Origin of the sequence: Lysinibacter sp. HNR, assembly GCF_029760935.1 — a bacterium.
Taxonomy (GTDB): Bacteria; Actinomycetota; Actinomycetes; order Actinomycetales; family Microbacteriaceae; genus HNR.
Genome location: NZ_CP121684.1, coordinates 2,765,186 through 2,880,528 on the forward strand (window position 1 = coordinate 2,765,186; position 115,343 = coordinate 2,880,528).

Sequence of the window (115,343 nt, forward strand, 5' to 3'; positions counted from 1 at the left end):
CAGGAAAGTCCTCCGCCATCAGCCTAATTAGGCAGTCAATGGGAAAAGACGAAACATGGAAGATTGCGGAATATACGCCTTGGGCAACTTCCGGTCCTGAAGCACTTTTCGAGGAGTTCTTCGCCGCACTCACAGAGGCCGCACCACGTATCACCAAGAACGAAGGATCAAGGAGGCGCTTACTTCAGTACGTAGAGCTTGCTCGATCTCTTGGAAAACTTGTTCCCGGAGGAGGAGCCGCTGAAGGAGCCGCAGACCTTGCAAATCAAACATTACGCAAGTCCTGGAAGGCATTGTTCACTGAGATATCCAGTGAGCTGCGAAACCTAGGCTCCCCTATTCTCGTCATTGTGGACGATATAGATCGTCTCCAAGCAGCCGAGCTTCTGGATCTCCTGAAAGTAATCCGCCTACTGGGTCGCTTTCCCGGGATAGATTTCCTCCTTGCCTACGACGAAGAGACGGTCGTGGATACCCTCAGCCATGGGAGATGGGGAGTCGACGGGATTGATCGAGCACGGGCATTCATGGAGAAGATCGTCCAGTACCCCCTATCGCTTCCTCCTCTTCTGCGCGCTCAAATTGTGAAGATGCTCGAAGCCGGTATTTCAGAGATTCTCGGGCCTGGGCGAACAGAACGGTCTCTCACAAACGCACGAGTTGTCTCCCCCCTCACCAAAGCCATGCCGGCCGAACTATTAACGCCTCGTGCTATTCGACGATACCTGGCGCAAGTTGAGCAGCAGTTCGATAGCCACGCAGAGGGTGAAATCGATGACGTAGATCTCATCCTTGCGACTTTTCTTCGCATTCAGTTTCCGGACCTTTTCGACGATTTGGAAACCTGGAAGCAAGAACTCACACGCCGAGAGTCCCTCACGATCTCTTTCAATTCGCAAGAGCAGAAGACAAATTGGGAGCCACTTCTCTCCAAAGCGAGTCCCTCTCGCAGGCGAAACGCAGAGGAGGTTCTTAAGGCCCTCTTTCCAGCGGTCGGTGGCGGGAAGCTAGCAAGGTATGATGTCGGAAGGTTTGCGCATCCGGACTACTTTGATCGATACCTGGCGCAGGCTATACCCGCCGGGGATATGCCGGATTCTATTGTTGTAGAGGCTCTAGGTGATGCTGCTAAGGGCGATGCCTCGCTATTACGATCTCTGCTCTTTGCCCAGGACTCTGACCTTGTGGCATCAGCACTCGGTAAGATTCGGGATCGGTATCCTGACGTGGCATATTACGGAGACCGGTATAAGGAGCTGGGAAGCCCCTGCACGCGGGAACTTCTTGCAAGCGGATTGTCTCTCCTCGATGAGCTACCCGATCAAATTGAGTCGTGGACAAATGAGTTGTCGCAATGCACATATTGGCTGGCAAGCTTGCTCCGTATTCTTCTCGTTGAAGACCCGACCCAAGATCTATCGGCACAGATCAACAAGTGCCAGAACATTGAACGACGCGCACATTTGCTTTCTTTGGCCATGGCCGAAATGGAGAACTTGAGCGACCCCACCAAAACTGCAATCAGAGAACTAATGGTTCGTGAGACCGAGGGAATCGTTGAGCTGCTTTTCGCAGATCTAAGAGAAGGCGAACAGTCTCCCGGCGACTTGGCTTATTCTTTCCTGTTCGGGCTCGTCACTGAATTCGGTGACCTCTCGAAACTCCAAGATGGAGTCCAGAAAGGCTTGGACGCAGGCACCTTCACAGAGGAAGATATCGCGGCACGTTTCGTCTCGTTTTCATATTTAATGGGAAGCGTCCGAAAAACGCCTTGGGCAGCTTCGTTCTCCGCGAAACTTTTTACCCAGATCACGGGGATACCCGCCGAGGCTTCTGATCTCAGTGAGAAAGGCGATTGGGGCGATACGAATTGGTCCCTTCGGAAGGAGTTCGCGCGTAAGCACATACTGCGGAAGACTGAAGGTATTCGGTAACTCGTGCCCGCTCAATCAGAAGTTCTTGATTCAACAATAAGCGCGGTCAGATAGTCAGAGAGGTTACAACATGAGAACGAGCCGATGTCAAACCGCACCGTAGAAACCCGAAGAGGAAGGGACCTCTCCTGTTTCCCTCAGATCCTTTACAGAATGGAACACTTTCCTCAGGTATAACAGCAATGTTGCGTGCCTCAGCGAGAGACAGCACACCAGCTCTGGCTTTCGATACTCTCATGCAACCCAGACGGGCATGAGACCGCCAACGTTGACCGAATGACTTATCTTCTCAGACCTTCCCTCGTCCCAACTTCGATCCATAGTGCGTTCTCTCCGCTGTCGGCCGTCTCGTACATCCGTGTGTCCACTGTGCGCCAAGCGGAGCGAGGAGGCAGCGAGACGGATTCTCGATCCTTGCCCAGCGGGAGCCACGCAGGAAGCAGGCACACGGGCTGGGTGCTCTCATCTCTGCCGAGTTCGTCGATCGTGTACAAGCTCGACCGTCTCGCCCGATCTTGGGCCGACGACATCGCGATCACCCGGGCGGTCCAGGTAGCTGGCGCTCATGTCGTCTCCAGTACCAAGGGCATCGATATGACACCGAACTGCATTTTACTACACGGGATCATGGCGTCGATCGCGGAATTCTACTCGCGCAACCTCACCCAAGAAGCCATGAAAGGAATGCGACAGAAGGTCATTCAGGGCGAGACACCAAGTCGCGTACCAATCGGATGTCTCAATGTCAGACATCCGATTGCTGACGGACGAGAGTTCCGAACTATCGTGATTGACTCAGAGCAAGCACCACATGTCGCGTGGACGTTCGAAACGTACCCAACAAGCGATTGGTCAGAAAAATCCTGACGTTCCCCGTACTCATGATCGGAGCGAGCAGAGGGGTGGGAGAGCCTTCGCAGTGCAACTCGCGGTTGCACGCAGTGCTTAGGTCACCAGCGTGTGCAGCACCGCCAACTCTTCAAAGCCTCACCCTCGCGCTTAAGCCATTTGGAATCAACACCGGGGAGTATCCAAGACGGTGGACCATCAAAACGAAACCTGAAGTTATGAAATTGAGCCCACATCGCAAGTCGATGAGCTGTCATCTCCGATAAACCCGCAAGTATCGGGTCATCAAGAGACAGCACTCCCGATCTGTCCCACAAAGGAGAGGAAGCATATCCACCAAAAAGCCGGATTTTTGTAGCCATATGTTTAACACACCGACTTCTGAGTATTGGGAAAATTCATAATAATCACCCTACTGTTCTCGAACACAATAGCGTTGTGTCAGTAGTGACCGTACCTGGGCCCTCTAGAAACTCCGTTAACGACATTCTGAAACCACCAATACATCGAATAGCACACCTTATTACCAGGCTGTCGCACCGCTGTGTCTCTCCCCAAACTCCTGACCCATGGGAAGATTTAGGATAACCACCCAACCACCCCCAGCAACAACAGTTCCCGCCCACCCTTCCGAGAGGACCACATGTCAGCTGTAGACACCGCTTTCCACGGGCTGCGCCAGATGATCGCTTCGGGTCGGCTCGAAGCCGAGCAAAAGTTTCCGCCGGAGTCAGAGCTTTGCGAGGAACTCGGCGTCTCCCGCGGATCGCTTCGCGAGGCAGTGCGAATGCTCAGCGCCCTGGGCGTGGTGGAGTCGCGCCACGGTTCGGGAACGTACGTGTCGCAGCTACGCGCCGAAGACATTATTGGCAGCATGTCGCTCACGGTGGAGCTGCTCCCGCTCTCGAGCCTGCTTGACATGTACGAGCTTCGGCGCATCCTCGAGTCGCACGCGGCGGCGCAGGCCGCGGCCAAGCTCACCCCCGAGTTGGGCCAGGCCCTCACCGAACTTGCCAACACGATGGAGGCCACCACAGATCACTACGAACTCACCCGGCTCGACCGCGCGTTCCACTCCACCATATTAAAGGCCGCCGCCAACCCCACCCTCGAAGCCCTGGTTGAGGTCTTCCGAACCCGCTCCCGCTCGTACCAAATCTTTGGCCTCCCCGACGGCCCCGAAATAATTCGGATTAGCCATCGGGGCCACCGCAACATCCTCGACGCGATTCTTGCCCGTGATCCCATAGCCGCCTCCATGGCGGCGGGTGCGCACGTGGCCCAGACCGAAAGCTGGTTACGCCAGTATCAGCCCTCGCAGGGGCCTGACCCGCTTGGCTCTCAAGACTGATATCCGCGACGAATAGTTGCGGACGGCACAGTCCGGAAAATTCGAGAGCAGACTTACAGGACAGCTACTTACAAGGCTGACTGAACCCTTATGTCACTCCGCCGCCTTGGATACCGATAAGCAACAACGGGGATGACCAATCCCAGGGCCGACACGAGGAACACCCAGCTCTGCCCAACAGCAAAGCCTAAAATCCCCAGGCTCAACACAAGCAACCCCCGAGAAATCCAGCTACTCTGCTTTTTCACGATCTCACTTTCCATGCCGAGACACTACCATAGAAACCCCTTGATTTCGCCCTCACCCCCACTCGGGATGCTCCCGCAAAACATGAGACCTGGCATGCTCCACCGCGGGCCCCATCTCCCTAAAGAGGTGGTTCGGATGCCGCAGCGCCCGGATCACATCCAACCGTTCCAGTAAGGCAAAATGCTCGTCCTGTATCCCCTTAATCAGCACCGTCACCCCGCGACGCTCCAGCGCCGTCACGAGCTCCGAGAGGGCGTTTGCCCCGGTTGCATCAAGAAATTGGATCTGCGAGAGGCGTAGAATCACAACCTTGATTCCTGGCTGCTCCCCCACCCCCTCCAGCACTCGCTCGGCTCCCCCGAAGAAGAGCGAGCCGTTCACACGAAAAATCGCGATCCCCTCGTCGCCGCGCACGGGCTCCCCGGGGAGGTCTTCTCGGCGAACCGAGCTGGCACGACCCAGGGCCCGCAGGGCAAAAAACGCCGCGGCCACGATACCAATTCCCACCGCGATCACCAGGTCAAACGACACCGTAATCACGGCGGTGATCACAAACACGGCGGCATCCTGCCTGGTTGATCGCAGCACACGCCGAATCACCGCGGGGGAAACCATACGCGCGGCGGTAAACATGAGCACCCCCGCGAGCGCGGCCAGGGGAATATGGGAGACAACCCCGGCGGCAAGATAAACCACGGCCAGCAGTGCCAGGGCGTGCACGATGGCGGAGAGCCGGGTCTGCGCGCCGGAGCGCACGTTAACCGCGGTTCGTGCGATTGCGCCGGTTGCGGGCATCCCCCCGAAAAATCCCGAGGCGACCGAGGCTAGCCCTTGGCCAACAAGTTCCCGATCGGCACTGTAGGGTCCGGTATCGGATATTGAGGAGGCTACCCGGGCGGAGAGCAGCGACTCGATTGCGGCGAGCGCGGCAACCGCGAGCGCCGGTCCCGCCAGCGCCGTGAGATTCTGCCACCCGAGGTCGGGCAGGGAGGGCGGGGGCAGGGCGCTTGGAAGCTGCCCGATGGTTGCCAGCGGTATCGCCGCCACGACGGTCAGCACGCTCACCAGGATGATCGCGATAAAGGATGCCGGTAGCCGGGGAACGTATCGGCTCATTACCAGCATGATCAGGACCACGGCCACCACCACACCGAGGGGCACCAGGGCCTCCGGCCAGGCGACCGATGCGGCGGATTGAAAAGCCGCAATGACCGCGTTGGTGCTGTGTCCCGCACCCTCGGCCCCCACCGCGGCGGGTACCTGTTGCAGAAATATGATGATGCCGATGCCCACCGTGAATCCCTCAATCACCGGCCAGGGGATATAGCTGACGGACTGCCCGAGCCGCAGCACACCGGCGATCAGCACGATGATTCCGGCCATCACGCTCACCACGGCCACCGCGGCCACACCGTGGGTTGCCACGATAGGGGCAAGCACCACGACCATTGCGCCGGTGGGGCCGGAGACCTGAACATTGGAACCACCAAAGACGGCCGCAACCAGCCCCGCCACGATTGCGGTGATGAGCCCCGCCTCCGCTCCGACGCCCGAGCTCACCCCAAAGGCAAGGGCGAGGGGCAGGGCCACCACCCCCACGGTGATGCCCGCGAGAAGGTCTCCCCGCCAGCTTCGCCGAAGCCTTCTATAGTCTGATCGTGACGGCAGTAGCCGCGTGATACCGCTGCGCCAACCCCTCACACACGCTCCCTTGATTGACGATAATCCGGCGGCGAACCCCCGCCATCACGCCATTCTCGATAACTTTGCCTGTAAAATATTTGACCTCCCGATCGTATCAGGAACAGCCACACGACGCAGCGGTCACTGAAACCTGCAAAAACCCCACCAATCAATATCAATCCCATGACAATCCAAGAAAAGCGGAGTATTTTACATATTGTTACGGGAGATAACACCCCCGTAATTTCACTGTGCGCACCATATTTGGGAGAATGGTAGACGGTTCGCGCGGAAGGCACGTTTCTATCGGCGCTAACCCCGAATCCGCTCCGCCTCGCACGCTACAGCCCAGAGGCCCCCCCAATTTATTAACAAGAGAGACCTGTCGTGAAACTATCCGCCATCACCCGCTTGGCCGCGTTGCCCGTTGCGATTGCCCTGGCCGCCACCCTGGCCGCCTGCAGCAGTGATGCCGCTGCCCCCGACTCCACCCCCACCAACGCGCTTGAGGGGAGCGACCAGGCGTCGCTGAGCAAGTACACCACGGCAGACGTGACACCGCTCGACGAGATCGATATCTCCAAGCTTGGCCTGATCACCGACGGCACCCTCCTGGTGGGAACCCTTTCGGACGCCCCGCCCAACATTTTTATTAACGAGGCCGGCGAGTTCACGGGTTTTGATAACGAGCTGCTCAAGGCGATGGCCCAAAAGCTCGGCCTAAAAATTGAGTTTGCCTCCACGGATTTCTCCGCCCTGCTGGGTCAGGTGCAGAACAAGAGCTTTGATGTGGGGTCATCCTCCATCTCGACAACCGATGCCCGCCGCGAGAACGTGGGCTTCACCAACGGCTACGACTTTGGTTACATGGCACTCGTAACCCGGGACGACGCCTCAATCAAGAGCTTTGACGACCTCGACGAGAATGCCCGCATCGCGGTGGTGCGAGGCACGGTTCAGGACGACTACGTCACCAACACCCTTCAGCTCGAAGCGGTGAGCTTCCCCGACTACAACACGGCCTACGCCAACGTGCGAAACGGCCAGGTTGACGCCTGGGTTGCTCCCTCTAATCAGGCCGAGGGTCTGGTGGTGGAGGGTGATGGAACAACCATTGCGGAGTCTGTGATCAACACACAGAACTTCATGGCCTTTGCCGTCAACAGCGACAACCAGCCCCTCATCGACGCCCTCAATTCGGCTCTCGACGCGGTCATCGCGGACGGAACCTGGGGCACCCTGGTGGCCGAGTGGTACCCGGGACGCGCGCAGCCTCTCGACTGGACACCCGGTAGCGCGGCGGCCCTCGTACCCTCTCGGGTGGGTTAACAAACCACCACCCCGGGGGTAGTACAGTAAACTATGGACGCTTTCCAACAGCTCCTCAACACCTTCTTTGATTGGGAAGCGATGGCTAAGGTTGTGCCGTCGCTTCTCACGGTTGGCCTTCCCAACACACTCCTGCTCGCGAGCCTCTCCGGCGTTTTTGGTACCCTCCTGGGGCTTGTCTTGGCGGTGATGGGAATCTCCCGTAACCGCCCCCTGCGGTGGCTCGCGCGTATCTACACGGATATTTTCCGCGGGGTGCCGGCCGTAGTGATCATCCTCCTCATCGGGCTCGGGTTTGGCCCGATCGTCCGGGAGCTCACGGGAAGCACCAACCCGTTCCCTCTGGGAATTCTTGCCCTCTCGCTCATGGCCGCCGCGTATATCGGAGAGATTTTCCGCTCCGGCATCCAGAGCGTTGATAGGGGACAGCTCGAAGCCACCCGCGCCCTCGGTTTTGGGTACGGGGCTTCGATGCGTCTGATCATCATTCCCCAGGGCATCCGCCGGGTGCTTCCCGCGCTGGTCAACCAGTTCATCTCACTCATCAAAGACTCCTCCCTGGTGTATTTTCTGGGGCTGCTCGCCAGCCAGCGAGAAATCTTCCGCATCGGAAACGATGCCGCCGCCAACACGGGTAACCTCTCGCCCCTTATAGCGGCCGCCCTGCTCTACCTGGTACTCACGGTGCCGCTCACCCACCTGGTGAACTTTATCGATCACCGGATGCGCCACGGCCGCCCCGAGAAGGGCCCTCAGCAGGCCGCCCCCACAGTTACGAGCGATGGAGTTACCCCGTGAACGACATTCACTCGGTCTCATTGACCGCCAAAAACCTGCACCTCTCCTTTGGTCACAATCACGTGCTGCGCGGAATCGACCTGCACGTGGGCAGAGGAGAAACGGCATCCGTTATTGGCCCCTCCGGTTCGGGAAAGTCCACTCTGCTGCGCGTGATGAATCGCCTGATCGAACCCGACCAGGGCGATATCCTGCTCGACGATCGCTCGATACTCAAGGATGATCCCGATAAGCTGCGTCAGCGCATGGGCATGGTTTTTCAGCAGTTTAATCTCTTCCCCCACAAGACCGCCCTGCACAACATTACGCTCGCTCTGCGCAAGCTTCGTGGCATGTCGCGAGACGAGGCCGAGGCCGTGGCCCTGGAGCATCTCGATCTGGTCGGACTAAAGCACAAGGCGGAGGCCCGACCCGGCAACCTCTCCGGCGGGCAGCAGCAGCGTGTGGCCATCGCCCGCGCCCTCGCGATGAGCCCCGACATTATGTTCTTTGACGAGGCCACCTCCTCACTCGACCCCGAGTTGGTCAAGGGTGTGCTCGCGCTCATGGCCGATCTGGCGTCAACCGGCATGACCATGGTTGTGGTCACCCACGAGATGGGCTTTGCCCGGGGCGTCTCTCATAGCGTGACCTTTATGGATGCCGGCGTTGTGGTGGAATCGGGACCTCCCGCGCAGATTTTTGAGTCTCCAGAAAGCCCGCGGTTACAGGCGTTCCTCTCGGACGTGCTATAGGCCCGGCCTCGACCAGAACTCAGCCCGCGGCACTCGGCGCACAAACACGGAGCCTTCCCGGATGTATCGCGTATCCGCCCTGAGCAGAATTCCCAGTATTCTACACACTAGACGGGTAGAATTATGCTCGTTTGGAGACCAACCTCCGCCGCTGCCGAGACCCCTGTACGGGGTCCCCAAAGGAGTCACGCTACATGCCCACACCCCCAACATCTGCCACACCGTTTCAGGTTGATCTCCGTGGCGTTGTTGACCTCCTCAGCCGCCATATTTACTCGAGTCCACGCGTTTTCTTACGTGAGCTTCTACAAAATGGGCGCGATGCCGTCTCGGCTCGCCACAAAGAGTTCCCGGACGCCCCGGCCGGCGTCCTCCAGATTATTCCCCTCGGAGTTGCTGCCGACGACGTCACGGACGCTGCCGACGACGTCACGGACGCTGCCGACGAGGTCACGGACTCAGCCCTCAACGGCATCGCGGGCGACGGCGCAAATACATTTGTGTTCCGCGATAACGGCATTGGCCTTACCCGGGCTGAGGCCGCCGATCTGCTCGCAACCGTGGGCCGCAGCTCAAAGCGCAACGCTAGCCCTACAAGCCGTGAGCCCCACCTCGGCGATACCTTCACTTCCATAGATGGCGGTCAACGCGACAGCGTCCTCAACATGAACCGCGACGACTACCTGGGTCAATTTGGTATCGGGCTGCTCAGCTGTTTTATGGTGGCCGACGCCATCACGGTGCGCAGTCGCTCCGCCCGCGGCGGGCTGCCTATCGAATGGGTTGGCAACGCCGACGGAACCTTCACCCTTCGCGAACTCACCGAGGAGGAAGCCGCGGGCCTTCCGGTGGGAACAGAAGTCCACCTCACCCCCAGGCCCCAGGACACCTCGCTGCTTCAGGAACCGCAGGTTCTCACCCTGGCCCAAGATTTTGGTCAGTACCTCAACCTGGTGGTGCAGGTGGCCACGTCCTCCAGCCAAAACAGGTGGGTCACCCTCAACCAGGATCCTCTCTTTAGCTCTCCCTTCGAGCGTCCCAGCGAGGAACTTCTTGAGTTTGGAAAAGACCTCTTGGGAAAGCGCCCCCTTGACGCTATCGAGCTGGTTGTCCCGGGAACAGCAACACGCGGAACCGCGTTTGTGCTGCCCTTCAGCCCTCGCCCCGGCAGCCGACAGGCGCATCAGGCGTACCTGGGCGGCATGTTACTGAGCAAAAACGTTGACGATCTCCTCCCCGAGTGGGCCTTCTTTGTGCGCTGCGTCATCGATACCACGGGTCTGCAACCCACAGCCTCTCGCGAGTCGTTTGTAAAAAACGAACAGCTTGAGAAAACCCGCGAGGCCATTGGCTCGGCCGTGCGCCGCTGGATCATGCTTCTTGCCACCACCGACCCGCACCGCCTGCAGGAGTTCATCCAGATTCATTCGCTCGGGCTTAAATCTCTTGCCGTACACGACGACGAACTGGCCCACGCTCTCATCGGATGGCTCACCATTGAAACCTCTCTGGGCACCATGACCATCAACGACTTTGTGAGCGTTTACGGCACGCTGCGCTACACCGCCACGGTCGACGAGTTCCGGCAGCTCGCCCCCATCGCCTCCGTCAATAACCCCATCGTTAACGGCGGCTACATCTACGACAGCGACCTTCTGCGCCGACTCCCCCATGTGCTTGACGGTGTCACGACCGAACAGGTCACCGTGGCGGGCGAACTCGACACGCTTGATTCCCCACCCCTCGCCGATCGCGAACGCGTGGTCGCCCTGGAAAACCGAGCGACCGCGCTTCTCACGGGTGTTGACACTCGCGTGTCGGTACGCACGTTTCACCCGCACGATCTTTCGGCGCTGTACGTGGCCGACCCGGCGGTGCTCCGTCGCATCGAACGCAGCCGGGCCGCAACCATTGCCCCGGGCCTGTGGTCGCAGGTGGTCTCAACCGTCAATTCCCTCTTCACGGCCCAGGAAGACGACGAACCGGCCGCCGCGGATCAGGCCCAACTCTGCCTCAACTGGGCCAACCCCCTTACCCGCAAGCTTGCGGACATGAGTGACGAGGTTGTGTTCCAGCGCAGCATCCAGCTTCTCTACGTGCAGGCTCTTCTTGCGGGCCACAGGCCCCTGGGCAGCGCCGATCGAGCGATGCTCACCACCGCCATGTCAGACCTCATCCAACTGAGCGTTGGCCTCGACTGGGACGATAATAATCTGGATAACCCGGGCGGCACCAGCAACACACCTCCCCAGGAGACCCCCAATGAATAACCCCTACGACGCCGACTACCCCATCATCCACCAGATCGATCAGCTTCCCTACGGCCCCGAGTCGCGTGCGCTCATTGACCAGGCGATCCAGCAGGCAGAAGAGACCAACGATAACGTGTTGGGCTACGCGGCCCGTATGCGCCTGACCGAAACGGCCCACATGATGGGTGACACGGATGCCATGCTGAGTTCGTTTGGCTGGTGTCTGGGGATGCACGACAGTGACCCCGTACAGTTTCCGCTCAGCACCGAAGCGGGAGAAGAGCTACTCTTCCACTACAAGTGGATGCCCGGCAGGCTCACCACAAACCCGGGCTTCAGCCTGCAGCAGATTGATGACATCCATCACGATATGGAGCGACGTTACCGCGAAGCGGGCGCCAGCCAAAACGGGGTGCTGCAATCCAAGTTTTCAACCGCGATGTACACCGGTCGTTTAGAGGATGCCCGTGCCCTGCAGGCCGCCCGCAACGCCACCGAAGAGGACGACTTCAGCCACTGCGCCGCCTGTGTGCGCAACGAGGATGCCTGGTTCGCCCAGCTTGATGGCAACGAGGAAGAAGCCATCCGAATCTACGACGAGATCTTCGACAATAACCTCAGCTGCGGAGAGGAACCCGAAACAAGCGAGGGAGAGGTGCTGCTCCCCTACCTGCGGGCGGGTCGCTGGACGGATGCTCGAGCGGCGCACCTGCGTAGCTATCGTGTCGCCCGTTCCAGCCCGGACATGTTTAGCGTGGTTGCCAACTCACTTATCTTCTGCGCAATAACGGGCAACGAAGCGCGGGGCCTGGCGCTACTCGAACGCAATATTCACAATCTAGCCAACGATCCGCTTAATCGTTCCGCTCACTTTGAAGGTCTTCTGGCTGTCGGGGTGCTCCTCGACGCGGTAACCGCCGCCGGATACGGTAGCGAGACTGTTCGCGGTGCAGAATCTCGTGCGCTCACAAACATCTGGGGAGAATCCCCCTCCGGCAACCCTGCCGCCCACGCACACCCCGAGGAGTCCCCCTCCAGCAACCCCTCCGCCGCTTCTCACCTCCCAGTGAGCGCCCAGGGAACGTTGTGGACTGCGGAGACTCTCGCTCCCGTAGCCTGGCGTGCCGCGGAAAAGCTAGCGGTCGAGTTTGATGCCCGCAATGGCAACGACTTCTTTACCCGCCGTCTAGTGGAAGCGCGGGCTCTTCGCGATGAGCACTACGATGTGCCCCTCGATAACGACACCTTCCGCGCGCCGGAACCCACGGCGAACATCCCCACCACCGCTGAAGGGTGGTGCGAACGAGCCATCGTATTCCTCATGTCGGGAGAGGCTGACGCCGCCAAATCCGCAATCGAGGAGGGGCTCCGCCTTCCCATTGACGATAAGAGGGCCGCGCTTCTCGGCGCATCAATCAGGGTACAGCAGGCGCTAGGCAATCCCACCGGAGCCGAGGAGGCTCACAACCAGCGGGTAGCCGAGCTTCGCGCCTCGGGCCGCACCGGCACCGCGGATCTCGAGCAGCGCCTGGGGATGTTTCTCTACGAGGACAACAATCCGCTGCGCGCCAATATTCTGCGTGACGAGCTAGAGAAGGCTCGCCAAAACGATAGTGACGACGAGGTGGTGGTTGAGCTTTTGGTCACCAATGCCGAGGCGGTGCTCACCGGCAACGACCGCTCCGCCTCTCTGGAGTGGGCTCACGGGCTGGTGAGCGAGGCGCTTACCCGCACCACGGTATCCGACCCGCACGGAATTCAACCCTCTATTCGCCTCTTATACGCCCACCTTCTCCTGAACCTCAATCGTGTGGAGGAGGCTCTGGTCGAGTTGGACGCGCTCACCGACAGCACCCAGCGCCCCCGTGTGCGGATTCCCGCGCTCACAATACGATCTCAGCTCTATGGTGCCACCAATAACGGTGATGCGGGTGCTGCCCTGGGCGACGAACTTATTTCTTTGCAAACGTCGTTTGGAAACCGAACGGGCACAATCACAGCGTGTATTCTCACAGCGTCTTTGCTGAGCAGCGCAAGCCGCAATGCCGAAGCCGCCCAACGTATCCGTTATGCGCTTACCCAGGCGAAGCTCGCGGAGTACTCCGATACCGCAGGTCTCAGTATGCTGCTCGGCCGTTACCTGCACTACTCGGGAGAACCGGATATTGCCCTGGAGCATCTTGATGAGGCATATCGTGCCATGCTCCAAAGCGATACCGACCCCGCTGTTCTTGCCGATATTCTCTACCTGATGGGGGAGGCTTCTCGTGCCATCGGCGAAGACGGGCTGGCCTTTGGCGCATGGCAGGAGGCCTGGGAAAATGCCACAGCCGCTGAAGACAACCCCCAGTTATTGAGAGTGGGCTTTGCCCTCGGCACGCTTCTCTCCCGATACAACAACGAGGACGCCCTCACTATTTTTGCCGCCACGGTTGAAACCGCTCGCGTGCTTGATGACCCTCAAACTCTTGCGATCGCACTCCAGCACCTCGGGGGCACCCAGGGTCAATTTGAACAGGAAGAGGGACTGACCTCTCTCGACGAGGCCCTCAGCATCGCCTCACAGCTTGAGTCCCCCTGGTTAGTGGCGGATATCACCGACACTAAAGCCCGTGTGCTTCACGCTCTCGAACGAGTGGAGGAGGCCGCAAGCCTGGCCCTGCAAGCAGCCGACGGATACGCAAGCGCGCTTGATGCCGATGCCGCCGCTCGCTCTGAACTTTTTGTTGCTCGCCTGCTCGCGGAAAAGTCTCGCTCCGACGAGGCTGCGGCCATGTATCAGTCTGCCAGGGAGCGGGTTTCGACAGAATCGGAAATATGGGTTACGGTCTCGCTCGAGCTTGCCGAGGCGCTTGAGGCGCTGGGCCGTCACAGTGAAGCCGCCGTAATCCGCGCAGAGGTAGACACACAGTCGTCATCTCGTGAGTGAGGTCGACACCCACCAGTGGGTGGTCTCTACTACCTGTCGAAGGAGACATCGATCAACCCGCACGGCTCCCGATACTGTTCTTATAAGGCATGATGGCGTGCGTGGCGATGTGTCTATTCGGGCTGGTTGGGCCCTGGCTGGTTGGGCCCTGCTTTCTTGTTATTCGGTTGCTGCTCGTTGGGAATAAGCACAGCAGGAAAATTATTTACTCTTAAACACGTGAAGGGAATCCCTGTTTACTCGGGATTCCCTTCACGTTTAATTTTTGTTCGGCGGTGTCCTACTCTCCCACACGGTCCCCCGTGCAGTACCATCGGCGCTGTGAGCCTTAGCTTCCGGGTTCGGAATGTCACCGGGCGTTTCCCTCACGCTATAACCACCGAAACACTCGTGATACAACCAACCACCCACACCCCCACACACAAGGAAGAGGGGCGGGTTCTGGAGTAATCAACAACATGTTCCAATCACACATTATTTACTTACATCAGTTCTTGATCGTCTATCAAGAACCACAAAGTGGACGCACACAACACACAACAATAACTGTCTTACACAACCCCACCACCACCATAAAATACAGGCGGGGTGAGTAAAGAATTTTTTAAGTAATCGGCCTATTAGTACCGGTCAGCTCCACACGTCTTTAGTCCGTGCTTCCACATCCGGCCTATCAACCCAGTGATCTACTGGGAGCCTCACCCCCACAAGGGGGATAGAAATCTCATCTCGAAGCCGGCTTCCCGCTTAGATGCTTTCAGCGGTTATCCATCCCGAACGTAGCCAATCAGCAATGCACTTGGCAGCACAACTGACACACCAGAGGTTCGTCCAACCCGGTCCTCTCGTACTAGGGTCAGATCTTCTCAAATTTCTTCACGCGCGCAGCGGATAGGGACCGAACTGTCTCACGACGTTCTAAACCCAGCTCGCGTACCGCTTTAATGGGCGAACAGCCCAACCCTTGGGACCTACTCCAGCCCCAGGATGCGACGAGCCGACATCGAGGTGCCAAACCATGCCGTCGATATGGACTCTTGGGCAAGATCAGCCTGTTATCCCCGAGGTACCTTTTATCCGTTGAGCGACAGCGCTTCCACAAGCCACTGCCGGATCACTAGTCCCGACTTTCGTCCCTGCTCGACCTGTCAGTCTCACAGTCAAGCTCCCTTGTGCACTTACACTCAAAACCTGATTACCAACCAGGCTGAGGGAACCTTTGGGCGCCTCCGTTACTTTTTAGGAGGCAACCGCCCCAGTTAAACTACCCATCAGGCACTGTCCCTGAACCCGATTAGGGCCCGAAGTTAGATATTCACTATGACCAGAGTGGTATTTCACTTGTCGACTCCACACACACTAGCGTGCATGCTTCACAGTCTCCCACCTATCCTACACAAGCCACACCGAACACCAATACCAAACTATAGTAAAGGTCACGGGGTCTTTCCGTCCTGCTGCGCGTAACGAGCATCTTTACTCGTAATGCAATTTCGCCGAGTTCATGGTTGAGACAGCTGGGAAGTCGTTACGCCATTCGTGCAGGTCGGAACTTACCCGACAAGGAATTTCGCTACCTTAGGATGGTTATAGTTACCACCGCCGTTTACTGGGGCTTAAATTCACAGCGTCGAACCCAAAAGATTCTAACCGTTCCTCTTAACCTTCCAGCACCGGGCAGGCGTCAGTCCGTATACATCGACTTGCGTCTTCGCACGGACCTGTGTTTTTAGTAAACAGTCGCTTCCCACTGGTCTCTGCGGCCCTACCACGCTTCCCCCAGCAAGTGGGTTCACGTGTCAGGCCCCCCTTCTCCCGAAGTTACGGGGGCATTTTGCCGAGTTCCTTAACCATGATTCTCTCGATCTCCTTAGTATTCTCTACCTGACCACCTGAGTCGGTTTCGGGTACGGGCGGTTCAAACCTCACGTCGATGCTTTTCTTGGCAGCAGAGGATCACTGACTTCATCACTTAAGACTCCCCATCAGATCTCAGACACTTAAGAGCGGCGGATTTACCTACCACTCGTCCTACATCCTTAGCCCGGGACAACCATCGCCCGGGATCAGCTACCTTCCTGCGTCACACCTGTTAATACGCTAAACGCACTAGATAAGGGGTCGAGCGTTATCCCCACACCCACACCACCCCGAAAGGTGACACAGTATGTGGTCTTAGGACTCTTAGCACTACTAGATTGTTTCGGACGGTTTTTCACCGGTACGGGAATATCAACCCGTTATCCATCGACTACGCCTGTCGGCCTCGCCTTAGGTCCCGACTTACCCAGGGCAGATTAGCTTGACCCTGGAACCCTTAGTCTTTCGGAGGACGGGTTTCTCACCCGTCTTTCGCTACTCATGCCTGCATTCTCACTCGTGTAGTCTCCACGGCTGGGTCACCCCGCCGCTTCACAGCCCACACGACGCTCTCCTACCCATCCACACGGCTGGACCACGAAGGCCTACCCATGTATGAATGCCACAAATTCGGTGGTGTGCTTAAGCCCCGTTACATTGTCGGCGCAGAACCACTTGACCAGTGAGCTATTACGCACTCTTTCAAGGGTGGCTGCTTCTAAGCCAACCTCCTGGTTGTCTAAGCAGCTCCACATCCTTTTCCACTTAGCACACGCTTAGGGACCTTATTTGGTGATCTGGGTTGTTTCCCTCTCGACTATGAAGCTTATCCCCCACAGTCTCACTGCTACGCTCTCACTTACCGGCATTCGGAGTTTGGCTGACGTCAGTAACCCGGTAAGGCCCATCGGCCATCCAGTAGCTCTACCTCCGGCAAGAAACACGTAACGCTGCACCTAAATGCATTTCGGAGAGAACCAGCTATCACGAAGTTTGATTGGCCTTTCACCCCTATCCACAGCTCATCCCCTCAGTTTTCAACCTAAGTGGGTTCGGCCCTCCACGACGTCTTACCGTCGCTTCAGCCTGGCCATGGATAGATCACTTCGCTTCGGGTCTAGAACACGCAACTCAATCGCCCTATTCAGACTCGCTTTCGCTACGGCTACCCCACACAGGTTAACCTCGCTACGTATCACTAACTCGCAGGCTCATTCTTCAAAAGGCACGCCGTCACACCAACAAGGGTGCTCCGACGGATTGTAAGCAAACGGTTTCAGGTACTATTTCACTCCCCTCCCGGGGTACTTTTCACCTTTCCCTCACGGTACTTGTTCACTATCGGTCATCTGGGAGTATTTAGGCTTATCAGGTGGTCCTGACAGATTCACACGGGATTTCTCGGGCCCCGCGCTACTTGGGATACACTCACACGCCAAGGAACACGCATTTCGGATACCGGACTCTCACCGTCTACGGTCGACCTTTCCAAGCCATTCTCCTATACGCTCCCTGTCACGCTAGAGATCCGGCAGAATCCCTCCAAGCGTCCCACAACCCCACACATGCAACCCCTGCCGGGTATCACACACACATGGTTTAGCCTCATCCATTTTCGCTCGCCACTACTCACGGAATCACATATTGTTTTCTCTTCCTGCGGGTACTGAGATGTTTCACTTCCCCGCGTTCCCTCTACCCGCTCTATACATTCAAGCGGGAGTCACCAGATACCCCGAAAGGTCCTGGCGGGGTTTCCCCATTCGGACATCCTCGGATCACAGTTCGTTTATCAACTCCCCGAGGCTTATCGCAGATTACTACGTCCTTCTTCGGCTCCAGATGCCCAGGCATCCACCGTTCGCTCTTAACAACTTAAAAAATCACATGAATAAAGAACCAAAAAACATGAAACTCACACCCATCACCACAAAAGCAACAAGCGCAAACCATGCTTTTCAGACCAATACAATCAAAAACATTGTTTAAGATCAAAAATTATTGTATGAACACACACAACACACCAGCCCTCAATACGCCACACCCCATCAACCCTCAAACAAGAGCCAACAAAACATAACCATCAAAAACAAAAATGATGTTGCGCGCATTCACGATGCTCGCGTCCACTGTGTAGTTCTCAAAATACGATCAACACCCCCCACCACACAAAACACACGTTCCATGTCACAAGAGGCCTGATACATGAAGATACCAAACCAAACCGGTCTAGTCCCTCAGGACCCAATAGTATGCACACACCCCCACTACCAAACACACACGCCACACTTTCCCCACCACGAACCCGAAGTTTCCCTCGAACCCATGACCGTACTCACATCACGCGCACACCCAATACCAGGATAACTGTTATATGTTCCACCCAGTGCCGGCAAGAACACACTCGGCTCTTCAACCAACACCATAAATATTCTCCTTAGAAAGGAGGTGATCCAGCCGCACCTTCCGGTACGGCTACCTTGTTACGACTTAGTCCTAATCACCAATCCCACCTTAGACAGCTCCCTCCCAAAGGGTTAGGCCACTGGCGTTGGGTGTTACCGACTTTCATGACTTGACGGGCGGTGTGTACAAGGCCCGGGAACGTATTCACCGCAGCGTTGCTGATCTGCGATTACTAGCGACTCCAACTTCATGAGGTCGAGTTGCAGACCTCAATCCGAACTGAGACCGACTTTTTGGGATTCGCTCCACTTCACAGTATCGCAACCCATTGTATCGGCCATTGTAGCATGCGTGAAGCCCAAGACATAAGGGGCATGATGATTTGACGTCATCCCCACCTTCCTCCGTGTTGACCACGGCAGTATCCCATGAGTTCCCACCATCACGTGCTGGCAACATAGGACGAGGGTTGCGCTCGTTGCCGGACTTAACCGAACATCTCACGACACGAGCTGACGACAACCATGCACCACCTGTATACCGACCTTGCGGGGCCACCATCTCTGGCAGTTTCCGGTATATGTCAAGCCTTGGTAAGGTTCTTCGCGTTGCATCGAATTAATCCGCATGCTCCGCCGCTTGTGCGGGCCCCCGTCAATTCCTTTGAGTTTTAGCCTTGCGGCCGTACTCCCCAGGCGGGGAACTTAATGCGTTAGCTACGACACAGAAACCGTGGAATGGCCCCTACATCTAGTTCCCAACGTTTACGGCATGGACTACCAGGGTATCTAATCCTGTTCGCTCCCCATGCTTTCGCTCCTCAGCGTCAGTTACGGCCCAGAGATCTGCCTTCGCCATCGGTGTTCCTCCTGATATCTGCGCATTCCACCGCTACACCAGGAATTCCAATCTCCCCTACCGCACTCTAGTCTGCCCGTACCCACTGCAGGCTGGAGGTTGAGCCTCCAGTTTTCACAGCAGACGCGACAAACCGCCTACGAGCTCTTTACGCCCAATAATTCCGGACAACGCTTGCACCCTACGTATTACCGCGGCTGCTGGCACGTAGTTAGCCGGTGCTTTTTCTGCAGGTACCGTCACTTTCGCTTCTTCCCTACCAAAAGAGGTTTACAACCCGAAGGCCGTCATCCCCCACGCGGCGTTGCTGCATCAGGCTTGCGCCCATTGTGCAATATTCCCCACTGCTGCCTCCCGTAGGAGTCTGGGCCGTGTCTCAGTCCCAGTGTGGCCGGTCACCCTCTCAGGCCGGCTACCCGTCGTCGCCTTGGTAAGCCACTACCTCACCAACAAGCTGATAGGCCGCGAGTCCATCCTCAACCAAAAAATCTTTCCACTCCCAGACCATGCGGCCAGAAGTCATATCCAGTATTAGACACCGTTTCCAGCGCTTATCCCAGAGTCAAGGGCAGGTTACTCACGTGTTACTCACCCGTTCGCCACTAATCCACTAGAGCAAGCTCCAGCTTCATCGTTCGACTTGCATGTGTTAAGCACGCCGCCAGCGTTCGTCCTGAGCCAGGATCAAACTCTCCGTAAATGCATAAAAAGCAACAACCCCACCACCCACACAAGTGAACAGCACAGCTGCGCTAAACATAAAACAACACCACACACCCCCACAACAGCGAAAGCATGCAGCATCACGAGTTCAAAACTGACACACAAATCAAAAACTGACTTGCATAATCAAATAAATAAACCAAAAAGTCCCCACAACACACACCACAACCAACCACAACGATCAGCCACAGCACATGCCACAGAAACCAAAAAATTGGCATATAACATTAGTGCACACTATTGAGTTCTCAAAGACCAGACACACCACAACCAGCGAGATTTTTCAACCTGCCAGCCCCGGGCAACTTCTCTAGCTTACTACTTGCTCATCTGGCTGTCAAATCAAGAAAACCGCATTTTTAGAATTAGAAATAGCGATTTGATTTTGAGCCAGTGAACCCTAGAAAACTAGGGGAATACCATTATTGCACAGGTTCTTTCATTATGTGAAGAGGCAAATGTAACTACACAGGAAACTAAAAAGAGATCCCGCTCCACCACTCTCTCAATCAGTCCGTGGCGTCTCTCACCAAAAGGGCAACAAAGACAATCACAGGCCCACCAGCGGTTTCATTAGTTACTTCCGAGGTGCCTCGGCAGCTCTTTGGGCAGTGCACTCAGGGCAGAGACCAAAAACATCAACGACGTGATGAGCACTAGTGAAACCGTTCTCCGATGCGACACTCTGTGCCCACGACTCCACATCATTGGCCGCAATCTCAACCGTCTTACCGCACTGCCGACAGATCAAGTGGTGGTGGTGCGTAGTGGTGTCACACGCACGATACAGGCTTTCCCCCTCGGGCGACTGTAGAGAGTCGGCATCTCCCACTGAGGCCAGGTCAGCCAGCGCGCGGTATACCGTAGCTAAGCCAATGGGAGAACCACCGTCACGAAGAGTCGCGTGCAGCGTTTGCGCACTGACAAAACCACTTTCAGAATCAAGGGCCGCTCGCACTGCCTCACGCTGCCACGTATTCCTTTTGACTACTGCCACTTTTCCTCCCGCTTCCACGGTACCGCCTGAGGCGGTCAAAAGCCACTGCCAGAATAAAGATGCAAGATGCCGTAAGCGCTATGGAACCTCCAGCAGCAATAGAAAAAATGCGTGACGCCCAGAGACCACCAACCCCCGACACCACACCAAACACAACCGCAAGAGGAATAATCCATTCAACTCGATTGACAAGAAGCCTTGCACTCGCAGCCGGACCGGCAATAAGCGCGATGGAGAGAATGGACCCCACGGCAGGCATCGCCACCACCACGGTCAATGCGATAAGCCCGAGAGCAAGCGCATCAATCAACATCGGCTTAAAGCCGGCAACCCGATAACCCAAAGGATCAAAGCTGGAAAACAAGAGTTGTTTTCCAGCCACCACCAGGACAACCAGGGCAAGAACAAGCGTGAATGAGGTGGCCACAATCTCCTGAGAAGAAATTGTGAGAATTGAGCCCACCAGGAAAGTATCCACCTGTATCGGCATCCCTCTATTGAGTGATTGCAGAAGGGAGCCCAGCGCAAACCCAAACGTGAGAACGATCCCGGCAGCAACCTGGCTCCCCTGGCGATGCACACGCGACACCCCCAACATAATCAGCACCAGAACAATGCTGAACACGGCCGCGCCGAGTAGAACGCTCAAACCAAGAAGCGCCGCAATAACGCCCCCGGGGAACGTCGCATGAGTAAGAGCAACCGTAAAAAAAGCTCGTTTGCGCAGCAGCATAATCGGCCCGACAATTCCGCAGAGGCAACCGAGAAGGGCAGCCTGTAGAAGCGCATATTCAAAAAATCCCACGACCTACCCCTCCCGTTTCAAAGCTGCACGAACACCACTGCGGAGAATAACCAGGTGACTCAACAAAACAACCGCGTAGATCGCGATCAAAACAATAACGATGACCGAACCCGGAGAGGGGGTGAGTCCATAGGACACAGAGGCGTGAAAACTGACGAGCAACCCCAACCACCCGGAAACCCCGGCAACCACCAGCGCAATCGGGGTGAGCAGCCCCAACCTGGTCGTCATTAAGCGAGCAATCGCCACTGGAACAATCAGGAAAGCAAGTACAAGAAGGTTACCTAGAGCCTGCGATCCGGCCACAACAAGAAACGCCACTGAACAGTTAAGAAGAAGCTCCGCGGGAAGAACGCGATAGCCGGATGTTCGAAACCCGGATCGATCAAACGAGAGAAATAACTGCCTGCGCCAGGTAAGCCCCACCAGAAGAATCGCAAAGGCACTAATAATTATGATTTGCCATAGTTGAGAAACCGTGACGGTAAGGACAGCACCAAAAAGCAATTGTTCTAGTTGGCTCACATAGTTGGTCCCCCGAGAGACAATCACAACACCGAGGCTAAAACTTCCCGCAAGAACCACGGCAATAGCCGCATCAGACCCCACCCCTCGACGACTCACCACCGTGAGAATTGCGGCCGCGATAACGCCCGCAACCAGGGCACCCGGCAAGAGCGCGTCGGTTCCTCCCACGACAAAACCCACCACCAAGCCGGGAAAAACCGAGTGCACCAGACCGTCACTGATGAACTCTAAACTGCGCAGGTTGATAAACAGCCCCACAACACCGCTTGCCGCGGCAAGAACCAAAATAGTAATGAGGGCCCTCAGCATAAAGGGGTAAGAAAAAGGCTCGAGAAAAAAAGTGAAGTCCACAACGTTATCCGTGCTCGTGTGTGGCCGGAACAATGCTGTGATCATCAACGTGCACGATGGTGTTTTTAAACGTCTCCTCCACCAGCGCAATGCGAAGAGTCTCTTCGACCGGGCCGTAAGCAATAAGGGTGCGGTTCAAAAGCATGACCCTGGTACAGACCTCCCTGGCCAGCTGTAGATCGTGAGTGGACGTAACAATCGTGACCCCCTCGTCTCTCAGAGCATTGAGGGTCGAAAGAAGCGCCGTGCGATTAGTCTGGTCTAGTCCGTTAAAGGGCTCATCCAACAACAGCAGTTGCGGTTGTGTTGTCAGCGCACGAGCCAACAGGCCGCGCTGCTGTTGCCCACCGGAAAGTTCACCAAAGCGATGGCCCGCCAGATGACTTAGCCCAACCTTTTCAAGAGCATCGGTAACTAGTTTTTTATCGATCTTGCCCGGCCAGCGCAACATTCCCAGCGAACGATAGCGACCCATCGCAACAACCTGGCGAAGACTAATGGGAAACTCACGATCAACCTCGGTGAGTTGCGCCAGATAACCCACACGCGGCAGTGCGTAGCGTGGGGAACCACCCAGAACGCGAAGCTCTCCCCCAACCAATGAGACAAGGCCAAGAACCCCCTTCAACAGGGTTGATTTACCCGAACCATTGGGACCCACAAGGGCCACCGCTTCTCCCCGCTGAATGGTGGCTGTCACACCGTGAAGTTGGGGCGCGCCTCCGTAGGAGAAGGACGCATCGCTCAGATGAACTGCCGGTTCTTGTGCACTCACATAGTTGATTCTAGGGCGACAGGAACCGGTGTGGGTGATACGCCCCACGATTCGAGAATAACCGTGGTGTTGTGGATAGTCGCCTGAATGTAGGTTTCCCCCGCAGAACCGGCAGTGCCGAGCGAATCGGCAAAGAGCGCATCTTCACCGGAACGCACCGCAACCCCCGCAGCCTGGGCGATAGCGGACGCCGCCCTGCTGTTGACCGAGCTCTCGGAGAATATGGTGGTTACGCCAAGTTCTTGAATTTTTGCCACAAGCGAGTCAATCTCGGCGGCGCTAGGCTCAGCGTTGTCTTCAAAGCTGGGAATAATTGCGCCCACAAAAGTTATGTCGTAGTGTTCGAAAAAATAATGGAGCGAATCGTGTCCGCTCACCACCAAACGTTTCTCAGCAGGAACAGTAGCGACATTTTCTTGAACCCACTGACTCAATTGATCAAGCTTTGACTCGTAAGCCTGTGCGTTTCCTGTAAAGAAAGCGCTGTTATCGGGAGACGCCTCCGCTAGGCCGTTTGCTATGTTCTGAACCATAATCTTGGCATTTGCCGGACTAGTCCAGGTGTGAGGGTTTCCTTCCGAGTGGTCATGATCCGAGTGGTCGTTAGCCGCCTGGCCTTGGGTGGCATCGCCCTTGGCATGACCATCAGGTTCTGCGTGGGCATGATCGGCGTGATCGTGCCCTGCGTGGTCGGTGTCATCGTGATCAGCGTCATCCGCGTGATCGTGATCGCCTCCGCTGAGTGTGATACCGACGCTGGTATCGATTTTGAGACCGCTGAAACCGGAAGCCTCGATAGCAGAGTCGAGGAAACTTTCGAGCCCCGCCCCGTTGAGAATGAGAACATCAGCGCTCCCAAGAGTGGCAAGGTCGGCAGGGGTGGGGTCAAAGTGGTGGGCACTGTCGCCGGGGGCAAAAAGGGAGGTGAGATTTATCCGATCCTCACCCACGTTCTGAGCAAAATCTGTAATCTGGGTGGTGGTGGCCACCACATTTAAAGCACCATCCACCGAGTTCGAGGAGGATGAAGGTGCACACCCCGCAACCGCCAGGGTTGCTGCAATCGCTACGGCGAGCGGGGCAATCAGCCTGTGCGGCGTGAAACGCGTCATAACAGCTCTTTCTTGTCTTTGTAACGAGAGGACGGGATTATTACCTACTCGTGTGACACCTATACATACTATCCACTATTGATAACCATTATCAATTTATGGCGATTATTCACAGCAAAAATTCTGCTGGGTACAGCTCCTCATCACGGCACGAGCGTCCCGTTTCCCGCACACCACGGAAGGGATAAGGAATCTTTCGTAACCCACCGGCACCTAGAACCTAGCCTCATACTGTGCCAGTATCTCCGGCCTATAGTCCGATTCAATCGTCACCTGCGGGGGGCTCGGCCACTCGGGCAATTCGCCGTCCAGAGCGAAGCTCGCCTGGAGAGCCGCCCCCATAGCCACGTACTCCCCGGGATGCGGAACGCTCACCCGTTGCTCAAACACCTGCGCCGCGATCCGCTGCACAGCGGGATTCTGGGCGGCACCTCCGATCAGGCGGATGCTGCTGGTCACAAACCCCTGCGCCGCGAGAGTGCTGAGACCCGCGGCAAGACCCGCGAGCATCCCCTCGATTGCGGCTCGTGCCAGGTTGTTTCGCGTGCTAGACCGCAGGGTCATCCCAAAAAGTGTTGCCGTGGCGTTGGGGAGATTGGGGGTTCGTTCACCCTCAAAATACGGCTGAAGAACCAGACCCTCGGAGCCCGCCGGGGCGGCAAGAGCCAGCTCGGCAAATTGATCATGATCAACGCCGAGAAGACCCGAGATAGAGTCCAAAACGCGCGCAGCGTTCAGGGTGGCAACCAGCGGAAGATAGCGACCTGAAGCATCGGCAAATCCGGTAACGGCCCCCGAAACGTCAAGGGTATGCCGCTCTGTTACGGCAAAAACCGTGCCGCTCGTGCCGATCGAAATCACGGTCTCGTTCGGGGCAAGCCGCAACCCGAGCGCCGCAGCCGCGTTGTCACCCGCGCCGCAAGCAACCCGTATGTCGTCACGCCGGGCAACACCGCTGTTCACCGTTCCCGCCACCTCGGAAGGACCCAAAACGACGGGTAAAATAATGTCTTTGCCCAGGGCGCGCACCAGCAAATCCCGGTCATACTCACCCAGATTCGGGTCCCAGTAGCCCGTGCCACTCGCATCGGACCTATCGGTTGCAAGCCTCTCAAGCTGAGACCCCAGAGGCATATCGGGGCCATACCCGCGCAGCCGCCAGCTGAGCCAGTCGTGAGGCAGGGCCACCGCGGCAACCCGCGCGGCGTTTTCTGGTTCATGGTCCCTCAGCCAACGAAGTTTCGACACTGTAAAAGAGGCCACCGGCAGGCTACCGCTCCGCCGCACGTACTCCTCAGCCCCTACCTCCCCAACCAGCGCCTCGGCGGCAGCAGCGGAGCGGGTATCGTTCCAGAGAAGCGCCGGGCGGATGACCCTGCCCTCCGCGTCAAGCGCGATCATGCCGTGCTGCTGAGCCGCAATAGAAATGGCGGCAACATCCTCAAGACCACCGGCCCGCTCAATCGCCAGTTCCAAGGCTGTCCACCACTCGTGCGGATCAACCTCCGTACCCTGCGGATGATTCGCCCGCCCGGAGCGGATGACCTCCCCCGTTTGAGAATCGCAAATAACAACTTTGCAATTTTGAGTGGAGGAATCGACCCCGGCAACCAGGCTGCGTTGTGTGCTCATAATACTATTGTGGCGGATCGATTCGCACGAGCGGAATTCAAAGACAGGAAACCGAGCACGATCACAAAAGCGGAGTCACGCCGCGAGGGAGGGAACGACAGCGGTAAGGGCTGCATACTCATCGCAAGACCCCAGCCGTTCACCGAGAAAGGCAATCACTGCCAGAGCCGCGGGCACGGCCCGTGCGGCGGCTACGAGAAGCGCTCCGGAGCAAGATCTAACCGGCGAAGCAGCTGAGCGTTCAGGGCAACAACGATTGTGGATGCCGACATAAGCAAAGCCCCCACCGCCATCGGAAGTATAAACCCGATGGGTGCCAGCACACCCGCGGCCAACGGAACCGAGAGCAGGTTATAGCCCGCCGCCCACCACAGGTTTTGCTTCATCTTGCGATAGCTTGCCAGCGACAGCTCGATGACCGAAAGAACCGAGCGCGGATCGTCACTCGCCAGGATCACCCCGGCCGACGCTATTGCCACGTCGGTTCCTGCGCCTATAGCGATACCCACATCCGCCTGAGCAAGAGCGGGGGCATCGTTCACGCCATCGCCCACCATCGCCACGCGACGGCCCTCACCCTGCAGAGAACGAACCTTCGCCGCCTTGTACTCCGGGCGCACCCCCGCAAAAACTCGCGTAATTCCTAGTTGAGCGGCCACCGATTGGGCCACCGCCTCCGCGTCACCCGTGATCATAACAACCTCGATGCCCCGAGCCTGCAGAGCGGTTACCGCGCGCCGCGATTCCTCGCGTATCTCATCCTCCAGCCTCAGGGCCCCGGCCACTACCCCATCAACAAGAACGTGCAGGACAATCGCACCGGCCTCAGCCCACTGTCGTGTCTGCGGCAGGGCCTCTACCCCGTGTTCCGCCAGGAGGGCGGGGCCTCCAACACTCACCTCGTGGCCCCCCACACGGGCGGTAACACCCACGGCGGGAGAGGAACGGAAATCGCTCACCGGATCCACCAGGGCGGCATCCTTCCATTTCGGAAGCGAAGCCTCCCGCACGATTGCCCCCGCCAGAGGATGTTCGCTATCGCCCTCCGTCGCGCCCGCCAATTGAATTACCCGGGCCTCCGAGAAGGGCTGCACCGCGGCAATCGAAGAGACCGTGGGGGTTCCTTTGGTGAGAGTTCCCGTCTTATCAAAGAGGACAGCATCAACCGAGCGCATACTCTCGAGGGCAAGACGGTCCTTAATGAGAACGCCAGAGCGCGCAGCCCGCTCCGTCGAAATCGACACCACCAGGGGAATCGCGAGCCCCAGAGCGTGCGGGCAGGCAATCACCAAAACGGTAATGGTGCGAATAACCGCGTTATCCGGGTCACCCACAAGCGTCCACGCGATAGCCGTGATAATGGCCGCCCCCAGCGCAAACCAGAAAAGCCAGCCTGCGGCGGTGTCTGCCAATCGCTGGGCGCGAGACGAACTGTTTTGCGCGTCTGAAACCAGGCGCTGAATTCCCGCAAGAGCCGTGTTCTCGCCAACTGCGGTGACACGAACGCGAATGGCCGTGTTTGTTGCGACCGTTCCGGCAACAACCAGATCCCCGGGAGCGCGTGAAACGGGCCGGGATTCGCCGGTAATCATCGATTCGTCAACATCCGCAACACCCTCGATCACGATTCCATCGGCGGGTATCCGGCCACCGGGACGCACAATCACGGTGTCGTGCAATTGTAGATCGGCGGGAGAAACCGTTTCACTACCGGTTTCTGTCACCCGCTCAGCCTCATCCGGCAGCAGGGCCGCAAGCGAATCCAGGGCGCTGAGAGTCTGGGCAAGAGAGCGCATCTCAATCCAGTGCCCCAAAAGCATGATAACGATCAGAAGGGCAAGTTCCCACCAAAAATCAAGACGGTGATCGAGAAGACCGAGGCTTGCCCCCAGGGACGCAAAAAACGCCACCGTGATGGCAAGAGCTATCAGCAGCATCATGCCGGGCTTTTTACCCCTGATCTCCTGAGCCGCTCCCGTAAGGAACGGCTGCCCACCCCAGACGTACATCACCGTTCCCAGGAGCGGGGATACCCACGGTAGCCAGCTCCAATCGGGAAGGTTGTACCCCAGGAGCGATGCAAACATGGCACTAGAGGCGATGACGGGAACCGCCAGCACAAGCATCAACCAGAAGAGGCGGCGAAATTGGCCGACGTGATCACCGTGGCCGGCATGGCCCCCGTGAGCGGAGTGATCCGCATGATCCGCATGATCCGCATGATCCGCATGATCCGCATGATCACCGTAACTGGCGTGATTAGTGTGATCAACATGACCGTTGTGACCGGAATGTTCTACCTGACCGGCGTGATCGTTGTGATCCGCATGGTCACCGTGATCGCCGTGCCCGGAATGCCCCGCGTGATCTCGGCGAGTTTCCGACCCGGTGTGCGGCACACCGGTGTCCACGGAACTTTCAGAGGGTTCTACGTGAACACCGTGTCCCGCACTCTCGGATTCCCTGCCTGCGGGATGTTGTTTATCTTTCACGCTAAAATCCTAATCTTCAAGCACATATCCCGCTTCAGCGATAGCGGCTCGCATCGCATCGGGATTAATTTCTCTGTCGCTGGAAACACGCACGGTGGAGACGCCCTCTTTTACCAGGGTTACTTCAACACCCGTCACTCCGGGGATTTCGCTCACTTCTTCCGTGACGCTTGCCACGCAGTGGGAGCAGGTAAGTCCCGACGCTCGGTATTCAACGGGCGGGATAACTTTGTTACTCATCGGTTCTCCGTTCGGTGATGGACATCAGTGGTAAAAGTTTAAAACCTCCTGTTAGAAGATACCCCATGGGGGTATAATTTGTCGAGACTCACATGAAAATAAGGAATGCTTATGAACATGCAGCAACACAACGAAACCCAGCAACGCAATGACACCCAGCAACAGAGCAGCGCCCATGACCACGGCTACATCTCCAACAAGGACGACTACCTTAAACGCCTGCGCCGTATCGAAGGGCAGGCCCGAGGGCTACAGGGCATGGTCGAGGAGGAAAAATACTGCATCGATATTCTTACCCAAATATCCGCAGTTAACAGTGCCCTCAAGTCGGTGGCGCTCGGATTGCTCAGCGAACACCTGAGCCACTGTGTGCTTGCCGCGGCACAGAACGAAGGCGAAGGCGCCGAGGCCAAACTCAAAGAGGCCTCCGACGCAATTGCGCGCTTTGTCAAGTCATAGGGGTAACAAACTCAGGGGTCATGCCACCGCGCGAAAGCGCTCCACTTTTTTCAAGAAGTACTCATGAAACCGGGTGTCCCCCGTGATCTCCGGGTGAAACGACGTGCCCAGCACGCCACCCTGCTCAACTGCCACCACCCGCCCGTCATCAAGAGCGGCCAGGGGGCGCACTTCGGGACCGAGCCGCTCAACAACGGGAGCGCGGATAAAAACCGCACGCAGCGGCTCATCACCCAGCTCAGGGACATCAAGATCGGCCTCAAAAGACGAGGTCTGAGACCCAAAAGCGTTGCGTCGCACCTCAATATCAAGTGCGCGGAGGCTCTGCTGCCCGGCGTTACCATCGAGGATAGTTGTGGCCAGCATAATGAGCCCCGCGCACGTTCCGTAGACGGGCAGTCCGCGAGCAATCGCCTCCCTCAGAGGCTGATCTAGTCCAAAGAGGCGAGAGAGCTTATCCATCACGCTCGACTCGCCACCGGGGATAATCAGCCCGTCGACAGCATCGAGCTCCTCCGGGCGACGCACACTACGGGCATCCGCGCCCAGGGCCGTGAGCACCTCAAGATGCTCACGGAAGTCCCCCTGGAGCGCAAGAACACCAACGGAATAGCGGCTACCAGCCACGTTCGGCGAGGCGGTGTGGCGCGGGTACATCCGCAACGTTGATTCCCACCATTGCCTCACCCAATCCCCGTGACACCTCGGCAATAACGGCGGGGTCATCGAAGTAGGTGGTGGCTTTCACCACGGCGGCGGCTCGTTTGGCGGGGTTGCCCGACTTAAAAATCCCGGAACCAACAAACACCCCGTCGGCTCCCAGCTGCATCATCATAGCGGCATCGGCAGGAGTGGCAACACCCCCGGCGGTGAAGAGCACAACGGGAAGCTTGCCGGTGGCGGCAACCTCGGCAACCAGATCATACGGGGCCTGAAGTTCTTTAGCCGCAACATACAGCTCGTCTTTGCTCAGCGCGGAGAGCGCCGCAACCTCGCTCCTGATCTTGCGAATATGCTTGGTTGCCTCCGAAACGTCTCCGGTGCCGGCCTCACCCTTGGAACGGATCATCGCAGCACCCTCGTTAATGCGCCTCAGCGCCTCCCCCAGGTTGGTTGCGCCGCAGACAAAAGGAACCGTGAACTTCCACTTATCGATGTGGTTCACGTAGTCCGCGGGGCTCAGAACCTCGGACTCGTCAATGTAGTCGACCTTCAGCGCCTCAAGAACCTGCGCCTCAACAAAGTGCCCGATGCGGGCCTTTGCCATCACGGGAATATTGACAGCCTCGATGATCTGATCGATCAGGTCGGGGTCGCTCATACGGGCAACGCCACCCTGCGAGCGGATGTCTGCGGGTACCCGCTCAAGCGCCATCACCGCAACAGCTCCGGCATCCTCCGCGATGCGGGCCTGTTCGGCGGTGACAACGTCCATGATGACGCCGCCCTTCATCATTTCTGCGAGGCCTCGCTTCACGCGATTGGAGCCGAACTCTTCAGTGATGTTTTTCTCAGTCATACCTCGATTCTATTGCGTATTCGGTGTGGAAAATCCACAAACAACTAGAAATCCGCCCGTCTCTCGGTACAAAAAATAGATTAATTTCTCTATTGGTTTCACAAAGTCCTCGCTATAGTTTAGGTTAGGCTAACCATATTAAGGAGTTCTAATGTACCTCTTCCCCCCGACATCCGCAGCGCACTCCCCCAGAAAAACTCGCACCGTCCGCACGGCACTCGCCACAGTTGCGACCATTGCCCTCCTCCTTCCCCAAACCCCCGCACACGCCACAACCGGCAACCAGGATGTTAGCGGAGGCAGCGTTGCCTGGAAAATGAAAGACAGCTGGTACGACTACATCCTGGCGGGAAACAACACAATCACCCCGAAACCCGCACCCGACGGCAGATCTCAATTTGACCCCGTTGTCGGCACGGTTGATCGGTCATCCCGGAGCGCTAACCTCACCGCGGAGGGTTCGGTGCGATACCAGCGATGGTTTGGAAACCCCACGGGAGAAGCCACCATTGACGTGACCCTCTCCGCGCTACGTATCAGCTACGCAAACGGCTCGGGCACCATTACCGTCGACGCGACGGGAAACGCCGGAACCGTTCCGCAAGGGTCCCAGGCAGATATCCGACTGGTCAACCTCACCTCAGCCCGCTTCGACACAGCTCCAAACGGTGACACAACAATCACGTTTGAGGGAATTTTCCCCGCGGGCGTGGGAACTCGCATAACCGGATTCACCCTCTACGAGGGCCAGGCCATGTCACCACTCACGGTGTCTCTCCCGGGGCTTGTCAGCGGCACACCCACCGCCACGGCTCTTGCACTCACCTCCGAGCCCGCCAGCGAGGCGATCGAGGGAGAGGAGGTTTCGCTTCGGGCCGTCGTCACGCCCCACGCCGCCGGGACGGTTGCGTTTGCAGACGGTTCCACCGACCTGGGCAGGGCATCCGTTATCGACGGCACGGCCGCTCTGCGCACATCAGCCCTCGCGGTCGGCAGCCGCTCCCTGACGGCCACCTTCGAACCGGAGAATAGCGGGGCCTACCGATCGGCAACGGCACGCCATGCCGGTTTTACCGTGAATCCGAGCGAACAAAACCGAATCGACTCCCAGATCACCGTTGCCCTCGGCACAACAGCACCCGTACTCCTCGGCAGCGAGGTTTCCCTCACTGCGCGGGTTCAACCCGGTGACACCCCCGGAAACGTTACCTTCTTCACAACACCGGAGAGCACCGGGGTGCGGCAGGAGCTTACAACGGCTCCGGTGAATTCGGGCACGGCATCAACCACGGTTTCCACACTCCCCGCGGGCGGAAACACGATCACGGCGGAGTTCCAACCCACCAACACCAGCTTCACCCGCGGGTCGCAGAGTGATCAATCCGCGCGGATCGGGATAGTGGATCTCACGGCAGGAGACATCCCCACACCTGGAGCGGACGCGCTTCCCATTACCGGTGCAAGCGCCTCCTGGGCCTTCTCCAAGTACTTCGCCAACCGAAACATTCCATGGCAGATTGTCGAGGCTCCCCTCAGCGTGACCGCGGGAACCTGGAACCTGAGCGAGGGAGCGGGCCTCTCCGATGGCAACGTCGCCCAGATTCGCTTCCCTGGATCGATACTGAGCAATGTCTGGGGTTACACAACCCGCTACAGCAACCCCGAACTCACCGTTACAGCGAGGGGAACGGGATTCTGGACGGCCGAAATTGCAACCTACTGCTCAGCCGGGACCGGACCGGTGTTCTGCGCCATTACTCCCCCCGAAGACATTCCCGTCACCGAACGGGTCGTCCTGGCAACGTTTGATTCCGCGCAAGGCCTCACCGGCCCGGGGACACACAACGCGGCACGAGCAATACTCGCCTACGAGGGGGTCACCGGCCTGGGAACCTGGGCCCGCGAACAGGACGCAGGTTTCCACAACCAATTCCTCTGGCGCATACCGGCCCTCGAGCGAGGCTACTACCAGGCCTCCGGCTCGGCAGCCGACGCGGAAAAACGTCCGGAGCCGGTTCACTTCGATTTCGAGTGGAGAGAAAAAACGGCAACCACACTGACCCTCGCCGCACCCGGTGACGAACCCCTGCTCGGCACCGATCCCGTGCGCCTCACCGCCTCCGTAAAACCCGCACACAGCGCGGGCAGCGTGGAGTTCTACACCACCAGCGAGGCAACCGGAGTTGAAACTAGCCTGGGCACCGCCCCGGTTAACGAGGGCTCGGCCGTGCTCAACACCACCGCTCTTGTGGCTGGCGGACACAAAATAAAAGCCGTATTTACTCCCACAGACCAGACAACAACGCTCGGAGCCACAACCGAAAGGTCACAGTACCTGGGCATCGTTGACATCACCCAACCAGACCCTCGCGTGCTGGGAAGCGACGCCAGGGCGATCAGTGGAGTCAGCGCCCGCTGGGACTGGTCCGAGTACAGCGTATGGAACCCGGCCTGGCAAAAATCGGCCAGCGACTCCATCTCCGTGCAGGGAGAAACCTATGCGTTGAGTAACGGACACGGCACGGCAGACGACCACACGGCGATCATCACGTTTCCCGGAACCATGAGGATGTCCTCCTACGCGTCGTACCTCAACCCGCCCTTCGGCTCGTGGATCGAGGTTTTCAATCCCACCCTCACGCTCAACCGTGACGGATCGGGAACGTGGACGGGAACCGTGCGCAGCTCCGAAACGACCGGGTGGACCCGCGCGAGTGCCGGAGGGGGTCGGGGCGAGAACACCGGAGGGGGTCGTTCCGAAAGCAACAGCGGGGTTCGCGCCGAGAGTGCCGGAGGGGGTCGCGCCGAGAGCACCGGCAGAATCCGCACCTCCGCGCAGGAAACCCGGGTGACCCTCCTGACTTTTAGCGCCGCAACCGGACTGCCCGCAAACGGGGAGACCGGGACCGTAGAGATTCCCTTCGATTTTGCCGGAACCGTGGCTCCCGGAACCTGGCAGGAGGGTTTTTCCGATGCGTGGCACAGCAGCTTTATCGCGACCCTGCCCGCTGGAATTCGCCCGTTCTATTTTAATAGCGGACTCAACATCGACGGTCGAAAGGCGCCCCTACCCCTGACGCTCAACCTGACGTGGCCCGCGTCTTCAATCACGGTAGGACCCGGTATTCCCGCCCCGGGCACCCCGGGCACCAGGTCTCCCCAAGACTCGGAGAGACCGGGCAGAGACACCGGATCGGGCAATCCAACCGATAGAATCCAGCGTGAAGGGCGCCCGGCAGCGACCCACAGCACCGACAAACTCACCACAACGGGTTCCGACCCGGCTGGCACCCTGCTCATCGCGAGCCTGCTACTGGCCTTGATCGGGGGTTCGTTCCTCCGGCATCGGCGCGCGTAACGTCCCAGACCCCGCCCTGGGCATCGCCACAGGTCACCGCGAGATGCTCTGCCGGGTAGTGTAAAACCACCACAAAAAGAACACCCCCGCGGACAGACTATTGAAAAATGGGTCATCAGCGTGGGCATCGCCACAAACGAGGCCGTCAATCCGGCGCCCCAGAATCATGCTGGTTCGCTGGAGTTGCTTCTCGGGGCTGTCAACGAGTTGGTCACAAATAACAAGGGGTTCCGCTCGGTTGTGATATTGCCGCCGCAGCTAGTAAACCTTCCGTGCTCGAGAAAAATACTGCCGAAGGTACGAGGGTATCGGATCACGATGAACCAGACATGCCAGAAAACCCTACAAAACAAACCTCTAAAATCTTCTCTGACTAGCCAACAAATAACCTTTAGCTCATAAAGCTGTTCTTTATCCGCCTCAGCCTGACAACCTGCGATGAGAACGGTGAGGGTGGCGGCTAGCATCGTAGCCACCACCTCCTAGGCCTCTAGGCTCAAGAATCGCTGAAACTCATCTCACGCACTGCCTAGCGCGGGGAAAAGCTTGCTAAGACTCACGCTAGCTCTTCACCGATCCGCTCATCAACCCGCCAATAAAGTACTTTCCAAGGATGATGTACACCAGCAGCGTGGGGAGCGACGCAATGAGGGCACCCGCCATTGCCGCACCGTAATTGGCCAGTTGCGCACCCTGCGCAAGGTTGTTCAGGGCCAGTGAGACCGGTCCGTTTGCGGTGTCCGACAGGAACATCGCAAACAAGAAGTCGTTCCACGCGCTTGTGAACTGCCAGATGATCGTTACCACAAATCCCGGCAGTGACAGGGGCAGCACAATGGAGGCGTAGGTGCGGAGCATGCCCGCGCCATCCACTCGCGAGGCTTCCATGAGCTCTCCCGGGATGCTCACGTAGTAGTTGCGGAAAATCAGGGTACAGATCGGCAAACCGTAGATGATGTGCACGATGAGCAGGGTGCTGATGGTGCTCGGCATACCGAGCGTGGTTTTCATCTGCACCAGCGGCGTCATGATGGCCTGATACGGGATGAACATTCCAAACAGGATGAGGGTAAACACAATATTGGCGTGTGGGAAACGCCAGCGCGACAGAACAAACCCGTTCAGCGATCCGAGGAACGACGAGACCAGGGCTGCGGGAATGGCCAGGAGGAACGTGCGGCCCAGGGCGGGGGCCAGGGCCGTCCACGCCGCCGACCAGTTGTCGAGGCCGGTGGGCCCTCCGGGGGTAATCGGTTCCCAAGGCCAACGCACCGGAAGTCCCCACGAGGTAGCGGGGTTAACATCGCCGGGAGGTTTCAGGCTCGTCACGATGAGAACATACACCGGCATCAACACAACAATCACAAAGAGAAGAAGGAGCACATACTTGGTGGTGCGTCCGATTCGGGCGCGGGGAGTGAGTGAGCCGGGGGTTGCGGCGGCGGGTTTCTTCTCGATACCCGTGCTCACCTGAGGTGACATGGTGCTGGTCATCGTGTTCCCCTCTCAGAGCGCGACGTGTAAATCAGGTAGGGAACGATCAGAACGGAGGCTAGAATCAGCAGAACCGTGGCAATCGCGGCGGACTTGGCGTAGTCGTTTGAGGTGAGCGTCACCCACATGTAGGTGGCGGGAACCTCTGTTTGGTAGATGGCCTTTGTGATCGACATGATCAAGTCGAAGACCTTTAGCGACATGTGGCTCACGATGATCAGGGCTGAGAGCGCAATCGGGCTGAGCTGGGGGAAAACCACGTGACGGTAGAGTTTCCACTCGCTCGCCCCATCCATTCGCGCCGCCTCGCGAAGCTCATCGGGGATGCCGCGGAAACCGGCAAGAAACAGCGCCATAATGTATCCGGAAAGCTGCCAAATGGCGGGCATTGCTATGGCCGCCATGCCCCAGATGGGTTCGTTCCACCAGGAGTTTTGCAGAAAACCCAGGCCGAACGTCTCGAAGATTCTATTGAGGCCGGATGCCCGGTCTCCCTCGGCGCTGTTGAGGAGCCAACGCCACACCACACCGGAAGCCACAAACGAAATGGCCATGGGAAAGAGGTAGATGGAGCGGAAGATTCCCTCGGCCCGCACTCCCTTATCGAGCAGCCATGCCCAGATAAAGCCAAAGACCATGGTTCCCGCGATGAAAACCACCGTAAACACAGCCAGGTTGAGCAGCGAGTGGAGAAAACGATCCTCGCTCAACAGTTCAATGTAGTTGTCGAGGCCCACAAACTCGGTGGCGGGCGCAAGACCGTGACGGTTTGACATAGAAACCTGAATGTTGGCCGCGATCAGGCCGTACACAAAGATTCCCAGGATGACGATGGTGGGCGACACCAATAAGAGTGGTGGACCCCAATTCTTGATTCCCTTGCGCACGCTTGTTTACTCCTTTGTCTACGCGGTGTGTGGCGTGTATTCGATTCGCACCCGAACAACCGTGGTGGGTGAGGCGTGTGTACGCCTCACCCACCGGGTCGTTATCTCGGCTGTTTTTCTAGCTCTGAGCCTTGTTGGCCGCGGCCACGAGCGCCGTGATCAGGGCTTGCTGGTTTTTATCCGAACCAAATTTGCCAACCGCCGAGGAGATATCGGCGGACCACGCGATGGGAGCGGCGGCACCGTGAGCGAGGGAGCTCACCACGGTGTCCTCGGCAAACGATTCGATGGCGGTCTGCTGATAGTCGCCGTACTCAGACGCGTCAACATCGGTACGGGCGGGGATAGAGCCCTTGGCCAGGTTGAAGGCCTGCTGACCCGCAGACGAACTCACCGTGGTGAGCCAGTCTTTTGCCTGCGCCTCGTGCGGGGCACCCACCGGCAGGGTGAAGGAGTCGGCGAGGAAGTCAAAGACGCCCGCAGTTCCGGGAGTGGGCCATGCCTCGTACTCTTTACCGAAGGTCTGTCCAGCCTGGGTGAATGCGGCTTCTGCCCAGTCGCCCATGACGTTGTAGGCCGCGTTACCGTCAATCACAATCTGCGTTGCGGCGTCCCAGTCCAACCCTGCGAAGTCGGTATTTGCGTAGGACAGTAGCTCTGCGTACTGACTCACGGATTTTTTTACCCCGTCGCTGTCCCAGGCTGTTGTACCGTCCCACAGGCCGGAGTAGCCGTCGGCACCCAGATTGGCAAGCAGCACGTTTTCGAGTAGCTGCATCTGGGTCCACTCGGTGCCGAGAGCCAGCGGGGTGTCAACTCCCGAGTCTTGAAGCGTTTTCATGTCGGCAAGCCACGCATCAATGTCGGCGGGGGCCTCTGTGGGGTCGATGCCAGCGTCGGAGAGCAGGCCGGTGTTTACCCACGTGACGTTTGCGCGGTGGATATTGCTGGGCACCGAATAAATTTTTCCATCGACCGTGATCTGCTCAATAAGCGACGTGGGAAAAACATCGTTGAGGTTGTTCTCGGTGTAAAAGCCGCTCAGATCCTGTAGCTGACCGGCCGCGATGTAGTCGGAGAGCTCTGCACCGGCGTGGGCCTGGAAGGAATCCGGTGGGTTGTTCGATTCGAGGCGCGAGGCTAGCGCAGCCTTAGCGTTTGAGCCGGCACCACCCGCCACCGCCGCGTTCACAAACTCGATGTCGGGGTATTGTTCGTTAAAAACGCCCACGAGCGCGTCTAGACCAACTTTTTCGGATCCGGAAGCCCACCAGGTAAAAACCTCAACCTGGTTTGCATTCTTGGAGCCGCCATCAGACGAACATCCTGCCAGCACGAGGCCCAGTGCGGCAGCACCGGCCAATATGGATAATCTTTTACGCATAGTTTTCCTCCGTTGGAAGTCTCAGGTGCAGTATCGGTCCTAAATCCCGACTGCCTACATTCAACGATGAAAACGTTACCAAATGCAAGTCGGAAGGTCGAATCTGGGGATTTTGATGACTAAAACGTTACTCTTACGGTTGGGCGGGCGGCACAATTTCCCCCGACCCCCGCGCGATGAGCGTGGTACCCAAAACGATCATCCGCGATGCTCCGGTATCTCCATCAATGCGGCGAAAAAGCTGTTCAGCGGCTGATTTTCCCATCTCCGTGGGGTCTTGAGCCACCACCGTTACCCCGGGAACAACAGCGTCCGAAAGCTCAAAATCATCAAACCCCACCAGAGCCAGGCGATTTTCGACGTGGGCAAGCTCCTGAAGCAGCACAATTGTCGAACGGTTGTTTCCGGTGAAAATTGCGGTGGGCGGATCATCCAGAGAAAGCATGTCGCGAAGCGCAGCGCCAAACACCTCATTATCAGGGGTGTTAGAGTACACAAGCGCAGGATCATAGGGGATTCCAGCGCTGGCCAAGGCATCTCGATATCCGTCCACCCGCTGCTGCGCAGTGTAGACAGCGCCGCGATCGGTAAAGCAAGCAATGCGCCGATGCCCGTGCGCAATAAGGTGCGCAACACCCTTATATGCCCCTCCCCTCCCGTCGCTGAGAACCGTGTCCGCGTCAATGCCCACAGCCGGCCTGTCAACACACACAATGGGAATCCCCGCGTCAAGCTCAGCCTGAAGATAACCGCTATCGGTCGAATCCACGGGGGTCACGATCAGCCCGTCTACCCTGCGGGCGCAAAAAGCCAGTACCAACCTCCGAGCGCGCTCCGGGTCTCGCGTCGAAGATGCGCTGAGCAGAAGGGTATCCCGCTCAAACGCGTAGTTCTCCACCGCCTGAGTGAGGTGCGAGAAAAACGGGTCAACCACATTTTCTATCAATAACCCGATGCTCTGGGTCGCCCCAACCCGCAGTTGTCGAGCCGAATCATTACGCCGAAACCCCAGGTGACCGATGGCCTTGAGCACGGCAGCCGTCTTGGCGTCGCTCACCCTGGGGTCTCCGTTAACCACCCGTGACACCGTCGAAAGACCAACACCGGCAAGAGCCGCCACGTCTTTCATGGTGGCCCGCGACCGACCTCGGGCACCAAAAACATCACGTTTTGGGGCGGGCAGCTTGTTGTTGTTTGTCATAGTTTCCTTACGTCTCACCACTGAGTCTGTGAAAACGTTACCAAAGATTCAGGATGTTGCATGTAAAACGCTACTGTGAGCTTCTTGGAGCACGCTGCGAGAGGAGGTCTTTGCGATAACCAAGCGCAAGGCATCGGACGCTACAGCACTAAAACAGGTCACCCCACCACAGCTAACCTTGCTGAGCAACACACCAAAAAAGCCCTACCCCACCTCGTCTCGTGCCTACGCCAACGCTCCCTGGATACCACCACCCGCCTCAAGAAAAGCGATAATCTCACCGGCTTGATCAGGGGTAATCTCCGCACTATAACTAGCATTACCCGCAATCTCCAGATGCCTCATATTTTTATAAACTATATATTATATATATAAATTACATTAATTTGACCTTTAGTATCATTGAATACACGGCACGGCCACGCGTTGCCCTCCGACTCCGCCTCCCCTATCGCAGCTCAAGCTCGCGCCCCGACCAGCGTCGCCGCAGCCACCGATCGTGGCTCACCACAACAGCTGTCACCGGGCTGACACGCAGCGCTTCCTCCAGCTCGTCAACCAGGCTGAGCGATAAGTGGTTTGTGGGCTCATCAAGCAGCACCACCTCCGCCTGCTGCGCCACAAGAATTGCGAGGGACAGTCGTTTCTGCTGCCCCAGACTGAGCGTCCCAACGGGGCGACTGTGGTCCCGTTCGTGTAATAAGCCCAGGTGTCTCAGCAACCCCGCGTCACGCTTGGTCTCATGCTCAAAAGCCTCAGCCACGCTGCGTGTGGGCTCCGCGATTCGGACATTTTGACTCAAAATCCCCACTCGCCCACGCACCCGAACCGTCCCCGATGTTACCGGCAGCTCACCCGCAAGAACCTCAAGCAGGGTTGACTTTCCCGAACCGTTTGGTCCCGTCACCAACAATTTTTTGCCACTGGGTAACAACAATTTTGGAAGGGTCAATCGTCCCGCAACAAACAGATTACTTACTTCAATTGCGTTTCCCTCACCCTCGGAGATCCCGCCCAGATCGGCATTCAATTGCAGCGGTAACGGAGGCTCCGGTATACGTTTTTGCTCCAGGAGCTCACGCTGCTGCTGAGCCGAACGCACACGTCTAGCCGCCGCTCGATCGACGTTTGCCCCTTTGAACTTGTAAATAAACTTGTCGTTGTCACGCGGGCCACGGCCCTGCGCAACCCTCACACCAACGCCCTGCGCCAGTACGGTGAGACGCTCAATCTCTTCCTGCTGCTCCCTGAACTCTCGCTCCCACCTAGCTCGCGAAGAAACTTTCATCTCCAGGTATTCCGCGAAAGAGCCCGTAAAAAACCTTCCGCCCTGCCCATCAACACCAAGGTAACCGGCGTCTAGGTCGTAGAGCTCCGTGCAGCTCTCCTGCAGAAAGCTACGATCGTGGCTTGCCACAATGAGTATTCCGCTAAAATCGGCAAGATATCGAGACAGTATCCCGCACGCAGCATCATCAAGGTGATTCGTCGGCTCATCAAGCAGTAACAGCCCGGGCACCCGGGTCAGGGCTGCGGCTAACGCTAACCGCGAGCGCTGACCTCCCGACAGCTGTGCCACCGACGTCGCACGCGGCAGTTCGGAGACGCCCAGGTTGTGCGCGGTAAGCTCCGCGCGGCGCTCTGCATTCCAGGCATCGTGGTCGTTGGCCCACTCGAGAGCTTCCGCATACGCCCGGGCGAGATCGTCGTATTCAACACTGTTCTGGGGCACAGTCGCCAACCGCGCACCCAATCGCTCCACTTCGGCAACTGCCCTGTGAGAGACAGCTAGCGCCTCGGTAAAAACATTCGCAACGGTGTAACCGGAGGGGAAAACCGGGTCTTGTGCGACGTAAACGGTTTCGTGGGGGTTTGAAAAGTTGCCGGCATCCGGCTGTTGATGCCCGGCGAGGATGCGTAGCAGGGTTGATTTTCCAGAACCGTTTTCGCCGATCAATCCGAGTTTGTTTCCGGGAGCAACCCGCAGGTTAACATCATTAAAAACGGTACGGTCTGGGTAGCGCGCACACAGATTATTGGTGATAAGCGAGCGCGAAGAGGGGTGAGCCATGTGAACCTCTAATGAGTAGTGAGTAGGGTTCCCGCCAGAGCCTTCGCCGGGAACCGTTCACCAAAAACTACGCAGGTTTTAGCGGGCACCGACTCCTCGCGCACGGGAGCGTGGACTCATTATTTCTTCACGGCAGCAACGTTAGCACACATCATTGTGGGTTCACACCCCATGCTCACAGCCCTTTCAGTTTCCACAACGATGCAAAAATTTCCTTTTTGCTTGACTCTGTGTCCTAAAGAGTGAATAGTTCATCATGTGATCACTGAAAGCTCTGCGATTAAGATCGACAACCTCACGGTTATTCGCGGTAAGGTTACCGCGCTTAATACGGTGTCGCTCTCGGTTCCACGCGGACGCATCACGGGGTTACTTGGTCCCAGCGGTTGTGGAAAAACCACGCTGATGCGCTCTATCGTGGGGGTTCAGTCACTCTCCTCCGGCACCATCCGGGTGCTTGGATTACCCGCGGGCGACCGCAAGCTCCGCTCCGAAATTGGCTACGTAACACAGGCACCGAGTGTTTATGACGACCTGAACGTACGTCAAAATCTCAATTATTTTCGCCGGATTCTGGGCGCACCCGAATCCGATGTTGATCGAGTGCTCAGCGCAACCGCTCTTGAAGACAGGGCGGATGCACTGGTGGCATCGCTCTCGGGCGGACAGCGTAGCCGGGCCTCACTTGCCGTGGCTCTGATGGGTTCTCCCCGGCTTCTCGTATTAGACGAGCCAACAGTGGGCCTTGACCCGCTGCTCCGCAACGACCTCTGGGCTATCTTTCATGAGCTCAGAGACAACGGCATGACCATTATCGTGTCAAGCCACGTGATGGATGAGGCGGTTCGCTGCGACGACCTGGTTTTGCTGCGCGATGGACAGGTGCTTTCCACGGGCACACCGACGGAACTCCTCGCATCCACCGGCACCACCACCGTCGATGATGCCTTTGTCACCCTGGTAAAAAACAGGGCACAAAAACCCACAACCTCAGAGGGAGGGGATCGATCATGAGCCTCTCCCGCACACTCGCAACAACGGGTCGTGTTCTCAATCAGATTCGGCACGACCCTCGAACGATAGCGATGCTCCTCATCGTTCCCAGCCTCCTGATCGGACTCCTGGCGTGGGTTTTTGACGATACCCGCGTCTTCCAGCAGGTGGGTCCCGCGATGATTGCGCTTTTCCCCTTCATCGTCATGTTTCTCATCACGAGCATATCCACCCTGCGGGAGCGGCGCTCCGGCACTCTGGAACGGCTACTCACCATGCCGCTCGGCAAAGGCGACTACATACTCGGTTACGCAGTCGCGTTTGCGCTCCTCGCCACCCTGCAAAGCACCATTGCGGTGGCGTTTGCCGTGTGGGTGTGCGGACTGGACGTCTCGGGCTCAGTCTGGCTTCTGGTTGCGGTGGCAATAACGGACGCGATCCTCGGAAGCAGCCTGGGGCTCTTTGCGAGCGCATTTGCTCGCACCGAGTTTCAGGTGGTTCAATTCATGCCCGTTTTTGTTTTCCCACAGATCCTCCTCGGAGGGATACTGGTTCCCCGAGACCAGATGCCCGACGTGCTCCAAACAATCTCCGATTGGTTGCCGCTCTCTCACGCGGTTGACGCCATTGCGGCAGTCTCAACCGGGTCGGAAGACACCAACTATGTGCTTGGACGCCTCGCCATCATTGGCGCGTTTATCTTGGGGGCACTCGTTTTGGGCTCGCTCACGCTTCGCCGCCGCACCGCCTAATCCGCAGCTCCAGCAGCCCAGGCACAGCAAATCCCACCGCTTCTGCAGCCCTCAACTCCGCATCCTCCAAAATTTCCGCGGCTCATACAGTTTCCGCGGCTTAATATAGCTGTTGCGGCCCACACAACCTCCGCAGTTTCCCTGCTTTCAGCGGGCAATCCCTAAGGTGTGTCTCCTCTATCTGTACACACCCTCAGACAAGCTTTTGCAACGTGCGCAGATTGCGGGTGGTGCTCACCGCCCTGTAGCGAGCACGCGCCATTTGTTTCGCAAACGGGCTGCCCAGGCTATTGCCCTTCCTCACCGTCCAGTAGATGACCCCATCACCCGGAGCAACCGCCTCTTCCTGATCCGACGCAACAACCTCCTGATCCGCACCCGCTTCCCGCAATTCCACGAGCTCGGTCAGAGCGTCCCGCTCAGACACAAAAACCACATACGGATGCCAACCGTCCCGCCCCCCGTCAAACGGGTAGTCCTCAATAATCCGTCTGACACGCGTAATCTCCACGACGTGCACCCACGCCTGGTAGCCAAAACGATCGCCGAGAGCCTTTTCGATCAGCGGTTTTAGGTGGGTAACGGTGGAATCGGACTCAAACAAAACGTTGCCGCTGGCCAAGACCGTACGAACGCTTTTAAGCCCCACATCCTCAAAAACCTGGCGAACGTCCACCATCTTAAGAGTGATCACACCCACGTTTATCCCGCGGAGCAGCGCCACGTAACGAGTCATACCCACACACTACCCCACACTTCACAGGGCTCACACCGGGATAAAATCACACTACCTCTGGGTTCACGAGACAAGAAACAACACTCGATACAGGCCGGGCAGCACCAACAGGCTCGGTGAACAAAGTAGGTCAGGCGAGACAGTGCAAGCCCCGAGTGGGGTCGCTAAGAACCGTGATGATTACTGTGCTGCCCCGGGTCTTCTTCGTCTTGTTGAGCGGGGTGAGACTCCTGAGACCCCAGATGCCTCGGATGCCCCTCCGGATACGAGGCAGCGTTAAACGGGTCGGTTCGTGGGCTATAACGCTTCCGACTACTCAATAGCTGGCGCAGGCTGAGCCTGTTCTCACGCTCAATCGGGGCGTCTACCTCCAAACCGTAATAGTCTCCAATGTGATTCACAAACGCTGCCCGACGAGCTTTTTCGTAGGCTCGGGTTTCGCGAGCAAACGCCACCGCGGTGGACCAGCAAATACCAATCATGATCACGGAGAAGGGCAACGAGATTGTGATCGCCGCCGTTTTGAGTGCGTTGAGCCCACCAGCAAGGAGCAGAACGATAGCCAGCAGCGAGGTTATAATAACAAAAAACACCCTCACCCAGTTCTTGGGTTCAACCTCGCCCCCCGTTGCGATCATTCCCATCACCAAAGAGCCGGAGTCTGCCGAAGTGATAAAAAAGATCGCGATCAGCACAATTGCACCGATGGTGAGAACGGAGCCCGCCGGTAGACGGTCGAGCATTTGGAAAAGCGCCCCGGCGATATCCACAGTATTATCCGGGCCGATCAGCCCGCCACCGCCATCGATTTGCTGATAGAGCGCGGTTCCCCCCAGAACACTGAACCACAGGAGCGTGATCACCGTCGGTACGATAATCACACCCGCAACAAATTGTCGCACGGTGCGTCCCTTGGAGATACGGGCGATGAAAATACCCACAAACGGCGCCCAGGAAATCCACCAGCCCCAATAAAACGTGGTCCAAGCTCCCTGCCACAGCTCGCCCTCGACGCCCTGAAAGGCACTCACGTTAAACGAGAGACCCACAAAGTTTTCTAGGTAGCTTCCCACAGACTGCACAAACTCACGCAAGAGAAACTGTGTGGGTCCGAGGACCAGAATCACAAGGACCATGAGCGCGGCCAACACCAGATTGAAGTTGGACAACCATTTCATCCCCTTTGACACACCCGAGAGCACGGAAAAGAGCACTCCAGCCGTAATAATGACGATGATCACAATATTGACAAAATCGGAGGCCTGAATGATGTTGGCACTTTCCAGACCCGCGCTGATCTGAATCACACCAAGGCCCAGTGAGGTCGCCACACCAAAGAGGGTTCCCACCAGCGCAACCACATCAATCACGTTTCCCCACGCACCCCGCACCCGTTTCCCCAGAATTGGTTCAAGAGTCCAACGGATAGAGATTGGGCGGTTTCGGCGGTGAATGGCGTAGGCAAGCGCCAGCCCGATCACCACATAAATTGACCAGGCGTGCACACCCCAGTGCAAAAACGTTTGACTCATGGCCTGCTGTGCCAGCTCCACCTCTGTACCGGTTGCGCCCGGCCTCGGATTGGCCAAGTGGCTAAGAGGTTCGCTCACCCCGTAGAAGACGAGCCCAATGCCCATTCCCGCCGCAAACAGCAGTGAGAGCCAGGAACCAAACGAGAACTCCGGCTCGTCGGCATCTTTACCCAGCTTGATTTCGCCAAACTTGCCAAACCCCACCCAGAGACAAAAAATGACAAAAAAGGTGGCGAGCAGAACGTAATACCAATTGAAGTTTCTGACGATACTCGACTGAATGGTGTCAAAAAAGCTGTCCGCAACGTTTGGCAGGGTTGCAGCAAAGACCACAAACAAAACCACCACAATGGCAGCGGGCCAAAAAACCCAGCGATGAACAGTGGTCTTTTTGTTCTCGAAAGAAGCCATAATTCCACACTAGGTGATCAATCGCAGTATCAACCGCGTATTCAGGGCAGTTCGATGAGATACTTCGTCGCTTTACAGGTATGTCAGATCGCGCGGGCACCCGCTCAGACGGGGTCCCCTCGGTACAGAGCCTCAAACGTAGCAATGGTTCGGTTAATATCGTGAACCCGAACCCCCTCAAGAGAAGCCTTCTGCATTTCGAGATAGCGCTCGGGCGATGCCTCCAGCACAAGCGATAGTTTTTCGGTCAGGTCCTTCACGCTGCTCGGTTCAAAAAGATAACCGTTTTTTCCATCATCCACCAGGTGTGGCAACGCCATGGCATCCGCGCACACAACGGGGAGACCGGAGGCCATCGCCTCCATGGTGGCGATACTCTGAAGCTCGGCAATCGAGGGCATCGCCCATACCGAGGCCGCCGTGTAGATACGGCGAAGCTCATCATCGCTGATCCGTCCGTGAAAGGTAACACGATCGTTCAACCCAAGCTTTGCGCAGAGAGTCTTCAGGTTGTTCTCCTGATCGCCACCGCCCACAATATCAAGCGTGACGTTCAAGTGCTCGGGAAGCTGAGCCATCGCCTTCAGCAACACATCAATCTGTTTTTCCGTGGTGAGACGCCCCACAAAAAGTACCCGATTGTGGGTGCGCGGCGCAAGGTCAGCCGTGTAGTTGGAAGCGTCGATGCCACAGCTCACGGGGATCACACCCGTGAGCCCGCTGTGATACTCCAGGAAATCGGCCGCCTTGCGGGTGGGGGTAGTAACCGCCGAGGCAGTGCGAAAAACTTTGCTCGCCGACTTCCACGAGGTGCGCACAAACCACTCTTTCCACGATTCGGGAATGGTGGCAAAATCGAGAATGTTCTCGGCCATCACGTGGTTTGTTCCCACAATTCGAATATTGCGCTTAGCCGCCTCAATAGCCAGACCTCGACCAATAACAATGTGCGATTGGAAATGCACCACGTCAGGCTTTACCCGATCAAGCAATTTGCGAGCACGCGCCTTGGCGGTCCACGGCAGCACAAATCGTAACCAATCGTGCGGATACCAGCGCCAGCTAGCCCAGCGGTGCACCGTCATATCCGTACCCTCGATGGTCTCGATAAAGGTTCCCGTGAGGCGATGCTTTTTAGACGGAGCAACAATGTGGACATCGTGCCCCCGCGCAACAAGACCCGCAGCCAGGCGCTCCGCAAAGCGAGCCGCGCCGTTAATGTCCGGATAAAAGGTGTCACAGCCCATAACAATACGTAGGGGTTTGTGCTGGGACACAGTGGAGGTAGTTGATGAGTTTGGGTTCGTCACGTTACTGTACTAATTTGAGTCCAAGATTGAAGTGATATCGAGCCGGCGCAGAATTTACCCAAGCCTACGACGATTCTACAGGGGTTGAGCAGAAAATCCGGTAAACAGAACGCCTAGTCAAAAAATTTGACCATCGAATAACCAGTTTCTGACTTTCTTGGGTGCGCCTTGCCGGCCTCAGCGCTTTATCTCGCACGGGTCTGCGACAGGCAAAACACACCCTCAGTACTTTCCTTCTGAGTTCTTTGCTGTGATCTTTTTCTTGTCGTGGCGCGTTTCTCTATATCTGTCAGTTATTCGAGCCGTCTTTTCCTGCCACGTCTATCTGTCCCATGTGCGGAGCAGACACCTGCTCCTCCTCGGCACCCCCCATGAATTGTGACATGTAGAGGCTGTGGTAGGCGCCTCGCGCGGCAAGCAATTCGTCGTGATTTCCCTGCTCCACGATGCGACCAGACTCCATCATGAGAATGGTGTTGGCGTCGCGAATTGTTGACAGGCGGTGGGCAATCACAAACGAGGTGCGATCGGTGCGCAGCGCCGACATAGCCTGCTGCACCAAAAGCTCGGTTCGCGTGTCCACAGACGACGTTGCCTCATCCAGGATGAGCAACGAGGGGTTTGCAATAAACGCACGAGCGATGGTGATGAGCTGACGCTCACCCGCTGAAATGCTTCCACCGTCGGCGTCCACAACCGTGTCATACCCTTCGGGTAACTGTCGCACGAAGCGGTCTACCATGGTGGCCTGTGCGGCGGCAACCACCTCATCATCGGTTGCATTAAGGCGCCCGTAACGGATGTTCTCACGAATAGTTCCCTCAAATAACCACGCATCCTGCAGAACCATACCCACCTGCGAGCGAAGAGTTGCACGAGACAGCGATACGATATCGACTCCATCGAGAAGGATACGCCCGCCCGTGAGTTCGTAAAAACGCATCACCAGGTTGACCAGTGTGGTCTTACCGGCGCCGGTTGGCCCCACAATGGCCACGGTCTGGCCAGGCTGAGCGGAGAAGGAGAGACTATCGATGAGCGGCTTATCCGCAATGTAGCTAAAGGCGACCCTGTCAAACTCAACGTGCCCGTCGGTGTGTGAGGGAAGCTGAACGGTTGCGGTCTCGGGTTGCTGCTCCTCGGCATCAAGCAGCTCAAAAGTGCGTTCGGCAGAGGCAACACCCGATTGCAGCATATTGGCCATACCCGCCATCTCACTCAGCGGCTGCGCGAACTCGCGCGAATACTGAATGAAGGCGGTGGCGTCACCGAGGGTCATCTGTCCTGCGGACACTCGAAGGGCGCCGCCAACGGCGATGAGCACGTATGACAGATACGACACAAAGGTCATGGCGGGCATGATCATGCCCGATACAAATTGGGCGCCAAACGAGGCTCTAAAAAGCTTTTCGTTTTTCTCGTCAAATTGCTCAAGCATCTCGCCTTCGCGACCAAAGACTCGAATGATCTCGTGGCCCGAGAAAGACTCTTCAACATGGCCGTTAAGAGTACCGGTGTTTTTCCACTGAGCCGCAAAGAGCTTTTGCGAACGAACGCCGATGACCCCAACGATAATCGCCGACAGAGGCAACGCGATGAGAGCGAGGAGAGCGAGTTGCCAAGACACGATAAACATCATTGCCGCAATACCGATGACGGTGAGGGCCGATTGCACAAGTTGTGAGAACGCCTGCTGCAGGGCCGTCTGAATGTTGTCCACATCGTTGGTCACGCGAGACATCAGATCGCCGCGCTGCCGGGTATCAAAATAGCTGAGGGGCAGACGGTTAAGCTTGATCTCAACGTCTTGACGCAGTCCGTAAACCACACGCATCACCAAACGGTTGAGGATATACCCCTGAGCCCACATAAAAAGGGACGCGGCAGAGTACAGCGCAAGTACCAGAATGATGAGGCGGCCAAGCACCCCATAGTCGATGCCCTCCCCCGGCACCACAGAGGTTCCGCTCAGCATATCTGCAAATTGGTCGTTACCCTGCGCGCGGACCTCGGCAATAACCTGATCGAGCGACGCCCCCTTGGGAAGCTGGCTACCCAGGAATCCGTTAAAGATAACGTCCATCGCGCTACCCAGAACACGGGGAGCGATAACGGTAAAAACCACAGAGATAATAACGAGGACAACAACCAGGGACATCTGTAGGCGCTCGGGTTTGAGTAAACCGACCAGGCGTTTTGCAGACGGCCAAAAATGCTCTGCCTTTTTGGCCGGTGCTCCACCGCCAAACATGTCGCCGTCTGCTTCTGAGGGCTTGTAGTCTTCTTCTTCGAATTCGGGGTCGAACTCATCAACGGAGGTTGCTGAAGCGGCGGCCTCGATCGAGTCTGTCTTCTTTGTTTTCTTATTGCGCACCATCGTTATACCGCCTCTGCCTCGTCAAATTGAGACTCAACGATCTCACGATAGGTTGGACTGCTCTTGAGGAGCTGCTGATGGGTTCCGCGGTCGACGATTTTTCCGTCGTCTACAACCAAAATCTGATCGGCCTCCGTAATGGTGGATACCCTCTGGGCAACAATAATAACCGTGGAGTCGTTTGTGGCCGGCCCCAGGGCGGCACGAAGCCGCGCGTCCGTGGTGACGTCGAGAGCAGAGAAGGAGTCGTCAAAAAGGTAAACCCGGGGCTGCGCCACCAGGGCACGCGCGATGCTCAGTCGCTGGCGCTGCCCACCGGAAACGTTGGTGCCGCCCTGGGCAACGCGCGAGTCTAGGCCGTGGCTCTTCTCGCGAACAAAGTCTTCCCCCTGTGCGATACGGAGCGAGTTCCAGAGTTCTTCGTCGGTGGCCTCTTGCCGACCAAAACGCAGGTTCGAGGCGATCGTACCCGAGAAAAGGTACGGTCGCTGCGGAACGATGCTCACAACCTGCGCAAGCTGTTTGCGGGTAAGGTCGGAAACGGGAACACCATCGATGGTGACGCTGCCCTGCTGCGCATCAAAGAGACGGGGGATAAGGTTGAGCAGCGTGCTCTTACCCGAACCGGTGGAACCGATAATCGCGGTGGTCTGACCCGGCTCCGCGACAAAATTCATGCCTTCGATCACAGGAAGTTCAGCGCCCGGATAACCAAACGTGACGTTCTTAAACTCAACCCGACCCTTTGTGGGGGTCGGTACCGTGGCCTCGTGTGGGGTGGTGAGGCTGGGAACCGTGCTGATGACCTCCTGAATTCTCTCGGCACACACCAGGGCACGAGGAACCATCATGACCATGAACACTCCCATCATGACGGCGATCAAAATTTGCATAAGATACTGAATAAACGCGGTAAGCGCACCGATCTGCATCTCACCGGCACCCACGCGCTGACCGCCAAACCAGACAACCGCCGCGGTTGCGAGGTTCAGAATCAACATGATAATGGGGAACATCAGGACAAAGAGGCTACCCACCCTGATCGAGACCCTGGTAATCGCCTGGTTTGCGGTGCCGTAGCGCTGAGACTCAAAGGGCTCCCGCACAAAGGCGCGGATCACCCGAATGCCCACAATTTGCTCGCGCAGAATGCTGTTAATGCCGTCGATGCGCTCCTGCATCTGACGAAAGAGCGGCATGAGGAAGTAAACAAGAGTACCCACCACCACCATGAGCAGGGGAACCGAAACCCACACGAGCCACGACAGACCCACGTCTTCACGGAGGGCCATGATGATTCCACCGATAGACATGATTGGGGCAGTAACCATGAAGTTGAGCGCAAGAAGAACCAGCATCTGAACCTGCTGGACGTCGTTGGTGTTGCGGGTGATCAGGGTTCCCGAGCCAAAGCGGCCAACATCGAGACCGCTGAGGGAGTCTACCTTGCGGAAAACCTCACGACGCAGATCGCGACCCAGGGCCATCGACGTGCGAGCGCCAAAGTACACGCCCCCGATCGCTGTGGCCACCTGCACTAGACACACCGCAAGCATGAGGAGGCCGGTATTCCAAATGAAGTCGATATCGCCCTGAGCCACACCCCTATCGATGATCTGAGCGTTGAGGCTGGGGAGGTAAAGCGCCGCAATAGTGGAGATAAGTTGCAAAACAAAGACGGCTGCGACCCACCACCGATACGGCTTAGCGTGACGAATCACAAGGGATAGAAGAATCACCAGAATACTTTCCAGATAGTGAAATTATATGAAACGGATAACGATTACTGCTTGTTACTTTATAATACTTAATCACCCTATGGTGCTTTTATCTTATTTTTTATTGTTTTGAACACTTTAATTTTGCCACGCAAATGCTCTACCAGGCACGGAACACGTAGAGTCGAACCCGCAGCCCGTCAATCGCTAACGATTTCGGCGTAGATTTTTATCCTAAACCCTGACCCCTGACAGTGGTGTTTAATAAATCTCAAGAACACAAAAGATCCGGGAAACCCCAACAGAACCCCATTCATCCCTACACTTCTCGCCGAGAAACGGTAACGGTAAAGCGTTCGTTACGAGCCGCCTGCCCCGTGGGGCCCACGATCCTCTCCAGAGCGTCCCTATAGCGCAAATGACTATTGTATACAGTCCACAGTTCGCCACCCGAACGCAGCACACGGGCCGCATGATCAAAGAGCTTAAGCGCAATTCCGGTGTGCACGGTGGCACCCGTGTGAAACGGCGGGTTCAGCGCAATCAGGTCGGCGCTCCCGGAAGGCTGTGAATCAAGACCGTCGTCACGAACCACCTCGACCCTAGCCGCCACCCGGTTGCGGATCACAGTTTCACGAGCGGAAAGAACCGCCGCCGTCGATTGATCCGCGGCAATCACAAAGGCCTCGGGAAACCGCCGCGCCAGCACGCTCGCTATCACCCCGGTACCACACCCCAAATCGATGATGCGTGGGCCGGACCCGAGTGTTTCACCCGCCGTGCCCACCCCGTTACGCGTCGGGGCTGCCTCCCGCACCCCGCCAAGCCCCCGAGCCGCACTCCTCGCCCCGTCCATGGCTTTCAACAAGAATCGCGTTCCCGGGTCGACCCGTGTTCCTCCAAAAGCAGCCCCGTGCGCAAACACCTCGATGCCCAGCTCAGCATCCCGGGCCTCGTGAGGGTAGGTAAGATCGGCCTCCCCGCCCGCGCTTCCGGAGGCCACAAGCAATCGTGACTTTTGCCGGGCGCGACCGGGGACAACCTCTGAGAAGTAGCGCCTCAGGACCTCGTTCATGGAGAGCGTCATGTGCTTCACCCGCCCGCCGGCATAGAGCCTGGCCTCGGGCGCAAAACGCGCGATATTCTGGGAAATCTCGTCGAGCGCGTCCAGGCTTCGCGGAAGCTGCAGCAACACCAGTTTGGCCCCGTCAAAGAGTTTCTTTCCCGCCTGTTTATCACCGAGGGGAAGCTGGGTGACCTGCGTTGGATCAACCCCCACTCGCGGCGCATTGAGCAGGAGAGCTCGCTCCCCACTCAGCCCGTCCTGATGCACCCGAACCCCCCGGGCACCGTCGTGAACGGCCTCAAGGGAAAGCGCGCCGTATCTGTCCCCGACCACCACGATCTCGTGCGGGCCCAGAGCCGCCCGCGTCACGCGAGTCTCATCAAGAAGATAGCGGTCCGTGGCATCCCACGCGTTCAGATTATCCGCCTCAATATCGGGATAGCGGCGCAGACGCTCGACCGGAAAATCTCTCACGTGGTTTTCTTAGACTGCCACACCACAACCTCGGTGCGTCGCCGCGTGCGGGTTCCATGGCGTAGCGAGGTGACGTCTCCCGCAGGACCAGCCGCAAATACCCGACTGCCCGGCCTGCTCAGGAGTTCATCGCTGAGTGCCGCTTCGAGGTCACGCACCCGACGGCGCAGACCCGAAACCTCATTTTCTAACTCGAGAATGCGGCGAATCCCCTCCAGGGTGATTCCCGCGGCGCTCAGCTTAGCGATCTCCCGCAACTGCTCCACATCGCGCAGAGAGTAACGACGCGATTTACCCGCCGTGCGCTGTGGAGAAACCAACCCCAAACGATCGTATTGACGCAGGGTTTGAGGATGCATATCAGCCAGTTCGGCAGCCATCGCAATCGCAAAAACCGGCGATTGTTCATCCATACCTCCAGGATAACCTGAATACTGCGCTCTCACCGTCATCACCCCGCTTTTACCCAGACTCTACTAAGTGCGAGCCCGCGCCAATATTTCGTCACGCGGATTTTCCTCTGGGCCAACCCTGCTGAACTCTTCAAGCGCCGCGCGCGCCTCATCGCTCAGATGTGATGGAACCGCCACCTGCACCTCGGCGAGAAGATCGCCCGTTCCCTTGCTGGTGTGAACCCCGCGGCCCTTTACCCGCAGGATACGCCCGCTGGGGGTACCCGGGGCAACCCGCAATCGCACAGGATCTCCGCCCAGTGTGGGGACCTCAATGGTGGCACCCAGGGTGGCCTCCACGAAGGTAACGGGAACAACAACACGCAGGTTCAGCCCCTCCCGCTCAAACACGGGATGTTTACGAACGTTGACCGTGAGAACGATATTTCCGGCCTCGCCCCCGTCGGGACTCGGCTCTCCCTTACCCCGCACCTTGATTTTTTGACCGTCAGCAACACCCGCCGGAATCTTCACCTTGATGGTGTTTCCCTGGGAGGTGGAGAGGGATACGGTATCGCCCCGCGTAGCGGTTTCAAAGTCGAGCGTAACGCTCGCGGCCACGTCACGGCCCGGCGTCGGTCCACCAAAGCCGCGGTATCCACCACTCGTGGTACCGAATCCACCCTGACCGCCAAACATGCCCCCGAGAATATCCTCGAAACCCGCACCGCCCGTTTGATAGCTGTATTGCTGGCCACGAGTGCCGCCAAACCGTCCGCCAAAGACGTCTTCGAACCCACCCGAGCCTCCACCGGAGGTAAAGCGAGCACCGGAACCCATCGCACGGATCTGGTCGTATTCCTCGCGTTGATTCTTATCGCTCAGAACGGAGTAGGCCTCGCTCACCTCTTTAAACTTGGCCTCGGCCTTGGCATCACCCGGGTTGGAGTCGGGGTGGTACTTGCGCGCCAGTTTTCGATAGACCTTCTTAAGCTCGGCCTCCGAAGCGTCTTTCTTGACCCCCAACACCTTGTAGAAGTCTTTATCAAACCAGTCTTGACTAGCCATCAGCGGGCACCGCAACAACCACCTTGGCTGCGCGCAATTGCACCTCACCCAGGCGGTAGCCCTTCTCAAAAACCTCAAGAACGGATGCCTCGGTTACCGCAGGGTTGGGAACCTGCGTAATCGCCTCGTGGTGGTTGGGATCAAACGGCTCTCCCACCTCACCAAATTCGGCTAGTCCGAGATCCGTAACGATACCGCGCGTTTTCTGAGCAATCGTGCGAAAAGCGCTACCCTCCTCCAGATCGCCGTGCTTTTCGGCCCGGTCGAGGTCGTCCAGCACCGGCAAAAATACGCTGAGGGCGCTGGCCACGGCACGCTGCCTCTCAAGCTCGCGGTTTGCCTCGGTGCGTTTGCGATAGTTGGCGTACTCCGCGGTCAAACGCTTGAGATCGTTAAGGTGCTCGTTTGTTGCGTCGTCTTCGGGTTTATCTTGCGCCGCACTCAGGATGTCTTCCACCGTGAGTTCATCGTCCTGTGCCTCCGCCGCGACATCCTGTACGTCTTCTCCCGGCCCCGAGGCCTCACCGTTCTCCGGCACACCCTGCTCGTCTGGGGTTTTGTTGTGATCAGTCATGTGTGTATCTCCTGAAATTCTTCACGTTGTGTGAGTTCTGCCCGGGTAAGCCAGCCCGGATGGGTTGCAAACACCACTACCCACAGCGGTTCACAACCCATTCAACGCGCAACGCCCGTTCCGGGGCTGTACAACCGGTCACAGCCCCGGAACACAAGCCACAGTAACGAGTCTACTTCTTGTTGTTCTCGTCTTCGTCGTCAACCACTTCGGCGTCAACCACGTCTTCATCGCTTGACTCGTTAGCGGGCTGCTCGGAAGCGGCCGCCTCGGATTGTGCCTGAGCGTAGAGAGCCTCGCCAAGCTTGACCTGGCTCTCGCTCAGCTTGTCAAACGCCGTCTTGACTGCGTCGTCGTCCTCACCCGCCAGCGCGGTCTTGAGGGCGTCGACGTCTGCCTGAACCTCGTTTTTGACGTCGGATGAAAGCTTGTCTTCGTTCTCGGAGATGAGCTTGTCGGTCGAGTAGGCCAGCTGTTCGGCGCTGTTACGAGTCTCCGCGGTCTCACGACGCTTCTTATCTTCCTCAGCGTGCTCCTCGGCCTCACGAACCATACGATCGATGTCGTCCTTCGAGAGCGACGAGCCACCGGTGATGGTCATCGACTGCTCTTTACCGGTTCCCTTGTCTTTGGCCGACACGTGAACGATACCGTTGGCATCGATGTCAAACGTGACCTCAACCTGGGGAACTCCGCGCGGGGCGGGGGCGATTCCCGTAAGCTCAAAGGTTCCTAGATTCTTGTTGTCACGGGTGAATTGACGCTCACCCTGGAAAACCTGAATCGATACCGAAGGCTGGTTATCGTCCGCGGTGGTGAAGGTTTCGCTTCGCTTGGTGGGGATGGCGGTGTTGCGATCAATAAGCGTGGTCATCATGCCGCCCTTGGTCTCGATACCGAGAGACAGGGGCGTGACGTCGATAAGAAGAACGTCTTTTCGCTCACCCTTAAGAACACCCGCCTGGAGGGCCGCACCAACGGCAACAACCTCATCCGGGTTAACACCCTTGTTGGGGTCACGCCCGTTGGTGAGTTTCTTCACCAAATCGGTCACGGCGGGCATACGGGTTGAACCACCCACGAGCACAACGTGAGCGATATCGCCCACCTTCACACCGGCCTCGCGGATAACATCCTCGAAGGGCTTGCGCGTACGCTCAAGGAGATCTTTGGTAAGTTCCTCAAACTTTGCGCGCGTGAGGGTCTCATCGAGGTTGGCCGGACCGTTCTCGGTGAGTGAAAGGTAGGGCAGCTGAATGCTGGCGCTCATGGAGCTGGACAGCTCTTTCTTAGCCTGCTCAGCGGCCTCTTTCAGGCGCTGCAGCGCAATCTTGTCACCCTTCACGTCAACACCGGTGGATTCTTTGAAACGCATGACCAACCAGTCAACGATTCGCTGATCCCAATCGTCGCCACCGAGACGGTTATCTCCCGAGGTGGAACGAACCTGGATGGTCGAGAAGTCGTCATCTTTACCCACCTCAAGCAGTGAGACGTCAAACGTTCCACCGCCAAGGTCGAACACGAGGATGAGTTCGTCTTCTTTGCCCTTGTCAAGGCCGTATGCCAGAGCCGCCGCGGTGGGCTCGTTGATGATTCGAAGGACGTTGAGTCCCGCGATCTCTCCGGCCTCTTTGGTGGCCTGACGCTCGGCATCGTTAAAGTAAGCGGGAACCGTGATAACGGCGTCGGTTACGCTGTCTCCCAGGTAGGTTTCGGCGTCCCTCTTGAGCTTCTGCAGGATACGGGCCGAAATCTCCTGCGCCGTGTACTTCTTGCCGTCGATGTCAACGGACCAGTCGGTTCCCATGTGACGCTTGACGGATGCGATGGTGCGATCCACGTTGGTGACGGCCTGACGCTTTGCGGTCTCTCCCACCAGAACCTCTCCGTCTTTGCTAAACGCAACAACGGACGGGGTGGTACGAAAACCCTCGGCGTTAGTAATAACGGTGGGTTCGCCACCCTCCAGCACGGAGACAACCGAGTTGGTTGTTCCCAGGTCGATGCCTACTGCACGTGCCATATGCTTATCTCCTTAGTTTCGCTGCGCCGGGATGACCAGCGCAAGTCTGTGAGCCACCTCACGATGGCTCTTCGTGCTCAACCGCGGACTCTTCCGTGGTTTTCCCGAAATCTCCTGCTCTGCGCCTCTTCATGGGAAACCCTTGAATCGGTGTGGAAGGCCGGAAACTTTGGGATCACCAAAGACTTGAGTCGGGTTCACTCATATTTTAGTAACGCTCGATATCCCGTGTCAATAAAGTTGAGCCAACTCGACTCAAGTATTTTTCTACCGTTAACCTACGTGGTCACAAATTCCGTATTCGCAGGCAACCGCAGACGCATCACCTCGATAGCCGCGGGGTTTTGATCGATCAGAACAAAGTTCCGCCCGAGCTCCGCCGCCGCAGCCCCGGTGGTTCCGCTCCCCGCAAAAAAGTCCAGCACGGTATCGCCCGGACGACTCGAGGCCTGAATAATACGGCGCAAAATACCCAGGGGCTTTTGAGTGGGATAACCAGTCTTTTCCTTACCCGTGGGGGACACAATTGTGTGCCACCACACATCGGTGGGTAATTTGCCTCGCTTCGCCTTGGCCGCAGTCACCAGCCCGGGGGCCATATAGGGCTCCCGATCAACCGTTTCTGAGTCAAAGTGATACTTCTTAGGGTCCTTCACGTACACCAAAATCGTGTCGTGTTTGGTAGGCCATCGATTCTTGGACTTTGCGCCATAGTCATATGCCCAGATGATCTCATTCAAAAAGCTCTCGCGACCAAAGAGCGCATCGAGCAGAACCTTTGCATAGTGAACCTCACGATAGTCCAGATGCACATACAGGGTGCCATCTGCGGTGAGTAGTCTCCAGGCCTCGAGTATCCGAGGCTCCAGAAAGCCCCAGTAATCGTCAAAACTATCGTCGTAACTGCGCAGCGAACCACGAATGCGCTCGTAGGTCTTCCCCTGAAAACCGTTGACACCGCCGACAACCCCCTCGGAAGAACGCACCGCAACGGTCTGCTGCAGGGTCTGCGAGCGACCCGTATTGAAGGGAGGATCAACATAAATCAGCGTAAAACTCTCGTCCCCCATGCTCTTGAGCAGCGGCAAATTATCGCCAATAAGAACACGATTAGTTGCCATGCCGGATCCGTTTTCCACATCGGTCATTACGTTATCTTCACCTATCTTCACAACACTCTAGTCTTGCACTCACTACACTCCAAGACGAACCAGCATAGGCTTATGACATAACCACAAGGAGGTTTTCATGTCTGATCTCACCAACATCGAGGTTAAAAACCAGACCGAACAAAGCCGCTACGCGCTGCTTTTTGACGGCACAACAATAGGCGAGGTTGTATACAGTCTTGCAGATGATCAATTCCATGCACTGCACACCATTATCAACCCTGCGGTTCGTGGGCGCGGCCTGGGGGATATTCTGGTGACGGCAATGGTGGAGGATATCCGACACAACACTCGATACACAATCGTGCCCGAGTGCTCGTTTGTCGCGGATTGGTTCCACCGTCATCCGCAAAACGAAGACCTTCTTCGCCCACGCCAGCAGCCGGAGGCGCCGTAGGGGAAACCGGTAGCGAGGAGAGCATAGCGTCTGAACAATCGAACAGACCGCAGAATCCGAGCAACCACACAAACCATAGAATCCAAACGCGAAACCGTTAGCGCGCTTTACCCAAGCAACGGCTACGGGACACGTCGCAACCACTTCTCCGTCGAAAACTTCTGCTCGGCCAAACGCTCTGCCTCCTCGTACTCCTCAGGGGTAACCTCCGAGGCAGTTCCACCGTGCAACTCGACAAAGGTCTTAAGCATGTACGAAATAATTTCCTGACGACTCAGGCCCGTCTGACTGCGGAGGGGGTCAACCCGCTTCTGGGCGCTGGTGGTGCCCTTGTCACTGAGTTTTTCGCGCCCGATCCGCAATACCTTTACCATCTTCTGGGCATCCATATCGTAGCTCATGGTCACGTGGTGCAGAACCGCCCCCGAGCCCAGACGCTTCTGCGCGGCACCACCAATTTTGCCATGAGGGCTCGTGATGTCGTTAAGCGGCTTGTACACGGCCTCAATGCCCAGCGCACGCAGAGCCTCCAGCACCCACTCGTCAAGAAACGCGTACGAGTCCGCGAAGCTAAGACCCTGAACAAGTTCACCCGGAACGTAGAGCGAGTAGGTAATCGCCGACTCCGGCTCAACAAACATCGCACCCCCACCCGAGATACGGCGCACAACCTCAACCCCGTATTTAGCAGCTTTTTCACGATCAACCTCGTTGCGCAGGGATTGAAAGCTTCCCAGGATAACCGCGGGACTTGCCCATTCCCAAATGCGCAGGGTTGGCTTACGTCGCCCCTCACCCACCGCAGTGGTCAGAACCTCATCCAGAGCCAATTGAACGGCAGGCGCCAGCGGTTCCCCGTGAATAATCTGCCAATCGTAGTCTTTCCAGCCCGCAGCGTGTGTCAGGGCCCGGCGCACAGTGGTTGCGACCGCCTCCGGGCTAAAACCTAAAAGCTGAGCGCCCGGTGGCAGCGCCTCGCGCACTACCCGGGCAATGGTGTCGGTATCCGCCTCGCTCGATACTCCGTTGAGTGCGATGTTGATGTCGTCAAGCGCGCTATCGGGGTCAAGGAAGAAATCGCCCGCCACACGAACATCGCTGAGTTTTCCATCGACCACTTCAAGGTCGGCAACCACAAGTTTGCCACCAGGTACTTTAAATTCACCGTGCATCTCTACAGCTTATGTGATATGTGTGTTCTCGCACACAAAACCTACCGTGAATAGGTTGCGTTTTGTTCGTCTAGCCACTCCACCAGATCGGTATACACCTCATCGCGATTGGTCTCGTTAAAGATCTCGTGCCTCGCACCCTCGTAGATTATGGCGGTGACGTTTCGGAGGCCGCCTCGGGTGTGATATTCCCGAGCAAGACGCTCAACAGAACGTTCACCACCCAGCGAGTCGCACTCCCCCACCATAAGCAGCAGGGGCATATCGGCGTTAAGGTGCTTACCCGGACGACCAAAGAGCCGCAGCGAATCACGCAGACCAAAAAGCTTAAGCACCTTTGCATCAAAGGTGAGGGGGTCCTCAGAAAACTCTCTCTGCACCTCTACGTCGCGGCTGAGCCACTCAACCCCGGTGCCACCCGGACGGGTGTAGCGCTTATTGAGGTCTCCGCTCTCCATAAAACCGGGCATTCGATAGGCGGAGCCCGAAAAAATAACAGCATCATAAGCCTGTGGATGCTTGTTAAGAATACGCTGACCCATGAGTGATCCCCAAGAGTGCCCCAGATAGACAAGGGGCGTGCCGGGGTGCTCGATTCGGATGAGGGCCCCCAGCCTCAGTATTGCCTTCTCGGCAGCGCGGAGGCCGCCCGGCCCGAGCATCCCTAATTGACTGTAGTCTCCCGCGTGCTGTTCCAGCCCGGTCTGACCGTGCCCGCGATGGTCGTCGGCGATAACAGAGTAGCCGGAGGCGTTGAGCACGGAAGCAACCTCCGCGTATCTCTGAGCGTATTCACCAACACCGTGCGCAATCTGCACAATTGCTTTGGGATTTTCTACGAGCCACTCGTAGTAGGTAATAGGAACACCGTAATCATCGAGAAAGCGGGGCATACGCCCATTCTCGCACTACTCATCCTTTCACGCACGATTTAGCTCATAAATTTATGAGGCCAATGCCTACAGATTGACACCTCTGTCCTTGAAAAGCTCGGGGCCCACTCGCCGGAGACGGGGCGGTGGAGACCCGAAAGTTACGCTTGGCGGCAAACGTTTAAGACTGTGCACAGTTGTTTTTTGCCCTGTGGAAAAGTTAAGAGAATAACCGCAAAAAGCGCTGTATTTCGGAGGATTCATGGTGATAACCTCTGTGAGTAACTCTGTGAGTACACCCGAGATCAGGAAACTGGATGTGATCTCCACGATGCATTGTAATACAGGATTTTTTGCCACATTCTCACTGTGCGGAGATGCGGGAGGTGCGCCCCGGTGTGTCACGGTTAAGAATTCGCACGCTTATTCTTGATGAGGCCCGATCGATTCAAAATCGTTAAAGCTGTAGAGGTGAACACCGGCAAATCCCGCAACTGCATCGGGGGCTCGCCTCTCTCCGACAGGCTCACACATCGGATCGCCCTCCCGCACCAGGGCATCCACCCCGCGAGAAAAAGCCCTGTGGTCGAATTTCCCCCCGGTGAGAAGTTGACGCGCAAAACCCCGTCGAGCAAAACGCAGCGATGTGCCCACCCCCAGACGAGCACCAATCGCAAGCAACCTGTGCACTCTTACGTCCGAGGGAATGCCCAACCACAGGGGCATCACAATTCCAGCCTCACGAACGTCCCCCAAAAATCGGGCAATAGTCTGCGGGCTAAAACACATCTGGGTTACCGCGAAGTTCGCCAGCTCCTGTTTCCTGCGGAGAAGGGAAATCCCCTCTTCCACATCAAAATGCGGATGGCCTTCGGGATAGGCGGCCACCCCCAGGGAAAAATCTGTGCCCGAAAGCTGCCGAATCTCGTGGAGCAGCGCCCCTCCCGCAGCATACGGTCCGGCCTGTTCGCTCCCGTCCCCACCAACCACAAACAGCGAACGAATCCCGGAATCGCGAAGGTCGTCCAGGTGCCTCCTCAGCTCCGTCACGCCCGAAATCTGTCGCGCCACAAGGTGAGGAATAACAAAAAATCCGGCCTCAGCGAGCGCAAGCGAAGCTCGGATCGTGCGGGCAACACCGTGCTGCGGGAGACAGGTAACGGTGAGAGTTGTATCACGAGGAAGCACGTTCACGACCCGCGCAACAATATTCCCCGTCGGTATCACCTCGACACGCACGCCGCCCCCCTTCCGCTAAGGAATAGCACACTCGCAGACCCACACCGTTTGGTAGCCGGGCCACCCCACCATTTTTTCACGTAGACCATCGTCAGCACGTCATTTAACCGCTAATCTAAGCACATGAGCCCTTCCGGTGACAGTCCCTCACGCGCCAATAACGCTGCGGAGCCCCACACCAAACCGCCCATATCTCGCCCGCACCCCACCACCCGCACGGGAGCCCTACAACTTACACCCCATCTCGACCCCGCAGGGCGCGCGCCGCGTCGCCGCGTCATCTCGTGGGCGCTCTGGGAATGGGGTGCGTCCTCCTTCAACGCCGTGGTAACAACTTTTGTTTTCAGCACCTACCTGGCAAGCTCGCTCTTTGTCGACCCCTCCATTGTGGCGGCAGCGGACGGTGACCAGGAAAATCCCGCGCTTAAGGCGGCTCTCGCGGAAAGCGCCTCGGTTGTCTCAATCGCGCTCACCGTTGCCGGAGTACTCATTGCCCTCATCGCGCCCGTGCTCGGGCAGCGATCCGACGGCTCCGGGCGGCGCAAACTCTGGCTGGGAGTCAACACCGGTGTGGTAGTGCTGGCTATGGCCGCCATGTTCTTTATCGAGCCTCACCGTGAATATCTGGTTCTGGGCGCCACCCTGCTCGCGGTGGGTAACATCTTTTTTGAGTTTGCCAGCGTCAACAACAACGCCATGCTGGTGCAGGTATCCACTCCAAAAACCGTGGGGCGAATCTCCGGTTTTGGATGGGGCATGGGGTACGTCGGAGGGATCGTACTGCTGGCCCTTCTGCTCATCCTTTTTCTCCAAAACGGCGGAATACTGGGGCTACCTTCGGGTCGTGAGGGGGAAGCACTCGACGTGCGGGTAGCCATCCTGGCCTCGGCGGCGTGGTTTGCACTTTTTGCAATACCCGTGCTGGTGGCGGTTCCCGACCTTCCCCGACGTCGCAGAAAAAATCGGGTGGGCCTCTGGGGCAGCTATCGAATTCTTTTTCACACGATTCGTGACCTGTATCACAAACGCCCCCGAGTTCTTCTGTTCCTCGGAGCAAGCGCAATCTTTCGTGACGGGCTAGCCGGAGTCTTTACGTTTGGTGCGATCATCGCCGCAAACGTTTTTCACTTTAGTGCCGACGAAGTCATCTATTTTGCCATTGCCGCTAACCTGGTGGCGGGTATTGGCACCTTTATGAGCGGATGGCTTGATGACAAGATCGGCCCCAAACGCATCATCGTGGGTTCACTCATTGGCCTTGTAGTCACGGCGATTACCGTTCTTTTTATCGGCACCGCTCAGGTGGGTTTCTGGATCGCAGGACTCATCCTCTGCATCTTTGTTGGCCCGGTTCAATCGGCCAGTCGCAGCTTTCTCGCCCGAATCGCTCCCGAAGGAAGAGAAGGAGAGATCTTTGGACTCTATGCCACAACCGGTCGAGCCGTGAGCTTTCTCGCCCCGGGACTCTTCACCCTTTTTGTCGCAATAACGCAAAATACTCGCTACGGGATACTCGGTGTCACACTTATCCTCACCGCTGGTCTTGCCCTCATGCTGCTGGTAAAAGACGAGAAACAACAGCTGAGTTAGCCACACGACCCGTCGATCGCGAAAAACCGATCACACCAGCGGTCATCACACGGGTGGCCCCCGCACGGGAAACTGATCGCACGGTACCCGGTCGCGCAGCATCCGATCGCACGGTACCCGGTCGCGCAGCACCCAGGCACGCAGGCGCCTCTCGCTACCAGCGACGCGACGCTGCCTCCACCCACCCCACCAGACCGTCAACGGAAATTTCTTTCCCGGAAGATCGACGCACCCAACCCGACCACTCGCCAAACGCCTGATGGGTCTCGGAAGACATAACAAACCTATTTCTACCGGTGTTTCGCACCCGAAACGGCGTGAGCGTAACGTTCACCCGATCCCCCACAATATTCCAGGGCTGGCTCAGATCCTCGGTACTAAAGGTCCACCCGAGTTCATTGGGAATATAGTCCATGCTCCCATCAACAAAAATCGCATTTTGCGTGGCACCCGTTCCAGCGGTCCACCCTCCTCCCAGCTGCAGGCCGACCCGCTTCCGGCGCACCATTCCCGAGGCGAAGCCCCGATTCCACGCTGCGGAATAAGGCCAGCGTCCCCGACCTCGATTCAGCACCGCCCAGCTCTTTTTTGTCGGCAGCTCGTAACGCTCACCCCGCACGGTGATCACACCCGTCACGGGCCGAGCCACCTCTCCGAGCGCGTAGTGAAACAGCCTCGGAGACCAGGGAACCACTACCCCCAGGCTCTCACCCCCGGGCTCAGCCTGTAAATCAACATCAACGCCCTTAACGGATGATCGAACCCGGGTTCCCCGCGGAGTGTCCATCAGGCTGATCACCACATTCTTTGTGGTGGCATTGGCGGTGAAGGGTGGCAGGGTATCCGGTAGCGTGACCCGGCGCCCAAAAGGAACAGTCCCCACGATCTCCTGTTCCTCACCCGTCTGGCGATCGTAAAGGTAAAACCGACTCGCGGAAACGTAGTCAAAGTTCGATATCAGCAGCTTAAGAATGTATCGCGGGGTGATAATTCCCCACTGTTCCCAACGTTTGTTCCTCCCCCACCCACTGAGATTTGTGCGATGAAGCGGAGAGCGGGTGTAACCACGAGCACCGGGGTTGAGGCTACCGTTTGCAAGACAGAGGTCTACAGCATCGGTAATCTCGGTAAAGGGAGAGCTCATACTCCCACACTACATCTTTCCCCAATAACGCCCCGATCTATCAGCCTCACACCGAACAACAGCCAGGGTCTGTAGAGTGGTGTGGTTGACGGGTCTACGCGAGGAGGGAACCCAGATGTCGCGGGTCACTCTCAGTCCCGAACAACAGGCGGTGTTTGACCGCATTGAAAACAGCCGTGATCACGTGTTTGTCACGGGCCGCGCGGGCACGGGAAAGTCCACCCTGCTCAATCACCTCTCGTGGAACACTAGCAAACAGATTGTGGTCTGCGCCCCCACGGGAGTTGCTGCGCTCAACGTGACGGGGCAAACCGTGCACTCCCTCTTTCGCCTTCCCACGGGCATCATCGCGGATCACACCATCGATCAGAGCGCCGAGCTCAAAAAACTCCTCAACGCCATCGACACCCTGGTAATTGATGAGGTTTCCATGGTGAACTCCGACCTCATGGACGGCATCGATCGGTCCCTGCGTCAGGCACGCGCAAAACGCCACGAACCCTTCGGCGGTGTGCAAATGATTATGTTTGGCGACCCCTATCAGCTCCCCCCTGTTCCCCCGAGCGACCCCGAGGAGCGCGCCTACTACGCGGATAATTACCGGTCACTGTGGTTTTTTGATGCCCGGGTATGGCAGGAAGCCGACCTGAATATCATCGAGCTCAGTGAGATTCACCGGCAACAAGACAACCGCTTCAAAGAACTCCTCAACGGGATACGTCACGGAGTTGTCACCGCCGACATGGCACACGAGCTCAACACCGCTGGCAGCCGCACCCCTCCCGCGGAGGGAATCATCACACTCGCCACCACCAATGCAACCGTAAACCGCATCAACGCAACCGCATTGGGCAAGATTGACGCGGCTCCACTGCGCGCCGTTGCAGAGATCAACGGAGAGTTCCGCCGGGGTGCATATCCGGCAGACGAAACCCTTGAACTGAAACCCGGCGCACAGGTGATGTTCCTGCGAAACGACTCCGATGCGCGCTGGGTCAATGGAACCCTGGGCACCGTTGACCACATCGATGGCAATGTGTGGGTTAACGTCGACGGCGAACTCCACGAGGTTGAGCCGGTCGCCTGGGAGCGACACAAGTACACCTACTCACCACTTACCAAAACCCTTACAAAAGACGTAGTGGCAGAGTTTATTCAATTTCCGCTGCGCCTGGCGTGGGCCGTGACCATCCATAAGTCACAGGGGAAAACCTATCGACAGGCCATCGTAGATCTGGGAAATCGCGCTTTTAGTCCCGGGCAAACCTACGTGGCTCTCAGCCGCATAACAGACATCAACGGTCTCTATCTCACGCGCCCCCTGCGGCCCGCCGATGTCACGGTCGACGACAGCGTGCGTCGCTTTATGCAGGCCGTACGTAGCCAAAAGTCAGCGGCAGCGCAGGAAGAATAACGACCGAACTCGCGGCTCCGTGGAGTGACGGCCTCACAAGATAGCGTCTATCTTCTATGCGGCAGCGGCGGCCTTTGCCCGAGCCAGGTCGTCAAACACCAGACCGTTAAACTCATAGGCCAGAATGACCTCGTCGATCACACGATCACGTTCGGCCTCGTCCCAGTCAACCGCGTCAAGCTGTTCCTTGTAAGTGTCTTTAAACTGCTTTGGCTTTGCAATCTCATCAAAAAGATAAAAACCTACGCCGTTGGTCTCAAACCCAAATTGACGCTTCATCAGGGTGCGGATAATTTGGCCGCCGGAGAGATCACCGAGATAACGAATGTAGTGGTGAGCGATAAACCCCCCGCTCCAAGTTGCGCCGACCTCGCGAATACGCTCGACATAGGCCCGGGTTGAGGGAAGAGCTTCAATCTGCTCTAACCAGTCCTCGCCAATCAAGAACTCTAGGTCTGCCTTGAGTGCGGGGAGCCGGGTGAGCTTCGAGGTGATAAAGGCCGCGGCTACGGGGTCGTTTTTCATGCGCTCAGTTGCATTCTCCAACGCCTCATAGATGAAGTAGTACTGCTTAACAAGCGCCACGTAGTCCTCACGGGTTCCACGCCCCGAGATGAGGTCGTCCATGAACCCAGCCCCACTGGTGTCTCTGTGACCACTCTTGGTGCGCTCACGCAAAATCTGCGAAAAAGAAACTATATTTGACACGTTTTACTCCCACGGTTGAGGTGCTTTATAAGCTTAGCCGACCCTAACTTCTATTCTCCACTGCGGAACCTGAATATCCGATTAGAAGTCTTCTCTAAACCCGGATGAAAAAGTTGGTTCTTCTGGTACACCGCAGTGTGCGCAGCCACAAAATACACGGGCTAGTCCTGCTCAGGGTATGGGTTAAGACCCAAGCGACGACACGCTTCGCGATACAGCAGAACAACCTCACGACGAATCTGCGCGCGCTCCGAAATTGATTGACCCCAGGGAACGCGTAACTCCGCTGTGCCGTCAGAGTCTGTCACAGACCAGGTCCCGGCGGTATCGTCTATTCCGGTCATGGTGGCGGTCGTGGCCTCGGGGCGCCCAAAAGCACGGGCGATAATCAGACTATCAGCGGTGTGGTCGTTGTTCATGTGGTTTAAAACCGCAGCAACGACTTCGGGGGGAAAGGAAGTCACGACCCTAAGACTAGCCGGTTCTCCCTACTCCCGGGTATCCCCAACCTCGGATTCTCCTCCACAGCCTGCCCCTATGTACATCGATGTTATATTTCTATCTGGACTCATTGCGCACGATCCGAGAACCAGTATGCTGAAAAGGTGCTTCTTTCAGATCGTGACATTAGGTTAGAGCTGTCCGAGGGCCGCATCGGTCTCTGCCCCCTCGACGAAACGATGGTACAACCGGCGAGCGTTGATGTTCGGCTGGATCGTTTCTTTCGACTATTCGACAACCACAAGTATCCTTTCATAGACCCCTCTATTGATCAGCCCGGTCTCACCCGGTTGGTCGAGGCAGATCCCAACGCACCTTTTGTCTTGCATCCCGGTGAATTTGTGCTCGCCTCCACGTTCGAGCAGGTCACACTTGCCGATAACATCGCGGCTCGCCTGGAGGGCAAGAGTTCTCTCGGGCGTCTGGGCCTGCTCACCCACTCCACCGCGGGCTTTATCGATCCTGGCTTTTCGGGGCACGTCACCCTGGAGCTGTCCAACATGGCCACGCTCCCCATCAAGCTCTGGCCCGGTATGAAAATCGGCCAGCTATGCTTCTTCCGCCTCACCTCGCCAGCCGAGAAGCCATACGGCTCTGCAGAGTATAACTCGCGCTATCAGGGGCAGCGGGGGCCAACGGCCTCGCGATCCTTTGCGCACTTTCACCGCGCGGATGTCACGGTGACCGATGCCGGGAGGGTCGGCGAGTAACGCCATTCGTGCACTTTTTTCAATGAAGACTCCGTCGGGAAAAGCATACTGACCCTGCTCCCCGGTGTCGGCGCTGTCCTCAGGTGTGAGCGTCACGTCATCGGACGCTAGTGATACCCGACTGTTCGTGCCGCTCCCCGGGACACTAGCGCTGCTCCCCCCGGGGGTCGGTGCCGGTCTCCGGCGTGGCGGTCCCGGTCTCCGACACGGTGGTTCCGCTCGCCTCCGCAGGCCCGGCACTCCGCGTGGCTCTCACCTGATCCTTCTGTGCGAGCTTTTCAAGCATGGCGTTGTACTCGTGGAGTTCAGCATCACCGGTGCGGGCAGCGTTACGATCCTGACGCTTAGCATCCTTCTTATCCTGCCTACTCCACATCACCGCAACGGTTATCGCAAGAATCACGGTGGGAATCTCCCCGATGCCCCACGCAATCCCCCCACCGTTCTGCTGGTCAAGCAGCGGCTCCGGCCCCCACGTACGACCCATCGCACCGTACCAATCGGCCAGCATCAAGCCCGTACCGCTCATAATTGCCAGGCCAAAAAAGGCGTGGAACGCCATGGTTCCCATGAGCAGGATAAGCCGAAACGGGTAGGGCAATCGATACTTCACCGGGTCGATACCCACCAGCGACTGCACAAAGAGGTAACCCGTGATGAGGAAGTGAACGATCATCCACTGATGACCCAGATGCTCCGTTGTGGCCCAGCGGAACAGCGGGGTGTAATAAAATCCCCAGAGCGAGCCCGCGAACAGCACGGCGGCAACAATCGGGTTGGTAATCACGGTGGCAAACGGGGTGTGAATGGCCCAAAAAATCCACTCTCGCGCACCCCATGAACCGTCCCCACGTTTGTGAATGGCGCGCAGAGCCAACGTGATGGGTGCACCAAAAACCAAAAACATGGGGATAGCCATACTGAGCACCATGTGGCCCATCATGTGCACGCTAAAGAGGTAGCGTTCATACACGTTAAACGCGCCGTTTGTGATGTAGAAGAGAATGAGCATTCCCGTCACCCACAGAACAGTTCTGTGCACCGGCCACGCGTCTCCCCTGGCCTTCAACCGGCGAACACCGGCAATATAAAAGAAGATCCCTAGAACAACGATGAAGGTCCACAGCAGATCAAACCGCCACTCCGTCAGGTAGCTCAGCGGGGTGAGTTCCCTCGGCAGAGGCTCACCCGTGAGAATCTGGGCGGGGGTTGCATCCGCAATTTCGGAGGCCGGCTGCTGCACCTGCGGTTTGGCGGTACGCCCCAGTGCCACGGCAACACCCGAGGCAATCCCCATAAATGCCAGCTCGGCGAGGACAAACCACCAGAACGTGGGGAGGTACCTGTCCGGGCGGGTGGTCATACGCCGAATCAAAAATTGCCGATGCAGAACACCAAAGATCCCGAGCGCTACCAGGGCTACCACCTTGGCAATGATGAGGATGCCGTAGGGAGTGAGCAGGTCGGACCACTGCCCGATACGCAATTGAGCGCTGACATACCCCGAGGCAGCCACAACAATAAAGGCGAGCAGAGCCAGTGACGAGTACCGCGAAATAATAGCCACCATGCGTTTGGGGGAAACCGCGCGCAAGAGCAGAACCAGGGTGAGTAGCCCACCCAGCCACACGGCAGCCCCCACCAGGTGAAGCATCATTCCCGTGACCGCCACGTCGTGACCCGAGCTGCCCGCAGCATGCCCCTGCTGGGCCATCGGGACGAGGGAGGCGGCGGCAATAATCGCCACAAATATGACAAGCCGTCGGTCGCGCACCGCAAAACACAGCACGGTGACGATGGCTGCCAAGAGAACCGTGATGAGCCACAATCGTCCCAGCTCAATCTCGCTCACAAAAAGACCCAGTCCGCTGCTGAAGGCCTCATCAAACCCAAAGGGTGTTGCAGTAACGTTGATGAAGGTGACCACCAGGAGCGCCCCGGCAGAAACCGTGTATACGGCGGCGGCACCCGCTGCCACATCAAGGGCGGTGCCGTACTCTTTCTGCTTTGCGGACAGCGCAAAGCACACAAGCACCAGAGAGCCCAGGGCCAGGGCCGCGGAAATGTTCACAAACAGCTTCAGCACGGGCAGCAGGTAGCGAACAACGGGACCCGGATCAAGGAGGGTACGTGGAGCCGCGCCATCCCCAATGGCAAGGCTGATAAAGAGTGCGCCCAGGCCCGTCAACAACAAAACGGCAGGACCGATCACACGAAGAAATCGGAGCATTGTTCCAGAATACGCGTTCCTGTCTGAGGGTTTGCACGGTACAGGGTGCAGCGTGGTCGGTTATTGGTTAAGAAATCAAAGATTACACAGGATGGCTGACAGAGGTCGGGCGACTGATCTGTTGGAACTATTGACCAAAATTATGGTTTAAAAAGCTGAGGGGCGCTACCGCGTATGCGGCAGTGCCCCCCGAGGCTGTAACGGTAAGTTACTTAACCGCTGCCTTAAGCTTGCTTCCAACGCTCACCTTGACGCGCTTTCCGGCAGGAATGTTGATGGTCTCACCGGTCTGGGGGTTACGTCCGGTGCGGGCCGAGGTTGCAACAGACTCAAATGCGATCCAACCGGGAATGGTCACCTTGTCATCTGCGGCAACCGCATCTGCTACTGTGGCGAAAAACTTATCAACAACGCTGAGAACAGCGGCCTGGCTCTGGCCGGTGTCGGCAGCGATTTTGGCAACAAGTTCAGTCTTGTTCAATGACATTGTGGGTGTCCTCCTTAGGACGTTCAGTGCTGCTGAAACTACAGCCCGTTTATTTTTGTGTGTGTCACGATCCGAGGATCGCAACACGTAATTTGATAACCGACAGTAAATCTACCAGCGTTTTGCCGGAATATCCGCATTTTTCTGCGGTATTTCCAGTTACGGTGTGTCGCAATTCCGTTTTAATCCGTACCGGTTTTGGCAGCAAGCCTGTGTATTTCTGAGAAGAGAACTTCCGCTGATCGAGCCCAGGAGAACTTTTTAATGTGGATTAAACCGCGAGAAATCAAGGTTTTTCGCGTATCAGGGTCGTCGAGTAGCTGCACCCGAGCCGCGAAGTTTGCGGGGTTACCGGGGTCAAAATAGAGAGCCCCGTCACCGCCAACTTCACGAAATATTTCCAGGTTACTCACAACGGCGGGCACGCCCAATTCGAGCGATTCAGCCACGGGAAGGCCGTATCCCTCGTCACGGCTGGCCGTGACGAGGGCCGCGTTATCCCTCAGGAGCGCCTCATATTCCTCATCCGTGACACCGTTATGAAACACCACGGATGACCCCGTTGGGACCAGACGCTCTAGCTCCCGCCTGCGCTCAGGACTGATTCGGCTGAGCAGGTGCAGGGTGTGTTCCGGCAAAAATTTCATGCCGCGGATCAGCGTCTCCACGTTTTTATAGGGCATAAAAGAACCCATGTAGACGAGGTTTCTTGGGGCGTGATCCGCGTTTGCAACCTCCCTCTCTTGATGTTCCTGGGGCGCGTTGGGCACCACAATGATGGGACGCTTGGTGAGTCGCATCCGCAAGAAGTCTTTCTTGCTGGTTTCGCTCACGGTGGCCACCACATCCGCCCCGTTGAGGGTGAGCCTCTGCGGCGTGTAGCTCAGGTGAAAGAGCCGCCACCCGAGCCGCACCGGCCAGGACAGGTTGCGCGGCGGTGTTCGGTGCCGATAGTAGATCGTGTCGTGCAGGGTGAGGATGAGCTTAAAGGTGCGTCCGCCCGAACCGATCGTCTGCATGGGCGAAAAAACAACGTCGGGGCTGTAGCGGTTGAGTATCCTGGCGCTAAAAGGTTCCCTCACGGACGTGGGTGAGTGAATCTTAAGGACGGAGGCTCCCTCCGGGAGCGACCGCCGCTGACCCTCGTCGCAGATGAGGAAGGTCACGGGGGTGATCTTCGCGAGCGCCGCCCCCAGGGAGGCGGAGTAGCGGCTGATACCGTCGTGAAAATCCGTTCTAATATAACGGGCATCGAACAGGATCTTCATGAATTCGAGACTACCCGTCACCGCCTCAGTGTACAAAAAATTTAAAAGTGTACGGTCAGCGGCCACCACGGGAAACACAGGAGACACCTTCTTTTCTGTTTAGATAGATTCATGACGGATTCTGCCTTTGGTTTTAGTGTGCACGATCGACTGGCGGAATCCTCCGACAACGACCGCCCCTCCACAGCGGCCGCCCCCGTGCTCGGACGAACGGGCACCATTCACACCCCGCACGGCCCCATCCAGACCCCGGCGTTCATTCCCGTGGGCACCAAGGCCACGGTGAAGTCGCTGCTTCCCGAAACGGTGGCAAGCCTCGGATCACAGGCCGTTCTTGCCAACGCGTATCATCTTTTTCTTCAGCCCGGCTCCGACATTCTCAATGAGGCAGGGGGTCTTGGGGCGTTTATGAACTGGCCCGGCCCCACCTTTACCGATAGCGGGGGCTTCCAGGTGATGTCGCTCGGTGTGGGGTTCAAAAAGGTGCTCTCGATGCAGTCCGACGGGTTTCAATCCGACGAGGTGATTGCCCCGCAGGCGGCCCGGCTTGCCCAGCTTGACGATGACGGGGTCACGTTTAAGTCTCACCTCAACGGGGATCTGCACCGGTTTACTCCTGAGGTGTCGATGCGGGTTCAGCACGAGATTGGGGCGGATATTATTTTTGCCTTTGACGAGTGCACCACGCTGCTGAATACCCGGAAGTATCAGGAACGCTCGGTTGAGCGCACCCGCGAGTGGGCAATCCGCTGTCTCGACGCTCACGATGCCCTCACGCAGCAGCGTTCCCATCGGCCGTACCAGGCCCTTTTTGGCGTGGTGCAGGGTGCCCAATACGAGGATCTGCGAAGGAGCGCGGCGCGCGGCCTCGCGGAACTCTCGGTCCCCTCCTACGACCCCACACACGATGACGGGCACGGCGCGGGCAGGCGCGGATTCGACGGGTTTGGCATCGGTGGCGCTCTCGAAAAGTCACAGCTGGGAACAATTGTGGGCTGGGTAACCGAGGAGCTGCCCGAGAATAAACCCCGCCACCTCTTAGGGATCAGCGAACCGGATGACCTTTTTGTCGCCATCGAAAACGGTGCCGACACCTTTGACTGCGTGGCCCCCTCGCGACAGGCCCGAAACGGCAGCATGTACACGCCCGCAGGGCGCGTCAACGTGACAACCAGCAGGTTTCGGCGACACTTTTCTCCGCTACAGGATGGCTGCGGCTGCTACACCTGCACCCACTACACGGCGGCCTATCTGCACCACCTTTTTAAGGCAAAGGAGATGCTGGCCTCCACACTGGCCACCATCCACAACGAGTTCTTTATTGTGTCGCTGGTGGATAATATTCGCCAGAGCATCGGCGACGGCACCTTCTACGAGTTCCGCGACGACTTTCTTCCCCGCTACTACGCGCAGAAGAGGGCTCCACAATCGCCGGTTGCCGTTGTTGCTCGGTGAGCAGCGGGGAGATCTCCGCACGTTAAACATACTTTAATGAAACAGGTCTCACTGTAGCCAAACTGCATGTAGGACCCGCGGCAATTGTTGTGAGAAATCTTACTATTATTGCAATAATATTTTTTAATTAAAGAAGAGAAATAATCTTCGTATGCTATTTTTTTTGAGCATTGACTTCGCTATCTATCGAAATATATGATGAATTTTATAACCCATAATAATAAGTATGAATCTAATAAAAATTTTGACTACTATATGATGATAGATTATTTTGGGTGGTAAAAGTTAGCATATATTTCAAACATCGATCATCGGAGAAGAAGATGAGAAAAACGCTAAGATACATCACAGCTGGAATTGCACTCATATGCAGTATTGGCTTAGCCTCACCCGCAATCGCCACACCAACTATACCAGTTCAGCCAACAACCGTAGAGAACACAAACACACCTTATTCTTGCCAAGAAGAGTCTGAGGGCGCTAGCGGCGAAGTTGTGCTTGCCCTTTTCTACGGAAACGTCAGAGTAAAAGTAAAAAATAGAACTTTCGTCGGGCATAGCGGTGGTTTTGGGATAGGTGGCGGATATACCATTGGTAAAGTGTTCGCACACTGTGGATTCGACAATCTATTTAGCAACACGAAGTCCTTCCAAGTGAATAATGCAGCTGGTGTTGTAAATATTCTCTTCTATGGGCCAGGAAGCCAGCTTCTTGGAACCTTTGTCGGCGGCAACATAGGCCTCGGTGTGGGTATATTTGGCGGTAGTGGCGATTGGAACAACTAATCGCTTAAGAGGGCTCCACAACCGCCGGTTGCCGTTGTTGCTCGGTGAGCAGCGGTGAGGACAGCGGAAGTTAACATATTAGATGAAACCGGTGTCGCTGTAACCGAGCTACGCGTGAAATAACCTCGGGCTCCAACGTGTGAAGCCCGAGGTTATTATCTTTTGGTACGGATAGGGCTATTTCTTTTGAGCTACCTCATCCGTTAGGTGAGCCGGAAGGGGTGTCGATGAGGTATCGGCGACGTGCTCCTCGGTGAGGACACCCTTGTAGAGTGCAACCCCGGCGATACTGCCAGTTAGTGCGGATCCGATGGTGAGGACATCAGTAACCGGGGCCATCTCTGTCGGAGCTATTACACTATCTGCGGTGGTGAACTTTCCTTTACTATCAGTCTCAGGCTTTCCGCGGCCCACACTCCGTGACAGTGGCTGTAGCTCTGAGAGGTTGCCTTTGGCCCGGTAACGCAAGATCCGACAACACAGAACTGCCACTGACCTTCCTGCGTGGTGCCCAAGCTAAACGGAGAGGCCTCGGCTCCCGATTGAGAGAGTAGCGTCTGGCCCGCCGTTTTGGAGAGCTTTGTGCGTACCGACACCGCAAACGAGGCTGCGGGATCAATCGTAACCGGATCGCTGTGTGTCGCGTTCTGCTCTTTCCCATTAAATTTTATTACCGGGACTTCGCCTCCCGCGCTATCCAAACCAAGCGGTGCAGCGTTCAATGCTTCACCGTCGAATAGGTAGGTCACGCAGCTGGGCATCGTCCTCGGAGACAACCCATGCGCGTGCAGCAGCATTCTGGACGGTCTGCTGAATCCACGTATCCGCATCGTCCAGACGAGTTGCGTATGCACCGTTATTGGTGTCATGGGTGACGCTGACGCAGTTATTTTGCCAGGAGCGGCTGTTCAACGCTAAAAGGGTGTCATCCGAGGTGCGAACGCCCGGCGCACCGCTGTCCCCCAGACAAAGCCCGGCATCGGTGTTCCCGATCACAGCAACTTCGCGAGCATCAAAACTACCCACGGTGAACGGCGCTGTGTGGGGCTGTTTCGGAAGCCACTCGGTTTTGGTTCGCCTGTAGCCGGTAAAATCGACCGTTTCACCCGCAATGGGAGGAGTCGTTGCCACGGTGAACGGTTCGGCCTCAAATATCGGTATAAGAACCCGAACCAGGGCGAGGTCGCGGCGGTCATTCCGCGGGTATCGCTTCACATCCGTTACAGGAATACCGCGGTTTTCTGGCCAGGACGCCTCCATTTATCAGCACGACAAATACACACAAAGAGAGGATGCGGTGGGTTGCAATCACGGACGGGTAACCCCGTTATCGCGCCTACACAAGCTTATCCCGTGCTTACCCCTCGCGGCGGCGAACAATCGCAACCACGCGGTAGGTCACCGGAAGCGCCACCACCTCAACGGCCACCTTCACGAGGTATCCGGTGATGACGTAGTTGAGAAACTCGGCACCCGTGATCACGCCGTAGAAGGCGACGGTGCAGAAAACCAGGGTGTCTGCCAGCTGGCCCACCACGGTGGAGCCGAGCACCCGCGACCACAGACGGCCGCGGGGCATCCGCTCTTTGAGCCACACCAGCAACCTGGCGTTGATGAGCTGTCCCGCGACAAAAGCGGCCAGGCTGGCCAGCACGATCCGGGGAACAAACCCTATCACCGCCTCGTACGCCTCCTGGTTTTCCCACCCCTCGGCGGGCGGAACAATCTGAACAATAAGGAAGGTGAGCGCCGCAAGCACCGCACAGACAAAGCCCCAGAAAACCGCGCGTCGGGCAGCTTTCCAACCGTAAACCTCGCTAATAACATCGCCCAAAATATAGGCGAGCGGGAAAAGAAACACCCCGCCGTCCAAGACCAGGGGGCCGCTCTGGATGAGCTTCACAGCCGCCACGTTTGAGATCAGGAGCACCACGCAGAACAGGATCATCAGACCCGTGTAAGGGCTTTGGGGCGGCGTCACAAACCGCGGGGCGGCATCCCGTGGCGGATTATCGCGTACCGCGTCACCCTGTGACGGGGTGGTGCGCGTGCGATCGGCGTGGCCCGCGTGACCAGCGCGATCGGCGTGGCCCGCGTGACCGGTGCTGTCGGCGCCCACGCTATTCCGCCGCCGCAAGCTGTCCACAGGCCCCGTCGATTTCCTTGCCGCGGGTATCGCGCAGGGTGGTCGGGATTCCGGCCCGCACCAGTCGATCAACAAACTCGTCCGCAACCGCGGGGTCGGAGGCCGTCCACACCGAGCCGGGGGTGGGGTTCAGCGGAATGGGATTTACGTGAACCCAGCCGCGCCCGCGTTCAAGCAGCTTGGTCGCGAGCAGGTCGGCGCGCCATCCGTGATCGTTCATATCCTTGATCAGCGCGTACTCGATGCTCACCCTGCGGCCGGTCTTTTCAAAGTAGTTGTAGGCCGAGTCGAGGGCCTCATCTACTTTCCAGCGATTGTTCACCGGAATCATTTCGTTGCGCAGCGTATCATCGGGGGCGTGCAGGGAGAGCGCAAACGTGATGGGCAGGTTTTCCTCGGCCAGCTTGAGGATACCGGGGACCAGACCCACGGTGGAAACGGTGATATTCCGGGCCGACATTCCCAGGCCCTCCGGGGCCTCGGCCACCATCCGGTGCACGGCAGCCATCACCCGCTTGTAGTTGGCGAGGGGTTCACCCATTCCCATAAAAACAATGTTGGTCACGCGTTCCTGATGCTCGGGGGCGGGGCCCTTGCGCCCACCCAGGCCGCCCTCAGCGATGACCCGATTGGCCCGCACGATCTGGTCGAGGATCTCTGCGGTTGACATGTTTCGGGTGAGCCCCGCCTGACCCGTGGCGCAGAAGGGGCAGTTCATTCCGCAACCGCACTGCGACGAAACGCACAGGGTGATTCGCCCCGGGTAGCGCATCAGAACGGACTCCACCAGGGCCCCGTCAAAGAGGCGCCACAAAAACTTAATGGTATCGCCGCGGTCGGTTTGCAACCTCTTAACCTCAGTAAGAAGCGGTGGTAAAAGCTCGGAGGCAAGCTCCTCGCGCGCCGCCGCCGGGAGATCCGTCATCTGGGCGGGGTCGCTGGTGTAGCGTGAAAAGTAGTGCTGCGAGAGCTGCTTCGCGCGAAACCCAGGATACCCCAGTTCTGTGACCTTCGCGGTGCGCTCTTCGAGCGTGAGATCGGCCAGGTGCATCGGGGGCTGTTTTACCCGGGGACCTTTAAACTGCAGTTGCGGGCGGCCATCGCTCGCAACCTTCTGGGTCCAGCCCTCGGCCACGGGCATGATCTGCGGGCGAGTCTTCGGGGAACGGGGCTTCGTCGAGCGGATTCCGGTGGACTGGGTTCCAGCGGGCTGCGTCCCGGCGTTCTGGTTTCCGGGAGAGCGGACTCCTGTCGAGCGGATTCCAGCGGGCTGAGTTCCAGTGAACTGAGTTCCGGCAGGCTGGCTTCCAGCGAGCTGCGTTCCAGTGCCCTGCGTTTCGGGAGAGCGGGCTCCGGTCGGGCGAATTCCGGTGTCCTGAGTTTCGGCTACGGGGTCGTGTTGCTGCACGATATGCTCCTCAAGCTTTTAATACAACAGAGGACCCCAGCCATTTTATGGTTGAGGCCCTCTGTTGTTAGTGCGACCAAAAGTTTTGGTCTAAAGTTTTACCAACTCGACTTGGTGATACCGGGCAGTTCGCCGCGGTGTGCCATGTCGCGGAAACGCACACGCGATACACCGTACTTGCTCAGTACACCGCGGGGACGGCCATCAATGGCGTCCCGGCTGCGCACACGCACCGGTGATGCGTTGCGGGGGAGCTTCTGCAGCCCCACGCGTGCGGCCTCGCGGCTCTCATCGGTTCCATTGGGATCGACAAGGGCCTTCTTCAGTTCCAGACGCTTCGCAGCGTAACGCGCAACGATCTCCTGGCGCTGCTTATTCTTGGCAATCATGCTTTTTTTCGCCATTTTTAGCGCTCCTCTCGGAATTCAACGTGCTTGCGCACTACGGGATCGTACTTTTTTAGTACGAGACGGTCGGGGTTATTGCGACGATTCTTACGGGTGACGTAGGTGTATCCGGTTCCCGCGGTCGAACGCATTTTAATAATGGGACGTACGTCCTGTGCCTTTGCCACTAGATCTTCTCTCCTCGTGCGAGTAGGTCTTGAACAACCGCCTCAATTCCGCGAGCATCAATTGTCTTGATGCCCTTTACTGAGAGCGTGAGAGTTACTTTGCGACGGAGCGACGGAACGTAGTACGTCTTCTTCTGAATGTTTGGGTCGAAACGACGCTTGGTGCGTCGGTGCGAGTGTGAAATGTTGTGACCGAAGCCGGGAACGGCACCCGTCACCTGGCAGACTGCTGCCATGATTATCCTCCATTAAATACCGCAGAACGAGTGTTCTGCCCAAGATCTCTTGTCGGCGCGGGCTTCCCGTGGCCTTTACAAGCCTCAAGAAACACCCACACGATCCGTGCGGTGGTGTCCGCACAGCCAAGGGTTAACTTTACAGGCAAAATCACATATCTCGCAATGTCACGAAGCAAGTTCCCAGCTATTGCGACCAATAACTGACACCCCGTACATCTACAGGCCAACATCACCCGCCACACCCACCCGGCAAAACAAGCCCCCTGCCCCTGCATGTCATGGTTCGACCGCAAAAGGCATTATCGACCAAAAACGGGTCGCTCCCCACCGCAATTTTCATAGATTTTGCGACGGGGTGCGACCCGCAGAGATAAGGATGAGTGGCTAATCATCACGTTTTAGCAAAGACCGAATATGGTCATCGCTTTCACGCTTTATAAATTATGTCCCCCAGTATTTTCCTCATGAGTTTTACAGTGTGATAGCCGTTGACGGGAGCGGAGTTCCTGCGCCGTGCCCGTCACTGTTGTGACACCGACACGGACAGGTGGCGATCCTCTCGCCCACCTCTACAAAAGGCATTGAACTAGCACACGTTTCACGCGCATGAGGATGTTGACACATGGTTTCAACTGAAACGGGATTTCGGTTGCGCCTCTGCATCAGAATCCTGCTCTTTTCCCCGGCGGACGCTGTGAGCGTCCACAGTTTTACCCTGACGATATCTCCGACCTCGTCAAGGCCAAATGTCCAGCACTTTGCTGATCGACTCGCTCCGAAAACCGTTTTTACTAAAAATTGAACGATGAGATAGAGCCCAGCGACAACTGCGGCACCGATAAAGAGCAGGACGATAATCAACGACGCCGACGCACCAATCCATACCGATGTTTATCATCGCTGTCCCAGCCCGGAACCTTTTCGTCAAGCCACGCACCGCGAGCCTCTTCCAGCTGGCCCTCCATCCGCAATTTACGCTGATGACTGGTCCATTTTCCTACCCCTGCAACCGTTGGTCGCGGGAACCCACCCGACTCTTCAACGTATTTCACTAGATCCTCGGCCAGGAGCATCCACATCTCATAGCCAGGAGCGTCTTTGTCGATTTCTGCCACTTTAATTTTCCTTAGTGTGTTTATGTATGAATGTGATTGCATCATTTGTGATGCGGACCCATTAGGAGGATTCGATATCTTAATCGGCATCGCCTCTGCAACGTGCCAAGATCCTCAAAGCATTTGCCTATGTGCATTCGATGGGGGGAGTCGAAAGCCAATCAGGGATTACAACTCATGAACTGTGCCCTGGATAATGGAGTCACCCCGGGCCACAAAGATCGCAAGCAATTAGGTATAAGCAAATTGTATCCTCATTCAGCCTTGATGCAATCACATATATTTCTTGTTGGGTCAACTGAGTTCACGTATTTTACTTTTTAAACATAAAAAACGTGCCCCCTGTATCCCCAACTACCTATTTTATGCGTTGATAAACAAAAAACTCCTGCTGATACTGATAATCAGCCCGAAGATTGCCGTGAGAATAGCGTGAACAATAAATATCACCCCTTTTTAAGCCGGGTTAATAATTTTGTTTTGATCCTGGAAAAACAATAATTTCACACCGCAAACCAAAATTTACAACCGGATATGCACTCAAAAAGCATAAATTCGGTATCCCATTACTTGCACTCAGTTCTTACTTCACGCTCTCCATCCCCATCACAAGCTTCAGGGAATCAGCGTGCAGTTATAACCTCCGCATTACCCTCACTGATGATTCAGCGCAGAAGCAATGGTCCAGATTACTGGATAGGTCACCAATCCCGTGAACATACCGTTGCTCGACGAAAAAGACGCGGTCAACTCAGTCGTCTGCGCGGTAACATCGTTCCAAAACAAAGACTCGTTTGCGTTTGCACTGGAACCGCCAGAGGCAACAAGCAAGATCTCCTCGCTTCCCACACCCGTAATGGTGTAACCGGGTGCTCCGTTAAACGTTGTTGCTCCTTCGGGGAGAGAAAAAGCTCCCCCGTGAACGTTCTGATCGCGGACAGACAGATTCACCCACTCATTAAAAACGATAGAAGAGAGGTCAGTAATCTGATTTGCATCCAGATTAATATCGTAGGGATACAGAAAACCTGCAAGCGGCCCCACATCAGTGATGCTGTTATTACTCAGATTCATCACCATCAGATACGGTGACTGCGTAAGCGGCCCCACATCCACAATGAGGTTAGAGGAGAGATCCACCAAAGACAGTGAAGAAACGTTGTTCAGGGGTGAGAGATCGGCAATGCTATTGTGAGCTAACCAAATCTGGGATAACTGAGCTTTATCGCTCAGCGCGGAGATATCTTCAACACCGGCACCCTCAAGCACAAGCGCCACCAGGCTATCCATGCCGGATACAAACCCCAGTGTGCCATCGGTGTTTCCCGCCGCGCCCAAGTTAAGATCGGTAAGCGAGATGAGGGTAGCCAATGGATCTGCAGATTGAAACGCTGTTCCTGAAAGCGAAAGGTGCTCCAACTGGGTAAGAGGGGACAGCGGGGCGAGGTCGGTAATCGTGCTGTTATTAAGATCCAGGTAGGTTACCTGAGTAAGGTCAGCCAAAAAATCATAGTTGTTAAGCCTCAGATTGTTCAGGGTAAGGGAACGCAATACTGTGAGCTCAGCAAGCTGTTCAGGGTTATCAAAACCATCAGAGGTCAGGGTGAGAAATAGGAGTTCGGGCAGTGTGGTCAGGGCAGAGATATCACGTACGGTGGAGGTCTCAATCTTGACACTCGCGAGCTGCGACAACCCACTAAGTGGCGAAATGTCGCTAACCTCAGAGAGTGGTCCCAGCTCAAAAACCCGCAGGTTAACCGCATATTCCATTCCTGCAATTCTCTGAGGGGCCGGAGAGTCGTCATATCCGACGCTAAAGTATTGAAGCTGTGCCATATCTCCCACCGTGATGGGGGTTGATACGTCTCGGCTTAGCAACTGATTGACCAAATAACTCAGGACGGAGTCTATTCCCTCAATAACACGGTCGGGATTATCAACAGCCCGAGACACAGAAGCTGGCACCAGAGGCTGCTCCCGCAGGTCACGCAAACCGTCCAGGGTGTCATTTCGTGTTTCTACCGCCGAACGAAAAGCCGCGTCGGTAGCTCCAGAAGCGATACCCATATTCACAGTGTGATCTCGACCTGTGTTCGGTAAACTGCGTGAGTCTCGGGTGTCGGTTAGATGAAAAGTCGCGACCTCCTTCGGAAGCGGCTGCGGTTGAGCAACAGCTTGGACGGGAGAGAAAGCAACAAGGGATAACGCCAGAATCAGGCCAGCCGCCACAGCGGCATAGACCGTATAGCGCGGACCTCTCCGGAACAGTGTCAGATCACGCGCTTTATTGTTCGATAACGATGTATAGATGTGCAGAGTCACGATAGCCTCATAACGATCGGGGAGATGAAGGGGAAACAGGGGGCGCAGACGAGGAGCACACACGACACAGCCTCACTCTGCAGACGAGAAAAACCTCGCTGGATAAGCTGTTAAGTTGTAAACCGGGGAGATGTTGCCCTCAAGTCTATGTGAGGCCGATATGCGACCACCCGCTCCCGAATAGTTTTCATCCCTCGAAGGATTTAGAAAACCACCACCGGGGCATGAGGCGGCAAGCTAAGCGCTACTGGCACGTCGAGAGCACACGCCTGAACGCTGACAACACGAAGAAAGACTCTCGCCCCCCCCCACCCCTTTTCGATAAGGCGTGGAAGAACGAGAGTCTCGTGCAGGTTTTTACCTCCTGCTTTTCGCGGGTAGAACAGCACCCCGCAAACGATGACGCAAGGCAAGCACCCCGCCGAGGACAATCAGCAAGGCTGCCCCCACTAGTTGCGAGGAAAAACCATCAGAGCCTGTATGCGCAAGCGATGCTCCCTCGTTATTCTTGCCTTTTTCCCCATTTGAAACAGATTGCCCAACGGGAAGCGCCGCATCAGAGCCCCCCGGAGTCCCCGGCTGTTTCGGACCCTCTGGCCCTTCGGGAGCCTCAGGGCTCTCCGGAACCTCAGGGCTCTCTGGAACCTCAGGGCTCTCTGGAACCTCAGGTCCTGGATCCGGCATCGTCGCGAACACCATAACTGAGTGCTCACGAACATCCGACCCAGCAGCATTCCGAGCCTCCACCATAAACGAGAACTCACCAGCCTCACCCAGAGTCCCTGAAATCGCACCCGTAGCCTCATCCAGTTCCAACCCCACAGGCAACGAACCATCCAACACCGTAAACGTCATCGGAGTAACACCCGTTGCAGTAACACTATGCGAGAACACCTCACCCACAACACCATTATCAGGATCACCCGAAGTAATCACCGGAACATCAGCCACAGCCCACACCCGAACTGAGTGCTCTTGCAGATCAATACCAGCCGGATTTCGAGCCTCCACCATAAACGAGAACTCGCCTACCTCTTCCAGCGTCCCCGAGATCAGGCCATTTTCCTGAAGCTCCAGCCCTGTCGGCAGTACACCCGCTCCTAGGGCAAAGATGATGGGCTCCGACCCGGTAGCTGTTACCGTGTGTGAATGATTTTCACCTACAACACCATCACCCATCACAGGAGAGGTAATCACCGGAACATCAGCCACAGCCCACACCCGAACTGAGTGCTCACGAACATCTGACCCAGCAGCATTCCGAGCCTCCACCATAAACGAGAACTCACCAGCCTCACCCAGAGTCCCTGAAATCGCACCCGTAGCCTCATCCAGTTCCAACCCCACAGGCAACGAACCATCCAACACCGTAAACGTCATCGGAGTAACACCCGTTGCAGTAACACTATGCGAGAACACCTCACCCACAACACCATTATCAGGATCACCCGAAGTAATCACCGGAAGGTCTGCTTTCTCCCACACACGCATCACATAATTCTGGACAATATATTCGCGCTCACTTGCTCCCAGAACCCAAATCCAAACCTCAAATTCCCCTGCTTCACTTGGCACACCAAAGATCACGCCACTACCTGGGGCAAAATTCAACCCAGACGGCAATGCGCCGTCTTTAATACCAAAGAGCACCGGGGGGTGGCCAATGGTTACTATTTCATGGCGATATTCCTCCCCCACGAAGCCGGGTGCTGGGGAACCCGAGAGAACCTCTAGTGGAGGCCACCCTGTGACCGTATGCTGTTGTGTGTCTACCCCAACATCATTCCGAGCTTCCACGGTAAACGTGGAGTCGCCGAGCTCTTCCCACACTCCCGAGATCACACCCGTGACCTCGTCCAAGACAAGCCCGGCAGGAAGTGAACCTTCCAACACACTAAACGTCATAGGCCCGCGTCCCGATGCGGTAATAGTGTGCGAAGCTTCCAAACCTACAGTGCCATCTCTCATCACAGGGGACGTAATTACCGGCTCCTCTGACAGCACTCGCATCAGGTAGCCACGCGTGTCTACCCCAAACTCATTTCGCGCCTCCAGCGTAAACGTGAACTCGCCGGCCTCTTCCGGGGTTCCTGCTATCACACCCGTAACCGCGTCTAGTTCCAATCCAGCAGGCAAGGAACCGTCAGACACGCCAAAGGTTACCGGATCAACCCCCGTCGCCGTCACCGTGTGTGAGAACGGGCGTCCAACCATACCGTCCTCAGGGTCGCCCGATGTAATCACTGGAGGCTCTTCGACAGCAAGAACCAAATCGTAGGACAAACTATCGTCGTAATCGCTGGACAGCCTTACTTCCTCAGCCTCAGCCGAGATGTTCTGTTTGTTGTCCTCGTTTGTTTTGCTCTTTAGCGAAGTTTTGTCGGCACTATCATCGCCCTGATCCTCTTTCGGAACAGAAACGGGCGGAGAGGGATACACCACCGACTCCGCATTTTCGGTAGCGTCTTGTTCCAGAACAGCTGCTTCGTAAAGCGTGTCCATCTTCGAGGGCATTTCGTAATCCAAAAAGGGCAGAGAAGGCCTGCGCACCCGGCGCAGTTCCCGTGCTAAATGCAACAAAAAATAAGGAAAATACGAATATGCCAGCTTTATAGAAAAGGCTTTTTTTCACCACAGTGACCCCCAATAATTCACACTAATATATACTCAGTCTTACTAAGCTACATTCATATGGTATTTGGCAAAGGCTGAGCAAAAGCCGATGTTTAAGCTTCAAGAAAAGAGATATTTTAGGCATCTATTTTCGAGACAATGCGCGAAAACGGCCCTGCGACACTGGCCTTTAACCCAGCCAGACACCCCCGATCCACCCCTTATTTAGTGGACACTACTTACGGAAAGTTAACAGAAAACAACTAGGATACATCAAGGAAATAACCCCGTGTCCACCGGTGCGCACCCGGAGCAAACGACATCCTTATGATGGATCACAGATAAAAAGAAAACCTCAATCCACTAGTGAAGCTGTGGCATATTATTACCTCATTCATCGTGTCACGGTTTCCATCAGCTCTGCGCCGCAAGCTCCACTCGAAGAATGTGTTTGGTTACTTTACCGGAGGGGTTACGCGGCAGCGATGGACGAAGAACCACCTCCCGGGGTATTTTGTATCGGGCGAGAAGAGGGGTCAGAAAATCCCGCAGTTCCTGTACTTCAAGAGATTTATCGGGCTGTGTGACCACAACCGCAACGATCGTTTCACCCCACTCGGGGTGCAGCCTACTGATAACGGCAACATCCTGAACGTGCGGATGCTGACGCACGCTCTCCTCCACCTCAAGCGAGTACACGTTTTCACCACCCGTAATAATTACATCTCGCAGGCGATCAACAATAAACATGTAGCCGTCGGAATCTAGTCGAACTACATCACCCGTGACATACCAATCATCCACAAACACACCGGCACTTGCCTCTGCATCACCCAGATATCCCAGCATCCTCGTATCGGAGCGAAGCCAAAGTTCACCAACCTCGCCGGGACGAGCATCCGTACCATTTTCTGTAACGACTCGAGAGTCCACACCGGGCATCCCCGCCGACCCAATCGAACCGGCCTTGGACTCTTGATCCTCAGGGCCAAGAACGGTTCCCACCGGGCCCATCTCGCTCATGCCGTACACCTGGTAGAAAGCACCGGATCGATAGGCCCCTCTCATCGTGCGCATCATCCCGGCGCCCACCGGCGCGCCACCCACTACCCACAGCCTCATACTTGATAAGTCGTAAGCCATCGGATCTGAAACCCACTCTGAGACGGTTCGCAACGGAGCCAGATATGCTATGGGCGCACCAAAGAAAACCGTAATCTTTTCGCTCTCGACCACCCTCAGAAACTCGCGGGGTTCGTACTCTCGCAAAAGCACGCTCGTAGCCCCCATGAAGATCGCGGAAAGAAACCAGTTGTTCAGGGGCGAGGCGTGCCAAATGGGCATGGCAAGGAGCAGTCGGTCGGTGGTTTTAAACCCCACCGCAGGAACCGTGTAGGTGGGCACCGTGCTCAGACCACGATGTGTATGCACGCATCCCTTGGGGTTGCTCGTTGTGCCGGAGGTGTAAAGAATCTGCCCAATCTCCGACTCCCCCACAGAAACACCAATCCAGGGAGTGGCGGTCTCCACAAGAGCGTCAAAGTCCCTGCTCCTCCCCGCGGCGGCTATGCCCGGACCTACCCCATCCACTTCATCAGCACCCTCCGTGACCAGGCGAAGAAGCTCCGGGGCAGCCTCGGCCACAACCCCCTCCAGCGCGGCATCAACCACAACAGCCACCACAGCACTGTGTTCTAGAAGGTAACGAACCTCCGTGGCCGCAAGCTTGTGGTTTACCGGCACAAGTGTGATACCGGAGCGCCACAGACCAAAAGCTGCGATCACAAACCCCGGGGTGTTGTAGGTCATCACGGCTACTCGATCACCCCGCGTGATGCCAACATCACGAAAAACAGCGGCAGCCCGCTGCGAAGCTTCTACCAGCTCGGAATAGGTGTAGCGCCTCTCCCGATAAACCAGAGCCTCCTTGTGTGGAAACTTACGTGCGCTGCTCTCCAACATTGTGCTCAGATTCATCTGGGTGCTCCTCTAGTTCAACGTCGCTGTTGTGGTTGTGGCCTCTTGCCACAATCAAAGATTCCCTTGCATCAAGCTGCAGCACCCATCCCGGGTTAGCCGCGCTTCATTTAAGTATTGAACCATGGTTCAATGTTCCTGGGAAGACTTTTTTCGCGCACGCCCACCGGGCTCGGCAGGAGATACCATGACACACAGAAGTGCGGCATCCACCACAGCAATCAGCCATCCGTTGCCAAGAACAACCCACACGGTACACAACCAGGCACCGCCGCGCCATAATCTTAATGAGTTTCAGTCGTTTCCCGTTCTACACGAAACGGTAAAGACCTTCGGCGCGGAGTGGGCAACAGGGCACCTCACCGAGGTTGGAGACCTGGTGGGCAGCGCTCAGTTTCAGGAGGATTCACGCCTGGCCAACACCCACACCCCTACACTCAACACCCACGATCGGTGGGGCAATCGCATAGACGAGGTCGAGTACCACCCCGGCTATCATCGCATCATCGGACAGGCAATCGCGCACGGAGCCCACACTTCGGCGTGGGCAGAGCCCCGGCCGGGTGCCCACGTTGCGCGGGCCGCGGTGTTTTCGCTTTTTGCGCAGGTTGAACCCGGACACGCCTGCCCCGTCTCCATGACCCACGCGGCGGTTCCCGCGCTCCAGCACGAATCTGCGCTGGCCGGGCTCTGGCTGCCCCGACTCTATTCGCGGGGGTACGATGCGGAGCTCACCGCACCAACAGAGAAGGTCGGGGCACTCCTTGGCATGGCCATGACCGAGAAGCAGGGCGGCTCCGATGTGCGTGCCAACACCACCCGAGCGGTGTACGTGGGAAGCACGGGGGGCGTTGAGAGCTACCTCCTCACCGGCCACAAGTGGTTCTGCTCGGCCCCCATGTCAGACGGTTTTCTCGTGCTTGCCCACGCCGAGCGGGGCGGGGCAGAGGAGGGCCTCTCCTGCTTTCTGGTGCCGCGGGTGTTGGAGGATGGAACGCGCAATGTGTTTCGCATCCAGCGACTCAAAGACAAGCTAGGGAACAAATCTAACGCGTCCAGCGAGATTGAGTTTGACGGAACCGTGGGTCACCTCACGGGTGAACCCGGCAGGGGGATTCAGACGATCATCGAGATGGTGGCGCGCACCCGCCTCGACTGTGTGCTGGGTAGCGCCGCCGGTATGCGGCAATCGGTGGCGGAGGCCCTGTGGCATGTGCGGCACCGGGCGGCGTTTGGGCGCACCCTCGTCGATCAACCCGCCATGACCTCCGTGGTGGCGGACCTGGCCCTCGAGTCCGAGGCGGCCACCATCACCGCCCTGCGATTGGCCGCCGCTCATGAGAGCGAGGCGGATCTTTCGGAGCGGGCGTTCCGGAGGCTCGCCACCGCGGTCAGCAAGTACTGGATTTGCAAACGCGGACCCGGTCACGCGTACGAATCCCTCGAGTGCCTGGGCGGCAACGGATACACCGAAACATTCCCCCTCGCCATGCGCTACCGCGAACAGCCCGTAATGGCCGTATGGGAGGGGTCGGGAAACGTTATCGCGCTCGATGTGCTGCGCACCATGCGGCGCGAACCCGAGAGTGTGGAGGCGTTTGATGCGGAACTCGCCCGGGTGTGGGGCGAGAATCCTCTTCTTGACGAACACATCGCGGCAACACGTCGGCTCATCGGCGAGGTGGGTCAGGCCGATGCGGATGTCGCACAGGCTCAGGCGCGTCGCCTGACAGAGATGATGGCCCTGGCGCTACAGGCCTCCCTCCTGGTGCGCTACTCTCCCCCGGCCTCGGCAAGCGTTTTTATCGAGAGCCGGCTGGGGGACGATCGCGGATACCACTACGGAGTGCTTCCCCGCGGAGCGGACACTCACGCGATTCTCACGCGGCACTGAGCGCTCGACAGGAACCAAACGCACGCAAATCGGCAGCGAACACGCGGGCAAGAAAAAACGCTCAATAATAAGGGAGGCTGCACCAACCAGATCGTGCAGCCTCTCTTACACTCCTAGAGCGTCTGCTGAAACGGATCGAAGTCAAGCGGGAGCGTGGGAACTCGTTCCACCCGGCTTTCCACCGACACAAACTGACCCGTGGAGATCGACTCCTCAATCCCAATCATGGCGTCGAGCACATGCAGGCCCAGCTCACCCGTTGCAATGTGGGGGCGATTAGCACGAATTGCCCGGGCCATCTCAAGGACACCCAGACCCCGCCCGGTCACCACACCCTGCTCCGGCACCGTCTCCCACTCGTTCACGATGGGGAAGCTAAACTCCCGGGGTCCTCGAGTAATTTTTACCTCACCGCTAAACGAGTTGGGGTCGGGAATCGACATGGTTCCCTCGGTTCCCGTCACAATCACCTGACCCATCGAGGCCAGGGGCGAGTCAAAGCTGAGCACGCTCTGCGACACCGCCCCCGACTCAAAGTGTGCAATCGCGGAGACGTGGGTAGGAACCTCCACGGGGAAGCTCTCCCCCGCGCGCGGCCCCACCTGCACGGTGCGGCGCTGCTGCGCTATCGATCCGACCGCGGCCACCCGATCAATCGAACCAAAGATGTGCACCAGCGACGCAATATAGTAGGGACCCATGTCAAAGAGAGGCCCGGCTCCCTGCGCGAACAAAAAATCGGGATTGGGGTGGAAAACATCGGGCCCAAAGTATTGCATAACGGTCTGGGCGGAGAGCGGCACCCCGATGTCTCCCCGCTCGATGGCGCGCCTCGCGGTTTGGATGCCCGGCCCCAGCACCGTGTCGGGGGCGACCCCCACCCGCTTCCCCAGCTGGTGGGCACGCTCCACCAGGGCCTGACCGCTCCCCCGGTCAACACTGATGGGTTTTTCCGTCCACACGTGTTTTCCCGCCTCGATGCTCGCGAGGGCAACCTCCGCGTGAACGGCGGGGATGGTGAGGTTCACAATCACCTCAACGTCGGGGTTAGCCAGGACATCCTCTGCCGACCCCCACGACTCAACCCCGTGTTTGCGGGCCTGCTCCTCGGCCCGCTCCACGTCCAGATCACCCACGCTGTGCACCTTCACATCCGGGAAACTCGTCAGGTTTTCCAGATAGGTTTCGCTGATCATCCCGGCTCCGATAAAGCCGATTCCCACGGGTGAGTTGCTCATTATTTCAGTCCTTTCTGCGAGAGGTAGCGGTAGCTCTCTTTGATGCCTTCAAAAATGTCTCCGGCGTATTGATCAAACTCGATCACCGCATACGCGTTTGCCGGGGCGGCGGCCAAGATGGCGGCAATATCCACGGCCCCCTGCCCGGCCGGCGTCTGGTCAAAGGGGTCGTCACCGAGGGGTCCGTCTTTAATGTGGAGCGCCGCCACCCGCGAGCCGAGGCTGCGTAAAAGCTCCGGGGTGTTTGCCCCGCCCACGGTGGACCAGTAGGTGTCCACCTCAAGAACCACCCGGGGGTCAAGCCGGTCGGCAAAAATCTCAAATCCGAATTTACCCCCGGACGAAAACTCCAGCTCGTGCGCGTGATTGTGATAGCCGACCCTGAGGCCAAAGCCCGCGGCCACATCCGCCGCTTTGTTGAGCGCATCGGCGGTGCGGTGAATGTCATCCACGCTCTGCCAGCGATCCGGCGCAACGTAGGGGTCAATCACAGTATCTGTGCCCAACTCTGCCGCAGCCTCAAAGGTTTTTTCGGGTGGCGGCACGGGAATCACCTGATCACCAAACTTCAGCTCTGTGGAGAGAAACGGGCCGTGGGCGGTGGGAACCGACAGCCCGTAACGCGCAAACCCCGCGCGCAACTCGGCGGCCCGCGGCACAAAGTTAAAGCCCTCCACGTTGCGCAACCCAATATCAGCCAGTTTGCCCAGCGTGCCGTCGAGATCGGCGTCAAGCTCCTCCCGAACCGCGTAGAGCTGTACCGAAATTTCCTGTGTCATGATCATCCTTTATCTATTGTTATGAAAGCTCGTGCGTTGATTCAAGGGAACCGACCAGGGCGGCACGAGCAGCACGCCTCTCGGCTTGAAGGTCAACATCGGGAACGGGGGCGGCCATGAGCAATCGCTTCGTGTACGGATGCTCGGGATGCTCCGTCACCCGCATCGCGGCTCCCTGCTCCACGATGCTGCCCCGATACAGCACGGCTATTCGGTGACTCAGGTGCCGCACCACATCCAGGTCGTGCGATATAAAGAGGTAGGAAACGCCCGTGTCACGCTGGATCTGCAAAAACAGGTCGAGGATTCTGGCCTGGGTGGTGAGGTCAAGCGCGCTTACCGACTCGTCACAAACGATCAGCCGGGGCTCAAGCGCGAGCGCCCGGGCGATGGCAACCCGCTGCCTCTGTCCGCCGCTGAACTCCCTCGGGTAGCGATCGATGCTGTTTGCGGGGAGGCCCACCTGATCAAGCAGTGTCGCCACCCTCTTTCGTGCATCCGCTCGCGCGGTTCCCTGCACGGTTATCGGCTCCGCCAGGATCGCCCCGATTGTCATCGAGGGGTTGAGCGAGGTGTAGGGGTCTTGGAAAACCACCTGGAGATCACCGCTGATCCTGCGCCTCGCTGCCCGGGTGGCGTGCGAGATGTCTTCTCCATCGAGGATGATTGTGCCGTTTGTGATGGGGGCCAACCCCAGGATGGCCCGCCCGATTGTGGTCTTACCCGACCCGGACTCCCCCACCAGGCCCAGGGTCTCGCCCACGCCTATGGTGAGGGAGACGTCCGACACCGCCCGAAACGGCCTGCGGCCAAATCGTCGCGAGCGATACTCCACGTCTAACCCCTGAACGCTGAGGAGTTCTGTGTGCTCACTCATGCTTCCTCCTCCGTCGCGTATACAGCATTCGCTCTAACCTCATCCGGGGAGCCGAGTAGGGTGAGGGGAGTTTTACCCTGCAGCATCGAGTTAAGCAGGTTCCTGGTGTACTCCTCACGGGGATGCTTCAGAATCTCGCGAACAGTTCCCTGTTCCACCACCCGCGCCCGCTGCATCACCACAACCCGCTCGCAGAGATCCGCAACAACACCAAAGTTGTGGGTCACGATAAGAACGGCCATGCCCAGGCTGCTCTGTAAATTACGGATCAGGTCAAGAACCTCCGCCTGCACCGTGACGTCGAGTGCGGTGGTGGGCTCGTCTGCGATCAACAGGTCGGGTTCGCAGCTCACGGCTCCCGCGATCAGCACCCGCTGGGCCATACCCCCGGAAATCTCGTGGGGGTAGGCCTTAAAAGTGCGCTCGGGGTCGGTGATACCCACAACCGCCAGGAGCTCCAGCGCGCGGGATCGAGCTGCCGCCTGCGACATACCCATGACCTTCACCAGTGGGCGGGTGAGCTGATATCCGACGGTGAACATCGGGTCCAGATTCGACATGGGTTCCTGGGGGATATAGGCGATCCGCTTTCCGCGAAGCGGTGCCAGGCGGGCCTCCGAGACGGCACCCGTGGTGCGGCTGACCAGCTCGGTGGAGTCAAACACGATGTGACCCCCGGCGATGTGCGCCGCGTCGGGGAGAAGCCCGAGGATGGAAAACGCGGTCTGGGTCTTTCCCGATCCCGACTCCCCCACCAGACCCAGAATCTCTCCCCGTTTCACGTGAAACGAGACGGAGTCCACCACGGTTGTGTGGGTGCCGTCAACCCTCGGATACTGAACGGTAAGGTCGCTCACCTCGAGGAGTCCCTGCATCGTCGGAACCTCAACCACCTCGGTTACCGTGGCCCCGTCAATCGGGGCGCGCGCCGCCCGCAGCATCTTATTGGTGGCGGGAGCCTTTTCGTCATCCTCCAGCGCGTCACGCAGGGCGTTACCCAGGAGGGCGTACGCGGCGGTGACCAGCGAAATCGCGAGCCCCGTCCACAGAAGCGGAAGCGGCGAGATAAACACGTTTCGGAAAGCCTCGTTGAGCATCGATCCCCACGAGGGAACCGTCTGATCACCCAGGCCAAGAAACTCCAGCCCCGCCTGCACCCCGATGGCGATACCCGCCACGAGCGCCGCCTGAATCACGATGGGCGCGCGCACCACGGTAAAGATGTGTCGACCGAGGATGCGCGAGCGCGAAAGGCCGGCCACTCGGGCCGCATCAACGTAGAGTTCATCCCGCACCGCGATCACGGAGGTTCGCACCAATCGATAAAAGCCCGGGGAAAGGATCACCCCAAAAACCGTCATCGAGATCCACACGCTCGGCCCCAGAGCGGCGGCGGTCGCGAGCAGCACCACAATGGCGGGGAGCGAGATGAACATGTTGGAGACCCACGAGGCAACCGAATCAAACCAGCCACCAAAGTACCCGGCGATCAGCCCCGCCGGAACGCCCACAACCATGGCAACCATCGCTCCGAGAGCACCGGCGGCCAGGGTGATCTGACCACCGTAGAGCAGGCGCGAGAAGATATCCCGTCCCGCGCTATCCGTTCCAAGGAGATGACCGCCTCCGGGGCCCGCCATAACCCGCGCCAGATCCGTGGAGTTGGGATCGAAGGGCGCAATAACCCCGGCAAACGCGCTGAGGATAACCGCAACACCAAGAACCACAATCGAGACAAGCCCCAGCGGGTTGCGCAGCACCCTGGCCACCAGAGGGGGCCGCTTGATTGCTTCTGAGAGACCCTCTACCGTCACCATTACACACGCACCTTCGGGTTGAGCCAACCGATCACCAGGTCAATCATCAGGTTAACCACGATGACCATGCACACGGTAAAAAAGACCACTCCCAGAACCACCGGGAGATCCCCCTTAAGGGTTGACTCCACGGCCAGGTACCCGATTCCCGGGAGCGCAAAGATCTGCTCCACGATCACGGCCCCACCCAGGAGCCCCACAAATTGCAGGGCAAGCACCGTGAGCGCGGGTGGAGCGGCCGAGCGAAGCACATGCTTCACCAGTATTTCGCCCCTGCCGAGTCCACGGCTCGTGAGGGTGCGAACGTAGTCGCGCCGCAGCACCTCGAGGAGCGAACTCCGGACCTGCTGCGCCGTGGAGGCAACCGTGGAGAGGGTGAGGGCGGCAACGGGAAGGATGAGGGAGAGCGCCCATCCCCCCACGTTTTCGTGAAACGGCACAAATCCCGTGGCGGGCAGGAGCTTGAGCTGGATGGCAAAGAGCGTTACGAGCACAATCGCCACGATAAAACTGGGAATGGCATATCCTCCCACGGCCAGAACCTGCACGGCGCGATCGATCCAGCCGCGACGAACGGCCGCCGCCATCCCAATCACCACTGAAAAAATCGCCGACAAAACGATGACAATAGTGACAATGGTGAGAGTAACGGGCAACCGATTAAGGATGGCCTGGGCAACGGGTTCGCTGGTGAACCAGGAAATCCCAAAGTCACCGCGAATGACCCCGGCAAACCACCCCAGAAGCTGACCAAGAATTGGCTGGTCAAGGCCGAGCTCACTCGATTTTGCCGCCACCTGCTCGTTTGTTGCGTAGTCTCCCAGAAGGTTCCGCGCAATATTTGACCCCGAGGAGAACACCAGCATAAAGGTCAGGGCGGATATCACCGCCAAGAGAACAATCCCGGAGAGCAGACGCTTCGATACAAAGGCAAGCATGTCTGGTGTCCTCCGCTACTTTGCGGGAGAGTAGTTGTAGATTGAGGGCACAACCTGCTCAACCTGGGTCTCAACCTTCACCGTGTCCTTGGAGTAGACAAGAGCGTCAACCCGGTACCACGGGGCAAACCAAGCCTGATCGACCAGGTATTGGTTCAGCTCCTGAGCCAGGGGAACCGACTCCTCCTCGCTCGCGTCACGAATCTCGTCGATCAATCGCGACACTTCGGGATCGCTTGTAGACAGTGCGTTAAAGAGCGCTTTGGGTGCGATCAACTGGTTAATGTTCACCCAGGTGCTCGGCTGGAAAAGCTGCATCCATACGATCGGATACTTGCCCGAGGTAACCTCGCTGATATATTCGTTGATCGGCACCTCAACCAGGTTGAGGGTGATATCCACCGCAGCCATCTGCTCCACCATCACCGCCGTGAGGGCCGGGTCGGCCACGCTGGCCGTGGGAAAGCTGACCGAGAACCCACTGGCGTATCCCGCCTCGCTCATGAGTGCTCGTGCCTTCTGCGGGTCATAACTGTAGGTGGAGTTCAGCGCCTCATCGTAGGCGGTGGCACCGGGGCCAAACACCTGGCCTGTTGAGGTGCCTCGCCCCTTTTGAATCTCCTGCAGGATCGCCCCACCGTCAACGGCATGGTTGATGGCCTGCCGTACCCGCACATCCGCAAGCGCCGGAACTATCTGGCCCTCCCGATCGTGGATAATGAATCCCTGCCAGTCCACCTGTGCAGTGTGCGGAACGAACCCGGCTCCCTCTGCCTGCGCCGCGGTTTTGGAGTCGAGCAGGGCAACGTCGACCTGGCCACTCACGAGGGCGTTGTAGCGGGCGGTGACGTCGGGGATGGGCTTGATGATAATTTTGTCGTACTGTTGCAGCTCGGGCTGCCAGTAGTCTTTGCTCTTAATATAGGTGTACTGCGAACCCACAACCGTGGAGGACTTGTCGAGGGTGTAGGGTCCCGACCCCACGGGATTCGTTTTAACACCCTCGGTGCCGATTACTGCGGGGCTTGCCATGAGGCCCGCCGCGTTGCTCAGGTAGCTGAGGAGTGCGGGGTCGGGGGCGTCAAGGGTGATCGTGAGGGTGGTGTCACCGTGCGCCTCCACCGAGGTAACCGCGTCCAGGGTGTGTCCCTGCGGCCCGTTTCCCGTACGGAAGCGCTCCAGGTTTGCCTGCGCGGCGGCGGCGTTAAACTTTTCGCCGTCGCTAAAGGTGACGTCGTCGCGGAGGGTCAACGTGAGAACCGTGCGATCCTCGTTGTATTCCCACTCGGTAGCGAGCATCGGTTCAAGGTCTCCGTTGGGAAGTCGCTGGATGAGGGTGTCGTAGACGGCCTGGTAAAAGGGCATACGGTGTCCCTCCTGAGCCTGACTCGGGTCAAGGGAGACCGGCTCGAGCAGAGATCCGAGCGTCAGGGTTGTGTTGCCACTCGCGCCGCCTCCGTCTCCACCGTTAGAGGAGCAGGCTCCAAGTACCAGTAGAGCCGCAGCTCCGAGTGCAACCAATGAACTTTTTTTACCTAACACCACTGTTAGCTCCCTGTTGATGAGTTTGCGAGTTCACACGCGTGGAGCTTCTGCGCACCCTGCGTTCACAAAGACTACACCACTTTTGACTGTTAATCATCATAAGATGGGAATAAATTAATGACTTATTCGCTTGACTAAGTCAAAATTAGTTCTCCGACAACAGATTACTTTCATCAAAAAACATAAGAATGCTTTAATTGAGGAATGCATAAGAATACCGTCGCCTTAAAACAAACACGGGTTAAAACCGGTGATCTCCTTCAGCTCATGCTTGACGGAACGGCCCGAACAAAAACAGAGCTCATCGAGCTCACGGGCCTTGCCCGGTCAACAGTAACCGGACAGGTTGACCAGCTTGTGAGCCTCGGGCTTCTGCGCGTGGGTGGAGAGTCTTCCTCCACCGGCGGCCGACCCCCCTCACGCTTTGTGTTTAATGAAAAAGCCAGCATCATCGCGGGAATAGACCTGGGGGCAACCCACGGAATAGTTGCTCTCGCCGATCTGAGCGGAACCCTGATCGACAGCGAAAGATCATCAATCCACATCACGGAGGGACCCCACAGGGTTCTCTCCTGGGCCACCAAAACCCTCACCAAGCTCCTCAGCAAGAACAACCTGACTGAGGCCTCGCTCGGCGGCATCGGAATAGGAGTTCCCGGACCCGTCGAGTTTTCCACGGGACGCCCCATCAGCCCTCCAATCATGCCGGGCTGGGATAAATACGATATTCCCGCCCACATCCAAACCCAATTTAACGTGCCCGTTCTTGTTGACAACGACGTTAACGTGCTGGCGGTAGGGGAACACAGTACCGTGTGGAAGGACACCAGCGATTTTATTTTCGTGAAGGTGTCCACCGGGATCGGGGCCGGAATCATATCGGGCGGCGCTCTCCAGCGCGGTTCCCAGGGTTCCGCCGGTGACCTAGGAAACGTTGCCGTCCCCTACAGCACAGACTCACCCCGCGATCCACTCGACCAACGAAACCTCGAGAGCATTGCGGGCGGACCCGCAATTGCCGCCCAACTCAAAGAGGCGGGACTCGACGCCGAGGGAAGCCACGATGTCGTTCAACTCCTGCAATCCGGCAACCCCGAAGCTATCGCGGCCACCCGCCAAGCGGGGCGGGAGCTCGGCGAGTCACTCGTGTGGGTCGTCAGCCTCCTTAACCCCTCGGTGATCGCGATTGGTGGATGCATCTCACGAGCCGGTGAACACCTTCTTGCGGGAGTTCGCGAGGTAGTGTACAAAAAGTCCATTCCACTGGCCAGCCAACACCTCACGATTGTGCAGTCGCAAACCGGCTCCCTCGCCGGAGCCCTCGGGGCCACCATCATGGTTACCAAACATATTCTCTCTCCGGAATATGTTGATGCACTGCTTGAAAAACAGGCGGTGGAATAACCAGGCGATCAGGGGGCTGCTGGAGAAAACCCCTCCAGCAGCCCCAGCCGTGTGGATGTTTTTCTGCGAAATAGCTCGCTAACGCTCCGCAGGATTCCGGCGACGCCAGAGAAGTATTCCCCCCACGGTCAGAAGTAGCGCGGTTCCCGCAACCAAAAGCTCCGTGTTCGCGGAACCGGTTTTGGCTAGGCTAGCCGAGTCCTCAGCGGCGGACGAACCCGTCACCTGGGCCGCAGCGTTCAGCACACCCTGATCGTTTGGCTTTTTCAACCGCTCAATTTCAGCCTCAAGCTCGGCAATTCGCAGTTTTAGAGCGTCTCTTTCTTCCGTTGTTGCCTCATAATTCTGTTTGAGACCGTCGAACTCTTCTTGTAATTGGGCAAGCTGAGCCTCGAGCTCAGCAACCCGCGACTTCAGGGCCGCGATCTGAGCCTCAAGCTCGGCAATCCTTGCCTCCAAAGCCACAATCTGAGCCTCAAGCTCCTGCTTCTCGGCCTCCAGGATCACAATCTGAGCCTCAAGGTCACTAATATCTCCCTCAAGGCCACTAACCTTGTCCTCAAGATGACCGATCTGAAGCTCAAGATCAACGATTCTTCCCACATGAGTTCGAACTTCCTCTGAAAGCCCCTGCTTCTCGGCCTCCAGGATCACAATCTGAGCCTCAAGGTCACTAACCTTACCCTCGAGCTCATCAACTTTGCCCTCAAGGCCACTAACCTTACCCTCAAGATCATCAACTTTGCCTTCAAGGCCGTCAACCTCTTCCTCAAGATTGCCAACCATTTCCTGTAGGTCCGCAACCTGATTCAAGAGTTCCTGCTTCTCGTCCTCTAGCACCGCAGTCTGGGCCTCAAGCTCAGCAACCCGCGACTTCAGGGTGTCTCTTTCCCCCGTTACGGTTTCAAGGTTCTGCTTCAGAGTGGCAGCTTCTCCCTGCAACTGGGTAATCTCGGCCTCAAGCGCCTCAACCCTTCCTTGCATAGCCGCAACCTGATCCACAAGCCCCTGCTTTTCACTCTGCAATTGCGTAATCTGAGCCTCAAGCGCAGCAACCCGTAACCTCAGAGCACCGTTCTCTCCCGTTGCTGTCTCAAGATTATTCCTCAGGTTGTTGAGTTCCCCTTGCAGCTGCGTAATCTGAACGTTAAGTTGGGCAATCTCTCCCTGCAGAGCCACTACCTGATTCGCAAGCGTTTGCTTCTCATTCTGCAATGTCACAATCTGATTCTCGGCAGCAGTGAGATTCAACTTCAACGTTGCAATCTCATCGTCTTTATTCGCATTATCCTGACGCAATTTTTCTATCTGAGCCTCAAGCTCTCGCTTCTCACCCTCAAGGACTGCAATGGCATCCTTGGATAATCCGGTAAGGTAGTCAGCTAGTTCCCCAATAGGACGCTTCTGCAGGTGAATAAGAATCGCTCCCATGGAGTTCTCGGTTGGGGTGTCAATAACGTGCCCCTTCATCTCAATAGCTATGGTTTCGGCGTGAGGGAATTGCGCCAAAACCAATATGTTTCGGATACCGTTTCCCACAATTCCCAAAGTGGTGAGGTTCGGAAGTTTTATCAGTGGCGCTAAGTCCGTAATTTTGGTTCGGCTTATATACAACGTATTGAGCTTGGTCAGCTTCACCACGGTTTTCAACGCGTCGTCCTCAACCTCCGTATCCGTCAGGCTGAGATAGGTAAGGTCGCTAAAATTCTCCAGGAACTCTACGTTCTTCGCCTTTGTGGACCACAACTCCAAGTGTGTGAGTTTTTTCAGGCCGTATATGGGCGTAAAGTCCTCAACAGCATTGTCCCCAAGAATTAGGTAAGTGAGGTTGGTAAAAGCTTCTAAACCACTAATGTCTTTAATGCCCGACTGTTGTAAATCAACTTTTGTGAGACCTAGCGCCTGCGCGACAGTGATTGGCGCATTAGCAGCCTGATTCAGCGCTGTATTCAGTCTTTTGCGAAGAGCGGGATCGGGAATATGTATCTCTTGTGCGCTCTTTAGATCTGTGAGATTTTGTTCTTCACCTATTGGAGGAGTCTGTTCAGCAGCGGCAGGCGCTGTTCCTAAACCCATCCAGAGTAGGCCTCCCACCAGCAGGATGCCCCCCCACCCTCTTCTTTAACATCATTTTTGTCCTTCTTAGCCTTGCATCGGAGTTGTTGTTAAAAAATGCGCGCCGAGGGCGCAGTGGGGGGTTATTAATCTAAATCACTATTTATTTTTAATAAAATCCATAATGCTTTAGATTTTTATGAATTAGGAATTTTTGCTCTCGCAAACACTGCTTGAGCAATAAAGCCAATGCAACCCTATATGAACATGAGTGATTAATCTATTTTCTGTACGGAAACGAAATATATAATAAGCTTCGACCTGAAGCTATCGTCACGTAAGCAAATCTTCCCTGTAAAAATATTGCTGAAATTTAATCTTTGATCACCTTAATCAAAAGCAAAAAATTTCTGACAGGTGGGTGTTTTATTCAAACCGGGACACATAACGCGTTCCTTAAAAATGTAGGAAGCTAAAGATAAACCCGACGAATAAACTTATAAAAACGGGTGAGGGGCTGTCAGACGGGAAATCCGCTGACAGCCCCTCACCCGGGCTATCGCCTCGCTATAGGTTGGACATAAAGCTCAGGCCCAACTCTTATAGCGAGATAAAGCTTATTGAGTCTCTGCTGGCCGTCGCCGAAGGCGAAGAAGCAGCACTCCAGCACTCAACAGCAGGGCAACTCCAGCAGCTAACAGTCCCCCAATATCAGAACCGGTTTTAGCCAGGTTAGCTGAACCTTTCGCATCCACCGTCGAAGCACCCTGCGGGGCTGAAACATCCGCACCCGTTGATACATTGTCCGAACCGGCTGCACCAGTGGCGTTTCCCGACGAGTTTCTCTCCTGGGCACCGTCGGAATTTTTACCACTCAAAGTCTTATCCAACTCAAGCACATTCTTCAGGTCGCTACCGGGAAACAGTTTTTTAAGCGCGTCTTCCAGTTCCTTAACTCGAGTCTTCAAGCTCTCAATCTCCTGCAGCAACTCATCTCGCTTTGTTTCAAGAACTTTCTTCTCGTCTTCAAGCGCCTTGATTTTTCCGTTCAGAGATTCCTTCTCACCCTCCAAAGTTGTGATCTTCTCTGCAGCCGTCGCGTCACCCTGAGCCTTCTGCTCGTTCAGTCGCTTAATCTCGACCTCACGATCCGCGAATTCCGATTGCAGCTTATCTCGTTCGCGTTCCAAGTTTTTGCCCGCAACCTCAAGTTGTTTATTCGTTTCCCTCAACTGATCGATCTTAGTCTCAAGCTCCTCGTTCTGCTCAGCCAAAGACTTATTCTTATCCTCCAACTTAGCAAGCTGCTCCCGAGCCTCCTTATCACCCTCAACCTTCGAATCCTGCAACTCCGAATATTTTCTTGAATCTGTTCTTCCAACTCTTCGATTCGATGCTTGGCACCCCTAAGTTCTGACTTGAACGCGTGTATCTCAAGGTATTGACTCTCAGCTACCTGGTGAATCGCTTGGTTTTCTTGCTGCAATCTCCCTTTTTCGATCTCTAAGGGAGCGGTAACGCTACCTGCATGTACTTTGAGAAGTTTGGCTAAATCCTCGATCGTACGATCCTTAGCCTGCAGGTATGCGTATGTAGCAATTGCGCTCAAAGAGTTCATCGGCAAAATCTTTGAGGCATCACTCAATATCTCTATCTTAAGAGGTTTAGTCTTACTAAGATCCTCCAGAACAGATATGTTATCGATATCGTTGTTTATTATGCCTAGCCTCTCGAGCCACAGCAAATCTTTAACTGCGCGAGATCTTTGATGCCGGTTTCACTGATGTACAGATCATGAAGATGTTTCAGTTCCTTCACGGTTTGCAGTGCAACGTCTCCAAGGTTCTGATTACCCGAGAGATTCAAGTGCGCAAGGTTCTTGAGGTTTGCCAGAGGCATCACATCCGTAATCTGATTACCCTGCAACTCTAAAAACGTGAGTTTTGTGAGGCTTGCCAGGGGTTTTAGATTCGTAACAGAACGATTCCCAAGGCTAAGCTTGGTGAGGCTAGTAAAGGCTTCTAGCCCAGAAATATCCTTAATAGCAGCGCCATTATTAGCACTAAGCTCCGTGATAGTACGTGCCTGATCAACAGTAATTTGTGCACTATCGCCCTGTCCAAGCTTGCGGTTCAGCAGTGCTCGCAGCACACTGTCGGGAATATTTACATTCTATATTCCCGAAGTTTGGGCAAAAGTAACTTGTTCCTGCGCTGGAGCCTGCTCAGCAGCAGCGGGCATTACCCCCAACCCCACACCGAGCAAACCGCCCGAAACAACTCCCCCCCCCATAAGAGTTTTTTAATCTTATTCATTATATTTATACCTATATCCTTGAGCATTTAAGTTCTTATTCAATGATCACTTGTGTATGCATCATGGAAAACAGGCGTGGGGGGGAACGGCCTTTCCGGTCATTGATATTTATTGAAGATATTCTTGTTATTTTTCCTGAACTTATAATTAGACTGGATAAAATATGTGAAACAAGATGCGCGATGCACAACAAAAGCAATGATAATCTATAGCACCCATAGTCGACAATGATTATCAGTAATTTTTAGGATTTTATAGCACAGTACCCGTGCGCCCGTTCACTCAGGATGAGGAATTCACGCAGGGTTCCCCGACACCAAACGCCCCAATACCTCGGTGAGTAGCCTAACCCCGCGTAGCGCATCACCATCACGCGTCAATTCCATCTCATTATGCGAGATACCCGCCACGCTCGGCACAAAAAGCATAACGGTAGGAACAACATCCTTAAGGTTTGTGGAGTCGTGGCCCGCAACCGTCATTACCTCGGTGTAGCTCAGGCCCAACTCACGCGCCGCCGAACGGGCCAGGGCAACCCCGGCAGGCGGGTAAGCCAAAAGACCCCAGGAGTGTGTGGGCTCCACCAAGACACGAGTGCGTGACCGGGCCTCGCACTCCGCAACGCGCACGGCAAGCATCTCCACCGCCCGGGCCAGCACGGCCTCATCCGGCGAACGCAGATCCACATTCATGGTGACCTCGCGGGCAACCGTCACGGGCGAGTTGGGAAGAACATAAAGTTCAGACACCGAGGAGTGTAGCCTGCCCGGCTCAAACTCCTCGGTGAGTTCGCGAACCGCCGTGATGATGAGAGATGCCCCGTACAGCGCATCCTGCCGATCCTCCATTCGTGTTGATCCCGTGTGCGATTGCGAACCCACAACCCGCACCCGGTACTTGCTTGCCGCCCACGTACGATCAACCAAACCTATGTTGATACCGCTGTCTTCGAGAACCCGACCCTGCTCGATGTGGATCTCAGCATAGTGGGCCACCTCGCTCAGAGTGGGGGCCGGGCCGTGTGCTACCGTCCCACCACCGAGCGCCTCAGCAACCGTCACTCCGACATGATCGCGGGTGGCCAGGGCCTTTTCAAGGGGAAGCTTTCCGGTAAAAACAGAACTCCCCATCAGGCTGGGTGCAAACCGGCTTCCCTCCTCGTTAAACCAGTTCACGACGGCCACGTTGAATTGGGGATTCAGGGTCTGGTCAGTAATCTGATCGAGAACCCGGGTGGCAGCATACGCTCCGGCGAGTACCCCGTATGCTCCGTCGTACCGCCCGGCAAGCGGTTGCGAGTCCAGGTGAGAACCCACCAGCACCCAGGGTCTCCCGGGCAGCAGCTCACACATCCCAAATTGATTGCCGATTGCGTCAACGGACTCGGTAAATCCGTGCCGCGCCAACCACCCGCTGAACCAGGCCCGGGTTTTGTGGTCCTCCGGCGTTGCGGCCTGTCGATCAACACCCCCACCGGGTGTTGCCCCACAGACTGACATCTCCGCAAAGTCTGCCAAGAATTGCTCATCCGTTAGCTTCATCTCCCACCCTCCTGATACCTGAAGACCGTCCATTACCTGTTGCCCGCACACTACCGCGCGCGAAGCCTCTCACTCCCCCACACCACCGCGCCACCCACCACGGTAGCCACCACCTCAATCCCGGCGATTTCGCCGGGCAAAACCCCTGACGGATCATCCGAGAGAAACACCAGATCGGCAAGCATCCCCGCCCTCACCGCGCCCTTACGCTCAGCCCACCCGGTTGCCGCAGCGGAACCAACCGTATAGGCAGCAAGTGCCTCGGCGGCGGTAATCCGCTCGTCAGCCCCGTACACAACGCCGTCGGGCGTAATCCGCTCGACAAACGACTGCATCACGTTAAGTGGTCTCCCGTAGGACACGGGCCGATCCGAGCTAGCGGGCAACACAGCGCCGCGCAGCAATAGGCTCTTTGCAGGGTAGGACCACCCCGTGCGCTCGGGTCCCAGCAGTGATGCCATACCGTCACCAAACCGGGTGATGAAGTGCGGCTGCGGAACCACGGCAATGTGGGCATCCGCAATGCGACCCAGCTGATCGGGCCGCACCACCCCTCCGTGCTCGATACGATTGGGAAGCGCCGCCCGTCCATACAGTTGCTGCGCCCGCTCAATGATGTTGATGGCGTGATCAACCGCGCGATCCCCAATGGCGTGTATTGCAAGCGCCCACCCACCCCCGTACGCCTCCAGGGCAGAACTCAGCAGATCCTCCTCACTCATCTGTAGGTAACCGTGGTTGTGGGGGCACCCCACATACCCTTCCGTCATATAGGCTGTGCTACCCAGCAGAGAACCATCGCTGAAAATTTTAACGGGGCCAACGCTGAGCCACTCATCGCCCAGCCCGGAACGGATGCCGCCCCCGAGCCCCCGCGCGAGCGGATCGTCCTGATGTCCAACAAGCGGTTGTAGGGCATCAATCGAGACCATGAACTGCATGCGCGTACTCAAAATGCCCGCATCCCGGGCACCCTGATACGCGGCAATTTCACGGGGACTGTGACCGATCCATCCGCCAGCGATTCCAGCATCCGTCACGCTTGTAATACCCTCGGACACGTAGTGGGTGGTGGCCAGATCAAGCGCACGCTCAATTGTTGCGAGAGGGTAGGGAAGCATCACTTTTTGCACCAGCTCCATCGCGGTTTCTTCAAGAAGCCCCGTGGGGCGACCCGACCGGTCGTGTTCAATAACCCCTCCCACAATCGGCTCCGAGAGGCCCTCGAGAAGAGCAAGCGCGGCACCGTTCACGGTATACGCGTGCCCCGAAGCGTGTTTAATCCATACGGGTCGCCGGCCGGATGCCCGGTCAAGTCTGTCACGATCCGGTTGTGCACCCGTGAGCAACGGGCTGAACCCGGAAGCGATCACCCACTCATCCTCGGCAAGGGAGGAGGCCGCCGCGTGAATCGTCTCGTAGAGTTCATCAAGCGAAGTGATGTTGCTCAGATCCGTTTCGATAAGTCCCAGGCCAAACCACACGCTGTGAGCATGGGCGTCGTTAAATCCAGGAGTAACGATCATTCCCTCGGCATCAATGATGCGGGCGGGTGACAGGAGCGCCGGGTCGGGGTCTACCGCCAGAATCACACCACCGTGCACCACCACGGAACTCGCACGGGGACGCGCCGAATCCTGGGTGAGTATGCGGGCGTTCACAATAAGAAGATCAACACTGAGCGTTCCTCGCGACGTTATTGGCATACTCCCCATTCAACCTCGACAAAATACCCAATTCAATGGCAAAAATACACCGATAAACACTTTCTTGTTATGCTTCTGCATAATTTTGGAAAGGCCAGCGCCCATGAAAACCACACCCCCGGAACCCACCTGGGATACCCTGATAACCCGACTCGACAGCGAAAAGAACGCCCTGGTTGAGGATTTTCTCACGCGCTTCATACGGTTCCACGGCTACCAACCAGGACTCGTCGACGCAGAGGATGTGCGGAGTACCGCCGTGGACACCATGGACATGTTTATTCTGCAGCTTGCCCACAAACCGCTTCCCGCCTCCCTGGCAGATCTTCCGCACAGGCTCGGTACCCGGCGAGCGCGGCAGGGGGTTGCCCTGGAGGCTTTTCTGGAGGCGATTCGAGTCGACTTTCGCGTTCTCTGGAAGGCCCTCAAACGGGTCGCGGAGCCGGACTCCCTGCACCTTCTGGTGGACAACGTCGAGCTTATTCTTAACACCGTTGAGGCCTATGTAAGCCAGGTGCAGCAGGCTTTTCTGGCGGAGGAAACCCGCCTGACCCAGGATCACCGACTCGCACGGGAACGCACCCTCTCGCGTCTCTTTAACAGTTCCTCTCTCGGCGATGCTGCCCTGCGTGATATCGCCTACACGCTCGGTGTTCACGAAGATTCAGAGTACGAACTCCTTGCCGTCACCGGCGAAAGTATGGCCGGGGTGGTGAACCTGTACCGCGAAGCTCCCGATGTTCATCTCTACGATCAGGGCAGCGCAATCATCGTTTTTCGAGAAAAAACCTCAATCACGGGATGGTCTGACACAAACACCGGTCTCACGGGCGGATACCGCGAACGGATACGGGGCCTCGCAGAAATTCCGGATGCAGCAACCACCGCCGTGCTGCTCGCGAGTACCCACGAGGGATTTGTCACCGTGGAGGACGCGTGGCTCACCATCGCCCGGGCACACCTGGAGAGCGCTATCCCCCGATTTAGCGAGGATGTTCTGGAAAATCTTCGCCAACGCACGCCCCACGAGCAGCAACGACTCATTCAGGTCGTGTGGGAGTTTGCCCGCACCGGTTCCGTCAAAGACACCGCACAGAATCTCTTCTGCCACCGCAATACGGTGATCAATAGGCTGCACACCTTTCAGGAGCTGACCGGGCTCGACCTCACAATTCCCGTGGATGCTGCCCGCGCCCTAGTCGTGCTGAGCGGCAGCGACTCACCGTGACCTGAGCGGCAGCGAGTCACCGTAACCTGAGTGGCAGCGGTTCAGCCCCAGCAACTCGCAGACAAGCTCACCCGCAACGACCCGGTAGCAACAGCTCGCGGACACCCCGGTAGCAACAACTCGACCCCGTTGTTCAATTGCACATCAGGCCCCCTTAATCTGGATGATTTGCGCCATTGTTCGCGCGGCACGCGTCGTCTAGGCTCTAAGACTAATCGTAAAGTGCACGTAACCCACAGCACCGGTTACTCAGAGACGAGTCCCACTCACCACACTGCACAGAGACGTTCATGAGAGGCGTACTTTTTACGCCCCGAAAGGTATAACACGGTGTCCCCCAGCAACCCAAAGAGCACGCCCCTCGACAATCACAAGGCCGCCGCCCGTCCCCTCACCACCGTCAGCGGCGCAGAAGCCGGAAAGATCGCCCGCGCAGCCTTTGTGGGAACCGCCCTGGAGTGGTACGACTACTTCCTCTTTGGCACAGCCGCCGCCCTTGTTTTTAACCGCCTATTTTTTACCGAGCTTGACCCCACCGCCGCACTGCTCGCAGCCTTTGCCACGTTTGGCGTGGGCTTTGCGGCCCGTCCGCTCGGCGCAATCATCTTTGGCTATATCGGTGATCGCTACGGTCGCAGACCCGCGCTACTCACCACCATCGTGATGATCGGTGTGGCAACCGGGCTCATCGGTCTCCTCCCCGACTTTGGCGCTATCGGGTTGGCGGCGCCAATCCTCCTGGCCGTTTTGCGCCTGGTGCAGGGCCTGGCCGTGGGCGGCGAGTGGGGAGGCGCAGTGACCATGGCGGTGGAGCACGCCCCCATCGAAAAACGGGGACGCTTTGCCGCGCTTGTGCAGGTGGGTTCTCCCGTGGGAACGCTCATGTCTTCCGGTGCGTTCTCGCTGGTTTTGCTCTTTCCGAGCGAAACCTTTGACGCGTGGGGCTGGCGCCTTCCCTTTCTACTGGCCTTTCCGCTTCTGCTGATAGCCCTGTGGATTCGTATTCGCGTGGAGGAGTCCCCCATTTTTCAGGACCTCCTGGCTCAGCAGGACACCGTTAAGGTTCCCGTTCTGGAAGTTTTCCGCCGCGCCTCCGGCCGTCTCCTCGTGGCCATCATGTCCGCGCTGCTCGGCGTAGGCGGCTTCTATATGATCACCACGTTTGTGACAAGTTACGGAACCAACACCCTCGGTGTTGACCGGCAGATTATGGTGAACGCCACACTCATCGCCGCGGTGTGTCAGATCTTTGTCACCCTCTACGCCGGGCGGCTCTCAGAAAAGTTGGGTCCCGGAAAGGTCACCATGTGGGGAGGCCTCCTCACGGCCGCAGCCGCGTTCCCCCTCTTTTGGATGATCGACACGGCAGAACCGGCGATGATTATCATCGCGATTTCCCTCGGTATCATGCTCATCGCGGTGGCCTATGCCGTGAGCGGGGCACTACTCACGGAGTTATTTCCGCCCCGGCTGCGCTACTCGGGAGTTGCCCTCGGCTACAACATTGCGGGCGCAACCAGTGGCTTCATGCCGCTGATCGCCACCGCAATGCTCGCCGTCTCGGACAATCGCTCCTGGGGTGCCGCGCTCATCCTGCTCATTATTGCGCTCATCACCGCAGCCGGTGGGGTGCTGGGTGAACGCCTCCGCCTACACGACAAACGCATCGTGGTGGATGATTCAAAAACTAGAACCTGATGATGTCGGCGGTCACCACACTCGCACTGAGTGGGTCACTGCTCACCTCTTCGGACTCCCACCGGGGAACTCGGGTACTAGTCCAGCAGCAGCGCCGGCTCCTCGATGACGCTGGCCACGTCGGCCACAAAGCGGCTGGCCACATCCCCATCAACCACGCGGTGATCAAACGAGGCACCAATCGTGGTCACAAACCGGGGACGCACCTCGCCGTCAACCACCCAGGGCTTCTGCTTGATCGTTCCGAGCGCCACAATCGCGGCCTCTCCCGGGTTCAGGATGGGGGTGCCGGTGTCCATACCAAACACACCAATGTTGGTGACGGTGATGGTTCCGTGAGCCATGTCCACGGGCTGTGTGCGGCCATCGCGCGCGGTGAGGGTGAGCTGCTCAAGGGCTTGAGCCAGTTGCAAGAGACTCAGCGATTGGGCTTCTTTCACATTGGGTACGATAAGACCTCGCGGGGTGGCCGCCGCAACCCCGAGGTTCACAAAGTGACGCACAATAATTTCTTCGTCGGTCCACGCCGAGTTCACCGTCGGGTTACGGCGAACCGCCCAAACAATGGCCTTTGCCATGATGAGCAAGGGGGAGACCTTGACCCCGGCAAAGTCGGGAGACGACTTCAGTCTCTTCACAAACTCCATGGTGCGGGTGGCGTCCACATCAACAAAAACGCTCACGTGCGGTGCTTTAAAGGCGCTGTCAACCATGGCGTTTGCGATGGCCCTGCGCACGCCCCGCACGGGGATGCGCTCCTCGCGGTCATCCGGGGTCTCGGGGGTCTGAATGTTGCGGAACACACTCGCCTGTGAGGCGTGGCGCACAACATCGTCTCGTGTGATCTCACCGGCAAGACCCGTGGCCTGAACAGTTGAGAGATCCACGTCCAGGTCTTTGGCCAGCTTGCGAATGGGGGGCTTTGCGATCACGGGCGCGGCGTGCGCGGCGGGAACCGAGTTCGGGCGTACGGGGGTGGCATGCCCCGCCCGGCGACGACGGCTTGATGCGCTGCCCGCCGTTCCGTAGCCCACCAAAACCGCACCGGGTTTCTCCCCGGCTGGGCTTTCGGTAACCGGGGATACCACCGACGCGGCACCGCCCTCCGCTACCGCGGCATCACGCGTTTGTGATGTCGCACCCGTGTCGTGTCCCTCGGCAGCGATGGTACCTACAACGTCCCGCTCCGCCTGAGCAAACTCTGAGCCGTGCACCGAATCAGTTGCCGCTGCGGGTGCTGCGGGAGCAGCGGCCTGGACGCCCCCGGGCGAACCGCTCACCGTAAAGATGGGAGTACCAACGGCTATCGTTGCTCCCTCCTCTATGAGTATCTTGGTGACGGTTCCCGCAAGCGGAGAGGGAAGCTCCACAAGAGACTTCGCTGTTTCAATCTCAACAACCACCTGGTTAATCTCGATCCGGTCACCAACCGCAACGTGCCACGAGACAATTTCGGCCTCGGTGAGGCCTTCGCCAACATCCGGCAATAAAAACGGTGTTTCGCTCATTGTTTACTCCTTGGGAGGGACTATAAAAACTCTAGTGGTTGGGGAAGAACACGCAACTAATACGCCAGAGAGCGGTCAACAGCCTCCAGGATACGATCGGCATCGGGCAAATACTGCGCCTCGAGCTTGGCGGGTGGGAATGGCGTGTCGTATCCCGACACCCGCAGCACGGGCGCTTCCAACGAATAGAACGCCTTCTCCGCAACGGTGGCGGCGATCTGGCTGCCCACGCTCGCGTTCTCGGGAGCCTCCTGGGCCACAACAAGCCGACCCGTTTTACGCACCGAGGCCAGGATGGTCTCGTAGTCGAGAGGAGAGAGCGTGCGCAGATCGATAACCTCGATGCTGGTGCCCTCTTCCTCGGCGATCTCGGCCGCGCGCATCACCATGGAAACCATGGCGCCGTGTGCCACAATCGTGACGTCGCTACCCGTGCGAGCCACCACACTCCGGTGCAGTTCCGCACCGGGTTCCGAGAGATTCACCGTACCCTTTTGCCAGTAGCGGCTCTTGGGTTCGAAGAACATCACCGGATCGTTACTGGCGATGGCCTCCTGAATCATCCAGTAGGCGTCGTGGGGGGTGGAGGGGCTTACCAGGCGCAGGCCCGCGCTGTGCGCAAAGTAGGCTTCGGGGCTTTCCTGGTGGTGTTCCACGGCCCCGATGTGGCCGCCGTAGGGCACCCGAATCACTACGGGAAACGTTTGTTTTCCCAGGTAGCGATTGGTGAGCTTAGCAAGCTGTGAGGTGATCTGGTCAAAGCCGGGGAAGATAAAACCGTCGAATTGGATCTCGCACACGGGCCGGTATCCGCGCATCGCCAACCCAATCGCGGCCCCAATAATGCCCGATTCGGCGAGGGGGGTGTCGAGCACACGATTCGTGCCAAACTCCGTCTGTAGCCCCTCGGTGATACGGAAAACACCACCGAGCGTGCCGATGTCCTCCCCCATCATCAGAACCTTGTTATTGTCCGCCATGGCCTGACGGAGCCCCAGGTTGAGGGCCTTGGCCATGGGAAGGTTTTGGATGTCGTGCTGCGTCATGATGCGTGGTTCCCGCCGTTTGTGGCGGATTCTTCGCCAAAGGATGCCTCGTACTGCGCGTGCCAGGCGGCCTGAGCCTCCAGGTTTGCGTGCGGTTCGCTGTACACAAAGTTAAACATGTGCTCCACGGGCGGCGGCTCTAGAGCCAGGGTGCGCGTCCTAATATCCGCCGCAAAATCTTTCGCCTCGGCATCCAGTTCTGAAAAGTAGGATTCGGAAACGCCCTGCGAGCGCAGGAATTTTTCGAGGCGGGTGATGGGGTCGCGGGCGATCCAGTGCTCCACCTCCTCCTGGGTGCGGTACTTGGTGGGGTCATCGCTTGTGGTGTGCGCGCCAACACGATACGTGAGGGCCTCGATCAGGGAGGGTCCCCGACCGCTGCGCGCATCGTCGAGGTGCTTCGACGTGACAGCAAAACCGGCCAGCACGTCGTTACCATCGATCTGCACGCTCGGCATACCAAATCCGGTTCCGCGACGATACAGTGGTGTGCGCGATTGGCGGCTCACGGGAACGGAGATGGCCCAGTGGTTGTTCTGCAGGAAAAAAACCTGCGGGGTTTGGTAGCTTGCGGCAAAGACAAAGGCCTCACTCACATCTCCCTGGCTGCTGGCTCCATCGCCAAAGTACACTATGGTGGCCTCGTCAACATCGGGGTTTCCGGTTCCCACCACGCCATCAAATTGCTGACCCATGGCGTATCCGGTGGCGTGCAGGGTTTGCGACCCGATCACGAGAGTGTAGAGGCGAAAGTTGCCGTTCTTGGGGTCTGTGGGGTCCCATCCTCCGTGGGCGACACCGCGCAGGAGGGCCGCAATTCCCATGAGGTCGATGCCACGCACCAGGCCAACGGCGTGCTCGCGGTACGACGGAAAGACGTGATCTTGTTTCTTCAGAGCGTAGGCCGAGCCGACCTGGCCGCCCTCCTGCCCGTGGCTCGGAACCCACAACCCCAACTGCCCCTGGCGCTGTAGGTTGGTGCAGGCCTCGTCAAAGTGACGGGTGATGACCATGTCGTGAAAGAACTGTTTATAATTTTCTTCGCCGAGAGAGTGTAGATAGGGGAGGTATTCCTCGTTGGCTGCGTCCTCGACGAGCTCCCCCTCGGGGTTTAAAAACTGTACCGGTGCCTCATCGTGTGTGGCGACCCGTGTGGCCGGGTTCATTGTGTGTTCCCTTTCGTGGCGTGAACGGTGCGGGCGCTGTGACCCTGTGGGAGTGTGCTGTAGATGCGCGCGGCCGTGCTCAGGATGGGAGCCAGGCTCTCTTCTTCACCAATCGATATGCGGATGCCCTCACCGCCAAACGGTCGAACAATCAGACCCGCCTCCGCAAAAAGGCGTGCGGCCTCCACAGTGTGCTGTCCGAGCGGAATCCACAGGAAATTACCCTGGGTGTCGGGAATGTTCCATCCGGCGGCGCGAAGGGCGGCAACGAGGTGATCACGGCGGCGAACGATTGTGCTTACCCGGCTCAGGAGTTCTTCCTCTGCCCGAGGTTCAAGCGAGGCGAGGGCCGCCTGCTGCGCAGAGTCGGTGACAGACATTGGAATACCCGCTGTGCGGGCGGCCGCCAGGATGCGCGCATCACCTATTCCGTAACCAATGCGCAGGCCCGCGAGGCCATACGCCTTCGAGAACGTGCGCAGAATCACCAGGTTGGGATAGCGAGCCTCACGAGAGGGTGCGGTCGGGGAACCGGCCGGTACTTTTAAGGTACTGTCCGGTGCCGCCGGAAAGTCAACGGGTGCCGCCGGGGAACTGGCGGACGAGCTTCCCCAATACTTTGTGCCATCGACGGCCTGTAGATCGGTGACAAACTCACGATACGCCTCATCCAACACCACAAGCAGGTGCGGAGGAACCCTCTCCATAAACGCCTCAAAGTCGGCGGTAGAGATGGCGTTTCCTGTGGGATTATTGGGTGAGCACAGCACAATGAGGCGGGTACGATCCGTAATCGCCGCGGCAATGGCGTCTAAATCATGAGAAGAATCCGGCCTATTGGGAACAGCAATTGGGGTGGCTCCCGTGATCACTCCCAGGCCGGGATATGCCTCAAAACTACGCCAGGAGTAGATGTATTCGTCTCCGGCCCCCGCAGCGGCGGCAACCAGCTGATACAGCAGCGAGACGGAACCCGCGGTAACGTGGACCTCATCTAGCCCCACCCCAAAGCGCGCGGCCAGCGTCTCACGCAGAATGGACACTGATGCGTCCGGATAACGGTTAAAATGGTTGCCCGAAAGAACACTGCTGACAACGGAGGGCAACGGTTCATAAGGGTTTTCGTTGCTGGAAAGCTTAAATCCACCGGGAGCGGGTTCGGCTCCCTGCACGTAGGGAGGCTTTGCAAGAATCTCTGCGCGCAACCGCACAGGGGTGTTATTCATGCTGGTCATCATATGAGTCTACCTAGAGCATATTCTTATGTTGGTATTGTTCCGGTGTCTTGGGTGTTGCACAAGCGAGACTATTCCTCGCCTCTTATTCAGGGTAATCCCTCATGGTTAATAGTGTGATGCCATCGTAGAGTGAACATATGTCATTTGTTGTGCGAATCCTGGTTAATGCGGTTGCCCTCTGGCTCACAACGCTCATCGTGGGGGGTAACGGTGATCACGGTGTGTGGCTCAAACCGATGGATGATTCGCCCGCCGGAGTTGCCTTTACCTTTATTGTTGTGGGGTTTATTTTTGGCCTAGTGAACGCGATAATCGGACCGGTGATCCGCATTTTATCGATACCCCTGTACATCATCACACTGGGACTCTTTGCGTTTATTGTCAATGGAATCCTCCTCCTCATTACCGCCTGGTTCAGCACCGTTATCGGGTTTGGCCTTAAGGTTGACAGCTTCTGGTGGGGTGTGCTGGGGGCTCTGATTCTCAGTATCTTCACCGGGTTGATCAGCCTGGTGCTCAGGCCTTCGCAGAGAACAAACCGCTCGTAAGTTATCCACAAGCCCAACAACAAGACACTCGCCATTGTGGTGTTCAACCAGAAACCCACAAGAACGAGAATAGGGCGGCGTCAGCCTCGCCAAAGCACTCGACTCCCAGGTGATTTCTTCTTGAATTTCTCAAAAATCTTGAACCCTGCCCGGTGACGTTCTGCCCGTCGGGGGAACTGGTCAAAACCCTCAAAACATCAGAGGAATAACAGCCAATCTTTCTACAGCAATTCATGGAGGAGGTTTCCTAAACACCACGCAGTGCGAGTAAACCATTATTATTTCGAATCTTTCACACCACAATACCGTCCGAACCAGCACCATGTCGGTGTGTAATTTAGAGAGAACTGCAGCACAATAGATACTGTGTCCAATCAAAATTCCACGAGCGATTCCACCTTCCGGGTGTGTTTTGTGTGCACCGGAAACATTTGCCGCTCACCCATGGCAGAAATTGTATTTCGAAATATTGTTACGCAAGCGGGCCTCAAAGAGGACATCAAAATAACCTCACGCGGAACCGGCGACTGGCACGTGGGAGAACAGGCCGATGCCCGCACCATCGCCACGCTCAAGGCTCGTGGTTATTCCGGTGAGGAGCACCGGGCACGCAAACTATCATCCGCCGATTTTGAAAACAACGACCTCATCATTGCCCTTGATCGTACACACCTGCGCGTACTCAAAGGGTTTGCACCCAACCAGGAAGCCCTCGACAAGGTTGAGCTTCTCATGTCGCTCGTTCGACAACCCGACGACGACCTCGACGTACCAGACCCCTACTACTCCGACGAGGCCATGTTTAACCAGGTACTCACCATGATTGAAGAAGCCTGCACCGCACTTTTCCAACAGCTTGAACCCGCAATTCGACGAAAGAATAACACCGCATGAGCTCGCTCCCACCCCAACCCCTCAGCCCCCTCGACGGACGCTACCGCAACTCCGTTGCCGGTCTCGGCGATACCCTCTCCGAAGCGGGACTCAACAAAGCCCGAGTACACGTCGAAGTAGAGTGGCTCATCTACCTCACAGACCACTCGCTCTGCGGTGCCACCCCTCTGCCCCTCGATAAAAAAGATGCCCTACGCTCCTTCGCCCGCGACTTCGGTCAACCCGAGATCGACGAACTAGCCGCAACCGAAGCGGTCACCCGCCACGACGTCAAAGCGGTCGAATACCTGGTTCGGGAAAAACTCACCTCACTCGGCCTCGACCACATCGCGGAACTCACCCACTTTGCCTGCACTAGTGAAGACATCAACAACCTGTCATACGGCATCACCATCCGCACCGCCGTACTCACAACCTGGCTCCCCAGGCTACAAAAAGTCATCGCAGAACTACACACACAAGCCAATCGCTACCGTGAACTGCCCATGCTCTCGCGCACCCACGGCCAACCTGCAACACCCACCACCCTCGGCAAAGAACTAGCGGTGTTTGTGTACCGTCTAGAACGCCAGGTAAAACAGATACAAAACACCGAATTTCTTGGAAAGTTCAGCGGTGCCACCGGCACATACGCGGCACACATCGCGGCCGACCCCACCGTAAACTGGCCAACCGTCTCCAAAGAGTTTGTCACCTCACTCGGCCTCAGCTGGAACCCGCTCACCACACAGATCGAATCCCACGATTGGCAGGCAGAGCTCTATGCTCGCATCTCACACACCAACCGCATCCTGCACAACCTCGCCACCGATATCTGGACATACATCTCAATCGGTTACTTCCGGCAAATTCCCGTTAAAGGAGCAACCGGTTCGTCAACAATGCCGCACAAGGTCAACCCCATCCGCTTCGAAAACGCCGAAGCAAACCTAGAACTCTCCTGCGCAATCCTTGACTCACTCGGCGCCACCCTGGTCACCAGCAGGCTCCAACGCGACCTCACCGACTCCTCCGCACAACGAAACATCGGTGTGGGACTGGGACACTCGCTGCTGGCCCTCGACAATATCCTGCGCGGGCTCGGTGAGATTGATGCCTCTCCCGACGTCCTCGCCGCCGACCTCGACAGCAACTGGGAGGTGTTGGGCGAAGCCATCCAAACCGTCATCCGTGCAGAAGTCACAGCGGGGCGCTCAACAATAGCCGACCCCTACGCGGCGCTCAAGGAACTCACTCGCGGAAAACGCATCAAAGCTAGCGATCTGGCCAACTTCATTTCCGAACTAGAAATCGGTGCCGACGCAAAAAGCCGTCTGCTCGCCCTCACACCCGAAAGTTACATCGGTCTAGCAGCCAGCCTTCTGGACTACCTACCACCCAAAAACAGCTAGGACCCCGTTTGTCACTCGGGGTGGTTGCTACCCAAACAGCGGCCAAGCCCACCCGGGATTATCCCCGCTTAATGCTCAGTGATCCCCGTCTTTTTTGTGCTGTTCCTCGTCCTGCAGCTGAATGTCAAGCTGCTCAACCGCGTTAGGCTTCATCCCCAACCCCAACATGGCCAGCGTCACCAAGGACACGATAAAAGCAACCCCAAAAAAGATCAGCGATAGGACAAACTCACGACTAGACATCATCACAATTGCGCCGGCAAAAATAGCAAGAATGGCGGAGAAACCTATC

88 protein-coding genes and 3 rRNA genes (2 of these 91 running past the window's edge) are annotated in these 115,343 nt (G+C 57.2%); 24 read left to right on the top strand and 67 right to left on the bottom strand.

The window, feature by feature from the left end:
- Both FrondiHNR_RS12460 and FrondiHNR_RS12465 read left to right on the top strand, forming a co-directional pair.
- A protein-coding gene (locus tag FrondiHNR_RS12460; RefSeq protein ID WP_279353094.1) for a KAP family NTPase crosses the window boundary here: on the top strand, window positions 1-1,934 show its 3' portion. It extends 181 nt beyond the left edge of the window; the window shows 1,934 of its 2,115 coding nt (coding positions 182-2,115); the start codon falls outside the window, past its left edge; it ends in the stop codon at window positions 1,932-1,934.
- 1,492 nt (window positions 1,935-3,426) lie between these two features.
- Window positions 3,427-4,134 (top strand): FadR/GntR family transcriptional regulator, encoded by a 708-nt coding sequence (locus tag FrondiHNR_RS12465; protein WP_279353095.1) that lies wholly within the window; start codon window positions 3,427-3,429, stop codon window positions 4,132-4,134.
- A gap of 300 nt (window positions 4,135-4,434) precedes the next feature.
- On the opposite strand, the gene FrondiHNR_RS12470 is transcribed toward FrondiHNR_RS12465, so the two are convergent.
- Window positions 4,435-6,084, bottom strand: a complete 1,650-nt coding sequence (locus FrondiHNR_RS12470) for a SulP family inorganic anion transporter (protein ID WP_279353096.1) — start codon at window positions 6,082-6,084, stop codon at window positions 4,435-4,437.
- Between the two features lie 369 nt (window positions 6,085-6,453).
- Here FrondiHNR_RS12470 and FrondiHNR_RS12475 point away from each other — a divergent pair, with 369 nt between their 5' ends.
- The 5 genes from FrondiHNR_RS12475 (at window position 6,454) to FrondiHNR_RS12495 (ending at window position 14,108) form a co-directional block, all read left to right on the top strand.
- Window positions 6,454-7,395 carry an ABC transporter substrate-binding protein gene (locus FrondiHNR_RS12475; RefSeq protein ID WP_279353097.1) on the top strand — a complete coding sequence of 314 codons (942 nt, stop codon included), beginning with the start codon at window positions 6,454-6,456 and terminating at the stop codon, window positions 7,393-7,395.
- A 33-nt stretch (window positions 7,396-7,428) separates the two neighbouring features.
- Window positions 7,429-8,193 carry an amino acid ABC transporter permease gene (locus FrondiHNR_RS12480; protein WP_279353098.1) on the top strand — a complete coding sequence of 255 codons (765 nt, stop codon included), beginning with the start codon at window positions 7,429-7,431 and terminating at the stop codon, window positions 8,191-8,193.
- Window positions 8,190-8,927, top strand: a complete 738-nt coding sequence (locus tag FrondiHNR_RS12485) for an amino acid ABC transporter ATP-binding protein (protein WP_279353099.1) — start codon at window positions 8,190-8,192, stop codon at window positions 8,925-8,927. Before FrondiHNR_RS12480 ends, FrondiHNR_RS12485 begins: the two co-directional genes overlap by 4 nt.
- Before the next feature lie 194 nt (window positions 8,928-9,121).
- The gene (locus FrondiHNR_RS12490) at window positions 9,122-11,197 is read left to right on the top strand and encodes an HSP90 family protein (RefSeq protein WP_279353100.1); all 2,076 of its coding nucleotides are present in this window, start codon (window positions 9,122-9,124) and stop codon (window positions 11,195-11,197) included.
- On the top strand, window positions 11,190-14,108 hold the full coding sequence (locus tag FrondiHNR_RS12495; RefSeq protein ID WP_279353101.1) for a tetratricopeptide repeat protein: 2,919 nt from the start codon (window positions 11,190-11,192) through the stop codon (window positions 14,106-14,108). The genes FrondiHNR_RS12490 and FrondiHNR_RS12495 overlap by 8 nt, the downstream gene beginning before the upstream one ends.
- 267 nt (window positions 14,109-14,375) lie before the next feature.
- Here FrondiHNR_RS12495 and rrf read toward each other — a convergent pair.
- The 11 genes from rrf to FrondiHNR_RS12550 all read right to left on the bottom strand — a co-directional run bounded on the left by rrf (window position 14,376) and on the right by FrondiHNR_RS12550 (window position 28,887).
- Window positions 14,376-14,492, bottom strand: a 5S ribosomal RNA gene (gene rrf / locus FrondiHNR_RS12500).
- Between the two features lie 216 nt (window positions 14,493-14,708).
- A 23S ribosomal RNA gene (locus FrondiHNR_RS12505) occupies window positions 14,709-17,849 on the bottom strand.
- A gap of 560 nt (window positions 17,850-18,409) precedes the next feature.
- Window positions 18,410-19,932 (bottom strand): 16S ribosomal RNA (locus FrondiHNR_RS12510).
- The 16S, 23S and 5S rRNA genes sit together here, the layout of an rRNA operon.
- A gap of 600 nt (window positions 19,933-20,532) precedes the next feature.
- Entirely contained in the window at window positions 20,533-20,952 is a 420-nt protein-coding gene (locus FrondiHNR_RS12515) for a transcriptional repressor (protein WP_279353102.1), read from the bottom strand.
- Window positions 20,918-21,757 carry a metal ABC transporter permease gene (locus tag FrondiHNR_RS12520; protein ID WP_279353103.1) on the bottom strand — a complete coding sequence of 280 codons (840 nt, stop codon included), beginning with the start codon at window positions 21,755-21,757 and terminating at the stop codon, window positions 20,918-20,920. Before FrondiHNR_RS12520 ends, FrondiHNR_RS12515 begins: the two co-directional genes overlap by 35 nt.
- A 3-nt stretch (window positions 21,758-21,760) precedes the next feature.
- The gene (locus tag FrondiHNR_RS12525) at window positions 21,761-22,636 is read right to left on the bottom strand and encodes a metal ABC transporter permease (protein ID WP_279353104.1); all 876 of its coding nucleotides are present in this window, start codon (window positions 22,634-22,636) and stop codon (window positions 21,761-21,763) included.
- A gap of 4 nt (window positions 22,637-22,640) precedes the next feature.
- The gene (locus FrondiHNR_RS12530) at window positions 22,641-23,411 is read right to left on the bottom strand and encodes a metal ABC transporter ATP-binding protein (protein WP_279353105.1); all 771 of its coding nucleotides are present in this window, start codon (window positions 23,409-23,411) and stop codon (window positions 22,641-22,643) included.
- Window positions 23,408-24,523, bottom strand: coding sequence for a metal ABC transporter substrate-binding protein (locus tag FrondiHNR_RS12535; RefSeq protein WP_279353106.1), 1,116 nt, complete (start codon window positions 24,521-24,523; stop codon window positions 23,408-23,410). Before FrondiHNR_RS12535 ends, FrondiHNR_RS12530 begins: the two co-directional genes overlap by 4 nt.
- A gap of 213 nt (window positions 24,524-24,736) precedes the next feature.
- Entirely contained in the window at window positions 24,737-26,155 is a 1,419-nt protein-coding gene (xylB, locus tag FrondiHNR_RS12540; protein WP_279353107.1) for a xylulokinase, read from the bottom strand.
- A 191-nt stretch (window positions 26,156-26,346) separates the two neighbouring features.
- Entirely contained in the window at window positions 26,347-28,647 is a 2,301-nt protein-coding gene (locus FrondiHNR_RS12545; protein ID WP_279353108.1) for a heavy metal translocating P-type ATPase, read from the bottom strand.
- Window positions 28,648-28,656: 9 nt separating this feature from the next.
- Window positions 28,657-28,887: a heavy metal-associated domain-containing protein gene (locus FrondiHNR_RS12550; RefSeq protein WP_279353109.1), complete on the bottom strand. Its 231-nt coding sequence runs from the start codon at window positions 28,885-28,887 to the stop codon at window positions 28,657-28,659.
- Between the two features lie 105 nt (window positions 28,888-28,992).
- On the opposite strand from FrondiHNR_RS12550, the gene FrondiHNR_RS12555 reads away from it, so the two are divergent.
- Window positions 28,993-29,346: a metal-sensitive transcriptional regulator gene (locus tag FrondiHNR_RS12555; RefSeq protein ID WP_279353110.1), complete on the top strand. Its 354-nt coding sequence runs from the start codon at window positions 28,993-28,995 to the stop codon at window positions 29,344-29,346.
- Window positions 29,347-29,364: 18 nt separating this feature from the next.
- On the opposite strand, the gene pdxT is transcribed toward FrondiHNR_RS12555, so the two are convergent.
- Both pdxT and pdxS read right to left on the bottom strand, forming a co-directional pair.
- A complete protein-coding gene (gene pdxT / locus FrondiHNR_RS12560; protein ID WP_279353111.1) occupies window positions 29,365-30,003 on the bottom strand; it encodes a pyridoxal 5'-phosphate synthase glutaminase subunit PdxT in 639 nt (212 codons plus the stop codon).
- Window positions 29,963-30,865 carry a pyridoxal 5'-phosphate synthase lyase subunit PdxS gene (pdxS, locus tag FrondiHNR_RS12565; protein ID WP_279353112.1) on the bottom strand — a complete coding sequence of 301 codons (903 nt, stop codon included), beginning with the start codon at window positions 30,863-30,865 and terminating at the stop codon, window positions 29,963-29,965. The genes pdxT and pdxS overlap by 41 nt, the downstream gene beginning before the upstream one ends.
- 151 nt (window positions 30,866-31,016) lie before the next feature.
- Between pdxS and FrondiHNR_RS12570 the strand changes: the two genes are divergently transcribed.
- Window positions 31,017-34,223, top strand: a complete 3,207-nt coding sequence (locus FrondiHNR_RS12570; protein ID WP_279353113.1) for an Ig-like domain repeat protein — start codon at window positions 31,017-31,019, stop codon at window positions 34,221-34,223.
- A gap of 561 nt (window positions 34,224-34,784) precedes the next feature.
- Here the strand turns inward: FrondiHNR_RS12570 and FrondiHNR_RS12575 are convergent.
- The 5 genes from FrondiHNR_RS12575 to FrondiHNR_RS12595 form a co-directional block, all read right to left on the bottom strand.
- Window positions 34,785-35,717, bottom strand: coding sequence for a carbohydrate ABC transporter permease (locus FrondiHNR_RS12575; protein ID WP_279353114.1), 933 nt, complete (start codon window positions 35,715-35,717; stop codon window positions 34,785-34,787).
- The gene (locus tag FrondiHNR_RS12580) at window positions 35,714-36,604 is read right to left on the bottom strand and encodes a sugar ABC transporter permease (protein ID WP_279353115.1); all 891 of its coding nucleotides are present in this window, start codon (window positions 36,602-36,604) and stop codon (window positions 35,714-35,716) included. Before FrondiHNR_RS12580 ends, FrondiHNR_RS12575 begins: the two co-directional genes overlap by 4 nt.
- A 118-nt stretch (window positions 36,605-36,722) precedes the next feature.
- A complete protein-coding gene (locus FrondiHNR_RS12585; RefSeq protein ID WP_279353116.1) occupies window positions 36,723-37,988 on the bottom strand; it encodes an ABC transporter substrate-binding protein in 1,266 nt (421 codons plus the stop codon).
- A 133-nt stretch (window positions 37,989-38,121) separates the two neighbouring features.
- Window positions 38,122-39,189, bottom strand: a complete 1,068-nt coding sequence (locus FrondiHNR_RS12590; RefSeq protein WP_279353117.1) for a LacI family DNA-binding transcriptional regulator — start codon at window positions 39,187-39,189, stop codon at window positions 38,122-38,124.
- A gap of 448 nt (window positions 39,190-39,637) precedes the next feature.
- Window positions 39,638-41,260: an ATP-binding cassette domain-containing protein gene (locus FrondiHNR_RS12595; RefSeq protein WP_279353118.1), complete on the bottom strand. Its 1,623-nt coding sequence runs from the start codon at window positions 41,258-41,260 to the stop codon at window positions 39,638-39,640.
- A 258-nt stretch (window positions 41,261-41,518) separates the two neighbouring features.
- Here FrondiHNR_RS12595 and FrondiHNR_RS12600 point away from each other — a divergent pair, with 258 nt between their 5' ends.
- A complete protein-coding gene (locus FrondiHNR_RS12600; protein ID WP_347567106.1) occupies window positions 41,519-42,274 on the top strand; it encodes an ABC transporter ATP-binding protein in 756 nt (251 codons plus the stop codon).
- Window positions 42,271-43,005 (top strand): ABC transporter permease, encoded by a 735-nt coding sequence (locus FrondiHNR_RS12605; RefSeq protein ID WP_279353119.1) that lies wholly within the window; start codon window positions 42,271-42,273, stop codon window positions 43,003-43,005. The genes FrondiHNR_RS12600 and FrondiHNR_RS12605 overlap by 4 nt, the downstream gene beginning before the upstream one ends.
- A 193-nt stretch (window positions 43,006-43,198) precedes the next feature.
- On the opposite strand, the gene FrondiHNR_RS12610 is transcribed toward FrondiHNR_RS12605, so the two are convergent.
- The 11 genes from FrondiHNR_RS12610 to FrondiHNR_RS12660 form a co-directional block, all read right to left on the bottom strand.
- A complete protein-coding gene (locus tag FrondiHNR_RS12610; protein WP_279353120.1) occupies window positions 43,199-43,741 on the bottom strand; it encodes a DUF1697 domain-containing protein in 543 nt (180 codons plus the stop codon).
- 164 nt (window positions 43,742-43,905) lie between these two features.
- Window positions 43,906-45,684, bottom strand: coding sequence for a BCCT family transporter (locus tag FrondiHNR_RS12615; RefSeq protein WP_279353121.1), 1,779 nt, complete (start codon window positions 45,682-45,684; stop codon window positions 43,906-43,908).
- Window positions 45,685-45,788: 104 nt separating this feature from the next.
- Window positions 45,789-46,931: a glycosyltransferase gene (locus FrondiHNR_RS12620; protein ID WP_279354559.1), complete on the bottom strand. Its 1,143-nt coding sequence runs from the start codon at window positions 46,929-46,931 to the stop codon at window positions 45,789-45,791.
- A 352-nt stretch (window positions 46,932-47,283) separates the two neighbouring features.
- On the bottom strand, window positions 47,284-49,371 hold the full coding sequence (locus FrondiHNR_RS12625; RefSeq protein ID WP_279353122.1) for an ABC transporter ATP-binding protein: 2,088 nt from the start codon (window positions 49,369-49,371) through the stop codon (window positions 47,284-47,286).
- 2 nt (window positions 49,372-49,373) lie between these two features.
- Window positions 49,374-51,107, bottom strand: coding sequence for an ABC transporter ATP-binding protein (locus FrondiHNR_RS12630; RefSeq protein WP_279354560.1), 1,734 nt, complete (start codon window positions 51,105-51,107; stop codon window positions 49,374-49,376).
- A 301-nt stretch (window positions 51,108-51,408) separates the two neighbouring features.
- On the bottom strand, window positions 51,409-52,629 hold the full coding sequence (locus FrondiHNR_RS12635; RefSeq protein WP_279353123.1) for a methyltransferase: 1,221 nt from the start codon (window positions 52,627-52,629) through the stop codon (window positions 51,409-51,411).
- The gene (locus FrondiHNR_RS12640) at window positions 52,626-53,042 is read right to left on the bottom strand and encodes a MerR family transcriptional regulator (RefSeq protein WP_279353124.1); all 417 of its coding nucleotides are present in this window, start codon (window positions 53,040-53,042) and stop codon (window positions 52,626-52,628) included. The genes FrondiHNR_RS12635 and FrondiHNR_RS12640 overlap by 4 nt, the downstream gene beginning before the upstream one ends.
- 63 nt (window positions 53,043-53,105) lie before the next feature.
- Entirely contained in the window at window positions 53,106-54,089 is a 984-nt protein-coding gene (locus tag FrondiHNR_RS12645) for a DnaJ C-terminal domain-containing protein (RefSeq protein WP_279353125.1), read from the bottom strand.
- Window positions 54,082-54,663, bottom strand: a complete 582-nt coding sequence (locus FrondiHNR_RS12650; RefSeq protein ID WP_279353126.1) for a nucleotide exchange factor GrpE — start codon at window positions 54,661-54,663, stop codon at window positions 54,082-54,084. The genes FrondiHNR_RS12645 and FrondiHNR_RS12650 overlap by 8 nt, the downstream gene beginning before the upstream one ends.
- A 172-nt stretch (window positions 54,664-54,835) precedes the next feature.
- Entirely contained in the window at window positions 54,836-56,689 is a 1,854-nt protein-coding gene (dnaK, locus tag FrondiHNR_RS12655) for a molecular chaperone DnaK (protein ID WP_279353127.1), read from the bottom strand.
- Window positions 56,690-56,967: 278 nt separating this feature from the next.
- Window positions 56,968-57,810, bottom strand: a complete 843-nt coding sequence (locus FrondiHNR_RS12660) for a site-specific DNA-methyltransferase (protein ID WP_279354561.1) — start codon at window positions 57,808-57,810, stop codon at window positions 56,968-56,970.
- Between the two features lie 127 nt (window positions 57,811-57,937).
- Between FrondiHNR_RS12660 and FrondiHNR_RS12665 the strand changes: the two genes are divergently transcribed.
- Window positions 57,938-58,255: a GNAT family N-acetyltransferase gene (locus FrondiHNR_RS12665; protein ID WP_279353128.1), complete on the top strand. Its 318-nt coding sequence runs from the start codon at window positions 57,938-57,940 to the stop codon at window positions 58,253-58,255.
- Window positions 58,256-58,377: 122 nt separating this feature from the next.
- Here the strand turns inward: FrondiHNR_RS12665 and FrondiHNR_RS12670 are convergent, their stop codons facing one another.
- The 3 genes from FrondiHNR_RS12670 to FrondiHNR_RS12680 all read right to left on the bottom strand — a co-directional run bounded on the left by FrondiHNR_RS12670 (window position 58,378) and on the right by FrondiHNR_RS12680 (window position 61,538).
- Entirely contained in the window at window positions 58,378-59,427 is a 1,050-nt protein-coding gene (locus FrondiHNR_RS12670) for a biotin/lipoate A/B protein ligase family protein (RefSeq protein ID WP_279353129.1), read from the bottom strand.
- Between the two features lie 41 nt (window positions 59,428-59,468).
- The gene (locus FrondiHNR_RS12675; RefSeq protein ID WP_279353130.1) at window positions 59,469-60,320 is read right to left on the bottom strand and encodes an alpha/beta hydrolase; all 852 of its coding nucleotides are present in this window, start codon (window positions 60,318-60,320) and stop codon (window positions 59,469-59,471) included.
- A 402-nt stretch (window positions 60,321-60,722) separates the two neighbouring features.
- On the bottom strand, window positions 60,723-61,538 hold the full coding sequence (locus tag FrondiHNR_RS12680) for a methylenetetrahydrofolate reductase (RefSeq protein WP_279353131.1): 816 nt from the start codon (window positions 61,536-61,538) through the stop codon (window positions 60,723-60,725).
- Between the two features lie 123 nt (window positions 61,539-61,661).
- Between FrondiHNR_RS12680 and FrondiHNR_RS12685 the strand changes: the two genes are divergently transcribed.
- On the top strand, window positions 61,662-63,128 hold the full coding sequence (locus tag FrondiHNR_RS12685; RefSeq protein WP_279353132.1) for an MFS transporter: 1,467 nt from the start codon (window positions 61,662-61,664) through the stop codon (window positions 63,126-63,128).
- Window positions 63,129-63,282: 154 nt separating this feature from the next.
- On the opposite strand, the gene FrondiHNR_RS12690 is transcribed toward FrondiHNR_RS12685, so the two are convergent.
- A complete protein-coding gene (locus FrondiHNR_RS12690) occupies window positions 63,283-64,272 on the bottom strand; it encodes a DUF2804 domain-containing protein (RefSeq protein ID WP_279353133.1) in 990 nt (329 codons plus the stop codon).
- Window positions 64,273-64,387: 115 nt separating this feature from the next.
- Here FrondiHNR_RS12690 and FrondiHNR_RS12695 point away from each other — a divergent pair, with 115 nt between their 5' ends.
- Entirely contained in the window at window positions 64,388-65,686 is a 1,299-nt protein-coding gene (locus tag FrondiHNR_RS12695; protein ID WP_279353134.1) for an AAA family ATPase, read from the top strand.
- A gap of 54 nt (window positions 65,687-65,740) precedes the next feature.
- Here FrondiHNR_RS12695 and FrondiHNR_RS12700 read toward each other — a convergent pair whose 3' ends face one another.
- Window positions 65,741-66,394: a biliverdin-producing heme oxygenase gene (locus tag FrondiHNR_RS12700; protein ID WP_279353135.1), complete on the bottom strand. Its 654-nt coding sequence runs from the start codon at window positions 66,392-66,394 to the stop codon at window positions 65,741-65,743.
- Between the two features lie 161 nt (window positions 66,395-66,555).
- On the bottom strand, window positions 66,556-66,858 hold the full coding sequence (locus FrondiHNR_RS12705; RefSeq protein WP_279353136.1) for a DUF2470 domain-containing protein: 303 nt from the start codon (window positions 66,856-66,858) through the stop codon (window positions 66,556-66,558).
- Between the two features lie 141 nt (window positions 66,859-66,999).
- Between FrondiHNR_RS12705 and dcd the strand changes: the two genes are divergently transcribed.
- Window positions 67,000-67,605, top strand: coding sequence for a dCTP deaminase (gene dcd / locus FrondiHNR_RS12710; RefSeq protein ID WP_279353137.1), 606 nt, complete (start codon window positions 67,000-67,002; stop codon window positions 67,603-67,605).
- A 145-nt stretch (window positions 67,606-67,750) separates the two neighbouring features.
- Here dcd and FrondiHNR_RS12715 read toward each other — a convergent pair whose 3' ends face one another.
- From FrondiHNR_RS12715 to FrondiHNR_RS12725, 3 genes are all read right to left on the bottom strand, one after another.
- Entirely contained in the window at window positions 67,751-69,835 is a 2,085-nt protein-coding gene (locus FrondiHNR_RS12715; protein WP_279353138.1) for a cytochrome c oxidase assembly protein, read from the bottom strand.
- Between the two features lie 208 nt (window positions 69,836-70,043).
- Window positions 70,044-70,322, bottom strand: a complete 279-nt coding sequence (locus tag FrondiHNR_RS12720) for an HU family DNA-binding protein (protein ID WP_279353139.1) — start codon at window positions 70,320-70,322, stop codon at window positions 70,044-70,046.
- 182 nt (window positions 70,323-70,504) lie between these two features.
- The gene (locus FrondiHNR_RS12725) at window positions 70,505-71,590 is read right to left on the bottom strand and encodes a glycosyltransferase family 1 protein (protein WP_279353140.1); all 1,086 of its coding nucleotides are present in this window, start codon (window positions 71,588-71,590) and stop codon (window positions 70,505-70,507) included.
- Between the two features lie 111 nt (window positions 71,591-71,701).
- Here FrondiHNR_RS12725 and FrondiHNR_RS12730 point away from each other — a divergent pair, with 111 nt between their 5' ends.
- Window positions 71,702-73,045, top strand: a complete 1,344-nt coding sequence (locus FrondiHNR_RS12730; protein ID WP_279353141.1) for a tRNA guanosine(34) transglycosylase Tgt — start codon at window positions 71,702-71,704, stop codon at window positions 73,043-73,045.
- Between the two features lie 275 nt (window positions 73,046-73,320).
- Window positions 73,321-73,830, top strand: coding sequence for a VapA/VapB family virulence-associated protein (locus FrondiHNR_RS12735; RefSeq protein WP_279353142.1), 510 nt, complete (start codon window positions 73,321-73,323; stop codon window positions 73,828-73,830).
- 177 nt (window positions 73,831-74,007) lie between these two features.
- On the opposite strand, the gene FrondiHNR_RS12740 is transcribed toward FrondiHNR_RS12735, so the two are convergent.
- The 12 genes from FrondiHNR_RS12740 to FrondiHNR_RS12795 all read right to left on the bottom strand — a co-directional run bounded on the left by FrondiHNR_RS12740 (window position 74,008) and on the right by FrondiHNR_RS12795 (window position 86,224).
- Window positions 74,008-74,169 carry a hypothetical protein gene (locus FrondiHNR_RS12740; RefSeq protein ID WP_279353143.1) on the bottom strand — a complete coding sequence of 54 codons (162 nt, stop codon included), beginning with the start codon at window positions 74,167-74,169 and terminating at the stop codon, window positions 74,008-74,010.
- Window positions 74,170-74,183: 14 nt separating this feature from the next.
- Window positions 74,184-74,579, bottom strand: a complete 396-nt coding sequence (locus FrondiHNR_RS12745) for a hypothetical protein (RefSeq protein ID WP_279353144.1) — start codon at window positions 74,577-74,579, stop codon at window positions 74,184-74,186.
- Window positions 74,557-75,045: a hypothetical protein gene (locus FrondiHNR_RS12750; protein WP_279353145.1), complete on the bottom strand. Its 489-nt coding sequence runs from the start codon at window positions 75,043-75,045 to the stop codon at window positions 74,557-74,559. The genes FrondiHNR_RS12745 and FrondiHNR_RS12750 overlap by 23 nt, the downstream gene beginning before the upstream one ends.
- A gap of 142 nt (window positions 75,046-75,187) precedes the next feature.
- Window positions 75,188-75,976 (bottom strand): queuosine precursor transporter, encoded by a 789-nt coding sequence (locus tag FrondiHNR_RS12755; RefSeq protein WP_279353146.1) that lies wholly within the window; start codon window positions 75,974-75,976, stop codon window positions 75,188-75,190.
- Window positions 75,951-77,117, bottom strand: a complete 1,167-nt coding sequence (gene rlmN, locus FrondiHNR_RS12760; RefSeq protein ID WP_279354562.1) for a 23S rRNA (adenine(2503)-C(2))-methyltransferase RlmN — start codon at window positions 77,115-77,117, stop codon at window positions 75,951-75,953. Before rlmN ends, FrondiHNR_RS12755 begins: the two co-directional genes overlap by 26 nt.
- 365 nt (window positions 77,118-77,482) lie before the next feature.
- Window positions 77,483-77,788 carry a 30S ribosomal protein S14 gene (gene rpsN, locus FrondiHNR_RS12765; RefSeq protein WP_279353147.1) on the bottom strand — a complete coding sequence of 102 codons (306 nt, stop codon included), beginning with the start codon at window positions 77,786-77,788 and terminating at the stop codon, window positions 77,483-77,485.
- A gap of 2 nt (window positions 77,789-77,790) precedes the next feature.
- The gene (rpmG, locus tag FrondiHNR_RS12770) at window positions 77,791-77,958 is read right to left on the bottom strand and encodes a 50S ribosomal protein L33 (RefSeq protein WP_141916402.1); all 168 of its coding nucleotides are present in this window, start codon (window positions 77,956-77,958) and stop codon (window positions 77,791-77,793) included.
- Window positions 77,958-78,194 carry a 50S ribosomal protein L28 gene (gene rpmB / locus FrondiHNR_RS12775; RefSeq protein WP_279353148.1) on the bottom strand — a complete coding sequence of 79 codons (237 nt, stop codon included), beginning with the start codon at window positions 78,192-78,194 and terminating at the stop codon, window positions 77,958-77,960. Before rpmB ends, rpmG begins: the two co-directional genes overlap by 1 nt.
- An 860-nt stretch (window positions 78,195-79,054) precedes the next feature.
- Window positions 79,055-79,312 carry a hypothetical protein gene (locus tag FrondiHNR_RS12780; protein WP_279353149.1) on the bottom strand — a complete coding sequence of 86 codons (258 nt, stop codon included), beginning with the start codon at window positions 79,310-79,312 and terminating at the stop codon, window positions 79,055-79,057.
- Between the two features lie 654 nt (window positions 79,313-79,966).
- The gene (locus FrondiHNR_RS12785; RefSeq protein ID WP_279353150.1) at window positions 79,967-81,379 is read right to left on the bottom strand and encodes a hypothetical protein; all 1,413 of its coding nucleotides are present in this window, start codon (window positions 81,377-81,379) and stop codon (window positions 79,967-79,969) included.
- 612 nt (window positions 81,380-81,991) lie between these two features.
- A complete protein-coding gene (locus tag FrondiHNR_RS12790; RefSeq protein ID WP_279353151.1) occupies window positions 81,992-84,148 on the bottom strand; it encodes an Ig domain-containing protein in 2,157 nt (718 codons plus the stop codon).
- A gap of 513 nt (window positions 84,149-84,661) precedes the next feature.
- Window positions 84,662-86,224, bottom strand: coding sequence for an AMP-binding protein (locus tag FrondiHNR_RS12795; protein WP_279353152.1), 1,563 nt, complete (start codon window positions 86,222-86,224; stop codon window positions 84,662-84,664).
- A 187-nt stretch (window positions 86,225-86,411) separates the two neighbouring features.
- Here FrondiHNR_RS12795 and FrondiHNR_RS12800 point away from each other — a divergent pair, with 187 nt between their 5' ends.
- A complete protein-coding gene (locus FrondiHNR_RS12800) occupies window positions 86,412-88,118 on the top strand; it encodes an acyl-CoA dehydrogenase family protein (RefSeq protein ID WP_279353153.1) in 1,707 nt (568 codons plus the stop codon).
- Between the two features lie 113 nt (window positions 88,119-88,231).
- On the opposite strand, the gene FrondiHNR_RS12805 is transcribed toward FrondiHNR_RS12800, so the two are convergent.
- From FrondiHNR_RS12805 to FrondiHNR_RS12830, 6 genes are read right to left on the bottom strand one after another with little or no spacing between them, the layout of a single operon-like run.
- Window positions 88,232-89,356, bottom strand: a complete 1,125-nt coding sequence (locus FrondiHNR_RS12805; RefSeq protein ID WP_279353154.1) for a Gfo/Idh/MocA family oxidoreductase — start codon at window positions 89,354-89,356, stop codon at window positions 88,232-88,234.
- Entirely contained in the window at window positions 89,356-90,135 is a 780-nt protein-coding gene (locus FrondiHNR_RS12810) for a sugar phosphate isomerase/epimerase (RefSeq protein WP_279353155.1), read from the bottom strand. The genes FrondiHNR_RS12805 and FrondiHNR_RS12810 overlap by 1 nt, the downstream gene beginning before the upstream one ends.
- 19 nt (window positions 90,136-90,154) lie before the next feature.
- Window positions 90,155-91,012: an ATP-binding cassette domain-containing protein gene (locus FrondiHNR_RS12815; RefSeq protein ID WP_279353156.1), complete on the bottom strand. Its 858-nt coding sequence runs from the start codon at window positions 91,010-91,012 to the stop codon at window positions 90,155-90,157.
- Entirely contained in the window at window positions 91,009-92,829 is a 1,821-nt protein-coding gene (locus FrondiHNR_RS12820; protein ID WP_279353157.1) for a dipeptide/oligopeptide/nickel ABC transporter permease/ATP-binding protein, read from the bottom strand. Before FrondiHNR_RS12820 ends, FrondiHNR_RS12815 begins: the two co-directional genes overlap by 4 nt.
- Complete coding sequence (locus FrondiHNR_RS12825) at window positions 92,829-93,767, bottom strand: ABC transporter permease (RefSeq protein ID WP_279353158.1); 939 nt, start codon at window positions 93,765-93,767, stop codon at window positions 92,829-92,831. Before FrondiHNR_RS12825 ends, FrondiHNR_RS12820 begins: the two co-directional genes overlap by 1 nt.
- Window positions 93,768-93,782: 15 nt before the next feature.
- Window positions 93,783-95,312, bottom strand: a complete 1,530-nt coding sequence (locus FrondiHNR_RS12830; RefSeq protein WP_279353159.1) for an ABC transporter substrate-binding protein — start codon at window positions 95,310-95,312, stop codon at window positions 93,783-93,785.
- A 204-nt stretch (window positions 95,313-95,516) separates the two neighbouring features.
- On the opposite strand from FrondiHNR_RS12830, the gene FrondiHNR_RS12835 reads away from it, so the two are divergent.
- Window positions 95,517-96,716 carry an ROK family transcriptional regulator gene (locus tag FrondiHNR_RS12835; protein ID WP_279353160.1) on the top strand — a complete coding sequence of 400 codons (1,200 nt, stop codon included), beginning with the start codon at window positions 95,517-95,519 and terminating at the stop codon, window positions 96,714-96,716.
- Between the two features lie 78 nt (window positions 96,717-96,794).
- Here the strand turns inward: FrondiHNR_RS12835 and FrondiHNR_RS12840 are convergent, their stop codons facing one another.
- The 5 genes from FrondiHNR_RS12840 to FrondiHNR_RS12860 all read right to left on the bottom strand — a co-directional run bounded on the left by FrondiHNR_RS12840 (window position 96,795) and on the right by FrondiHNR_RS12860 (window position 104,334).
- A complete protein-coding gene (locus FrondiHNR_RS12840) occupies window positions 96,795-98,792 on the bottom strand; it encodes an LPXTG cell wall anchor domain-containing protein (RefSeq protein ID WP_279353161.1) in 1,998 nt (665 codons plus the stop codon).
- Between the two features lie 596 nt (window positions 98,793-99,388).
- Window positions 99,389-100,045 (bottom strand): LPXTG cell wall anchor domain-containing protein, encoded by a 657-nt coding sequence (locus tag FrondiHNR_RS12845; protein WP_279353162.1) that lies wholly within the window; start codon window positions 100,043-100,045, stop codon window positions 99,389-99,391.
- Between the two features lie 448 nt (window positions 100,046-100,493).
- On the bottom strand, window positions 100,494-100,922 hold the full coding sequence (locus tag FrondiHNR_RS12850) for a leucine-rich repeat domain-containing protein (RefSeq protein ID WP_279353163.1): 429 nt from the start codon (window positions 100,920-100,922) through the stop codon (window positions 100,494-100,496).
- 461 nt (window positions 100,923-101,383) lie between these two features.
- The gene (locus FrondiHNR_RS12855; RefSeq protein WP_279353164.1) at window positions 101,384-102,628 is read right to left on the bottom strand and encodes a M20 family metallo-hydrolase; all 1,245 of its coding nucleotides are present in this window, start codon (window positions 102,626-102,628) and stop codon (window positions 101,384-101,386) included.
- 50 nt (window positions 102,629-102,678) lie between these two features.
- Window positions 102,679-104,334: an amidohydrolase gene (locus tag FrondiHNR_RS12860; RefSeq protein ID WP_279353165.1), complete on the bottom strand. Its 1,656-nt coding sequence runs from the start codon at window positions 104,332-104,334 to the stop codon at window positions 102,679-102,681.
- Window positions 104,335-104,437: 103 nt separating this feature from the next.
- On the opposite strand from FrondiHNR_RS12860, the gene FrondiHNR_RS12865 reads away from it, so the two are divergent.
- Together FrondiHNR_RS12865 and FrondiHNR_RS12870 are read left to right on the top strand one after the other, a co-directional pair.
- A complete protein-coding gene (locus FrondiHNR_RS12865; protein WP_279353166.1) occupies window positions 104,438-105,562 on the top strand; it encodes a PucR family transcriptional regulator in 1,125 nt (374 codons plus the stop codon).
- Between the two features lie 423 nt (window positions 105,563-105,985).
- Window positions 105,986-107,260, top strand: coding sequence for an MFS transporter (locus FrondiHNR_RS12870; protein ID WP_279354563.1), 1,275 nt, complete (start codon window positions 105,986-105,988; stop codon window positions 107,258-107,260).
- 77 nt (window positions 107,261-107,337) lie between these two features.
- On the opposite strand, the gene FrondiHNR_RS12875 is transcribed toward FrondiHNR_RS12870, so the two are convergent.
- Genes FrondiHNR_RS12875 through FrondiHNR_RS12890 form a run of 4 tightly spaced genes read right to left on the bottom strand, consistent with a single transcriptional unit; the run spans window position 107,338 to window position 112,206 of the window.
- A complete protein-coding gene (locus FrondiHNR_RS12875; protein WP_279353167.1) occupies window positions 107,338-108,768 on the bottom strand; it encodes a dihydrolipoamide acetyltransferase family protein in 1,431 nt (476 codons plus the stop codon).
- A gap of 56 nt (window positions 108,769-108,824) precedes the next feature.
- Window positions 108,825-109,814, bottom strand: coding sequence for an alpha-ketoacid dehydrogenase subunit beta (locus FrondiHNR_RS12880; RefSeq protein ID WP_279353168.1), 990 nt, complete (start codon window positions 109,812-109,814; stop codon window positions 108,825-108,827).
- Entirely contained in the window at window positions 109,811-110,980 is a 1,170-nt protein-coding gene (locus tag FrondiHNR_RS12885; RefSeq protein ID WP_279353169.1) for a thiamine pyrophosphate-dependent dehydrogenase E1 component subunit alpha, read from the bottom strand. Before FrondiHNR_RS12885 ends, FrondiHNR_RS12880 begins: the two co-directional genes overlap by 4 nt.
- Window positions 110,977-112,206 carry an aminotransferase class I/II-fold pyridoxal phosphate-dependent enzyme gene (locus FrondiHNR_RS12890; RefSeq protein WP_279353170.1) on the bottom strand — a complete coding sequence of 410 codons (1,230 nt, stop codon included), beginning with the start codon at window positions 112,204-112,206 and terminating at the stop codon, window positions 110,977-110,979. Before FrondiHNR_RS12890 ends, FrondiHNR_RS12885 begins: the two co-directional genes overlap by 4 nt.
- Before the next feature lie 149 nt (window positions 112,207-112,355).
- On the opposite strand from FrondiHNR_RS12890, the gene FrondiHNR_RS12895 reads away from it, so the two are divergent.
- The 3 genes from FrondiHNR_RS12895 (at window position 112,356) to purB (ending at window position 115,051) form a co-directional block, all read left to right on the top strand.
- Window positions 112,356-112,766, top strand: a complete 411-nt coding sequence (locus FrondiHNR_RS12895) for a phage holin family protein (RefSeq protein WP_279353171.1) — start codon at window positions 112,356-112,358, stop codon at window positions 112,764-112,766.
- A 414-nt stretch (window positions 112,767-113,180) separates the two neighbouring features.
- A complete protein-coding gene (locus FrondiHNR_RS12900) occupies window positions 113,181-113,660 on the top strand; it encodes a low molecular weight protein-tyrosine-phosphatase (protein WP_347567137.1) in 480 nt (159 codons plus the stop codon).
- A complete protein-coding gene (gene purB / locus FrondiHNR_RS12905) occupies window positions 113,657-115,051 on the top strand; it encodes an adenylosuccinate lyase (protein ID WP_279353172.1) in 1,395 nt (464 codons plus the stop codon). The genes FrondiHNR_RS12900 and purB overlap by 4 nt, the downstream gene beginning before the upstream one ends.
- A gap of 75 nt (window positions 115,052-115,126) precedes the next feature.
- On the opposite strand, the gene FrondiHNR_RS12910 is transcribed toward purB, so the two are convergent.
- Window positions 115,127-115,343 carry the 3' portion of an ABC transporter ATP-binding protein gene (locus FrondiHNR_RS12910; protein WP_279353173.1) on the bottom strand. 77 nt of this gene lie beyond the right edge of the window, so the window shows 217 of its 294 coding nt (coding positions 78-294); its start codon lies off the right edge, out of view; it ends in the stop codon at window positions 115,127-115,129.

Bases quoted from the DNA above. Each gene is read 5' to 3' on its own strand.
- FrondiHNR_RS12860 (WP_279353165.1), bottom strand. From the start codon at position 104,334: ATGCCAATAACGTCGCGAGGAACGCTCAGTGTTGATCTTCTTATTGTG.
- FrondiHNR_RS12685 (WP_279353132.1), top strand. From the start codon at position 61,662: ATGAGCCCTTCCGGTGACAGTCCCTCACGCGCCAATAACGCTGCGGAG.
- FrondiHNR_RS12640 (WP_279353124.1), bottom strand. From the start codon at position 53,042: ATGGATGAACAATCGCCGGTTTTTGCGATTGCGATGGCTGCCGAACTG.
- rpsN (WP_279353147.1), bottom strand. From the start codon at position 77,788: ATGGCGAAAAAAAGCATGATTGCCAAGAATAAGCAGCGCCAGGAGATC.
- FrondiHNR_RS12550 (WP_279353109.1), bottom strand. From the start codon at position 28,887: ATGAGTAACAAAGTTATCCCGCCCGTTGAATACCGAGCGTCGGGACTT.
- FrondiHNR_RS12595 (WP_279353118.1), bottom strand. From the start codon at position 41,260: ATGGCTCACCCCTCTTCGCGCTCGCTTATCACCAATAATCTGTGTGCG.
- rlmN (WP_279354562.1), bottom strand. From the start codon at position 77,117: ATGCCCGTGGCCGAGGGCTGGACCCAGAAGGTTGCGAGCGATGGCCGC.
- FrondiHNR_RS12645 (WP_279353125.1), bottom strand. From the start codon at position 54,089: ATGGCTAGTCAAGACTGGTTTGATAAAGACTTCTACAAGGTGTTGGGG.
- pdxT (WP_279353111.1), bottom strand. From the start codon at position 30,003: ATGTACCCGCGCCACACCGCCTCGCCGAACGTGGCTGGTAGCCGCTAT.
- FrondiHNR_RS12895 (WP_279353171.1), top strand. From the start codon at position 112,356: ATGTCATTTGTTGTGCGAATCCTGGTTAATGCGGTTGCCCTCTGGCTC.
- FrondiHNR_RS12670 (WP_279353129.1), bottom strand. From the start codon at position 59,427: ATGCACGGTGAATTTAAAGTACCTGGTGGCAAACTTGTGGTTGCCGAC.
- FrondiHNR_RS12730 (WP_279353141.1), top strand. From the start codon at position 71,702: ATGACGGATTCTGCCTTTGGTTTTAGTGTGCACGATCGACTGGCGGAA.
- FrondiHNR_RS12490 (WP_279353100.1), top strand. From the start codon at position 9,122: ATGCCCACACCCCCAACATCTGCCACACCGTTTCAGGTTGATCTCCGT.
- FrondiHNR_RS12690 (WP_279353133.1), bottom strand. From the start codon at position 64,272: ATGAGCTCTCCCTTTACCGAGATTACCGATGCTGTAGACCTCTGTCTT.
- FrondiHNR_RS12790 (WP_279353151.1), bottom strand. From the start codon at position 84,148: ATGCCCTCGAAGATGGACACGCTTTACGAAGCAGCTGTTCTGGAACAA.
- FrondiHNR_RS12480 (WP_279353098.1), top strand. From the start codon at position 7,429: ATGGACGCTTTCCAACAGCTCCTCAACACCTTCTTTGATTGGGAAGCG.
- FrondiHNR_RS12590 (WP_279353117.1), bottom strand. From the start codon at position 39,189: ATGACAAACAACAACAAGCTGCCCGCCCCAAAACGTGATGTTTTTGGT.
- FrondiHNR_RS12785 (WP_279353150.1), bottom strand. From the start codon at position 81,379: ATGGGTATCGCTTCTGGAGCTACCGACGCGGCTTTTCGTTCGGCGGTA.
- FrondiHNR_RS12665 (WP_279353128.1), top strand. From the start codon at position 57,938: ATGTCTGATCTCACCAACATCGAGGTTAAAAACCAGACCGAACAAAGC.
- FrondiHNR_RS12865 (WP_279353166.1), top strand. From the start codon at position 104,438: ATGAAAACCACACCCCCGGAACCCACCTGGGATACCCTGATAACCCGA.
- FrondiHNR_RS12535 (WP_279353106.1), bottom strand. From the start codon at position 24,523: ATGACGCGTTTCACGCCGCACAGGCTGATTGCCCCGCTCGCCGTAGCG.
- FrondiHNR_RS12890 (WP_279353170.1), bottom strand. From the start codon at position 112,206: ATGAATAACACCCCTGTGCGGTTGCGCGCAGAGATTCTTGCAAAGCCT.
- FrondiHNR_RS12620 (WP_279354559.1), bottom strand. From the start codon at position 46,931: ATGGGCTGTGACACCTTTTATCCGGACATTAACGGCGCGGCTCGCTTT.
- FrondiHNR_RS12575 (WP_279353114.1), bottom strand. From the start codon at position 35,717: ATGACCAGCACCATGTCACCTCAGGTGAGCACGGGTATCGAGAAGAAA.
- FrondiHNR_RS12855 (WP_279353164.1), bottom strand. From the start codon at position 102,628: ATGAAGCTAACGGATGAGCAATTCTTGGCAGACTTTGCGGAGATGTCA.
- xylB (WP_279353107.1), bottom strand. From the start codon at position 26,155: ATGAGCACACAACGCAGCCTGGTTGCCGGGGTCGATTCCTCCACTCAA.
- FrondiHNR_RS12800 (WP_279353153.1), top strand. From the start codon at position 86,412: ATGACACACAGAAGTGCGGCATCCACCACAGCAATCAGCCATCCGTTG.
- FrondiHNR_RS12815 (WP_279353156.1), bottom strand. From the start codon at position 91,012: ATGAGTGAGCACACAGAACTCCTCAGCGTTCAGGGGTTAGACGTGGAG.
- FrondiHNR_RS12880 (WP_279353168.1), bottom strand. From the start codon at position 109,814: ATGACGCAGCACGACATCCAAAACCTTCCCATGGCCAAGGCCCTCAAC.
- pdxS (WP_279353112.1), bottom strand. From the start codon at position 30,865: ATGACTGAGAAAAACATCACTGAAGAGTTCGGCTCCAATCGCGTGAAG.
- FrondiHNR_RS12465 (WP_279353095.1), top strand. From the start codon at position 3,427: ATGTCAGCTGTAGACACCGCTTTCCACGGGCTGCGCCAGATGATCGCT.
- FrondiHNR_RS12715 (WP_279353138.1), bottom strand. From the start codon at position 69,835: ATGCTCCGATTTCTTCGTGTGATCGGTCCTGCCGTTTTGTTGTTGACG.
- FrondiHNR_RS12725 (WP_279353140.1), bottom strand. From the start codon at position 71,590: ATGAAGATCCTGTTCGATGCCCGTTATATTAGAACGGATTTTCACGAC.
- FrondiHNR_RS12820 (WP_279353157.1), bottom strand. From the start codon at position 92,829: ATGGTGACGGTAGAGGGTCTCTCAGAAGCAATCAAGCGGCCCCCTCTG.
- FrondiHNR_RS12605 (WP_279353119.1), top strand. From the start codon at position 42,271: ATGAGCCTCTCCCGCACACTCGCAACAACGGGTCGTGTTCTCAATCAG.
- FrondiHNR_RS12835 (WP_279353160.1), top strand. From the start codon at position 95,517: ATGCATAAGAATACCGTCGCCTTAAAACAAACACGGGTTAAAACCGGT.
- rpmB (WP_279353148.1), bottom strand. From the start codon at position 78,194: ATGGCAGCAGTCTGCCAGGTGACGGGTGCCGTTCCCGGCTTCGGTCAC.
- FrondiHNR_RS12795 (WP_279353152.1), bottom strand. From the start codon at position 86,224: ATGAATCTGAGCACAATGTTGGAGAGCAGCGCACGTAAGTTTCCACAC.
- FrondiHNR_RS12675 (WP_279353130.1), bottom strand. From the start codon at position 60,320: ATGCCCCGCTTTCTCGATGATTACGGTGTTCCTATTACCTACTACGAG.
- purB (WP_279353172.1), top strand. From the start codon at position 113,657: ATGAGCTCGCTCCCACCCCAACCCCTCAGCCCCCTCGACGGACGCTAC.
- FrondiHNR_RS12650 (WP_279353126.1), bottom strand. From the start codon at position 54,663: ATGACTGATCACAACAAAACCCCAGACGAGCAGGGTGTGCCGGAGAAC.
- FrondiHNR_RS12720 (WP_279353139.1), bottom strand. From the start codon at position 70,322: ATGTCATTGAACAAGACTGAACTTGTTGCCAAAATCGCTGCCGACACC.
- dnaK (WP_279353127.1), bottom strand. From the start codon at position 56,689: ATGGCACGTGCAGTAGGCATCGACCTGGGAACAACCAACTCGGTTGTC.
- FrondiHNR_RS12740 (WP_279353143.1), bottom strand. From the start codon at position 74,169: ATGGCCCCGGTTACTGATGTCCTCACCATCGGATCCGCACTAACTGGC.
- FrondiHNR_RS12495 (WP_279353101.1), top strand. From the start codon at position 11,190: ATGAATAACCCCTACGACGCCGACTACCCCATCATCCACCAGATCGAT.
- FrondiHNR_RS12660 (WP_279354561.1), bottom strand. From the start codon at position 57,810: ATGGCAACTAATCGTGTTCTTATTGGCGATAATTTGCCGCTGCTCAAG.
- FrondiHNR_RS12840 (WP_279353161.1), bottom strand. From the start codon at position 98,792: ATGGGTTTAGGAACAGCGCCTGCCGCTGCTGAACAGACTCCTCCAATA.
- FrondiHNR_RS12570 (WP_279353113.1), top strand. From the start codon at position 31,017: ATGTACCTCTTCCCCCCGACATCCGCAGCGCACTCCCCCAGAAAAACT.
- FrondiHNR_RS12810 (WP_279353155.1), bottom strand. From the start codon at position 90,135: ATGACACAGGAAATTTCGGTACAGCTCTACGCGGTTCGGGAGGAGCTT.
- FrondiHNR_RS12625 (WP_279353122.1), bottom strand. From the start codon at position 49,371: ATGGTGCGCAATAAGAAAACAAAGAAGACAGACTCGATCGAGGCCGCC.
- FrondiHNR_RS12615 (WP_279353121.1), bottom strand. From the start codon at position 45,684: ATGGCTTCTTTCGAGAACAAAAAGACCACTGTTCATCGCTGGGTTTTT.
- FrondiHNR_RS12585 (WP_279353116.1), bottom strand. From the start codon at position 37,988: ATGCGTAAAAGATTATCCATATTGGCCGGTGCTGCCGCACTGGGCCTC.
- FrondiHNR_RS12695 (WP_279353134.1), top strand. From the start codon at position 64,388: ATGTCGCGGGTCACTCTCAGTCCCGAACAACAGGCGGTGTTTGACCGC.
- FrondiHNR_RS12555 (WP_279353110.1), top strand. From the start codon at position 28,993: ATGCTTATGAACATGCAGCAACACAACGAAACCCAGCAACGCAATGAC.
- FrondiHNR_RS12875 (WP_279353167.1), bottom strand. From the start codon at position 108,768: ATGAGCGAAACACCGTTTTTATTGCCGGATGTTGGCGAAGGCCTCACC.
- FrondiHNR_RS12610 (WP_279353120.1), bottom strand. From the start codon at position 43,741: ATGACTCGTTACGTGGCGCTGCTCCGCGGGATAAACGTGGGTGTGATC.
- FrondiHNR_RS12825 (WP_279353158.1), bottom strand. From the start codon at position 93,767: ATGCTTGCCTTTGTATCGAAGCGTCTGCTCTCCGGGATTGTTCTCTTG.
- FrondiHNR_RS12885 (WP_279353169.1), bottom strand. From the start codon at position 110,980: ATGAACCCGGCCACACGGGTCGCCACACACGATGAGGCACCGGTACAG.
- FrondiHNR_RS12805 (WP_279353154.1), bottom strand. From the start codon at position 89,356: ATGAGCAACTCACCCGTGGGAATCGGCTTTATCGGAGCCGGGATGATC.